At 68.0% G+C, this 109,152-nt stretch carries 113 protein-coding genes and 1 pseudogene (2 of these 114 running past the window's edge); 55 read left to right on the top strand and 59 right to left on the bottom strand.

Annotated elements, in window-relative coordinates:
• The 7 genes from ACYQ26_RS04075 to ACYQ26_RS04045 all read right to left on the bottom strand — a co-directional run.
• A protein-coding gene (locus tag ACYQ26_RS04075) for a nitrous oxide reductase accessory protein NosL (protein ID WP_459807283.1) crosses the window boundary here: on the bottom strand, window positions 1-460 show its 5' portion. Its footprint begins 110 nt before the window's first position; the window shows 460 of its 570 coding nt (coding positions 1-460); it begins with the start codon at window positions 458-460; the stop codon falls past the left edge of the window.
• Entirely contained in the window at window positions 457-1,377 is a 921-nt protein-coding gene (locus ACYQ26_RS04070) for an ABC transporter permease (RefSeq protein WP_459807281.1), read from the bottom strand. Before ACYQ26_RS04070 ends, ACYQ26_RS04075 begins: the two co-directional genes overlap by 4 nt.
• Window positions 1,374-2,366 (bottom strand): ABC transporter ATP-binding protein, encoded by a 993-nt coding sequence (locus ACYQ26_RS04065; protein WP_459807278.1) that lies wholly within the window; start codon window positions 2,364-2,366, stop codon window positions 1,374-1,376. Before ACYQ26_RS04065 ends, ACYQ26_RS04070 begins: the two co-directional genes overlap by 4 nt.
• The gene (gene nosD / locus ACYQ26_RS04060; RefSeq protein ID WP_459807276.1) at window positions 2,347-3,726 is read right to left on the bottom strand and encodes a nitrous oxide reductase family maturation protein NosD; all 1,380 of its coding nucleotides are present in this window, start codon (window positions 3,724-3,726) and stop codon (window positions 2,347-2,349) included. The genes ACYQ26_RS04065 and nosD overlap by 20 nt, the downstream gene beginning before the upstream one ends.
• Complete coding sequence (locus ACYQ26_RS04055; protein ID WP_459807275.1) at window positions 3,723-4,604, bottom strand: hypothetical protein; 882 nt, start codon at window positions 4,602-4,604, stop codon at window positions 3,723-3,725. The genes nosD and ACYQ26_RS04055 overlap by 4 nt, the downstream gene beginning before the upstream one ends.
• 6 nt (window positions 4,605-4,610) lie before the next feature.
• Entirely contained in the window at window positions 4,611-6,518 is a 1,908-nt protein-coding gene (nosZ, locus tag ACYQ26_RS04050) for a TAT-dependent nitrous-oxide reductase (RefSeq protein WP_459807273.1), read from the bottom strand.
• Window positions 6,519-6,755: 237 nt separating this feature from the next.
• The gene (locus ACYQ26_RS04045; protein WP_459807271.1) at window positions 6,756-7,256 is read right to left on the bottom strand and encodes a PaaI family thioesterase; all 501 of its coding nucleotides are present in this window, start codon (window positions 7,254-7,256) and stop codon (window positions 6,756-6,758) included.
• A 197-nt stretch (window positions 7,257-7,453) separates the two neighbouring features.
• Here ACYQ26_RS04045 and ACYQ26_RS04040 point away from each other — a divergent pair, with 197 nt between their 5' ends.
• Window positions 7,454-8,848: a cytochrome P450 gene (locus tag ACYQ26_RS04040; RefSeq protein WP_459807269.1), complete on the top strand. Its 1,395-nt coding sequence runs from the start codon at window positions 7,454-7,456 to the stop codon at window positions 8,846-8,848.
• A gap of 62 nt (window positions 8,849-8,910) precedes the next feature.
• Here ACYQ26_RS04040 and ACYQ26_RS04035 read toward each other — a convergent pair whose 3' ends face one another.
• The gene (locus ACYQ26_RS04035; protein ID WP_459807267.1) at window positions 8,911-9,864 is read right to left on the bottom strand and encodes a DUF8155 domain-containing protein; all 954 of its coding nucleotides are present in this window, start codon (window positions 9,862-9,864) and stop codon (window positions 8,911-8,913) included.
• 63 nt (window positions 9,865-9,927) lie between these two features.
• On the opposite strand from ACYQ26_RS04035, the gene ACYQ26_RS04030 reads away from it, so the two are divergent.
• A complete protein-coding gene (locus tag ACYQ26_RS04030; RefSeq protein WP_459807265.1) occupies window positions 9,928-10,659 on the top strand; it encodes a lipoyl protein ligase domain-containing protein in 732 nt (243 codons plus the stop codon).
• 106 nt (window positions 10,660-10,765) lie between these two features.
• On the top strand, window positions 10,766-11,308 hold the full coding sequence (locus tag ACYQ26_RS04025; protein ID WP_459807263.1) for a DUF7529 family protein: 543 nt from the start codon (window positions 10,766-10,768) through the stop codon (window positions 11,306-11,308).
• A gap of 40 nt (window positions 11,309-11,348) precedes the next feature.
• Here ACYQ26_RS04025 and ACYQ26_RS04020 read toward each other — a convergent pair whose 3' ends face one another.
• Entirely contained in the window at window positions 11,349-12,047 is a 699-nt protein-coding gene (locus ACYQ26_RS04020) for a DUF5806 family protein (RefSeq protein ID WP_459807261.1), read from the bottom strand.
• Window positions 12,048-12,179: 132 nt separating this feature from the next.
• On the opposite strand from ACYQ26_RS04020, the gene ACYQ26_RS04015 reads away from it, so the two are divergent.
• The 3 genes from ACYQ26_RS04015 to ACYQ26_RS04005 all read left to right on the top strand — a co-directional run bounded on the left by ACYQ26_RS04015 (window position 12,180) and on the right by ACYQ26_RS04005 (window position 14,501).
• Complete coding sequence (locus tag ACYQ26_RS04015; protein WP_459807259.1) at window positions 12,180-13,316, top strand: thiolase family protein; 1,137 nt, start codon at window positions 12,180-12,182, stop codon at window positions 13,314-13,316.
• Between the two features lie 79 nt (window positions 13,317-13,395).
• Window positions 13,396-13,779 (top strand): PLD nuclease N-terminal domain-containing protein, encoded by a 384-nt coding sequence (locus ACYQ26_RS04010; RefSeq protein WP_459807257.1) that lies wholly within the window; start codon window positions 13,396-13,398, stop codon window positions 13,777-13,779.
• A 140-nt stretch (window positions 13,780-13,919) separates the two neighbouring features.
• The gene (locus ACYQ26_RS04005) at window positions 13,920-14,501 is read left to right on the top strand and encodes a DUF2391 domain-containing protein (protein ID WP_459807256.1); all 582 of its coding nucleotides are present in this window, start codon (window positions 13,920-13,922) and stop codon (window positions 14,499-14,501) included.
• Window positions 14,502-14,559: 58 nt separating this feature from the next.
• Here the strand turns inward: ACYQ26_RS04005 and ACYQ26_RS04000 are convergent, their stop codons facing one another.
• Entirely contained in the window at window positions 14,560-14,829 is a 270-nt protein-coding gene (locus ACYQ26_RS04000; protein ID WP_459807254.1) for a hypothetical protein, read from the bottom strand.
• A gap of 155 nt (window positions 14,830-14,984) precedes the next feature.
• Between ACYQ26_RS04000 and ACYQ26_RS03995 the strand changes: the two genes are divergently transcribed.
• Both ACYQ26_RS03995 and ACYQ26_RS03990 read left to right on the top strand, forming a co-directional pair.
• On the top strand, window positions 14,985-15,557 hold the full coding sequence (locus tag ACYQ26_RS03995; RefSeq protein WP_459807252.1) for a magnesium transporter: 573 nt from the start codon (window positions 14,985-14,987) through the stop codon (window positions 15,555-15,557).
• Between the two features lies 1 nt (window position 15,558).
• Window positions 15,559-16,170: a magnesium transporter gene (locus ACYQ26_RS03990; protein ID WP_459807251.1), complete on the top strand. Its 612-nt coding sequence runs from the start codon at window positions 15,559-15,561 to the stop codon at window positions 16,168-16,170.
• A 50-nt stretch (window positions 16,171-16,220) separates the two neighbouring features.
• Here ACYQ26_RS03990 and ACYQ26_RS03985 read toward each other — a convergent pair whose 3' ends face one another.
• From ACYQ26_RS03985 to ACYQ26_RS03970, 4 genes are all read right to left on the bottom strand, one after another.
• Window positions 16,221-18,113 carry a cation:proton antiporter domain-containing protein gene (locus ACYQ26_RS03985; RefSeq protein ID WP_459807250.1) on the bottom strand — a complete coding sequence of 631 codons (1,893 nt, stop codon included), beginning with the start codon at window positions 18,111-18,113 and terminating at the stop codon, window positions 16,221-16,223.
• Window positions 18,114-18,272: 159 nt separating this feature from the next.
• Window positions 18,273-20,273 carry an AMP-dependent synthetase/ligase gene (locus tag ACYQ26_RS03980; protein ID WP_459807248.1) on the bottom strand — a complete coding sequence of 667 codons (2,001 nt, stop codon included), beginning with the start codon at window positions 20,271-20,273 and terminating at the stop codon, window positions 18,273-18,275.
• Window positions 20,274-20,398: 125 nt separating this feature from the next.
• A complete protein-coding gene (locus ACYQ26_RS03975; RefSeq protein ID WP_459807246.1) occupies window positions 20,399-21,352 on the bottom strand; it encodes an MBL fold metallo-hydrolase in 954 nt (317 codons plus the stop codon).
• A 60-nt stretch (window positions 21,353-21,412) separates the two neighbouring features.
• The gene (locus ACYQ26_RS03970; protein WP_459807245.1) at window positions 21,413-22,315 is read right to left on the bottom strand and encodes a cation diffusion facilitator family transporter; all 903 of its coding nucleotides are present in this window, start codon (window positions 22,313-22,315) and stop codon (window positions 21,413-21,415) included.
• Window positions 22,316-22,585: 270 nt separating this feature from the next.
• Here ACYQ26_RS03970 and ACYQ26_RS03965 point away from each other — a divergent pair, with 270 nt between their 5' ends.
• The 3 genes from ACYQ26_RS03965 to ACYQ26_RS03955 all read left to right on the top strand — a co-directional run bounded on the left by ACYQ26_RS03965 (window position 22,586) and on the right by ACYQ26_RS03955 (window position 23,916).
• A complete protein-coding gene (locus tag ACYQ26_RS03965) occupies window positions 22,586-23,032 on the top strand; it encodes a fluoride efflux transporter FluC (protein ID WP_459807243.1) in 447 nt (148 codons plus the stop codon).
• Window positions 23,029-23,421, top strand: coding sequence for a fluoride efflux transporter FluC (locus tag ACYQ26_RS03960; protein ID WP_459807241.1), 393 nt, complete (start codon window positions 23,029-23,031; stop codon window positions 23,419-23,421). The genes ACYQ26_RS03965 and ACYQ26_RS03960 overlap by 4 nt, the downstream gene beginning before the upstream one ends.
• Before the next feature lie 255 nt (window positions 23,422-23,676).
• A complete protein-coding gene (locus ACYQ26_RS03955; RefSeq protein ID WP_459807239.1) occupies window positions 23,677-23,916 on the top strand; it encodes a hypothetical protein in 240 nt (79 codons plus the stop codon).
• Window positions 23,917-23,945: 29 nt separating this feature from the next.
• On the opposite strand, the gene ACYQ26_RS03950 is transcribed toward ACYQ26_RS03955, so the two are convergent.
• Window positions 23,946-25,154 carry a potassium channel family protein gene (locus ACYQ26_RS03950; RefSeq protein ID WP_459807238.1) on the bottom strand — a complete coding sequence of 403 codons (1,209 nt, stop codon included), beginning with the start codon at window positions 25,152-25,154 and terminating at the stop codon, window positions 23,946-23,948.
• A 193-nt stretch (window positions 25,155-25,347) separates the two neighbouring features.
• On the opposite strand from ACYQ26_RS03950, the gene serS reads away from it, so the two are divergent.
• On the top strand, window positions 25,348-26,727 hold the full coding sequence (gene serS / locus ACYQ26_RS03945; RefSeq protein WP_459807236.1) for a serine--tRNA ligase: 1,380 nt from the start codon (window positions 25,348-25,350) through the stop codon (window positions 26,725-26,727).
• A 460-nt stretch (window positions 26,728-27,187) separates the two neighbouring features.
• On the opposite strand, the gene ACYQ26_RS03940 is transcribed toward serS, so the two are convergent.
• Window positions 27,188-29,374, bottom strand: a complete 2,187-nt coding sequence (locus ACYQ26_RS03940; RefSeq protein ID WP_459807233.1) for an elongation factor EF-2 — start codon at window positions 29,372-29,374, stop codon at window positions 27,188-27,190.
• A gap of 221 nt (window positions 29,375-29,595) precedes the next feature.
• On the opposite strand from ACYQ26_RS03940, the gene ACYQ26_RS03935 reads away from it, so the two are divergent.
• Complete coding sequence (locus ACYQ26_RS03935; RefSeq protein ID WP_459807231.1) at window positions 29,596-30,363, top strand: DUF5781 family protein; 768 nt, start codon at window positions 29,596-29,598, stop codon at window positions 30,361-30,363.
• A gap of 171 nt (window positions 30,364-30,534) precedes the next feature.
• On the opposite strand, the gene ACYQ26_RS03930 is transcribed toward ACYQ26_RS03935, so the two are convergent.
• Complete coding sequence (locus ACYQ26_RS03930; protein ID WP_120245420.1) at window positions 30,535-31,143, bottom strand: 30S ribosomal protein S7; 609 nt, start codon at window positions 31,141-31,143, stop codon at window positions 30,535-30,537.
• Between the two features lie 2 nt (window positions 31,144-31,145).
• Window positions 31,146-31,574 (bottom strand): 30S ribosomal protein S12, encoded by a 429-nt coding sequence (locus tag ACYQ26_RS03925; RefSeq protein ID WP_006671958.1) that lies wholly within the window; start codon window positions 31,572-31,574, stop codon window positions 31,146-31,148.
• A 280-nt stretch (window positions 31,575-31,854) separates the two neighbouring features.
• Between ACYQ26_RS03925 and ACYQ26_RS03920 the strand changes: the two genes are divergently transcribed.
• Window positions 31,855-32,508, top strand: a complete 654-nt coding sequence (locus tag ACYQ26_RS03920) for a 4-vinyl reductase (protein WP_459807228.1) — start codon at window positions 31,855-31,857, stop codon at window positions 32,506-32,508.
• Between the two features lie 57 nt (window positions 32,509-32,565).
• Here the strand turns inward: ACYQ26_RS03920 and ACYQ26_RS03915 are convergent, their stop codons facing one another.
• On the bottom strand, window positions 32,566-34,083 hold the full coding sequence (locus ACYQ26_RS03915; protein WP_459807226.1) for an aldehyde dehydrogenase family protein: 1,518 nt from the start codon (window positions 34,081-34,083) through the stop codon (window positions 32,566-32,568).
• A 278-nt stretch (window positions 34,084-34,361) separates the two neighbouring features.
• Here ACYQ26_RS03915 and ACYQ26_RS03910 point away from each other — a divergent pair, with 278 nt between their 5' ends.
• The 4 genes from ACYQ26_RS03910 (at window position 34,362) to ACYQ26_RS03895 (ending at window position 41,590) form a co-directional block, all read left to right on the top strand.
• On the top strand, window positions 34,362-35,567 hold the full coding sequence (locus tag ACYQ26_RS03910) for a P-loop NTPase (protein ID WP_459807224.1): 1,206 nt from the start codon (window positions 34,362-34,364) through the stop codon (window positions 35,565-35,567).
• Window positions 35,568-35,858: 291 nt separating this feature from the next.
• Window positions 35,859-39,389 carry a molybdopterin-dependent oxidoreductase gene (locus tag ACYQ26_RS03905; RefSeq protein WP_459807222.1) on the top strand — a complete coding sequence of 1,177 codons (3,531 nt, stop codon included), beginning with the start codon at window positions 35,859-35,861 and terminating at the stop codon, window positions 39,387-39,389.
• A gap of 6 nt (window positions 39,390-39,395) precedes the next feature.
• On the top strand, window positions 39,396-40,601 hold the full coding sequence (locus ACYQ26_RS03900; RefSeq protein ID WP_459807220.1) for a 4Fe-4S dicluster domain-containing protein: 1,206 nt from the start codon (window positions 39,396-39,398) through the stop codon (window positions 40,599-40,601).
• 2 nt (window positions 40,602-40,603) lie between these two features.
• Entirely contained in the window at window positions 40,604-41,590 is a 987-nt protein-coding gene (locus ACYQ26_RS03895) for a TorD/DmsD family molecular chaperone (RefSeq protein ID WP_459807218.1), read from the top strand.
• Between the two features lie 176 nt (window positions 41,591-41,766).
• Here ACYQ26_RS03895 and ACYQ26_RS03890 read toward each other — a convergent pair whose 3' ends face one another.
• From ACYQ26_RS03890 to ACYQ26_RS03840, 11 genes are all read right to left on the bottom strand, one after another.
• Entirely contained in the window at window positions 41,767-42,951 is a 1,185-nt protein-coding gene (locus tag ACYQ26_RS03890; RefSeq protein ID WP_459807216.1) for a lactate 2-monooxygenase, read from the bottom strand.
• Between the two features lie 162 nt (window positions 42,952-43,113).
• Complete coding sequence (locus ACYQ26_RS03885) at window positions 43,114-43,569, bottom strand: NusA-like transcription termination signal-binding factor (protein ID WP_459807215.1); 456 nt, start codon at window positions 43,567-43,569, stop codon at window positions 43,114-43,116.
• Between the two features lie 3 nt (window positions 43,570-43,572).
• The gene (gene rpoA2, locus ACYQ26_RS03880) at window positions 43,573-44,796 is read right to left on the bottom strand and encodes a DNA-directed RNA polymerase subunit A'' (RefSeq protein WP_459807212.1); all 1,224 of its coding nucleotides are present in this window, start codon (window positions 44,794-44,796) and stop codon (window positions 43,573-43,575) included.
• Window positions 44,789-47,716, bottom strand: coding sequence for a DNA-directed RNA polymerase subunit A' (locus tag ACYQ26_RS03875; RefSeq protein ID WP_459807210.1), 2,928 nt, complete (start codon window positions 47,714-47,716; stop codon window positions 44,789-44,791). The genes rpoA2 and ACYQ26_RS03875 overlap by 8 nt, the downstream gene beginning before the upstream one ends.
• A gap of 12 nt (window positions 47,717-47,728) precedes the next feature.
• A complete protein-coding gene (gene rpoB, locus ACYQ26_RS03870) occupies window positions 47,729-49,558 on the bottom strand; it encodes a DNA-directed RNA polymerase subunit B (protein WP_459807208.1) in 1,830 nt (609 codons plus the stop codon).
• A gap of 3 nt (window positions 49,559-49,561) precedes the next feature.
• Complete coding sequence (locus tag ACYQ26_RS03865; protein WP_459807207.1) at window positions 49,562-51,142, bottom strand: DNA-directed RNA polymerase subunit B''; 1,581 nt, start codon at window positions 51,140-51,142, stop codon at window positions 49,562-49,564.
• Window positions 51,143-51,370 carry a DNA-directed RNA polymerase subunit H gene (locus ACYQ26_RS03860; RefSeq protein ID WP_459807206.1) on the bottom strand — a complete coding sequence of 76 codons (228 nt, stop codon included), beginning with the start codon at window positions 51,368-51,370 and terminating at the stop codon, window positions 51,143-51,145. It abuts the gene before it with no gap.
• Between the two features lie 259 nt (window positions 51,371-51,629).
• On the bottom strand, window positions 51,630-53,087 hold the full coding sequence (locus tag ACYQ26_RS03855; RefSeq protein ID WP_459807205.1) for a hypothetical protein: 1,458 nt from the start codon (window positions 53,085-53,087) through the stop codon (window positions 51,630-51,632).
• Window positions 53,088-53,215: 128 nt separating this feature from the next.
• Window positions 53,216-53,644, bottom strand: coding sequence for a universal stress protein (locus ACYQ26_RS03850; RefSeq protein WP_459807203.1), 429 nt, complete (start codon window positions 53,642-53,644; stop codon window positions 53,216-53,218).
• A gap of 105 nt (window positions 53,645-53,749) precedes the next feature.
• A complete protein-coding gene (locus ACYQ26_RS03845) occupies window positions 53,750-54,055 on the bottom strand; it encodes an amphi-Trp domain-containing protein (RefSeq protein ID WP_459807201.1) in 306 nt (101 codons plus the stop codon).
• A gap of 120 nt (window positions 54,056-54,175) precedes the next feature.
• On the bottom strand, window positions 54,176-55,234 hold the full coding sequence (locus ACYQ26_RS03840; RefSeq protein WP_459807199.1) for a KaiC domain-containing protein: 1,059 nt from the start codon (window positions 55,232-55,234) through the stop codon (window positions 54,176-54,178).
• Between the two features lie 186 nt (window positions 55,235-55,420).
• On the opposite strand from ACYQ26_RS03840, the gene ACYQ26_RS03835 reads away from it, so the two are divergent.
• Window positions 55,421-56,263, top strand: coding sequence for an NAD(+)/NADH kinase (locus ACYQ26_RS03835; protein WP_459807197.1), 843 nt, complete (start codon window positions 55,421-55,423; stop codon window positions 56,261-56,263).
• A 6-nt stretch (window positions 56,264-56,269) separates the two neighbouring features.
• On the opposite strand, the gene ACYQ26_RS03830 is transcribed toward ACYQ26_RS03835, so the two are convergent.
• Entirely contained in the window at window positions 56,270-56,602 is a 333-nt protein-coding gene (locus ACYQ26_RS03830) for a hypothetical protein (RefSeq protein ID WP_459807196.1), read from the bottom strand.
• 221 nt (window positions 56,603-56,823) lie between these two features.
• Between ACYQ26_RS03830 and ACYQ26_RS03825 the strand changes: the two genes are divergently transcribed.
• The 8 genes from ACYQ26_RS03825 (at window position 56,824) to ACYQ26_RS03790 (ending at window position 60,306) form a co-directional block, all read left to right on the top strand.
• Complete coding sequence (locus ACYQ26_RS03825; protein WP_459807194.1) at window positions 56,824-57,174, top strand: hypothetical protein; 351 nt, start codon at window positions 56,824-56,826, stop codon at window positions 57,172-57,174.
• A 66-nt stretch (window positions 57,175-57,240) separates the two neighbouring features.
• Window positions 57,241-57,525: a ubiquitin-like small modifier protein 1 gene (locus tag ACYQ26_RS03820; protein WP_459807192.1), complete on the top strand. Its 285-nt coding sequence runs from the start codon at window positions 57,241-57,243 to the stop codon at window positions 57,523-57,525.
• Window positions 57,526-57,614: 89 nt separating this feature from the next.
• Complete coding sequence (locus ACYQ26_RS03815) at window positions 57,615-57,812, top strand: hypothetical protein (RefSeq protein WP_459807190.1); 198 nt, start codon at window positions 57,615-57,617, stop codon at window positions 57,810-57,812.
• Between the two features lie 85 nt (window positions 57,813-57,897).
• Complete coding sequence (locus ACYQ26_RS03810) at window positions 57,898-58,674, top strand: AzlC family ABC transporter permease (RefSeq protein ID WP_459807188.1); 777 nt, start codon at window positions 57,898-57,900, stop codon at window positions 58,672-58,674.
• On the top strand, window positions 58,664-59,002 hold the full coding sequence (locus ACYQ26_RS03805) for an AzlD family protein (protein ID WP_459807186.1): 339 nt from the start codon (window positions 58,664-58,666) through the stop codon (window positions 59,000-59,002). The genes ACYQ26_RS03810 and ACYQ26_RS03805 overlap by 11 nt, the downstream gene beginning before the upstream one ends.
• Window positions 59,003-59,063: 61 nt before the next feature.
• Window positions 59,064-59,324 (top strand): MoaD-like domain-containing protein, encoded by a 261-nt coding sequence (locus ACYQ26_RS03800; RefSeq protein ID WP_459807184.1) that lies wholly within the window; start codon window positions 59,064-59,066, stop codon window positions 59,322-59,324.
• 4 nt (window positions 59,325-59,328) lie between these two features.
• The gene (locus ACYQ26_RS03795; protein ID WP_459807182.1) at window positions 59,329-59,730 is read left to right on the top strand and encodes a DUF8048 family protein; all 402 of its coding nucleotides are present in this window, start codon (window positions 59,329-59,331) and stop codon (window positions 59,728-59,730) included.
• A 117-nt stretch (window positions 59,731-59,847) separates the two neighbouring features.
• Window positions 59,848-60,306: a pyridoxamine 5'-phosphate oxidase family protein gene (locus tag ACYQ26_RS03790; RefSeq protein ID WP_459807180.1), complete on the top strand. Its 459-nt coding sequence runs from the start codon at window positions 59,848-59,850 to the stop codon at window positions 60,304-60,306.
• Between the two features lie 132 nt (window positions 60,307-60,438).
• Here ACYQ26_RS03790 and ACYQ26_RS03785 read toward each other — a convergent pair whose 3' ends face one another.
• The 3 genes from ACYQ26_RS03785 to ACYQ26_RS03775 form a co-directional block, all read right to left on the bottom strand.
• Entirely contained in the window at window positions 60,439-60,588 is a 150-nt protein-coding gene (locus ACYQ26_RS03785; RefSeq protein ID WP_459807178.1) for a DUF7560 family zinc ribbon protein, read from the bottom strand.
• Window positions 60,589-60,710: 122 nt separating this feature from the next.
• A complete protein-coding gene (locus ACYQ26_RS03780; protein WP_459807176.1) occupies window positions 60,711-61,379 on the bottom strand; it encodes a helix-turn-helix domain-containing protein in 669 nt (222 codons plus the stop codon).
• Between the two features lie 25 nt (window positions 61,380-61,404).
• On the bottom strand, window positions 61,405-61,581 hold the full coding sequence (locus ACYQ26_RS03775) for a hypothetical protein (protein WP_459807174.1): 177 nt from the start codon (window positions 61,579-61,581) through the stop codon (window positions 61,405-61,407).
• Between the two features lie 65 nt (window positions 61,582-61,646).
• Between ACYQ26_RS03775 and ACYQ26_RS03770 the strand changes: the two genes are divergently transcribed.
• The gene (locus ACYQ26_RS03770) at window positions 61,647-62,039 is read left to right on the top strand and encodes a helix-turn-helix domain-containing protein (RefSeq protein WP_459807172.1); all 393 of its coding nucleotides are present in this window, start codon (window positions 61,647-61,649) and stop codon (window positions 62,037-62,039) included.
• A 157-nt stretch (window positions 62,040-62,196) separates the two neighbouring features.
• Here the strand turns inward: ACYQ26_RS03770 and ACYQ26_RS03765 are convergent, their stop codons facing one another.
• The 4 genes from ACYQ26_RS03765 to ACYQ26_RS03750 form a co-directional block, all read right to left on the bottom strand.
• Entirely contained in the window at window positions 62,197-62,856 is a 660-nt protein-coding gene (locus ACYQ26_RS03765) for a metal-dependent hydrolase (protein ID WP_459807170.1), read from the bottom strand.
• Between the two features lie 221 nt (window positions 62,857-63,077).
• A complete protein-coding gene (locus ACYQ26_RS03760) occupies window positions 63,078-65,015 on the bottom strand; it encodes an aldehyde ferredoxin oxidoreductase family protein (RefSeq protein ID WP_459807168.1) in 1,938 nt (645 codons plus the stop codon).
• Between the two features lie 238 nt (window positions 65,016-65,253).
• Window positions 65,254-65,436, bottom strand: coding sequence for a DUF1328 family protein (locus tag ACYQ26_RS03755; RefSeq protein WP_459807167.1), 183 nt, complete (start codon window positions 65,434-65,436; stop codon window positions 65,254-65,256).
• 135 nt (window positions 65,437-65,571) lie between these two features.
• Window positions 65,572-67,566: a bacterio-opsin activator domain-containing protein gene (locus ACYQ26_RS03750; protein WP_459807165.1), complete on the bottom strand. Its 1,995-nt coding sequence runs from the start codon at window positions 67,564-67,566 to the stop codon at window positions 65,572-65,574.
• 107 nt (window positions 67,567-67,673) lie between these two features.
• On the opposite strand from ACYQ26_RS03750, the gene ACYQ26_RS03745 reads away from it, so the two are divergent.
• The 3 genes from ACYQ26_RS03745 (at window position 67,674) to ACYQ26_RS03735 (ending at window position 69,498) form a co-directional block, all read left to right on the top strand.
• Window positions 67,674-67,862: an HVO_0649 family zinc finger protein gene (locus ACYQ26_RS03745; protein WP_459807163.1), complete on the top strand. Its 189-nt coding sequence runs from the start codon at window positions 67,674-67,676 to the stop codon at window positions 67,860-67,862.
• Between the two features lie 250 nt (window positions 67,863-68,112).
• Entirely contained in the window at window positions 68,113-69,210 is a 1,098-nt protein-coding gene (locus tag ACYQ26_RS03740) for an archaeosine biosynthesis radical SAM protein RaSEA (protein ID WP_459807161.1), read from the top strand.
• 105 nt (window positions 69,211-69,315) lie between these two features.
• The gene (locus tag ACYQ26_RS03735) at window positions 69,316-69,498 is read left to right on the top strand and encodes a hypothetical protein (protein WP_459807159.1); all 183 of its coding nucleotides are present in this window, start codon (window positions 69,316-69,318) and stop codon (window positions 69,496-69,498) included.
• Window positions 69,499-69,576: 78 nt separating this feature from the next.
• Here the strand turns inward: ACYQ26_RS03735 and purQ are convergent, their stop codons facing one another.
• Complete coding sequence (gene purQ / locus ACYQ26_RS03730; RefSeq protein WP_459807157.1) at window positions 69,577-70,266, bottom strand: phosphoribosylformylglycinamidine synthase I; 690 nt, start codon at window positions 70,264-70,266, stop codon at window positions 69,577-69,579.
• Window positions 70,267-70,518: a phosphoribosylformylglycinamidine synthase subunit PurS gene (purS, locus tag ACYQ26_RS03725; protein WP_459807155.1), complete on the bottom strand. Its 252-nt coding sequence runs from the start codon at window positions 70,516-70,518 to the stop codon at window positions 70,267-70,269.
• Between the two features lie 260 nt (window positions 70,519-70,778).
• Here purS and ACYQ26_RS03720 point away from each other — a divergent pair, with 260 nt between their 5' ends.
• On the top strand, window positions 70,779-71,204 hold the full coding sequence (locus tag ACYQ26_RS03720; RefSeq protein WP_459807153.1) for an SHOCT domain-containing protein: 426 nt from the start codon (window positions 70,779-70,781) through the stop codon (window positions 71,202-71,204).
• Window positions 71,205-71,252: 48 nt separating this feature from the next.
• On the opposite strand, the gene ACYQ26_RS03715 is transcribed toward ACYQ26_RS03720, so the two are convergent.
• Window positions 71,253-71,570, bottom strand: a complete 318-nt coding sequence (locus ACYQ26_RS03715; RefSeq protein WP_459807152.1) for a HalOD1 output domain-containing protein — start codon at window positions 71,568-71,570, stop codon at window positions 71,253-71,255.
• A gap of 321 nt (window positions 71,571-71,891) precedes the next feature.
• Between ACYQ26_RS03715 and ACYQ26_RS03710 the strand changes: the two genes are divergently transcribed.
• The 3 genes from ACYQ26_RS03710 to ACYQ26_RS03700 all read left to right on the top strand — a co-directional run bounded on the left by ACYQ26_RS03710 (window position 71,892) and on the right by ACYQ26_RS03700 (window position 73,720).
• Complete coding sequence (locus tag ACYQ26_RS03710; RefSeq protein ID WP_459807150.1) at window positions 71,892-72,842, top strand: formyltetrahydrofolate deformylase; 951 nt, start codon at window positions 71,892-71,894, stop codon at window positions 72,840-72,842.
• 372 nt (window positions 72,843-73,214) lie between these two features.
• Window positions 73,215-73,388 carry a DUF7556 family protein gene (locus tag ACYQ26_RS03705; RefSeq protein WP_459807148.1) on the top strand — a complete coding sequence of 58 codons (174 nt, stop codon included), beginning with the start codon at window positions 73,215-73,217 and terminating at the stop codon, window positions 73,386-73,388.
• 167 nt (window positions 73,389-73,555) lie between these two features.
• Entirely contained in the window at window positions 73,556-73,720 is a 165-nt protein-coding gene (locus tag ACYQ26_RS03700; protein WP_459807146.1) for a DUF7576 family protein, read from the top strand.
• Window positions 73,721-73,753: 33 nt separating this feature from the next.
• Here ACYQ26_RS03700 and ACYQ26_RS03695 read toward each other — a convergent pair whose 3' ends face one another.
• Window positions 73,754-74,161: a DUF2267 domain-containing protein gene (locus tag ACYQ26_RS03695; RefSeq protein WP_459807145.1), complete on the bottom strand. Its 408-nt coding sequence runs from the start codon at window positions 74,159-74,161 to the stop codon at window positions 73,754-73,756.
• 208 nt (window positions 74,162-74,369) lie between these two features.
• On the opposite strand from ACYQ26_RS03695, the gene ACYQ26_RS03690 reads away from it, so the two are divergent.
• A complete protein-coding gene (locus ACYQ26_RS03690; protein ID WP_459807143.1) occupies window positions 74,370-75,683 on the top strand; it encodes an acetamidase/formamidase family protein in 1,314 nt (437 codons plus the stop codon).
• Window positions 75,684-75,729: 46 nt separating this feature from the next.
• On the opposite strand, the gene ACYQ26_RS03685 is transcribed toward ACYQ26_RS03690, so the two are convergent.
• The 3 genes from ACYQ26_RS03685 to ACYQ26_RS03675 all read right to left on the bottom strand — a co-directional run bounded on the left by ACYQ26_RS03685 (window position 75,730) and on the right by ACYQ26_RS03675 (window position 77,525).
• Window positions 75,730-75,999: a MoaD/ThiS family protein gene (locus ACYQ26_RS03685; RefSeq protein WP_459807141.1), complete on the bottom strand. Its 270-nt coding sequence runs from the start codon at window positions 75,997-75,999 to the stop codon at window positions 75,730-75,732.
• A 115-nt stretch (window positions 76,000-76,114) separates the two neighbouring features.
• Window positions 76,115-76,318, bottom strand: coding sequence for a hypothetical protein (locus ACYQ26_RS03680; protein WP_459807139.1), 204 nt, complete (start codon window positions 76,316-76,318; stop codon window positions 76,115-76,117).
• A gap of 175 nt (window positions 76,319-76,493) precedes the next feature.
• A complete protein-coding gene (locus ACYQ26_RS03675; protein ID WP_459807137.1) occupies window positions 76,494-77,525 on the bottom strand; it encodes a phosphoribosylaminoimidazolesuccinocarboxamide synthase in 1,032 nt (343 codons plus the stop codon).
• A 182-nt stretch (window positions 77,526-77,707) separates the two neighbouring features.
• Between ACYQ26_RS03675 and cofH the strand changes: the two genes are divergently transcribed.
• The 3 genes from cofH to ACYQ26_RS03660 all read left to right on the top strand — a co-directional run bounded on the left by cofH (window position 77,708) and on the right by ACYQ26_RS03660 (window position 81,395).
• Window positions 77,708-79,081, top strand: a complete 1,374-nt coding sequence (gene cofH, locus ACYQ26_RS03670) for a 7,8-didemethyl-8-hydroxy-5-deazariboflavin synthase subunit CofH (protein ID WP_459807135.1) — start codon at window positions 77,708-77,710, stop codon at window positions 79,079-79,081.
• A 245-nt stretch (window positions 79,082-79,326) separates the two neighbouring features.
• Entirely contained in the window at window positions 79,327-80,349 is a 1,023-nt protein-coding gene (locus ACYQ26_RS03665) for a S49 family peptidase (protein ID WP_459807133.1), read from the top strand.
• Window positions 80,346-81,395, top strand: coding sequence for a DUF4350 domain-containing protein (locus ACYQ26_RS03660; protein WP_459807131.1), 1,050 nt, complete (start codon window positions 80,346-80,348; stop codon window positions 81,393-81,395). The genes ACYQ26_RS03665 and ACYQ26_RS03660 overlap by 4 nt, the downstream gene beginning before the upstream one ends.
• Before the next feature lie 232 nt (window positions 81,396-81,627).
• Here ACYQ26_RS03660 and ACYQ26_RS03655 read toward each other — a convergent pair.
• A pseudogene (locus ACYQ26_RS03655) lies at window positions 81,628-82,632 on the bottom strand (AI-2E family transporter); the annotation flags it as partial.
• Between the two features lie 121 nt (window positions 82,633-82,753).
• On the opposite strand from ACYQ26_RS03655, the gene ACYQ26_RS03650 reads away from it, so the two are divergent.
• Window positions 82,754-83,494, top strand: coding sequence for a DUF547 domain-containing protein (locus ACYQ26_RS03650; RefSeq protein ID WP_459807129.1), 741 nt, complete (start codon window positions 82,754-82,756; stop codon window positions 83,492-83,494).
• Window positions 83,495-83,572: 78 nt separating this feature from the next.
• On the opposite strand, the gene ACYQ26_RS03645 is transcribed toward ACYQ26_RS03650, so the two are convergent.
• Window positions 83,573-84,328 carry an amphi-Trp domain-containing protein gene (locus ACYQ26_RS03645; protein ID WP_459807127.1) on the bottom strand — a complete coding sequence of 252 codons (756 nt, stop codon included), beginning with the start codon at window positions 84,326-84,328 and terminating at the stop codon, window positions 83,573-83,575.
• A 184-nt stretch (window positions 84,329-84,512) separates the two neighbouring features.
• Between ACYQ26_RS03645 and ACYQ26_RS03640 the strand changes: the two genes are divergently transcribed.
• The 3 genes from ACYQ26_RS03640 (at window position 84,513) to ACYQ26_RS03630 (ending at window position 87,013) form a co-directional block, all read left to right on the top strand.
• A complete protein-coding gene (locus ACYQ26_RS03640; protein WP_459807125.1) occupies window positions 84,513-85,367 on the top strand; it encodes an HNH endonuclease in 855 nt (284 codons plus the stop codon).
• Between the two features lie 118 nt (window positions 85,368-85,485).
• On the top strand, window positions 85,486-86,664 hold the full coding sequence (locus ACYQ26_RS03635) for a hypothetical protein (RefSeq protein WP_459807123.1): 1,179 nt from the start codon (window positions 85,486-85,488) through the stop codon (window positions 86,662-86,664).
• A 94-nt stretch (window positions 86,665-86,758) separates the two neighbouring features.
• On the top strand, window positions 86,759-87,013 hold the full coding sequence (locus ACYQ26_RS03630) for a DUF8119 family protein (protein ID WP_459807121.1): 255 nt from the start codon (window positions 86,759-86,761) through the stop codon (window positions 87,011-87,013).
• Between the two features lie 16 nt (window positions 87,014-87,029).
• Here the strand turns inward: ACYQ26_RS03630 and ACYQ26_RS03625 are convergent, their stop codons facing one another.
• From ACYQ26_RS03625 to ACYQ26_RS03605, 5 genes are all read right to left on the bottom strand, one after another.
• Window positions 87,030-87,758 (bottom strand): guanosine phosphorylase, encoded by a 729-nt coding sequence (locus tag ACYQ26_RS03625; RefSeq protein ID WP_459807119.1) that lies wholly within the window; start codon window positions 87,756-87,758, stop codon window positions 87,030-87,032.
• A gap of 247 nt (window positions 87,759-88,005) precedes the next feature.
• A complete protein-coding gene (locus ACYQ26_RS03620) occupies window positions 88,006-88,305 on the bottom strand; it encodes a HalOD1 output domain-containing protein (RefSeq protein WP_459807117.1) in 300 nt (99 codons plus the stop codon).
• A 133-nt stretch (window positions 88,306-88,438) separates the two neighbouring features.
• A complete protein-coding gene (locus tag ACYQ26_RS03615) occupies window positions 88,439-89,329 on the bottom strand; it encodes an ATP-dependent ribose-1-phosphate kinase (RefSeq protein WP_459807115.1) in 891 nt (296 codons plus the stop codon).
• A gap of 39 nt (window positions 89,330-89,368) precedes the next feature.
• Complete coding sequence (locus tag ACYQ26_RS03610) at window positions 89,369-90,190, bottom strand: DUF63 family protein (protein WP_459807113.1); 822 nt, start codon at window positions 90,188-90,190, stop codon at window positions 89,369-89,371.
• A 140-nt stretch (window positions 90,191-90,330) separates the two neighbouring features.
• Entirely contained in the window at window positions 90,331-91,374 is a 1,044-nt protein-coding gene (locus ACYQ26_RS03605; protein WP_459807111.1) for a ribose 1,5-bisphosphate isomerase, read from the bottom strand.
• A gap of 72 nt (window positions 91,375-91,446) precedes the next feature.
• Here ACYQ26_RS03605 and deoC point away from each other — a divergent pair, with 72 nt between their 5' ends.
• The 3 genes from deoC (at window position 91,447) to ACYQ26_RS03590 (ending at window position 93,743) form a co-directional block, all read left to right on the top strand.
• Complete coding sequence (deoC, locus tag ACYQ26_RS03600; protein ID WP_459807109.1) at window positions 91,447-92,100, top strand: deoxyribose-phosphate aldolase; 654 nt, start codon at window positions 91,447-91,449, stop codon at window positions 92,098-92,100.
• 110 nt (window positions 92,101-92,210) lie between these two features.
• Window positions 92,211-92,528, top strand: coding sequence for a DUF7344 domain-containing protein (locus ACYQ26_RS03595; protein WP_459807107.1), 318 nt, complete (start codon window positions 92,211-92,213; stop codon window positions 92,526-92,528).
• Window positions 92,529-92,924: 396 nt separating this feature from the next.
• Complete coding sequence (locus tag ACYQ26_RS03590) at window positions 92,925-93,743, top strand: TrmB family transcriptional regulator (protein WP_459807105.1); 819 nt, start codon at window positions 92,925-92,927, stop codon at window positions 93,741-93,743.
• A 41-nt stretch (window positions 93,744-93,784) separates the two neighbouring features.
• On the opposite strand, the gene ACYQ26_RS03585 is transcribed toward ACYQ26_RS03590, so the two are convergent.
• Window positions 93,785-94,033, bottom strand: coding sequence for a HalOD1 output domain-containing protein (locus tag ACYQ26_RS03585; RefSeq protein WP_459807103.1), 249 nt, complete (start codon window positions 94,031-94,033; stop codon window positions 93,785-93,787).
• A gap of 176 nt (window positions 94,034-94,209) precedes the next feature.
• Between ACYQ26_RS03585 and ACYQ26_RS03580 the strand changes: the two genes are divergently transcribed.
• Complete coding sequence (locus tag ACYQ26_RS03580; RefSeq protein ID WP_459807100.1) at window positions 94,210-95,646, top strand: HPP family protein; 1,437 nt, start codon at window positions 94,210-94,212, stop codon at window positions 95,644-95,646.
• Window positions 95,647-95,669: 23 nt separating this feature from the next.
• On the opposite strand, the gene ACYQ26_RS03575 is transcribed toward ACYQ26_RS03580, so the two are convergent.
• A complete protein-coding gene (locus tag ACYQ26_RS03575; RefSeq protein ID WP_459807098.1) occupies window positions 95,670-96,854 on the bottom strand; it encodes an NAD-binding protein in 1,185 nt (394 codons plus the stop codon).
• A 160-nt stretch (window positions 96,855-97,014) separates the two neighbouring features.
• Between ACYQ26_RS03575 and ACYQ26_RS03570 the strand changes: the two genes are divergently transcribed.
• From ACYQ26_RS03570 to ACYQ26_RS03560, 3 genes are all read left to right on the top strand, one after another.
• Window positions 97,015-98,274 (top strand): DUF8167 domain-containing protein, encoded by a 1,260-nt coding sequence (locus ACYQ26_RS03570; RefSeq protein WP_459807096.1) that lies wholly within the window; start codon window positions 97,015-97,017, stop codon window positions 98,272-98,274.
• On the top strand, window positions 98,271-99,659 hold the full coding sequence (locus ACYQ26_RS03565; RefSeq protein WP_459807094.1) for a TrkA C-terminal domain-containing protein: 1,389 nt from the start codon (window positions 98,271-98,273) through the stop codon (window positions 99,657-99,659). Before ACYQ26_RS03570 ends, ACYQ26_RS03565 begins: the two co-directional genes overlap by 4 nt.
• Window positions 99,660-99,731: 72 nt before the next feature.
• On the top strand, window positions 99,732-100,022 hold the full coding sequence (locus tag ACYQ26_RS03560) for a ubiquitin-like small modifier protein 1 (protein WP_459807092.1): 291 nt from the start codon (window positions 99,732-99,734) through the stop codon (window positions 100,020-100,022).
• Between the two features lie 21 nt (window positions 100,023-100,043).
• On the opposite strand, the gene ACYQ26_RS03555 is transcribed toward ACYQ26_RS03560, so the two are convergent.
• The 3 genes from ACYQ26_RS03555 to ACYQ26_RS03545 all read right to left on the bottom strand — a co-directional run bounded on the left by ACYQ26_RS03555 (window position 100,044) and on the right by ACYQ26_RS03545 (window position 102,639).
• Window positions 100,044-101,003 carry a GNAT family N-acetyltransferase gene (locus ACYQ26_RS03555; RefSeq protein WP_459807090.1) on the bottom strand — a complete coding sequence of 320 codons (960 nt, stop codon included), beginning with the start codon at window positions 101,001-101,003 and terminating at the stop codon, window positions 100,044-100,046.
• 49 nt (window positions 101,004-101,052) lie between these two features.
• Window positions 101,053-102,312 (bottom strand): Glu-tRNA(Gln) amidotransferase subunit GatD, encoded by a 1,260-nt coding sequence (gene gatD / locus ACYQ26_RS03550; RefSeq protein ID WP_459807089.1) that lies wholly within the window; start codon window positions 102,310-102,312, stop codon window positions 101,053-101,055.
• Window positions 102,313-102,399: 87 nt separating this feature from the next.
• The gene (locus ACYQ26_RS03545) at window positions 102,400-102,639 is read right to left on the bottom strand and encodes a hypothetical protein (RefSeq protein ID WP_459807087.1); all 240 of its coding nucleotides are present in this window, start codon (window positions 102,637-102,639) and stop codon (window positions 102,400-102,402) included.
• A 150-nt stretch (window positions 102,640-102,789) separates the two neighbouring features.
• Between ACYQ26_RS03545 and ACYQ26_RS03540 the strand changes: the two genes are divergently transcribed.
• The gene (locus ACYQ26_RS03540; RefSeq protein ID WP_459807085.1) at window positions 102,790-103,506 is read left to right on the top strand and encodes a DUF456 domain-containing protein; all 717 of its coding nucleotides are present in this window, start codon (window positions 102,790-102,792) and stop codon (window positions 103,504-103,506) included.
• A 99-nt stretch (window positions 103,507-103,605) separates the two neighbouring features.
• On the opposite strand, the gene ACYQ26_RS03535 is transcribed toward ACYQ26_RS03540, so the two are convergent.
• Together ACYQ26_RS03535 and ACYQ26_RS03530 are read right to left on the bottom strand one after the other, a co-directional pair.
• On the bottom strand, window positions 103,606-104,265 hold the full coding sequence (locus ACYQ26_RS03535) for a metalloregulator ArsR/SmtB family transcription factor (RefSeq protein WP_459807083.1): 660 nt from the start codon (window positions 104,263-104,265) through the stop codon (window positions 103,606-103,608).
• Window positions 104,266-104,376: 111 nt separating this feature from the next.
• Window positions 104,377-105,516 carry a hypothetical protein gene (locus ACYQ26_RS03530; protein WP_459807081.1) on the bottom strand — a complete coding sequence of 380 codons (1,140 nt, stop codon included), beginning with the start codon at window positions 105,514-105,516 and terminating at the stop codon, window positions 104,377-104,379.
• Between the two features lie 347 nt (window positions 105,517-105,863).
• Here ACYQ26_RS03530 and ACYQ26_RS03525 point away from each other — a divergent pair, with 347 nt between their 5' ends.
• From ACYQ26_RS03525 to ACYQ26_RS03510, 4 genes are all read left to right on the top strand, one after another.
• Entirely contained in the window at window positions 105,864-106,259 is a 396-nt protein-coding gene (locus ACYQ26_RS03525; protein WP_459807080.1) for a DUF5802 family protein, read from the top strand.
• A gap of 91 nt (window positions 106,260-106,350) precedes the next feature.
• Window positions 106,351-107,322, top strand: coding sequence for a Vms1/Ankzf1 family peptidyl-tRNA hydrolase (locus ACYQ26_RS03520; protein ID WP_459807078.1), 972 nt, complete (start codon window positions 106,351-106,353; stop codon window positions 107,320-107,322).
• Window positions 107,323-107,411: 89 nt separating this feature from the next.
• Window positions 107,412-108,437, top strand: a complete 1,026-nt coding sequence (locus tag ACYQ26_RS03515) for an N-acetyltransferase DgcN family protein (protein ID WP_459807076.1) — start codon at window positions 107,412-107,414, stop codon at window positions 108,435-108,437.
• A 6-nt stretch (window positions 108,438-108,443) separates the two neighbouring features.
• Window positions 108,444-109,152 carry the 5' portion of a dipeptide epimerase gene (locus ACYQ26_RS03510; protein ID WP_459807074.1) on the top strand. The gene runs 341 nt beyond the window's last position, so the window shows 709 of its 1,050 coding nt (coding positions 1-709); its start codon is at window positions 108,444-108,446; the stop codon falls past the right edge of the window.

The following is a 109,152-nucleotide window of genomic DNA, read 5'->3' as shown; positions in this document are numbered from 1 at the left end:
CGCCCTCGATTCCACTATCGGCGACGAACGACGCCGCCGTCGCGTCGGTGAAGTCCTCGGTCCGCACGTGACTCGAGATGTACGTCGTTCCATCGCGCTCGATGAGCCCGTAGTCGACGCTCGAGTAGTCGGTGACGAAGGCCGCGCGCAGTTCCCGGCCCCGCTGGACGTGTCCAGCGTGGGCGGCGACGAGTTCGCGGACGCTGTCGAACCAGGCCGGCCCGTCGCGGTCCTCGGGGTAGTCCGCGTAGAACAACTGCCCGGCGGGGCCGTAGTGGTCGCCGATCGTCATTCCGCAGGCGTCGCAGGCCTGCCCGTCGTTCAGGGCGATCGGCTCGGCCGGTTCGGTCGCCGTCTCCTCGCTTCCGCTGCCGAGGCAGCCGGCGAATCCGCCGACGGCCGTGAGCCCGGCGGCGCCGAGGACGCGGCGGCGAGAAGGGTGTTCTCGAGGCCGCGTCACAGCCGTCGCCTCCGAATCGCGAGCGCGGCGACGGCGATCGGGACGACGATCCAGCCGAGCAACGCGGCGGCGAGCACGCCCGTCGAGAGCCCGGACTGGGCCAGCACCGACGCGAACCCGGCGTTGCCGCCGGCGCCCAGCGACCCCAGCACGAGCGCCCGGAAGACACCGGTCGGGTTCGCCAGCAGCATCGCCGAGACGGCCGTCTTCGAGAGGTCGAACGCGCCGATCAGTCCGAGCGCGAGCAGGTCGTGGACGAGGACGAACCACGCCCACGCCAGCAGCGAGATACCCAGCGCGTGGGTCTTCTCGCGGGCCAGCGTCGAGACGAGGACGCCGACCGCGAGGAAGACCAGGCCGAGTCCGACGGTCCCCAGCATGAAAGTCGCGTAGGCGTCGAACCCGCCGAGCCCGTACTCGCGCAGCAGGAAGCCGCCGGCGACGCCGAAGCCGATGATCGTCGCGCTCGCGAGCACGACGGCCCGGCCAACGGCGGCGCCGACGACGATCCAGGCGCGGTCGACCGGCAGCGAGAACAGGGTGTGGAGCCACCCGCTCTCCTTCCGGCCGACGATGACGTCGTAGCTGAACGCCAGCGCGACCAGCGGCACGAGGTAGACCGCGAGCACGGCCAGACTCCCGACGGTCCGCTCGAATCCCTCGGGGCTCACGCTCGCGCCGCTGAAGGTCGTCAGGCCGAGCGCGAAGGCGGCGAAGATCGCGGTCAGCGCGATCGCCCACCGACCCCGCACCGCGAGGCGGTACTCGGTCTCGGCGACGACCAGCAGCTGGCGGTACCACGCGCCGGACGTGAACTCCTCGGTCTCGGACTCGGACTCGTGGACGGTCTCGGCGTCGGCGTCGGGCGCCATTGCCGTGGTGTACCCGCCGTCGGGTCGCGGCTCGGCGTCGCTCATGGCGCGCTCACCTCCTCGGCCGCCCGGTTCGACCCCGGCTCCGCGTCGTCTGCCTCGTTCTCGTCCCCGAGTTCGGTCGCCTCGGCCGCCAGCACGTCCCGGAACACGGCCTCGAGGCCGGGCTCGCGAACTTCGAAGCCGTCCAGCAGCGACGAGTCGAGGTCGCCACAGAGGGCGAACGCGGCCTCGCGCTCGCAGGCGACCTCGATCGTCTCGCGGGTTTCGGTCACGTCGCCGCGGTCCTGGACGGCCTCGAGGAGGTCCGGACGGACTCCCTCGTCCGCCGGCCGGAGCGAGACGGTGACGCGGTCGTCCGCGCCCGTTTCCGACCGGAGATCGTCGATCGGCCCGGCCGCGCGCAGGTGGCCGTCCTCTAAGATCGCGACGTCGTCGCAGAGCCGCTCGACCTCGCTCAGCACGTGCGAGGAGAGGACGATCGTCGTGTCCGTCTCGCGGGCGAGGCGCTCGATGGTCTCGTGGAACGCCGCGACGCCCCGCGGGTCGAGCCCGGCGGTCGGTTCGTCGAGCACGAGCACCGGCGGATCGGCGATCAGCGCCGCCGCGAGGCCGAGCCGCCGCCCCATCCCGTTGGAGTAGCCCTCCACGGCGCGGTCGGCCGCGTCGGTGAGCCCGACGGTCTCGAGGGCCTCGTCGATGCGTCGGTCACCGTCCTCGAGGCCGCGGATGCGGGCGTGGACGTCGAGCACTTCCCGGCCGGTCATCGCCGGCGGGAAGCCGGCGTGTTCGGGCAGGAAGGCGACGCGCTCGCGGACGCGGTGGCCGGCCTCGGCGACGTCGATGCCGCCGACTTCGATCCGCCCTTCGTCGGGCCGGTCGTGGCCGACCAGCAGTTCGAACAGGGTCGTCTTTCCCGCGCCGTTCGTCCCGAGGACGCCGAACGTCGAGCCGGACGGAATCTCGAATGATGGCCCGTCCAGCGCGACGACGTCGCCGTAGCGTTTGTGAACGTCAGTGATCGTGATCTGCATAGTAGTCCCTCCAGTTGTCGTGGGCTGGTTCGGCGAGCGGTCGGTGATCGACGATGCCGGGCGATTCGACGACCGGGAACGAGCTCTCGGCCATCCGGACCGCGTCGAAGGCGGGGCTCTCGGCGAAGGCCGCCGCTTGCGGCTGCTCGTGGACCAACCGCTCGACGGCGCCGGCGGGCTGGTGGCGGACCTCGCTGATGCCGTCCTCGTCGAGATCGGTCGTGCGGGCGTCCGCCCAGTAGTTGCCCCGGTCGGTGGTGTTCCAGTGGGCCTGCGAGGTTGTCTCGGCGAACGCCGCCTGACCGTTGGCGATGAAACTGTTGCCCGCCACCCCGGCGTTGCTGCTGCCGGCCGTGACGTGGATGCCGACCTCGTTCTCGAGGACGAGGTTGTCGGCGAGGCGGTTGTCCAGCGAGTTAGTGACGTACAGGCCGTTCCCGTTGCCGACGAGGTCGTTGCCGACGATCTCGCTGTCCTCGACGTCTTTCAGCAGGACGCCGTGGCCGCTGGTCCCGTCGTTGTTCACCGCCGTGTTGTTCTCGAGGGTGAGCCCCGTCGAGACCATCAGCGCGAAGCCGATGTCGTTGTCGAAGGCGGTGTTGTCGACGAGACGGTTGTCGTCGGAGTACATGTAGTGGACGCCGTAGCGCATGTTCCACATCGTATTGTCCTCGGCGACCACGCCGTTGGCCCACTGGTAGTAGATGCCGTCGCGGACGGTCGTGATCGAGTTGTTCCGAATCTCGGCGTCGGTCGACTCCCAGAGGTGGATGCCGTTGCCGCGCTGGACGGTCTTGATGTCCTCTCGTCCTGCGATGAGGCTGTCCTCAACGGTCACGTTATCGACGCTCCCGATCCAGACCCCGAACTCGATCTCGGTCAGGCGAAGCTCCGAGAGCGTCGCACTCGAGCCGTTGACGAGGACGCCGCTGTCCTCGTTGCCCTTATCGAGCCCGGAGTTGCGGATCCAGATCCCGTCGAGGGTCACGCCGTCGGCGGTGATCTCGACGACCGTCCCCTTCCCGCCGCCGTCGATGACTGCGGCGTCGCGCTCGACGGCCGCGATGGTCACGTTCGGCGTGTCGACCGTGACGCGCTCGTCGAACCGGCCCTCGAGCCGGATCTCGTCGCCGGGCTCGGCGGCGTCGACGGCGGCCTGGACCGAGTCGAATTCCTGCCCGTCGAGCGTCGCCGTCCCGTCGGTCTCCGGGGCGTCGGCGCCGCGGACGTCCGGCACGTCGGCGCGCCAGTCGTCGACGCTCTCGTCGCCGCTCGAGCCGTCCGTCGCGGCGACGGCGGCGCCGGCCAGCGAGGTGACGAGCACGACCGCGGCGAGGACGGCGAAGTAGCGCTCAGTCACGGCGGATCACCGTTCATTTCGTCCGTTCGGGGTCGGGAGCCGCCGTCCGTCCGCGCGCCGCGACCGTCGGTCGCAGCCGAGTCGGCCGTCTGCCCGCTCGCGCCGGGTTGTTCGCCGATCGGTTGCTCGCCGGTCGGTCGATCGTCCGCCGGACGGTCGTCGCTCGAGTCCTCGCGCTCGCCGCGCCCGAGCCGGTCGCGGATCCGCCCCCATCCGTCTCGAACGAGCGCCGGTGCGTCGTCGATCGTCGCCGAGGAGTGTCGCAGCGCGACGGCGATCCCCAGCAGGGCGACCGCGAGGACCAGCAGGTAGCCGCCGGGGCCGAGCGAGGCGGTCCCGTCGATGTTGGCGACCGCGTAGTCGCCCAGCAGCGGCGGGGTAAAGCCCTCGACGCCGTTGAGCGGCGCCGAGGGATCGAGGGTGTGGCCGGCCTGATAGAGCCGGTACTGGATGATCGCAGCCATCGTCCCGAAGATCGCAACCGTCCCGCCAAGCAGGGCGACCAGTCCGCGCTCGAGTTTGCCGCTCGGGAGCAGGGAGACGGCCGCGGACGCGCCGGCCAGTCCGACGAACGCGACCGGGCCGAGGACCCACTCGGGGACGTCGATCGCCTTCTCATGGACGGCGTAGTTTGGCTCGACGTACACCGGGTCCGGGTAGTAGAACCCGACGTACTTGTTGAGCCCCGCGACTTCCATGTAGTCGCCCCCGATCCGCGGATAGGCGTACAGTTTGACGACGAGCGTTTCGACGTACTGCGGCGCCTCGAACGTGATCCGCCACACCGGGAACGCCAGTGCGAGCAGGAACAGCCCCGCCGCTGCCAGCGGCAGGGCGCGCCGGAGTTCGGTCAGTCGCCTGAGGCGGGATGCGGTCATGGTAGATCACTCCGCGGGTTCGACGATCAGCCGCGAGCGCATCTCGAGGTGCAGTGCGCTGCAGAAGAACCCGCAGTACATCCAGTAGACGCCGGGCTCGTCGGCGGTGAAGGTGACCTCGCTGGTCTCCTGGGGCGCGACTTTGACGTTGATGTCGTGCTCGGGGATCGCCACCGAGTGGAGGATGTCCGGGGTCGTCTCGATGTTGGTGACGGTAAGCGTCACCTCGTCGCCCTCCTGGACCCGGACCTCCTGGAAGCCGAACTCGTTGCGCTCGGAGGTCATCTTCACGTGGACGCGCCCGTCCTCGCGGGTGATGTCGGACTCGCCGCGGGCGACGAACTCCTCCTCGTAGTCCTCGGGATCGTAGACGTCGGCCGGCTCGATCTTGTCCGCGCTGACGATCGAGGCGTCGTGGGGTTCGGCGTAGGACGGCGTGTCCTTTACCAGTTGCATCCCCGCCTCGTCGTCGCCGATGTAGATCAGCTGGTCGTTTTCCGGTTTGTGCGGGCCGACGTTCAGGAACCGGTCCTTCGAGAGCTTGTTCAGCGAGATCAGCCAGTCGCCCTCCGGATCGGCCGTGTACGACTCGCTCGCGATCAGGTGGCCGGGGTTGTAGTGGACGTCGATCTTCTCGACGACCGGATCCTTGGATCCCGCCTCGGCCTCGACGGCGGCCTCGATGTCCCACTTGACGACCTGCGAGTCGATGAACAGCGTCGTGTAGGCGTGGCCGCGGCCGTCGTAGGCGGTGTGCAGCGGCCCCATGCCGAGGCGCGGTCGGCCGACGACCGCGTCGGTCGGATCGTCGACCTCGGCGAGTTTCGCGATGTCGATGACCGAGGCGGTCGGGTCGAGTTTGCCGCTGGCGATCGCGTACTTGTTGTCCGGCGTGACGCTGACCCCGTGGGGGCTCTTCGCGACGTCGATGTAACGGACGATCGGCCGGTCGCCGCTGTTCAAGTCGCTGTCTCGAGTGCCGTCGACGACCGGGACGCCGCCGATCTCCTCGTACTGGCCGTTCTCGACGGCCTGCTCGATCGCCGGTACGTCGAAGGCCTTCACCCAGTCGGTGTCCGACGAGGACATCTTGTTCACGTCGGTGCCGTTCTCGCTGTTGTAGCCCGTCGCGAAGAACCACCGACCCTCCTTGCCGCCGTCGCCGTTGTCCATGTTGCCGTCGACCAGCACCTCCCACTCGACGTTCATCGTCTCGGGGTTGATCGCGGCGATGGTCGACGTGTAGTTGTCGGGATTGTCGAGGTCCTGGCCGTCGTTGGGCATCGGGACGCGGAACTCGCCGACGCCGAAGACGTACTTGGTGTCCGGCAGTAGACAGCAGGCGCCGTGGGTCCCCTGCTGGTTCGGAATGTCGACGATGGCGTCCGTCTCGAAGTACTTGAGGTTGATCCGGGCCATCCGGCCGTTGGCCTTGTCGTTGACGAACGCCCAGCGGCCGTCGTAGTCGTTGTCGGTCTGGCTCACGCGCGGGTGGTGAGTGTCCCCCCACGTGTAGCCGCCCGCCTCCTCTAACATCTCGCTGGTCTTGTCGTCGTAGCCGTAGCCGCGGGCGCTCTCCCGGCCGAAGACGGGAATCCGCATCAGCTGGCGCATCGATGGGATGCCGTAGACGCGAATCTCGCCGGAGTGGCCCCCGGAGAGGAACGCGTAGTAGTCGTCGTGCTCGCCGGGCGGGACGTGCGAACTGACGTCGGACGCCGAGGCGTTTCCGCCGCCGTCGCTGTCGAGCAGTCCCGTACAGCCGGCGAGCGAGCCCATCGCACCGGCGGCTGCACCCGCCTTCATGAAGTCGCGGCGCGGAACCCGATCGAACAGCGGTTCGCGCTCGGTCCCCGCCGCGTCAGTTTCGCTCTCGCTCGAGTCCTGCGTGGATGAGGTTGGTTCGTTGGACATGGTCCTGAACGATGTCGGAGTGACGCACCACAGCGGGCGCCCCCGATCATCACAGATGGTTCTCAGAACTACGGCATATTAGAGGGCGAGAGGAGTTCCTACGGGCTGAGAGCAATTCCTACTCCGTAGGAAGTCAGGCGAACCGGTTCGGCACAACAGTGGTTATGGGACGACGATTCTCGAGTTGCAGTTGCCGCTGCAGGCGCCTGAACTGGTTAGCAGACCGTCGCCCGCCGCTCAGGCGTCCCGGAAAATGCGGTACGCGCCCTGACCGATCGCCACCTCGCAGGTCTCGCCGTCGGGCGTCGTGCTCTCGACGACGACCTCACTGACGCCGACGCTCGAGCCGGCCCGGACCACGTTCGCCGTCGCCGCCAGATCCCCCGTCGCCGGCCGCAGGTAGTTGACGTTCAGGTTGATCGTCGCGATGCTCGCGGCGAACGGATCCTCGAGTTCGGTCCGCAGCGCCAGTCCGCCGGCCGTATCGAGCAGCGTGGCGGCGATGCCGCCGTGGATGTCCGCCCGGCGGCCGTCCGGCCCGTGCGGGCGCGTGTTGGTCAGCTTCTCGTCGTAGGGCACCGAGAGCGTCATCGTCCCCGGGCCGACGTCGTCGACGCTGGTGCCGATCCACGAGAGGAACTCCTGGTGCTCGTCGATGAAGTACTGGACGAACCCCTCGAGGTCGCCGTGCTCCCCGAACTCGTCCATCGCCGCGCTGAACTCGTCGGCGTCGGTCATGCACCCTCGTCCGACAGGGACGTCCTTTATCGCTGCGCTTCGCGTCGTTTCGGTTGTCGAGCGTTTGTTAATCCGTCTCGAGAATCTATGATCCGGCGCCCGTCCCGCGTCGATTCCGTGCCGCCGAGGCGACGCCGTATAAACGGCCTCAACCACTAGATACAACGGCGAAGTAGATCGGGACCGTACGGTCGGGTATGACCGACCACTCCGCGGAGCCGGCCGACCGCTCGAGGCTCGAGGGCGCGCCCGCGTACGAGACAGCACCGCCGACCCACGAGGGGCTGCCCGTCATCGGCAATACGCACCAGCTCATCCGCGAGCAAGGCGGACTGTACGAGGATGCGGCCGAGCGAGGCGATGTCGTGGAGCTTCGGATTCTCGGCTTCGGCGAGTTCTATCAGGTGAACCACCCCGATCTGGCCGAGCGGATCCTCGTCGACGATCGCGATCGATTTCGGAAGGCCAGCCTGAGCCAGGACGACCTCGGCGACCTCCTCGGACAGGGGCTGGTCCTCAGCGAGGGCGAGCTGTGGGAGCGACAGCGCGCGCGGATTCAGCCGGCCTTCTACATGGAGCAGATCGCGGACTACGCCGACGTGATGACCGCCGAGGTGCGCGCGGCGGCCGACGACTGGACCGGAACGCCGACCGTGAACGTCGAGCGCGAGATGAAGGCGCTCACGCTGCGGATCCTCGTCAAAGCGATGTTCGGCTCCGAGCTCGACTACGAGGCCGCGGGCATCCCCGAGACCGTGCGCAAGCTCCAGGAACCCGGTAAACCGCTCAAACAGCCGATCGCGCGGATGGTGCCGAAGTGGGTCCCGATCCCGATGTGGCAACGGTACAAGGAGGGAATCCGCGAGATGGAGACGCTCATCGAGATGTTCGTCGAACGGCGCCGGGAAGCGGGCCTCGAGGGTCGCGACGATCTCCTCTCGAGGCTGCTGACCGCCACCGACGAGGACGGGGAGACGATGTCCGAACGGCTGCTCCGGGACGAACTGATGACGTTCCTGTTCGCCGGGCACGAGACGACCGCGACGGCGCTGACCTTCACGTGGCTGTTGCTCGCCCAGCACCCGGCCGTCGAACGGCGGCTCGTCGACGAACTCGAGACGGTGCTTGAGGGCGACCACGCGACCTTCGCGGACGTGCCCGAACTCGAGTACACCGAGGCGGTGCTGCGCGAGGCGATGCGGCTCTACCCGCCGGTGCCGTCGATCCCGCGGGGGACGACGGAACCGCTCACCCTCGGCGGCTACGCGCTGCCCGAGGGCGCGACCGTCGCGCCGATGCAGTGGACGATCCACCGCGACGAGCGCTTCTGGGACGACCCGCTGACGTTCGATCCCGAGCGGTTCCTAGGAGACGAGGCCGACCGGCCGGACCTGGCGTACTTCCCGTTCGGCGCCGGCCCGCGGCGGTGCATCGGCCAGCAGTTCGCCCTCGTGGAGGGGACGCTGATCCTCGCGACGCTGGCCCGGCGGTACCACCCCGTGCTCGTCTCCGACCCGGACGTCGACCTCTCGGTGAGCATCACGACGCGGCCGCTTGAGCCGATCGAGTTGCGCGTCGAACCGCGCCGGTAGACGGCTCCGTCCGGCGTTGACGGGCGCGTCCTCGCGGGCGCCGACCGTACGAACGACCGCGCTCACTCGCTCGGATCGCCGGACCGAACCCGGTCCCGGGCCCGCACGCGCACCCGAACGCGCTCGCCGACCGCGAACGACCGATCGGGGCAGATCAGCTTGGCGCCGAAATCGACGTCTCGAGCGCAAAACAGCGACAGTCCGGTGATCGAGTCGCCGTTCGCCGTCACGACCACGTCGTCCCATTCGATCGTGCGTCCCTCGCGGATTCCGAGTCGGTCGCCGTTCAGCGAGACGGTACCGCGTCCGTTCTCGTCGCGATAGTCGGGTCCGAACAGCAAACCGCCCCCGTCGTAATGTGGCAGCCCTCCGTCGAGGATGCCACCGCAGTCGGCGCCGATCCCGACGAACGCCTCGCCCGGCGCTGGATGGGCCGGCGCATCGAGGACCGCGTACGTCTCGTCGGTCGAAACGACCGTCCCGGTGCCGTCCCACGCGAGCGGCCGGAGTTCGGTCCCGACCTCGAGCGGCAGCGACCCGGACGCGCGGTAGGGGTTCTGTCCGGGACCGCGGAAGCCCAGATGGAGGTGGTTGTCGACCCAGGGGGCGAAAAAGCCCGCGCGGACGAGCCGGCCCAGCGAGTCGCCGGGCTCGACGCGGTCGCCGGCCTCGACGGTGGGATCGACGTGGAGGATGCGCGCCGTGAGCCCGTCGAACGCAGGATCGTCGGGCTCGAGCAGGATGAGGTGGTCGTGCTCGGGCGCGTAGGGTTTCGGCGGCGCGCGGACGGTCCGCGTGTCGCGGACGACGCCGGCGAGCGGGCTCGGCGCGGCGGTCGTCCGCCCGTCCCGAAGCGTGCCTGGATACAGATCGATCGCGCAGCCCGCGTCGTGGGCCGGATACGGCGAGTTGTACAGCGAGAAGCGCGCGTACTGCGAGAGCAGCGACTCGGGGAGCGTGACGGACTCGGGGTCGGGATCGGACGCGGTATCGGTATCAGTATCGGAGGCGACCATCGGTTCGTCTCGCACGCTACTGCGCAGCGGGACCGTTTAGGTCCGTCGCCGCGAACGTCGACCATGCGCATGTTCCGCGGCCGCGCGGCGACGATCGACGCCGACCGCGCGGCGAGCGAGCGGCTGCTCGAGGTCGCCGCCGACGGCGAACCGGCCCTGCGAGTCTGGCGTCCGCACCGGCAGGTGGCGTTCGGCCGCCGTGACGCCAACCGCGAGGGGTACGACCGGGCTCGCGAGGCCGCCCGCGGGGCGGGCTTTCCGCCGGTCGAGCGCGACGTCGGCGGGCGAGCGGTCGCCTACGACGGCGACGCGACGCTCGCCTTCGCCCGCGCCGAGCCGGTCGCGGACTTCCGACGCGGGACGACCGACCGGTACGAGCGACTGACCGACGACGTCGAACGGGCGCTCACGGCGCTGGGCGTCGCGACCGAGCGCGGCGAACCCGACGACGCGTTCTGTCCCGGCACGCACTCGCTGTCGGTCGAGAGCGCGGCCGGCGAGCGTCGAAAACTCGTCGGCATCGCCCAGCGCGTGCGGCAGACCGCCGCGGTCGGGGCCGGCATCGTCCTCGTCGACGCCCGCGAAGAACTCGCCGACGTCCTCGAGGCCGTCTACGACGCGCTCGGGGTGCCGCTCGATCCCGAAACCGTGGGGACGACGGCGTCGGTCGGCGGACCGGCCGATTCGGACCGTGTGCGGACGGCGCTCGAGGCGGCGCTCGTCGGGGACGCGGATGTGACGATCGAACCGATCTCGGCGCTGGCGGACGACGGCGAGGGCGGGAGCGAGCAGTAGCGCTCCACCGCGTTCCTCGAGCGTGCAGCGGGGAGGTACTATTTTCCCGATCGACGGCGTCCGACTCGAGCATGGAGAGTCTACCCGCCACCGAGGAGGGGTACCGATGACCGACGGCGGCGACGCCCCCACCGACGACCCCCGCTGGACCGAACTGCTCGAGGACGCGGCGGGAATCGCCGCGGAGTACGGCGACGACGGCTGGGACACCATCGTCCTCGAACCCGTTGCGGTCGACGCCGTTTCGTCCGGGGGCGACGAACGCGGCGCCCTCGAGGTCGTCGTCTCGGAAACGGAGTACGGGCTGCTCGAGGCGCTCGTCGAGCGCGACGACGTGACCGTCGACGAGGCCGAAGTGTACTACCGACCGTCGGAGGGCGACGAGCGGCGGTTCGCGCTCGCGGTCGAACGCGATACGGCGAGTCGGATCGCGGTCTGTCTCCCGCTGACCTACCGACTCACCGAGGCCGAGACAAACGCCGTCTTCGAGACCGCGCTCGCCGAGGACGAACTGCTCGTACACGTTCGCTCGCGCGACGGTGCGGACGCCGACGAGCGGGTCACCTTCTCGCACGACGATCCGACGCTGTTCCTCGAGGACTCGGACGTCCGAGCGAGGGGTGGAACGGAAGCCGAGGGCGACGCGTGACGGAAGGCGGCGCCGACGGCGAGTCCGTCCGCGACGTGTGTCACTCCTCGTCGTCCGCGGCGTCCTGCTCGCGCAGTTCCTCACTGGCCTCGCGGACCTCCCGCATCACGCTTGAGATGCGCTCCTCGGCTTCCAGTTCCTCCTCGACGGAGAGGTCGACGCCCTCGACCTCCAGCAGGAACTTGGCGACCTCGGTCGACTCGTACATGACGTCGTCGAGTTCCTCGGCGGTGAAGAAGTCGCACATCGCCCCGTAGAGGAAGGTCGCGCCCGCTTTGCGGACCTTTTCCTCGAAGGAGGCCCGCGCCTGGTTGACCGCCTGCGGGGTGTAGGTGTCGGTCATGAACGGGACCAGTTCGGGTAGGTTCTCGCCGATCTTGGTCATCTCGACGCCCGTCTCGGTCCGGAAGTCCGAACAGAGCCGGGCGATGGCCCACTCGCGGGCCGTGATGTAGGTGCGATCGCGGAGGAACTCGTTGACGCGGTCGTACTGGGCGCCGTCCATCTTCTTGAACCGGGCGTACTTCCGGACGTCCTCGGGGACGTCGGACTCCTCGGGTTCGGGGTCGGGGACGCCGGGCATCGAGCCGTCGCCGGCGCCCTCGGCGGTCGCGTCCGGGTCGGTCTCGGCGCCGACATCGGAGCCGGCACCGGCGCTCGAGTCGGAATCGCCGGGAGAATCGCTCTCGGGATCGGTATCGGCGGCAGAATCGGAGACGTTCAGTCCGTCCTCGTCCATGCCCGCCCATTCCGACACGTGCGAGATAAGGATTGTTCTCGAGCGGCCGCGCGGCGCGGCGACGAGATAAACTCCGCGCGAATCCTCCCGAGTTCTCCCCAATTTAAGTTCGTGAGCGCTGTTCGGTACTGTATGACACAGACGCCAGTCGTCGCGGCCGCGGTCCGAACGCCACAGGGCAAGGAGGACGGCGCGTTCGCCGACGTGCGCAGCGAGGACCTCTCCGTACCGTTGATCGACGAAATCCTGGCCGAGACCGGCCTCTCGGGCGAGGAGATCGACGACCTGATGTGGGGCTGCGCCCAGCAGCGCGGCGAGCAGGGGAACAACGTCGCCCGCGTCATCGCCCTGTTGTCCGAACTGGGCGAGAGCGTTCCGGCGACGACGATCAACCGCTGGTGCGCCTCCTCGATGCAGGCGGTCATCTCGGCGGCGGACGCCATTGCAGCCGGCAACCGCGACGCGATCCTCGCCGGCGGCGTCGAGAGCATGACCCGCGTCCAGATGGGCGAGAACATGGGATCGATCCACCCGCGGATGGCCGAGCTCTACAACGTCGGCGAGCTCCAGATGGGGATGACCGCCGAGAAGGTCGCCGAGGAGTACGACATCAGCCGGGAGGAGCAAGACGAGTACGCCGCCCGGAGCCAGCAGCGCGCCGTCGAGGCGACCGAGGAGGGCCGGTTCGCCGACGAGATCGTCCCGATCGAAACCGAGGACGGCACCGTCGAAGAGGACGAGGGGCTCCGTCCCGGCACGACCAAGGAGAAACTCGCCGAACTGCCGACCGTCTTCAAGTCCGACGGCACCGTCACGCCCGGCAACGCCTCCCAGATCTCCGACGGCGCGTCGGCCGTCCTCGTCACGAGCGAATCGTTCGCCGAGGAGCACGACCTCGAGATCCTCGCGGAGATCGGGGGGAACAACGTCGCCGGCGTCGACCCGACCGTCATGGGGATCGGTCCCGTCCCGGCGACGCGGGGCCTGCTCGAGCGCAACGGCCGCGATATCGACGACTACGATCAGGTCGAACTCAACGAGGCCTTCGCCAGCCAGACGCTCTACTGTCGCGACGAACTCGGCGTCGATCCCGAGATCTTCAACGTCAACGGCGGGGCGATCGCGATCGGCCACCCGCTTGGCGCCTCGGGCGCGCGGCTCCCGGTCACGCTGATCCACGAACTCCGGCGCCGCGGCGGCGGACTCGGGCTGGCGACGCTCTGTGTCGGCTTCGGACAGGGTGCGGCGATCGAGTTCGAGGTTCGCTGAGCCGCTCCGCTTCTATCTCGAGGGGGCGTCGACCCCGTATTTGGCGTCCCGTTTAGTACTCTCGAGCCGTACGACCCGTATGCGCTGGCACCTCCTGGCGATCATCGTGGGGATTCCGCTCGCCTGGCACCTCGCGCTCACGGCGGTCGCGTACTACGACGCCGGCCGGGTCGGCCTCGAGCCGCGGGCGAAGTGGGCGGCGATCACCTTCCTGATCCCGCTGTTTGGCTTCTTCATCTACCTGTTCGAGCGCAGCGAACTCGACTACGACCCCGCGGAGGACCCCTACCGCGGCAACAAGTTCAACATCCACCCCTCGCGGGCGGACGATTCGCCGCTGCCGTCCCGCGGGGACGATCGGATCGCCGACGGCGAGCGCGAGCAGGGCGACCGCGAGGGGGACGAACGGACCCGTCGCGACCGGGGCGAGCGCGATGGGCCGGCGTCCGACGACCGCCCGTAAGGTCGCGAGGACTCGAGGTCCGCGAACCGAAAGGGTTGCGCCGGCACCCCATCGGCAACTCGCGGTCGGTTCCGACAGCGCTCGAGTGGCCCGCCGGACGCGATTTTATACTTTATACGACCGCGGTGAGGAGACGAGGTATGTCACGATCGAGCGGCCAGGCTCCGGCGCCGCCGGACGAGGACGTCCTCGAGGACCTCTACGAGCAACTCGAGACCCTAGAGGAGACGGTGGACACGTCCGACGAGCGGACGGAGGTGCGGCGGACGATGCGGCTGGTCGACCGGCTGTCGCACAGCCGGATGATGAACGGCGTGATCACGCGGTTTACGGGCAAGGACAAGGCCGAGGCGTTCGTCGGCAGCGTCGTCATCGGGCTGCCGATGCTCGTGGAAGGCGGCGTGATGGAGATCGGCGCGTTCCTCGCGACGAGACCGGCGTTTTTCGTCGCGAACCTCGCGATGGCGGTTGCGCTCGTCGTCGGCATCCTCTACGTCGCCGACTTCCGGGAGATCCAGATCCACAACCCCTACTTCGGCGTCGTGCCGCGACGGCCGGTGTGGGTGCTGGGCATCGCGTTCGCGACGGCGGCGGCGCTGATGACCCTGTGGGGACGCGTGGCGTGGGACGAGCCGTGGCTCGATCTCTGTCAGGTGTCGGTCGTCTTCACGGCGATGGCCATCGGCGGCTCGCTGGGCGACATCCTTCCCGGCGAGAGCTAACAGGAACGGCGGTTCGGTCGGCGTCTCGAGCCGAGAATCGACGCTCGAGCCCCGGTGCTTACTCGAGCACGGGCCGCTCGTCCTCGTCGGACGGGACGTGGCACTCGTCGTCGAGGACGACCTCGAGGCGGCCGTCCTCGAACAGCCGATCGATCTGGTCGTGGGTGAACCGGCCGTCGCACTCCTCGCCGACGAAGGTCACGAACCGCTCGGTGCGTTCGACGACCGTCGCGAGGGAGTCGCCGGTGCGGTAGTAGTACCGGACCGTCGTTCCGGGAAAGAGGGCGGCGGACGTCGTCGGCAGGTAGGTGAAGCGATGGAGGACCATACCCGATCACTCGAGGACGGCGATATATCTCTTGTGGACGCGGCCGAGACCGTCCCTTCGTCAGCGGCGGCGAGCGGCAAACCGGCGGGGACGAGCGCCGGAACGCGACGGCGGAAGACGTGAATTTAATGTCTCGGCCGAGCACCTTCGGGTAGATGGTGCGCCACGACTCCGCCGTCGACGTCTACAGACAGGCGTTGCCGGTTATCCTCGTCAGTCTCGTGGCAGGGCTGTTCGCAGGGACGCTGCTCGGCACCGAAACGATGCGCGAGGGGATCGAGAGCGTTCCCGGCCTGTTGCTGTTGCTGCCCGCGTTCCTCGCGACACGAGGCGGGGTCTACGGCTCGCTCGGAGCGCGCCTCTCGAGCGGTCTCCACCAGGGCGTGATCGACCCCCGTTTCGAGTGGAACGGACCGCTCAGGAACGCGATCATCGCCTCCTTCCTAAACGGAATGATCGTGTCCGTGTTCATCGCGGTACTGACCTGGCTCGTCCTGCTCGTCCTCGGTCGCGGGGGGAGCCTCCTCGAACTCGTCATCATTCTGTTCGTCGCCGCGCTCCTCTCGGCGTTCGCCATGCTCGGCGTCCTGCTCACCGTGATCTTCAAGGGCTACCGCCGCGGGCTCGACCCCGACAACGTCATCGGGCCGGTCGTCACGACCGTCGGCGACGTCTTCGGCGTCGCCTTCCTGCTCGTCGGCGTCGGCGTCGCGGGGGTGCTCCTGTGAGATGAGCGGCGGCGAGGCTCGACTCGAGGTCGGCGAGGACCGCGACGCCGGAGACGATCGGCTCGAGGAGTGGTCGGTCCGGAACATCGTGACAACGCTCGTCCCCCTGCTGATCGCCATGTCGATGCTGCAGATGGTGTCGGGGACCGTCCTCGAGAGCTTCGAGGAGGAACTGGTCGGGAATCCGTCGCTGTTGATCCTGGTGCCGGTGATGATCGGCACCGCGGGCAACCTCGGATCGATCATGTGCGCGCGCCTCTCGACCCAGCTGCACCTAGGGACCCTCGAGTTCTCGCCGACGAATCCCGGAATTCGGGCGAACGTCGGCGCCGTCCTGGGGCTGGCGGCGACGGTGTTCGTGCTGCTCGGGATCGCGTCGTGGGCGATCGGCGGGCTCCTCGGCGGGACGCTGGGACTGGGCACGCTGTTGCTGATCACGATGGTCAGCGGCATGCTGCTGGCCGTCTGGGTCGTGATCGTCAGCGTCGTCTCGGTGTACGTCTCCTACCGGCTGGGGTACGATCCCGACGACACGACGATTCCGATCGTCACCAACGTCTGCGACATCACGGGCGTGCTCATCCTCTTTGCAGTGGTCTGGGTCGTGCTCTGAGCGGGACGGTGCGCGAACGGCGCCTCGGCTCCGGCGCGGACACTCGGACGCTACACCGGTTTCCCGCAGCGCTCGATTGCTTCGCGGACCGCTTCGGTCCGGCCGATGAGCGTGACGTGGTCGCCCTCTTGGAGTTCGACGTCGGACGTCGGCACCTCGTTGGTTCCGTTCCGGCTCACCAGCGCGATGAGGACGCCGTTCGGCAGTTCGCTCCCCACGTCGGCGATCCGCCTGCCGACCAGTTCGGTGTCGGTGACCTCGATCTCCTGGACGTCACCCGATCGGCCGAGTTCGGACATCCAGTTCGACAGGGCCGGGCGCTCGATCCGGTTGTCGATCGCCCACGCGGTCGACTCGGCCGCCGAAATCGTCTCGACGCCCAGCTCCTCGAACGCCGGCGCGTTCGAGGGTTCGTTCGCGCGGGCGATCACCTTCTCCACGTCGAAGCTCGACTTCGCGAGCTGGGCGACGAGGAGGTTCGCGTCGTCGTCGCCGGTCGCCGCGACGACGGTCTTGGCGTTCTCCGCGCCCGCACTTCGCAGCACCTCGACGTCGGTCCCGTCGCCCTCGCGGGCGGTGAACCCCTCGTTTCGGAGCTCCTCGAGAACGCCGAGATCCTCCTCGATGACGACTACGTTTTCGCCGCGCGCTTCCAGTCGTTCTGCCAGCGAGCGGCCGACGCGGCCGCCGCCGACGATGAGTACACGCATGGGTATCACGTCGAGTTTTTCCGCGATCTGTCTGGCGAGCCCGCCCTCGAGGACGACCGTCACGAGGATGACGAGAAAGACCGTGCCGACGAGCAGATCCGCGCCGGCGACGTTCGTCGGTTCGTTCCCCGGACCGGTCGTCTGCAGCCGGATCGCGAACAGGGTCGCAACCGAGGCCGGAATGATCCCCCGCGGGCCGACGAAGCTCATGAACAGCCGCTCTCGGAACGTGAATCGACCGCCGCGGGTCGAAATGAAGACCAGCAGCGGACGAAGCACGAACATGACGACCGCGACGACCGCCAGCCCGCCGACGCCGAGCGCCACCAGCTGATCGAACTCGAGCAGGGCCGCGAGCGTAATGAAGACGAACGAGAGGACGAGCAGCGTAACGTCTCCCTTGAACGCCTCGATGTCCTCCTCGTAGGGAAGGCCGGCGTTACCGAGGATCAGGCCGGCCGTCGCCGCGGCCGCGACGCCGGCCTCGGCGAAGACGTAGTCGGCCGATCCGAAGGCGACGATCGCCCCGGCCAGCGTGAGCAGTCGGGCGTTCTGGGGCGCGGTGTCCGGCGAGAGATCGACGTACTGCAGCACCGCCCACACGATCGCCGCGACGACGGTTCCGACGAGCAGTCCCGTCCCCAGCCGCTCGGCGAACAGCTGTAGGTAGATGTCCGCGGTCAGCTCGTTGACGGTCATCGCTTTGAACAGCACGATCGCGAGGATCGCGGCCGTCACGTCGTTGACGATCCCCTCCGTCTCGAGGGTCGCGGCGACCCGGTCGCGGACGGGGACGACCTTCAGGATCGGCGTGACGACCGTCGGCCCCGTCGCGATGAGGAGCGCGCCGATCAGCAGCGCGATGTCCCACGACGTGCCGAGGAAGTATCGAACCGCGAGGGCGGTGCCGGTCAGCGAGATCGCCGCGCCGATCGTCGTCAGCCGGACGACGGCCGCGGGCGCCTGCTTGATCTTGTCGATCTTCAGGTGGAACGCGCCCTCGAACACGATGATCGCGACCGATAGGCCGACGATCGTCGGGAGACCGCTGCTTTCGCCGAACGATTCGGCGGTGAGGATCCCCGCTCCTTCCGGACCGACGGCGATTCCGGACGCGATGAGAAACAGCACGCTCGGTACGCGAAATCGGGCCGAGAGGAGCTGCGAGAGCACGCCGAGGCCGATGATCGTCGCGACCAGAACGAGCAGTTCGCCGCTCTCTGCGGCCGTCATGATCCTAGCAGCCGCTCGACGGTCGAGGACGGTCGGCATCGCAGTACCGCGGACGACGTACTTCGCATTCGTCTCGAGGGAGAAGCTCCACCCGGTTAATTCCTGCGAGGGACGAAGTGGGGCCGGTTCGCCGCGACGGGCGAGCGGTCGCGGCGCCCGTCAGGCGTCCTCGTAGATCCGGTCGACCCGATCCGCGAACCGCTCGAGGATCGCGCGCCGCTTCTTCTTCATCGTCGGCGTCAGCAGCTCGTTTTCCTCGGTGAACTCCTGGGGGACGAGTTCGAACCGCTTGATCCGCTCGTAGCCGTCCAGCCCCTCGTTGACCCGGTCGACCTCCCGCTGGACGTACTCGCGGACGCGCTCGTCGTCGCACATCGCCTGCGGATCCGCCGGCAGGTCGATCTCCTCACGCGCGGCCCACTCGTGGACGTGATCCGTGTTAGGAACGATCAGCGCGCCGACGAACTTCTCGCCGTCGCCGACGACCATGCACTGCTCGACGACCTCGCTCGAGACGAACCGATCCTCGATCGGCGCCGGCGCGACGTTCTTCCCCGTCGAGAGGACGATGATCTGCTTGGCCCGGTCGCGGAACTCGAGGTAGCCGTCGGGGCGCAGGTGGACGATGTCGCCGGTGCGGAACCACTGGCCGGAGGAGTCGCCGTCGGCCATGACGGTCGCTGCGCTCTCGCTGATCTCGTTCGTAAAGGACCGATCCGTCGCGCCGGGTTTGTTCCAGTAGCCCCGCGTGACGTTGGGGCCTTTCACGAGGAGTTCGCCGACCTCGCCGGGGTCGTCGGCGAAGGCCTCCTGATCGGCGACGCTCTCGTCGATCGCGACCTCGACGTCGACGACGGGCGGGCCGATGGTGCCGATCTTCACGTCCTCGGGCGGGTTCACCGAGATGACCGGCGACGTTTCGGTCAGACCGTACCCCTCGTGGATCGGCAGCCCCATCGCGTGATAGAGCCGACAGAGCTCCGGCGAGAGGCTCCCGCCGCCGCTGATCAGGAGCTCGATCTGGCCGCCAAGCGCCTCCCGAACCGTCGAGAAGACGAGTTTGTCCGCGAGCGCTCGCTTCGCGCGCAGGATCGTCCCCGGCTCGTCGGTCTCCTGATAGGCGACGCCGACGTCGGTGGCCCACTCGAAGATGCGCTTCTTGGCGGAGGACTCGCTCGCCTGCTCTCGAATCCGGTCGTAGATCTTCTCGTAGACCCGCGGGACGCTCGTCGCGGTCGTCGGCTCGACGAGCGAGAAATCCTCCTGGAGCGTATCCGGGCTCTCGGCGTACGCGACGGAGGCGCCGGTCGCGAACAGCACGAAGTGGCCGGCCGTGCGCTCGAAGACGTGGGCCAGCGGCAGGTAGGAGACGGCGCGGGAGGTCTCGTCCAGCGTCGGCACGTCCTCGTCCCTGTCGGGGCGAGACGCGAACCGCCTGTGGACCTGGTTGACGTTCGACCGGAAGTTCCGGTGGGTCAGGCGGACGCCCTTCGGCTTCCCCGTCGTCCCGCTCGTGTAGATCAGACTCGCCAGGTCGTCCATCGCGGGCGCGTCGACCCACGTCTGGTAGGTCGCGAGGTCGAAGACCTCGTCGCCGCGTTCGTAGACGTCCGCGAGCGTGAAGACGTCGTCGCGCTCGGCGGCGTCGTGGCCCTCGAGGGCGTCCATCGAAACGATGAACTCCAGCTCGAGGTCGTCTTCGACGGCGAGGACGTGCTCGAGCAGGTCGCGGTTCTCGACGACGACGCCGTCCGCGTCGGGGTCGTCGAGCAGGTACTTCACTTTCTCCTCCGACGATCCCGTATAGACGGTCGTCACGACCGCGCCGGCGCCGAGGAGGGCGAAGTCGCACTGGGCCCACTCCATCCGGGTGTTGGCGAAGATGCCGATCCGATCGCCGCGCTCGACGCCGAGGTCGCGAAAGCCGGCCGCGAGTCGGCGGACGATGTCGCGCATCTCGGCGTAGGAGATCGCCCGAAACTCGCCGGGGGTCGCGGCGGGGAGAACCGAATCGGTCAGCGAGCGGTCGTAGATGCCGCCCTTGTACTGCTGGGCCGGCCGGTTGGCGTTGCGTTCGGCCGAGGCCTCGAACATCCGCCCGAGGGTGGTCTCGTCGATCACCTCGTCCTCGTACTCGCGTTCGGCGTCCCGCCAGTGCATGGCGCATGCCACGACCTCGCATACGATAAAACGTGAGGAAACTGATTCCATCCGCTGGGGCGTTTATTCAGCTGATCGGCACCGATCGAAACTGGCGCTCGACGGGCGGTACGCGCCCGAACCGGTTACCCGTCGCGGTCGTCCAGATAGCCGAGCACGCCGCGGACGTTCATCGCGGCCTCCGCCCGGGCCTTCCGCTCGTTCCAGGCCTCGATCAACGCCTCGTCGGCCGTCTCGGCGAAGTGCTCGCGGACGGCCTCGTCGTCCTCGAGTTCCGCGCGCTTCGTCTCGACGGCCTCGACCCACTCGGTGAGGACGTCCTCGTACGCCGCGAGGGCGTCCTCGAGATTGCTGCTGACGTCCCGCGGCCCGAAGTGCGTGTACAGTAGAACGTCGGGGTCGATCTCGGCGATGGTGTCGAGGTCCTCGAGACACTGCTCCAAGTCGAAGTCGGAGGGCGGCGAGGTTTCGACGATGCGCTCGAGGTTGGGCACCCAGATGCCGGCGGCGTCGCCGGCGAAGACCGCGTCGTTGGCGGGGTCCTCGAAGATCACCTGGTGGAAGGCGTGGCCGGGGGCCTCGTGGACGCGCAATTCGTGAGCGCCGAGGTCGATGGTATCGCCGTCCTCGATGCCGACGATCCGGTCCTCGGGGATCGGTTCCGGTTCGACGTAGAACTCCCACTGGTCGCCGACGGCCTTCTTCGTCCCTGCGACGAGTTTTCCGGGGTCGGCAAGCAGGCTCGCGCCGACGTCGGGGACGTAGACGTCCGCGTTCGGGCACTTCTCGGCGAGAAAGCCCGCGCCGCCGGCGTGGTCGAGGTGGATGTGGGTCACCGCGACGGCCGCGAGGTCCTCGCGGTCGATGCCGAGTTCCGCGAGGGCCTCGAGGATGCGCTCGTGGTTGGTGCCGATCCCGCTCTCGACGACGGCGGGCCGGTCGTCGTCGAGGATGTACGCGGCCCCGTAGCCGTCAGTGTCGTACATTCCGGTGTCGAGGTAGTAGAGATCCGAGCAGTCGCCGGTCGTGACTTGGCGGACGGTTCCGGCATCCGTCTCCGCGTCCGTGTCCATGGTCATACCGATACCCCGTCGCGGAGCGGGATAAAAATCATGTTAACAGCAGGCAAACCCGCGGTCTCAGTCGTCGGACTGTTCCTTCCACTCGCCGATCCCCGAGGGATCGAGGTGCACGTGCGCGTCGCCGACGTCGTCGATCGCGCGCAGTCGGTCGACCAGTTCCGACTCGACGTCGTGGGCTTCCCGGAACGGCATGTCGCCGTCGACCTCGACGTGCACCTCGACCTCGAGGACGACCCCGTCGTAGAAGACCGTCAGGTCGTGGACGCCCTCGACGTCGGGGTGGCTCCGCAGCGTCTCGGTGATCGCTGCGCGCTGTTCGGGGCTGGCTGCGGCCCCGATGAGGTAGTCGACGTTCTCGCGGCCGATTTCGATCCCCTGGTAGATGACCAGTAGACTGACGAGGCCGCCGGCGATCGGATCGAGCAGCGGGATCCCGAACAGGACGCCGCAGACGCCGACGACGGCCGCGACGGAGGTGTAGATGTCGTTCAGACAGTCCGTCGCGAGGGCGGCCAGCGAGGTCGACTCGAGCCGCTGGTTGACCCGCTCGGTGTAGCGGTAGACGAGGTACATGTCGACGATCGAGAACCCGAGCGCGACGAGCAACAGGAGGTTGAACTCGATCTCGACGCCGTGGAGGATCCCCTGTGCGGACTCGTACAGCAGGTTCAACCCGAGCAGCGCGATGACGGCGCCGACGAACAGCGCCGTCAGCGGTTCGATCCGAGCGTGGCCGTGCGGGTGCGTCGCGTCGGGTTCCTCGAACGAGTTCCGACCCCAGACGAGGACGACGACGCTCGCGACCAGATCCGCGACCGAGTGGGCCGCGTCCGCGAGCAGGGCGACGCTCCCGAAGGTCACCCCCACGACCCCCTCGAACACGATCTTCACCGCGTTGCCGAGGACGTTTACCCCCGACGCGCGGACGAACGCTCGCCTGTCGCTCGCGTCGCCGGTCATGGCTCGTTTTAGAGACAGTCTAACCTTGGGTCTTCCGGTGCCGCGAGCCCCTGCCAATCGTTCGCGACGTGCGGTGCGGTCACTGCCGCGGTCGTTCCGGAACCGTCATGTGGTCGCCGTCGAAAACCGACGGCGAATCGCTCGTCGCACCGGCGCTCGCGTCGAACCCGGGTGATGGGGCCTGCCCGATCCAACTGGCGGCTGCACGACGGCGCTCGCGACCGCAACTGCAACCGCCACCGGCTGACGGTCCCTGCCAATCCACCGCCCATGGCAGCCGAACGCACGCAGTCACATCCTCTCGTCCGCCTCGAGACGCTCGCACTGATCGCCGTCGGCGGCTTCGCCGGCTCGAACCTCCGGTTCGCCGTCGACGGTGTGCTTCCCGCGATTCCGGCTGTCGTAGCCGTCAACGCCGCGGGAAGTTTTCTCCTCGGCCTGTTCGTCTACGAGGCGCAGTCTATCGGCCTCCTCGAGCGCCGCTCGCGGCTCGTTTTCACCACCGGGTTTCTCTCCTCGCTGACGACCTACAGCACGTTCGCGATCCAGACCGCGATCGCCGCCGGTCCTGCGGAGCCGGCGCTGCTGCTCGGGATCGTCACCGCCAACTACGGGCTCGGATTCGCAGGTGTACTCGCGAGCCGCACGCTGGTCCGGTATGTAGCCGGGGATACCGAAGCGACCGCCGACGCCGAGGACGGGGGTGAGACGGCGTGATCGAAGAATTCGCCTCGGCCGTCGCGGTCGACCCCGAGCCGGCACACGTCGTCGGTACCGGCGGCGCGATCGGCGCCGTCCTCCGCCACCAGGTGTCGCTGCACTGCTCGAGCGAGCGATTTCCGTGGCCGACGCTCGTGGTGAACGTCATGGGTAGCTTCGTCTTCGCGCTCGCGATCTTCGCCGGCGTGGGCGGCTCCGCGCTTCAGTTGCTCGGAACCGGAATCTGTGGCTCGTTCACGACGTTTTCCTCGTTCTCGGTCGAGACGGTCCAGCTCTACGAGCGCGGCGACCGACGGATCGCGGTCGCTAACACGGTCGGGAACCTCGTCCTCGCGCTGGCGGGGATCGGACTCGCGTGGGCGGTCGTCGCCGCCGGTCTTCCCTGAGGGGCGACGGGGATCTCGTCGCCGGCCTCGATCTCGAGGACGCGCCGAAACTCGTCAATCGCCGATCAGGTATTTGGACTGTTCGTACCGTTCGTCCCCGTCAGCACCGCGTCCGCCGGACGTCTGACTGAGTTTCAAGTGTCGGGATGTGGCCCTCGTCGGTATGGCAGTCGACGCCCCCGCACCCACGATCATCCCCCAGCGAAATCGAACGCCCGCGGACACGACCGCAGCGAGCCAACGGAGGGTGCGCCGATGACGACGCTGACGATCGCGATGACGACGGCGATAACGCTGCTCAAGGTCCTGCGAACGGTTCGGACCGGCGTCCGAACACGAACCCGCAGCCGACTGCGAGCGGATCGGACGCCGCGAACGGGGTTCCGGAAGCGCCTCCGCACGCTCGTGCCGATCGTCCTCGCGCTCGCCGTGATCGGCCTCGGGACGATCGTCTACGCGGAACTCGTGTACGTGCTGCTCGAGTACGCCGAGTAACCCGAACGACCCGCTGCGGAACCGCCGTCCTACGCCGTCGCCAACTCCTCGAACGCGGCCGCCGCCGTCCGGGTCCCCTTCGAGATGAGCACGTCGCCCCCCTGGATCTCGGCGTCGGCGTCGCCGACCAGCAGCCAGCCCTCCTCGGGGCGGCGGATCGCGATGATCGACATCGTCGACTCGGTGTCGGGCACGCCGGCGACGATGTCGGTTCCGTCGAGGTCACTGCCCGGCTCGACCGCGACCCGGACGATGATCTCGTCGCTCTCCTCGACGGCCATCTGGACGACCGGGTGGACGTCGATATCGCGCAACACGCCCTCGCTGATGTCGATCGCCGCATCGCTGATCACCTCCGTCGCGTTGCCGAGGTGGATCAGCCCCCGGAGCACGACCGGGTCCGACGCGTCGGCGGCCGCCTGCAGCGTCCACGCCTCGAACCGCGACTCCATGGCGTCGACCTCGACCTCGAGGTTGCGGACCTCCTCGGCCAGCGCCTCGCTGTCGAAGAGGACGGCGCTGTAGGCCAGATCGACCGCCAGCTCCGAGAGGTTCTTCATGTGGACGATCGTGTCGACCGCCCGCTCCAAGTCGGGGACGTCGGGGGCGTCGGCCGAGGGCTGCTCGTACGCCGAGCCGGTCATCGTCTCGCAGACGTCGCCGATCGAGACGTCCGGACCGCGAAGGAGCGCGACGTCGTTCGCTCGAATCGCGGTCTCGGGGCCGGGGTTGAGGAGCCACTCGTCGCCCCGCCGCAGGGCGATCACGCGCACGCCCGTCTCCGACTCGAGGTCGATGTCCGCGAGCGTCCGGTCGACGTAGACCGAATCGGGGTCGACGACGCCGCGGACGAGCGTCTCGACCGCTTCGGGCAGGGCCGTCCGCATCGCCTCCGGCAGCCCGATGTCCTCGAGGACGACCTTGGCGATGTCGCCGGCCGCGTCGCTGATGTCGTCGGCCGCACCGACGATGCCGAGCACGGGCGCGAGCTGCTCGGCGTCGTCCGGGCTCCGCGTCGCCATCATCAGCCCCATCCGCGCGCGCATCTCGAGGACGTCCATCCGCTCCTCCAGGCGCAGCACTTCGGTCGCGATGTCCTCGCTCGAGTGCAACACCGCCGAATAGGACAGATCGATCAACAGCTCCGCCGTGTCCTTCATCTCGACGAGCACGTCCTTGACGTTGACCGGCTCGTACTCGATCGGTGCCGACGACGTCTCGCCCTCGAGCGGGTCCATACGTCGAACCAGCCTTCCCACCGAAAAAAGCGTTTCCCGCCGAGAAACCGGGCTCGAGCGGCGATCGCCGCGAGCCCGTCTCCCGGACGAATGGGATCGACGCGGTCGCTTCGGCCGCTGCAAACCGCGGTGCTCGAACCGAAACCTTCCGACACGGTTTTGGACGGCCGCACTGAACCCACGAGCAATACCAATGCTCGACCGGACCTACGTACGCGAGAATCCCGACGAGGTGCGCGAGGCCCTCGACGAACGGGGCGCCGACGTCGACCTCGACGAGATCCTCGAGCTCGACGAGCGGTGGCGAGAACTGAAGGCCCGCGGCGACGAGCTGCGCCACGAGCGCAACGAGATCACCTCGGAGATCGGCAAGCTGGTCGCCGAGGGCAAGGAGGAGGAACGGGAACAGGCGATCAAGGAGTCGCGGGAGCTCAAAGCCGAGATCGAGGACGTCGAGAGCGAGGCCGACGAGATCAGGGAGGAGCTCAACCAGCGCATGCTCGAGATCCCCAACGTCCCCCACGAGAGCGTGCCGCTGGGGGTCGACGAGCGCCACAACGTCGAGGATCGCCGCTGGGGCTTCGACGACCTGCGCGACGTCCCCGAAGACGTCACACCCCACTACGAACTCGGCGAGGAGATGGACATCATCGACGAGGAACGGGCCGCCAAGGTCACGGGCTCGGGCTTTTACTTCCTCAAGGGCGACGGCGCCCGCCTCGAGCACGCCCTGATCCAGTTCATGATGGACGTCCACCGGGAGCAGGGCTACGTCGACGTCTTCCCGCCGATCCCCGTCAAGAGCGCGTCGATGCGCGGCACCGGCCAGCTCCCGAAGTTCGCCGACGACGCCTACCGCATCGGCGGCAGCAACGAGGAGGAGTACGACGAGGAGGACCTCTGGCTCTGCCCCACGGCAGAGGTCCCGGTCACCAACATGTACGCCAACGACATCCTGCTCAAGGACGACCTCCCGCTGAAACACCAGGCGTACACGCCCAACTTCCGGCGCGAAGCCGGCGAGCACGGGACCGAAACCCGCGGGATCGTTCGCGTCCACCAGTTCAACAAGGTCGAACTCGTCAACTTCGTCGAACCCGAGAACAGCTACGACCGGCTCGAGGAACTGCTCGGTGAAGCCGAGGAAGTGCTCCAGCGGCTGGGGCTTCCCTACCGGATTCTCGATCTGTGTACCGGCGACCTGACCTTCGCGTCGGCCAAGACCTACGACATCGAGGTCTGGGCCCCCGCCGACGACATGGAAGACGGTCCCGAGGAGGGCGGCCGCTGGCTCGAGGTCTCGTCGGCCTCGAACTTCGAGGACTTCCAGGCGCGCCGGTCGGGCCTGCGCTACCGGCCCGAGCGCCACGAGTCGGCCGAGTACCTCCACACGCTCAACGCGTCGGGACTCGCCATCCCGCGCGTGATGGTTGCGATCCTCGAGTACTACCAGAACGAGGACGGCACCGTCACGATCCCCGAGCCGCTCCGGCCGTACATGGGCGGCCAGGAGGTCATCGAGGGCCACGAGAAGGTCGGCGAGGCCGCGCTCGGCGCCGGCGAACGCGAGTAGCGAACAACGCCGCGACCCCGGTCGCTCGACACCCGATTCGTCCGGCTCGGTGACCTGATCCGTTTTCGGTATCGCTGAAATTCAGTCTGCGACTACGGTTTGAAATCCGTTACCGTACTCCGAACGCGACCGTCGCTTCACCGTGAAATACACGCGACGCGTATTTTCTTTCGTCTGTCGAATGGACTTATTAATTGCCGCGTAATCAGTTGACCTGCAAGCCAGTCGCCAGGGGCTTGCCGTACGCGTGAACGTATCGTCGATGGCTGGCCTGATTCACCAGCCATTTTCGCCAGGGAAAACGACGAGAGCTACGCGTCAGTATCCGTTCTCGAAGCCGCGATCGTACACGTCGATAGCTCGCGCTGCGAGCGGACGACCGGCTACGCAGTGACGGTGCGCAGCGGGCCAAAAATCGAAAATCGAAACCCGAAACCGCGAACGGCGACTCGGACGCCGCTTAGATGTAGTCGATCTGCTCGGGCAGTTCGAGCTTCATGCCCTTGCGCTCGCGGATCTCCATGATCTTCTCGCGCTGGAGCGAGTCGGACATGACCTCGAAGCCGGCGTTCTCCGTGTTCCAGGAGGCGCGGCCCTCGGTCGCGGAGCGGATGTCGCTGGCGAAGCCGATCATCTCGCCGACGGGCGCGATACCCTCGACGACCATGAGGTCGCCCTCCTGGTACATGTCGTCGACACGGCCACGACGGCCCTGAATCTCGCCCGAGGCGGCGCCCATGTGGTCGTTGGGCACGTCGATGCGGACGTCCTGCATCGGCTCGAGCATCTTGATCTTGCCGTCGATCAGTGCGTTGTGAACCGCTTCGCGGACCGCGGGGATGACCTGCGCCGGACCGCGGTGGATGGTGTCCTCGTGGAGGCGGGCGTCGTGCAGGCGGATGAGGGTCCCCTGGACCGGCTCGTTCGCGAGCGGACCGTTGTCCAGGGCCTCCTCGAGCCCTTCGACGACCAGTTCCATCGTCTCGTTCAGGTGCTGGATACCCTTCGTGTCGTCGATGAGGACGTTCGTCCCGTGGATCGTCTCCACGTTCTGGGACGTGTCCTTGTCCATGCCGGCGTCCTGCAGGGCCTCGCGCCGTTCCTGCTCGGGCATGTCCATCGACGCCTCGCCGAGCTTGATCGTCTCGACGAGTTCGTCGCTCATCGGCTCGATGGAGATGTAGAAGCGGTTGTGGCGGTTCGGGGAGATGCCCTCGACCTCGGCGCTGGGCTCCTGGGGCTGCTCGCGGTAGACGACGATCGGCTCACCGGTGTTGACCGGGATGCCCTGGTTCTTCTCGATGCGCTGGGTGATGACCTCGAGGTGAAGCTCACCCTGCCCGGAGATCAGGTGCTCGCCCGTGTCTTCGTTGATGTTGATCTGGATCGTCGGGTCCTCCTTGGAGACCTGTCGCAGCGTTTCGATCAGCTTCGGCAGGTCGTCCATGTTCTGGGCCTCGACGCTCTTCGTAATGACCGGCTCGGAGATGTGCTCGATCGACTCGAACGGGGTCATCTCGACGCTCGAGACGGTCGAGCCGGCGATGGCGTCTTTCAGACCGGTGACGGCGGCGATGTTCCCCGCCGGTACCTCCTCGACTTCCTCGCGCTCGCCGCCCATGAAGATCCCGACGGACTGGACGCGGTTCTTGCCCGCGGTCCCGGAGACGTACAGCTCCTGGCCCTTCTCGAGGGTGCCCGAGAAGACGCGACCGGAGGCGATCTCGCCCGCGTGGGGGTCCATCGAGATGTCGGTGACCATGAAGACGACCTCGCCGTCCTCGTCGACCAGGCGCATGCCCTCCGCGAGTTCGGTGTCGTCGTCGCCGCGCCAGATGCGCGGGATACGACGGGGCTGCGCGTCGACCGGGTTCGGGAAGTGCTCACAGACCATGTCGAGCACGACGTCCGACAGCGGCGTCTTCTCGTGGAGCTCCTGGCGCTTGTCGTTGCGCTCGAGCTCCATGATCTCGGCGAAGTCCATCCCGGTGCGCTGCATCGACGGCATCGAGACGCCCCACTTGTACAGCGCGGAGCCGAAGCCGACGGTGCCGTCCTCGACGGAGACGGTCCAGTCGTCGATGTCGTCCATGTCCTCGGTCATGCCGCGGATGAGTTCGTTGACGTCGCGGATGACCGAGAGGAGACGCTCCTGCATCTCCTCGGGACCCTCCTGCAGCTCGGAGATCAGGCGGTCGACCTTGTTGATGAACAGGGTCGGCTTGACGCCCTCCCGGAGCGCCTGTCGCAGGACGGTTTCGGTCTGGGGCATCGCGCCCTCGACGGCGTCGACGACGACGAGCGCGCCGTCGACGGCGCGCATCGCGCGGGTCACGTCGCCGCCGAAGTCGACGTGGCCCGGCGTGTCGATGAGGTTGATGAGGTGGTTCTCGCCCTCGTACTCGTGAGTCATCGAAACGTTCGCCGCGTCGATGGTAATCCCGCGTTCCTGCTCGTCCTCCTCGGTGTCCATCGCGAGCTGTTCGCCGGCAGTCTCGTCGGAGATCATGCCCGCACCCGCGAGGAGGTTGTCCGAAAGGGTCGTTTTCCCGTGGTCGACGTGAGCGGCGATGGCGATGTTCCGGATGTTCTCCGGTTCGTCCATCAGCCGTTCACACTCTTGGACGATCTTCTTGCGTCGGCCCATATACCCCCCATTACCGCCAGCGGGGTCAAAAGGGTAGTGTTTCGTCGGCGTCGGAATTCGTCGCGTATCCCGGTTCGGAGCCTGGAATATCCAGTTTGCGTGAGTTAATACCACGCAACGATCGGCGGTCTCGAGGGGCCGTCGGCCGCGGGCGCGTCCGGTCGCCGTCAGCGAGACCGGGCGTAAGAGACATACAGCAACAGCCCTTGGTATACGCACGCATGGATATACGAGTACAGGGATCCGGTCCGACCGCCCCCTTTCTCAGCGCTCGCGACCTTTTCGAGACCGAACACGACCTCTCGCTGCCGGTCCACGTCCGACTCCGGGACGACCCCGACGAGCGGACCTGGGCCGGCCACTACGACGATCGTCACGTCCTGAACATCTCCCGGCAGGCCGCGTCGTCGGCGATGGCCCGCGAACTCGCCCTCCACGAGTTCGCCCACATGGCCCGCTACGAGCAGGAACACCCCTCCCACACCCAGTCGACCGAGGAAGTGCTCTACCTCGCGCTGGCCGGCAAGAGCGTCGAGCGCCGCAAGCTCTCGCACTGCTACCAGATCGCCAACCACATGAAAGACATCTACGCCGACGACATCACGCTCGCCGTCGGCCCCGGCGAGAAACTGCTGTCGTACCTCGAGTCGAGCCTCGCCGCCGCCGTCGCGGATCGCCCCGACACGCCCCTGCGGCCGGGACTCCAACGACTGTCCGCCAGCGCTGACCCCGAGATCACGGCCGTCAACGCGGCCTTCGCGCTCGCGCTCGGGGAACGGCACGACCTCATCGACGACGACCACCGGCTGTACGACCTCGCGCACGCGGCCGCGCTAGACGCTCCCGACGTCGACTTCGAGGGGTTCAAGCGCCGCTTCCGGGAACTGGCGCGCGAACCGGACTCGAGTTCCTACCGGCAGGTGCTCGTCGACGCGACGCGGTCGTACGTCGACGGCAACGGCAGCGGCGGCGAGATGGCCGCCGACTGACAGGCGTCACGGAACAAACGCGGATACGGACCCGATTTTCGTCTCTCGAGCGCCCGTGGCTCGCACTGTGGACGTCGATCGAAGACTCGAGACGCGAGCGCCGACGCCAACGCCGGCGTCGCCACTACGAAGTCGGTGTCGAGAAACGAATAGAGAACCGCTATAGAGCGGTTAGCGTGCAGCCGCCGCGACGCGCTCTTTCTCTTCTTTCTGGCTGACCGCGTAGGTCTGGACGTCGTAGTTGGCCGCGCCGATGAGCTGGCTGGCGATGGCCTCCTCGACGGGCGTGGCCGTCTTGAACGAGTCGTTGTAGACGCCCTCGGCGAGGAACTTCAGGGCCTGGTCGACGCGTCGCTGGGGTGCGACGTCGACGGCCTTCGGGACCGAGATGCCACCGTACTTCAGGCGGACGGTCTCCTCGCGCGGGGCCGCGTTCTCGACGGCGGTGACCAGCACCTGGATCGGGTTCTCCTCGGTGCGCTCGTGGATGATGTCGAACGCCTCGCGGACGTAGTTGAGCGTCTTCTGCTTCTTGCCCGTGTTCTCCTCCGTCTGCATGAGGCGGTTGATGAACCGCTCGACGATGGAGATCTGGGACTTCTTGAACTGCTTGCTGGCGTGGCGACCGGCGGTGTGGGCGACCGGGGTCACCGTGATGTAGCGCTCGGTCGAGGGGTCGGCGTACTCGATTTCGCCGAGTTCCCACTCGCCGAACAGCTTCGCCGACACGTCTGCGCCGCCCGCGGGGGCGTCCGGATCGGGTTGGTCTTCGACAGCCATGGTTAGCGAACGGGTTTCTCCGCGTTACCGCGAACGAGTTCCTTCAGCGCGACGCCGTTGACCTTGTCGACCTTGTAGTTGACGCCCGACAGGTCACCCATCGCGCGACCCTTCGCGCCGCCGATCCCGGCGATGGTGACTTCGTCGTGTTCGTCGATGAACGAGATGGCGCCGTCACCGGGGCAGAACGCGGTGACCTGCTTCCCGTTCTTGATCAGCTGCACTCGGACGCACTTTCGGATCGCCGAGTTGGGCTGCTTTGCCTCGATGCCGACCTTCTCGAGCACGATACCACGACCCTGGGGCGCTCCCTCGAGGGGGTCGGACTTCTCTCGAAGCCCGCGGGCGCGGCGCGCGTAGTCCGAGTCGGACCACCGCTGCTCCTGGCGGTCCTTCTTGAGCTTGCGCGCGGCGTACTTGCCGTTTGCCATAGTACCCGTCGCTATCCGACGAAGGCACTTAAGCGACCCGTTTCGAATCGGCGTTACGCCTCGAGAGGCCTCGAGGGGGGCCGACGAAGGAATCTGAGCGGGTTTCGGCACGGAATAACAGCTCTCGGGCGGTCCGCAGCGGTCTTCCGCGAGCGCGACGTCGCGGCGGCCGCGCTCCCTCGCCGCCCGATCCGTCGGCGACCGACGATTCGCATCGTCGCTATCAGATCGTATAATTAACTAGGCGTTTTAGTTAAATGAGTTGCATTCTGCACTCGTCATGGCGACGATCAATACGGTACTCATCAGCGCTTCGTGGCTCAGGCGGCTCATCGGTGCGTCCGACGAGGAGTCCGAGTCCGGCGGCGAGCAGCCGAGGATAGACGATCGAATGGGGTTCGACGGATCGGTCGCGGAGTCGGAAGTGATCGGTCGGAGCCCCCTGTCGTACGTCGCCGCGGGCGAATCCATCTCGTCGTTCGTGGGGAAGGAGATCACGAACAAACTCGCGAAGTACGGGCTCGAGGACATCGATCCCGAGGAGTGGTACCCGCTGGAGATCCCGCTGGCGATGCTGTACGATATGCGCGACGAGTACGGCGGCGTCAGGATGCGAAACATGGGCCAGAACGTCCCCGAACACGTCGAGTTTCCGCCGGAGCTGTCCGCGGTCGACGACGCGTTGCGGGCGATCGATCGGGCGTACCACCAGAACCACCGCGGCGGCGACCTCGGCTCGTACGAGTTCCACCAGGAGGGCTCGAACGAGGGACGGATGCTCTGCGAGAACCCCTACCCCTGCGAGTTCGACAAGGGGCTCATCAAGGGCGTCGCCAAGAAGTTCGCCGACAACCCCGTCAAGGTCGAGGAGATCGGCGACCACTGCCGATCGGACGGCGACAACTGCTGCGAGTACCGCGTCGAGTGGATCTGATCGCGATCGCCGCCACGAACTGTTCCTGTCCGGAGCCGCGTCGGCCCGAACGCTCGATCAGTACGGGTACTCTCGAGGCTCGCGCTGGATCGAGATCCACTTGAGCGTCGTCAGGGTCTCCATGATCCACTCGTCGTTGTACCGTCCCATCCCCGACGCGCCGACGCCGCCGAAGGCGACGTGCGGTTCGTCGTTCAGCGGCTGATCGTTGATGTGGACCATCCCCGTCTCCATCGCGTCGGCCACGTCGCGCGCTCGAGCCACGTCCCTCGAGTGGACCGATCCCGACAGGCCGTACTCGGTGTCGTTGGCGATCCGAACCGCCTCCTCGTCGGTCTCGAAGGGGATGACCGGCGCGACCGGTCCGAAGTGCTCGTTGCAGGCCGCCGGCATGTCGTTGGTCACGCCCGAGAGCACCGTCGGCTCGACGAACAGGCCGTCGTGGCCGCCGCCGGCCTCCACCGTCGCGCCGCGGTCGATCGACTCCTGAACGAACCCGACGATCTTGTCGCGCTGACTCTCGTTGATGACCGGACCGACGAGCGACTCCTCCGCGAGCGGATCGCCGATCGGTAACTGCTCGGCGCGGTCGGCCAGCCCCGCCACGTACTCGTCGTACAGCGACTCGTGGACCAGGTGGCGGTTGATCGAGATGCACTCCTGTCCCTGGTGGGTGAACGAGCCGAACGCGCCGGCGTCGATCGCCCGCTCGAGGTCAGCGTCCTCGAGCACGATGTGGGCGTTGTTCCCGCCGAGTTCGAGCGCGGGTTCCGTGTACGAGCCGACGGCGCGCTGGCCGACCCCTCGTCCGACTTCGGAGGAGCCGGTAAAGGACATCACCGACGGAACTTCGTGTCCCGAGAAGTGGTCGCCGATCTCGTGCCCGTAGCCGGGGACGACGTTCAGCACGCCCTCCGGCAGCCCGGCCTCCTCGAAGACCTTCGCGAGCACGAGCCCGCCCGTCAGCGGGGTATGCTCGTCGGGTTTGAGGACGACGCTGTTGCCCAGCGCGATGGCGGGCGCGACGACGCGACTCGAGAGGTACAGCGGGAAGTTCCACGGCGTGATCACGCCGACGACGCCGGCCGGTTCGCGCACGAGCAGGTTTTCCTTGCCGGGCGTCACCGAGTCCTTGCGGCGGCCGCCGTCGCGCATCGCCAGCCCGGCCCCGACCTCCATCGTCCCCTGCGCGAGCTGGGTCTCGAAGTCGGCTTTCAGTGGCACGCCGCCGCACTCGAGCGCGAACAGCGTCTCGAGGTCGTCGGCGTACTCGCCGAGCCGCTGGCAGGCCTCAGTCACGATCGCGGCCCGCTCCTGGGGCGGCCGCTCCGCCCACGCCGCCTGGGCGTCGTCCGCGATCGCGTACGCCTCGTCGACGTCGGCCTCGGTTCCCGAGGGCACCCGCGTCAGGGTCGTCCGCGTCGCGGGGTCCTCGACCTCGATCGCGTCTCGGTCTCCGGCAGGGACCCACTCCCCGTCCAGATACAGGGCGTTCCACCCGTTTTCCGGCGCGATGTCGAGGGCGTCCACGTCTACGTCTCGCGTTTTTGCGGCCACGTCGATCGTATCCGTCATACCACCCCGTACTGGCCGTCCGCGCTTATTGGTTTGGTGGTGAAAATCAGGTCTGATAACGACTATCCGGACTCGACCGGACGGGTCGACGGCGCGCTCGAGGGGCCCCTGGCGGAATCCGACGGCGGCTCCCCACAGCGCGTTACCGACGGAGTGCGGGGTAGCGAGCCTCGGCGGGCAGTTCCCGAAGGGTCGGGAGTGTGGACGAGTGGAGATGGGTTACCACCGGCTGGGAACCGGATGCGATACTTACGCGGCCGATCGGGGTAGGCACCGACATGGCAGCGAATAGCGACGCCGTCGAACCGTTTCGGGCGATCGAGCTGCCCGACGGGAGCGATCCCGTCTCGAAGGGGATCGTTCGCCGAATCCGGTCTACCGACGGCACGATCACGGTCGAGGTCGCGATCGACGGGCTCGGCGAGGACCTCGCGGAGCGCATCGTCGAACAGATCCGCGGCGCGGCGCTCGCGCTGCCCGACGCCGACCACGTCCGGATCCAGCCGGTCCGGGACGCCGACAAGGACGTCGACCTCCCGGCGGTCGATCACGTCCTCGCGGTCGCGAGCGCGAAGGGCGGGGTCGGCAAGACGACCGTCGCGGTCGCACTCGCCCGGACGCTTTCCGTTCGGGGCCACGACGTCGGGCTGTTCGACGCCGACATCTACGGACCGAACGTCCCTCACCTGCTCGCTGATATCGAGGGACCGGTGTTGACGAACGAACACGGCCAGCCGGTACCCCTCGAGACCGACGACGGACTGCAGGTGCTCAGTCCCGGCGTCGTCGGGGGCGAGGCACCGACCGCCCGGCGTGGGGCGATCGCCTACGGCGCGGTCGAAAACCTGCTCGGACAGGGCGCCTGGAACGATCGGGACGTCCTCGTCATCGACATGCCCGCGGGTACGGACGACGTCGCGGGCGCGGCGCTGGAACACGTGCCGGTCGACGGGGCCGTCTTCGTGACGACGCCGTTCGACGCGAGCGTCGACGACACGCACCGAACCGTCGACCTGTTCGAGGAACACGGCGTCGCGCCGGTCGCCGCCGTCGTGAACATGAACGGCTTCGACTGCGAGTGCTGCGGGGCGCGCAACCGACTGTTCGAGGACCCCGTCGACCTCGAGGTGCCAGCGGTCCACGAGCTCCCCTTTGATCGCGACTTCCAGTCCGATCCGGGCGGCGAGGACGCGCCCGAGGGCGTCGCGGCGCTGGCCGACAGCGTCGAGACCTTCATCGACGACGTCCTCGAGGCGGTTCCCGAGGGGGCGCTCGATCTCCGGGGGCTGCCACCGGCCAGTCAAGCGCGGCAGTTGAGCGACGAACTGGCAGCAGCCGGGGACGGCACGACCGTCAGCGCAGTGGTCGAGGACCCGACGCAGGTCCGCGACGCCGTGCGGGCCGACGCAGCCCCGCTGCTCGCGGCGACCGAACGGAAAGGGCTGAACACCACCGGCGGGTTGCTCGAGCTAACCCGGAACTGAGTCTAGGCCGGGCGACTCGGCGGAGTCGAGCGCGTCGTCGGCCCACCATCTTCTCGAGGGAGTCCCTCACAAGTCGATACAACGTTCCGCGAGCAGCCGCCCGTCTCGTCGAGCCCGTCGCCGAACCCGTCGTATGACGATTCTGATCTGCACATGTGAACCCCGTTCTCATTCCTCAGGAGCCGCCGCCTATCCCTTACAGGATCGCTGACTCGGTTTCACCCATGCGGCCGAAACAGCACGCGCGGCACCGACCGTCGAGTGCGAGCCGCACTGTGAGGTGGTGCCACGATGTCTGAACGCGAACGGAACGGTGGCGGAACGGGTGACCGACCGTCGATCTCACGCCGGGACCTGCTCGGCGGCGCCGGAGCGGCCGGTATCGCCGGCTTCGCGGGCTGTTCCCGGCTGTTCGACGACGGCGGCAGCGCGAACCAGGAGCCGTCCGAGACCGGGGCGGAGTTCACGAATCCGCTGACCGAGTACCCCAATCGCGAGTGGGAGAGTCACTACCGCGACGTCTGGGACGTCGACGGCACGTACTACCTGGCGTGTCGCCCGAACGACACCCACAACTGCTACCTCGAGGCGAACGTCAAGAACGGCGTCGTCACGAGGCTCGGCCCGTCGATGAACTACGGCGACGCCGAGGACCTGTACGGCAACCAGGCCTCGGATCGCTGGGACCCGCGGGTCTGTCAGAAGGGCCTGTCGATGGTCGAGCGGTTCTACGGGGAGCGCCGGGTGACCTCGCCGATGATCCGCCAGGGGTTCAAAGACTGGGTCGACGAGGGGTTCCCGCGCGACGAGGACGGCTCGATGCCCGCGGAGTACGCCAAACGCGGCGAGGATAGCTGGTACGAAGCTTCCTGGGACGAAGCCTTCGAGTACGCTGCCGCTGCGTTCGTCGAGATCGCCGATCACTACAGCGGCGAGGAGGGCCAGCAGATGCTCTTAGAGCAGGGCTACGACGAGCGCGTGGTCGAGGAGATGCAGGGCGTCGGCACGCGCACGATGAAGTTCCGCGGCGGAATGCCGATGCTGAGCACGCTCGGCCTGTTTGGCGAGTACCGCTTCGCCAACTCGCTGGCCCTGCTCGACCACCACGTCCGCGGCGTCAGCGAGGACGAGGCGCTCGGCGGCGTCGGCGGGGACAACTACTCGTTCCACACCGACCTGCCGCCGGGCCATCCGATGGTGACCGGCCAGCAGACCGTCGACTTCGATCTGGCGAACGTCGAGTACGCCGATCACATCGTGATGTCCGGGATGAACTGGATCTGTACCAAGATGGCCGACTCCCACTGGCTGACCGAGGCCAAGCTGCGGGGGGCCAAGATCACGGGCATTTACACCGACTACAACGCCACGGCCTCGAAGTGCGACGAGCTGGTCATCATCCGCCCGGCGACCGACACGGCGCTGTTCCTCGGCATCTCCCAGCAGCTCATCGCCAACGACGACTACGACGCGTCGTTCGTCCGGTCGAACACGGACCTGCCCCTACTGGTCCGCATGGACACCGGGGAACACCTGCGGGCCAGCGACGTCTTCCCGGACTACGACCCCGCGGACCTCGAGAAGACCCGCGTCGCGCCGGCCGAGGAACACCCCGCGCCGACGACGGTCGATACGAACCAGCAGTGGATCACGCCCGAGCAGCGCGAGGAGTGGGACGACTTCGTGGTGTACGACCGCGACGCCGGGGGCGTGACGCCGGTCAACCGCGAGGAAGTCGGCGACGAGTTCGACGTCAACGCCGCCCTCGAGGGCAGTTGGGAACTCGAGCTGGCGAACGGCGAGACGGTCGAGGTGCGGCCGGTCTTCGACCTGATTTCGGCGTACTTGAGCGAAACCTGGGACGCCGAATCGACCGCTGAGGTCACCGGCACCGACCCCGAAGCGGTCCGGAACCTCGCCGCGGAGTTCGCCAACAACAAGGAGCAGACCCTCATCCTCACCGGGATGGGTCCCAACCAGTACTTCAACGGCGACCTGAAGGACCGCGCGGCCTTCCTGCTGGCGTCGCTGACCAGCAACGTCGGAACCCACAGCGGCAACATCGGCAGCTACGCGGGCAACTACCGCGCGGCCATGCTCAACGGGATCCCCCACTACCACCTCGAGGATCCGTTCAACCCCGAACTCGATCCCGAGGCCGACTCCGCCGTGGACGGTCGGATCACGATGGAGTCGATGCACTTCTACTCGAACCTCGACAAGCCGCTGAAGGTCGACGGGGAGTACCACATGGGCGACTCCCACATGAACACGCCCTCGAAGTCGTTCTGGGTCGCCGGCTCGAACTCCATCCTCGGCAACGCCAAGGGGTCCTACAAGATCATCGAGGACATGCTGCGCGAGGGGATGATCGAGGCGTTCTTCTGCAACGAGTGGTGGTGGACGATGACCTGCGAGTACAGCGACATCGTCTTCCCCGTCGACTCGTGGGCCGAGCAGAAGGTCCACGACGTCACCGCCTCGGTCACGAACCCGTTCCTGATGGTGTTCCCCGAGGCCGAGCTCGAGCGCATCTACGACACCCGCCACGATTGCCAGGTCTACAAGGGCGTCGCTCAGAAGTTGGCCGAGGAGTTCGACGAACCGCGCTTCGCCCAGATGTGGGAGTTCATCGACGAGGACGAGTACCGGGCCAAGCCGTACCTCCAGCGCATCCTCGACAACTCCAACATGACGAAGGGGTACGACGTCGAAGACCTCCTGGAGCGGGCGAGACGCGGCGAACCGGCGCTGATGATGAGCACGACCTATCCCAAGAAGATCGGGACCAGACAGACCGAAGACGACGAACCCTGGTACACGCGGACCGGTCGCCTCGAGTTCTTCCGCGAGGAGGAGACCTGGTCTGAGGTCGGCGAGAACCTGCCGGTCCACCGGGAGGCGATCGACGGCACGGTCTACAGGCCCAACGTCATCGTCGACGACAGCGACCACCCGCTGATCGACCCCGAGACGCCCGCGGATCTCGGGTGGGACGACGACATGGTCGACAATCCCGACGCCCGGCAGGTCCGCAACGAGGTGTTGAGCACCGACGAACTGCTCGAGTCGAACCACCCCTTACAGGACGTCGATCCGGGCTTCAAGTACTCCTACATGACGCCGAAGTACCGCCACGGGGCGCACACGTTCTGTAACGCCCTGCCGAACATCGCGGTCTGGTGGGGTCCCTTCGGCGACCGGGACCGCAAGGACGAGCGCAAGCCCTACTTCGGCGAGGGCTTCGTCGAGATGAACCCCGAAGACGCCCGCGAGGAGGGCTTCGAGGACGGTGACTACGTCTGGGTCGACGCCGACCCGAGCGACCGTCCCTACCCGAGCGCGGACGGCGACCCCGCGGAGTACACACGCGCGCTGATGCGCGTGCGCTACCAGCCGGCGATGCCCCGCAACGTGACTCGAACCTGGTTCAACCTCAACCAGACCAGCCACGCGACCGCGGAAGCGACGCCGGAGCGGAAGGGGATGGCGAAAAACGAGGAGACCGACTACGTCTCCCTCTACCGCCGCGGCGGCCACCAGAGCATGACCCGCTCGTGGCTCCGACCGACCCTCCTGACCGACGAGATGAACCGCAAGGGCCTGATGGGCCAGTCCATCGGGACGGGCTTCGCCCCGGACGTCCACTGCGCCAACGGCGCGCCCCGTGAGTCCTTCGTCAAGTTCGAGAAGGAAGGCGACGCCGGCGAGGACGGCGAGGGGCTGTGGCGCCCCGCCGAGATGGGGCTGCGACCCGGCTACGAGACCGACGCGATGGAACGGTACCTGAACGGCGACTTCACGAGTACGTCAACGGAGTGAGAGCAAATGGCAACAGTAGAGAACTGGCAACTCGGCCGCGAGGTGGAGTACCCCTACGAGGGGGCCCGGCCCGACGACCAGTGGGCGGCCGTCTTCGACCTGAACAAGTGCATCGCGTGCCAGACGTGTACCCTGGCCTGCAAGACCACGTGGACTCACGGCGAGGGCCAGGAGCACATGTTCTGGAACAACGTCGAGACCAAACCCTACGGCTCCCACCCCGTGGGCTGGGACCAGCGTACCCTCAAGGACTTGGGCGCCGGCGAGTGGGCCGACGACGGGACCTACGAGGGCGACACGATCTTCGAAGCGAAAGACGTCGACTGGGACGCCAGCGAGAACCACCCGCAGGAGAGCCAAAGCGCGAGCGACGACATCGCCGGGTTCATGCCGGGCCCCGACGACTGGCGCTACCCCAACTTAGGCGAGGACGAGATCGCGGGCGACACGATGGAATCGGTCACCCACTTCGACGAGGAGACCCACCCGGTGTGGTTCTTCTATCTCCCACGAATCTGCAACCACTGCACGTACGCCGCCTGCGCTGGCTCCTGTCCAGTGCCGGCCATCTACAAACGGGAGGAGGACGGTATCGTCCTCATCGACGAGGACTCCTGTCAGGCCTACCAGCAGTGCAACGAGTCCTGCCCGTACAAGAAGTCGATCTTCAACATGGCCGAGGGCGTCTCCCAGAAGTGCATCGGCTGTTACACCAAGACCGAGCAGGGCAAGGTCCCGCAGTGTTTCGAGAACTGCCTCGGAAAGATCCGCCTGCACGGCTACATCAACCCGCCCGAGGAGGCCGACGGCGGCGATCCGACCGAGGGGCCGACCAATCCCCTCGACTTCGTCGTCCACCAGAAGGAACTGGCGAAACCGCTGTACCCGCAGTTCGGCCTCGAGCCGAACGTCTACTACGTGCCGCCGATCACGGCCTCCACGGACTACCTCACCCAGCTGTTCGGCCCTGGCGTCGAGGACGCCATCGAGACCTATCGGGCGATGCGCAACGGCGACGAGCCCGAACTCGAGGGGCTGTTCAAGCTGATGGGGTCGACCGACTGGTCGCTGACGGCCTTCGAGATCGACGGCGACGAGGCGGTCGGCTACTACGAGGGCGACGAGGTCGGCCGCGTGCCGATCACCGAACCGACGGCCAAGCGGGAGCGCTACGACGAGGACGAGGAGGTCTACCGACTGGACATCACGTGACCATGAGCGAACACGCCAACACCATCCTCGGCGGCCCGCCGAGCGCGGACGGCACGGACGGCGCCGACGGGAGCACCGACGAGCCGACGGCGGACGAGGAGCAGGCCGCCGCGGTCGCGACCGACCCGCCCGGCGACCTCGAGACTGCAGTCCACCGCAGCCGACTGTACTCGCTGTGCTCGCTGGGCTTCGATCGACCCGGCGACGACTTCGCGGCCGCCCGCGAGGCGGGCGCCTACGACGAGGAGCTCCGGGAGTCCGCCGCCGTGATCGGCGAGGACGTCGCAACGGCGGCCGCAGCAGTCGCCGACGCGCTCGAGGGCGCCGACCACCGGGACCTCCACGACCAGTGGGCCTCCCTGTTCGGCGTGGAGGAGGGCGTGACGGTCTCCCCGTACGAACTGACCTACCTCCCCGGGCCGCTGATGACCAACGTGCGACGACTGGCCGACATCAGGGGCTTCTACGAGGCCTTCGACCTCGCCGTCGCCGAGGGGAAGACCGACCGGGGCGATCACGTTTGCTTCCTCACGGAGTTTCTGAGCCACCTCAGCCACCGGGAAGCGGCGCTGCGGCTGGCCGGCGACGACGAGGGCGTCGCGGTCGTCGTCGACGCGCGCCGCTCGTTCCTCGAGGACCACCTCGGGCGCTGGTACTGGCGGTTCGCGGACGAAGTCGGCGATCACGACGACGGCGAGCTGGCCGTCTACGCCGCACTCGCGGAACTGCTCGCGGCGCTGGTCGAACGCGAGGTCGAGCAGCTAGACCTCGATCCCGACTGGGTGCCCGACGATCCGCAGGTCACGGAGTGGAACGAGGACGTCTTCGGCGACACTGGTCGTGGCTGTGGCGGCTGTGGCGTCGACGCGGGCGGTCTGGGCCCGAACGCTGTCGATCCAGACGGCGTTCCCGGGGGCAACCGTGGCCTCGATCCCGACCTCGGTTTCGCCGCCGACCTCGAGGACGTGGGTGACGGCGACGGGACCTAGCGTCCGCCGGACTGCGTCCGGCGTCGACCTTTCGCTCGCCCGTTCGCCGCTCTGCGACCCACTTCGGAATCGAGTCGCTCGAGCAACTCGAGTGCCGTGCACGCGGGAGGCGACGCGAGCACCTCGAACGTCACGACTTCCACCAGCAGCCGACTCACCGCCAACTTACTGCCGACTCATCGCTCGACCAGCAGTGACCGATCGAGTTCGTCGACGGAGGATCGGCCCGACAGCCCCATCGTGAGGTCGAGATCCGCCAGAAAGTTCCGACAGACCTCCCGGACGCCGTCCTCGCCGTCGATCGCGAGGCCGTAGACGTACGGGCGGCCGAGAAGCACCATCTCGGCCCCGAGCGCGAGCGCGACGACCGCGTCCGCGCCGCGCCTGATCCCGCTGTCGAACAAGACCGGAACGTCGCCGCGTCCCTCGTCCTCGAGACGCTCGACCACCCGCGGGAGTGCCTCGATCGCCGGCAGGGCGTTGTCGACCTGCCGACCGCCGTGGTTCGAGACGATCACGCCGTCGGCGCCGGACTCGACGGCGAGGACCGCGTCCTCGGGGTGGACGATCCCCTTGACGAGGATCGGCAGGTCGGTCACGCCGCGGAGCCACTCGAGGTCGGCCCAGGTGAGCGAGGCGTCGCCGAAGACGTCGACGAACTGCATGACCGCGGCGTCTTCGTTCTCCGCGGGCGGCGCGCCGAGGAGGTCCTCGAACACCGGGTCCGTGAAGTAGTTCCCGACGCCCTCGCCGTCGAGGAAGGGGAGGTACCCGTGCTCGACGTCGCGCTCGCGCCAGCTGATCACCGGCGTGTCGACGGTCACGACCAGCGCCTCGTACCCCGCTTCTTCGGCGCGCTCGACGAAACTCCGCGTGAGATCGCGGTTCGAACTCCAGTAGAGCTGAAACCACGCCGGCCCGTCGGCGGCCGCGGCGACGTCCTCGAGCGGTTCGGTCGCGGCCGAACTCTGGACGAAGGGGACTCCGAGGTCGGCCGCAGCACGGGCCGACCCCAGCTCCGCTTCCTCGTGGAGGATCGACTGGACGCCGATCGGCGCCAGCGCGACCGGCGCGGGGTATCGCCGGTCGAACAGTTCGACGGAGAGGTCCCGATCGTCGACGTCACACAGCATTCGGGGGACGATCCGCCACCGGGAGAACGCCTCGCGGTTCTCGCGGTCGGTCCGTTCCGCGCCCGCGCTGCCCGCGACGTAGGCGTAGGCGTCCGGCTCGAGCGCTTCGCGGGCGGCCGCCTCGAGGTCCTCGAACCGCGGTGGGACCGACGGCAGCCGGTCGGCCAGCATCCCTTCCGTGTAGACTTCGACGAGTCGCTCGCGTCCGTAGGACGGTCCGTCAGTCATAGCCACCAGTTCGCAACCCAACAGAAAATAGCTTGGTACGGATTCACGGGGTCGGGCAGCAGAGGCCGCGTACCTAGATGCTACACAGGGGTTCAGGACGACGGGAACAGAACGGCGAGAAAAGCGGCTGCGATTCGACCGGGCGGGACCGACCGCCTCGAGCTACAGCAGCTGGATGTCTTCGATGTCGAAGTGGCGCTTCGCGAGCCGCCGCGCGGCCTCGATCGTGCGGCCGTTCGAGCCGATCGCGACGCCGCGGTCTTCGGTCGCGACCTCGACGTAGGCGACGGTGTCGCCGTTCTCGCTGATCGTCACGTTGTACACGGCCGCGGGCGCGAGCGCGTTCGCGACGAACGTCTCCGGATCGTCGGCGTCTTCGACGAGTCGAACGGACGCGTCGACCCGGTCCTCGAACTGCTTGACCGTGCGGCCGTCGGGGCCGATCGCCTCGCCCAACCGGCCGCTCGAGACGACGACGACGAGCCGGTCGTCGTCCGCGGCGTCGGCGTCGCCGGCGTCGTCCGCAGCCTGCCGGATGCAGTCCTTGCCGTCGACGCCCGTCACGTCCTCGAAGGCCGCGAGATACTGCCGGGCGTCGTCGTCGAGGGTAACGCCCATCGATCAGTCGGCCTGCGTCTCGCTGCCGCTGCCGGTCCCGGTTCCGCTCTCGGGCGCGGTCGACCCCATCCGGAGGTCGACATCGCCGGTGCCGAGCTTGATCGGCTTGCCGACGATGACGTTCTCCGTGACGCCCTGCAGTTCGTCGACCTCGCCGTGGATGGCGGCGTTGAGCAGGTGGTTGACCGTCACCTCGAACGCGGCGCGCGCGAGGACGGAGTCCTTCGAGCCGGAGATGCCGTGGCGGCCGATCGACTCGATCTCGCCGCGGTTGGTCATGATGTCCGCGACCAGCATCAGGTGGCGGACGTTGACGTCGTCCAGCCCCTGCTCGGCGAGCGTGTTGTTGGTCTCCTCGATGATGGCCTCGCGGGCGGCCTCGATGCCGAGGTTGCGGTGGATCTCGTGGATGTTGTTACAGGTCGTCCGGGAGGCGTCGACGCCCTCGATCTCGAGGACGTCGCCGAAGGCCGACCCCTCGGTGTAGAGGACGAACTCCTCGTCGCCGTCGTCCATCTCCTCGCGGCGGATGACGACCCGCGAGATGTCCTCGATGCCCTTGAACGTGATGTCGCGCAGTTCCTCGACGAGTTGCAGGAGGTCGCGGTACGAGGGTTCCTCGGGACCGAACTGGATCTCGGTGCCTTGCTGGACCGTCTGAACGCCGAGGTTGTCCTCGATGATCTCGGCGACCTCGTCGGGCTCGATCATCCGCTCGCGCAGCGTGTCCTCGTTGAGCGAGATCTGGACGCGCATGTCCGCGACGTTGGTCGAGACGTCGCCCAGCGCGAGGATCTTCGTCGCCTCGATGTTCCAGACGACCTCGTGGGCCTTCTCGCGCTCGGTGGCGTACTCGTCCTCGAGGTAGACCGTCATCATCGGCGTGTCCGGGGTCTTCCGGGCGTCGACCAGTTCGATCAGCCGCGGCAGCCCCTGGGTCACGTCGATCTCCGCGACACCCGCGTAGTGGAACGTGTTCATCGTCAGCTGGGTGCCGGGTTCGCCGATCGACTGGGCCGAGACGGTGCCGACGGGGTCGAGCGGGTCGACGCGCGTGTCGACGTAGCGGGCCTCGACCGCCTTCGCGAGTTCGTCGGCGTCCTCGACGGTCGCGTCCGCACGCCCCTCGAGTTCCTCGTAGACGTTGTCCTTGAGCCGGCGGGGGAGGTCGGTGTCCTCGACGACGGCGATCATGTCGTCGTTGACGTCGTAGTCGACCTCAGTCATCGGAGCTCACCCCCTTGCTCCGGCCCTCGGAAAGGCGACTGTCCGCGTGCTCCGAGAGGTTGGTCGGGCGCGGCTTGGTGCCGAGGAACTCCTGTTTCTCCTCCTCGGAGTCGAACTCCGAATCGAGGACGCGGTCCGCGATCTGGGCGACGTCGATGTTGTTGTCGTCGCCCGAGGAGACCTTGACCGGCGAGGTGCCGTCCTCGCCGAACTCGAACTGGACGATGGTGTCCGACGTGTCGCGGACGGTGCCGTCGTACTGGGTCTCGAGTTCGGAGAGTGCGTTGATCAGGCGACGCTGCAGGTACCCGGACTTCGAGGTACGGACTGCCGTGTCGACCAGGCCCTCGCGGCCACCCATCGCGTGGAAGAAGAACTCCCGCGGGGTCAGCCCGCTGGTGTAGGAGTTCTCGACGAAGCCGTGGGCCTCCGCGGAGAGGTCGTTAGGCTCGTAGTGGCTGAGGGTGCGGTCCTCGTAACCGCGGTTGATGCGCTCGCCACGAACTGCCTGCTGGCCGACAGCGCCGGCCATCTGGGTCAGGTTGAGCATCGACCCACGAGCACCGGAGTTTGCCATGACGACGGCCGGATTGTCGTCGTCGAAGTGCTCGTCGGCGATGTTCCCCGCGTTGTCACGAGCCCGCGAGAGCGTCTGCATGATCTTCATCTCGAGGGTCTCGTCGATCGTCCGACCGGGCAGGCTCTCGAGTTCGTTGTTCTCGTAGGCCTCGATGAGTTCCTGGACGCGGTCGTAGGCGTCGTCGATGGTCTCGTCGATGCGCTCCTGGGCCTCCTCGGGGATGGTCTCGTCGTCGATCCCGATCGAGAACCCGAAGTGCATGATCGCGCGCATCGCCAGCGTCGAGACCTCGTTGATGAAGATCCGGGCGCGGGTGTTGCCGTAGATCTTCGTGATGGTGTCGACGATCTCGCCGCCGAACTCGCCGACCTCGTCCTCGGCGATGGTCCCTTCGATGAGCTGGCCGTCCTCGATGACGACCTGGTCGCCGACGGTGCCGGTGAACTCGAGGTTGAGGTCGTCGGGCAGCAGCTCGGAGAAGACGTCGTAGCCGGTCCAGAACGGCTTGCCTTCGTCGTCGATGCCGCTGGGTTCCGGCAGTTCGTCGATCCGGGTGGCACGAAGCAGGTCAAGCGCCTGGGTCTCGTTGAACCGCGGGTTGTCCGCGGTCAGCAGGTACATCCCGGAGATGTGGTCCTGGATGGCGCCGATGATGTTCTCGCCGAACCGGGGGCTGAGGATCTGCTCCTGCACGCGCATGAGGACGCGCGCTTCGGCGCGGGCCTCCTCGTTCTGGAGCGCGTGCATGTTCATCTCGTCGCCGTCGAAGTCGGCGTTGTACGGCGGACAGACGACGGTGTTCAGGCGGAAGGTCTTGTACGGCATGACCACGACCTCGTGGGCCATGATCGACATCCGGTGGAGCGACGGCTGGCGGTTGAAGATGACGATGTCGCCGTCCACGAGGTGGCGGTTGACCTCCCAGCCGGCCTCGACCTTCTCGGCGAGTTGCTCGCAGTTCTTCTCGGTCACCTTCAGCCGGCGGCCGTCCGGTCGGCGGACGTAGTTCGCGCCGGGGTGGGCCTCGGGCCCGTTGGCGACGAACCGCCGCGCCTCCTCGACGTTGCGCTCGGTGACGTTCATCGTCTGGGTCATCTCCTTGGCGACGCGATCCGGGACGCCGACCTCGTTCAGACTAAGGGTCGGGTCCGGGGAGATGACGGTTCGGGCCGAGAAGTTCACGCGCTTCCCGGACAGCGAGCCGCGGAAACGTCCCTCCTTGCCCTTCAGACGCTGGGAGAGGGTCTTCAGCGGTCGGCCGGAGCGGTGTCGCGCCGGCGGCGTGCCCGAGATCTCGTTGTCCATGAAGGTGGTGACGTGGTACTGGAGCAGCTCCCAGAGGTCCTCGATGATCAGCTGGGGCGCGCCGGCCTCGCGGTTCTCCATGAACCGCTGGTTGATCCGGATGATGTCGACCAGCTTGTGGGTGAGGTCGTCCTCGGAGCGCTGGCCGTTGTCCAGCGTGATCGACGGTCGCGCCGTCACGGGCGGAACGGGGAGGACGGTGAGGATCATCCACTCGGGGCGGGAGCGCTCGGAGTCGATCCCGAGCACCTCGATGTCCTCGTCCGGGATGTCCTCGAACCAGTCGCGGATGTCCGAGGGCATCAGCTTGTTCGTGTCCTCCTCGGTCAGGTCGATGTCCAGGGCCTTCTCGATGGCCTTGCGCTGGCTCTCGCGGGGTCGGAACGAGCCCGAGAGGATCTCGTTGATCCGCTGGAGGTCGATGTCGGTCTCCTCGGCGAGTTCGTCCGGCGACATGCGCTCGCCGTCCTCCTCGCCCTGCATCGCAGCCGCGATCTGCTGAGAGTACTCGCTGGTCAGGACCTGCTGGACCTCGTAGTAGGTGGTCGGCTTCTCGTGGTCGATGTCGTACTGGACCTCGCCGCAGAACGGACAGCGGTCCTTCTTGCGAGCCTGGCGGATCGCGGCCTTCGTGACGTCGTTCAGGTCGCGACCCAGCTTCCGGGACTCGTCGAGCTGGCCGCGGAACTCCTCGCGCTCGTCCTCGGTGAGCAGGAGCCGCGAGCACTCTCGACAGGTGCCACGCAGCAGGCGGCGGATGAGCTTCGTGAAGCCGACGTGGATGACCGGCGCGGCCAGTTCGATGTGGCCGAAGTGGCCGTTACAGGAGCCCGAGTGCTTGCCGCAGGTCTTGCACTCGAGGCCGGGGTCGATGACGCCGAGTCGGGGGTCCATCAGCCCCATGTCGATGGGGAACCCGTCGTCGTCGTAGGTGTCGGCGGTGATGATCTTCGTCGCGCTCATCTCCCGGTACTCCTCGGGCTCCATGAGCCCGAAGTTGATCGATCCGATGTCTTTGGGTGTGCTGTTTTGCATGGTGTAGAGGCGTTAGACGGCGTCCTCCAGTTCGAGTCGCGGTGCGATGCCGAGCGCCTTCATCTCGTCGAGCAGGAGCTTGAACGCGTAGCTCATCTCGATCTCGTGGATGTCGGTCTCCTCGTCGCAGTTCGGACAGTAGACGCGGCGCTGCTCGACGTTCTCGACCGCGCTCATGCCGCAGTTCGCACAGATCGGGATGTACTCGCGGTCGGACTCGTCGAGCAGGCGTTCCTTCAGCGTCATGGCGGCGCCGTGGCCGATGAAGACGTCCCGCTCCATCTCCCCGATACGGAGACCGCCCTCGCGGGCGCGACCCTCCGTGGGCTGGCGGGTCAGCACCTGCACGGGACCGCGCGAGCGGGCGTGCAGCTTGTTCGAGACCATGTGGTAGAGCTTCTGGTAGAAGATCACGCCCACGAAGATCTCGGCCTCGATCTTCTCCCCGGTGACGCCGGAGTACATCGTCTCCTTGCCGGAGGATTCGAAGCCGGCCTCCTCGAGGCCTTCGCGGAGCTTCTCCTCGTCCTCGCCGAGGAACGGCGTCCCGTCGACGCGCCGGCCCTCGAGCGAGCCGAGTTTCCCGCCGATCATCTCGAGGATGTGCCCGACGGTCATCCGCGACGGCAGCGCGTGCGGGTTCAGGACGAGATCGGGGACGAGCCCGCTCTCGGTGAAGGGCATGTCCTCCTGGGGCGCCAGGTGACCGACGACGCCCTTCTGGCCGTGTCGCGATGCGAACTTGTCCCCGAGTTCGGGGATCCGCTCGTCGCGCACGGAGACCTTCGAGAGCTTCGAGCCGTCTTCGCCCTCCATGAGGGTGACGGTGTCGACGACGCCGCTCTCACCGGATCGCATGGTGACTGAGGTTTCGCGGCGCTTCTGGGGCGAGAGGCCGCCCATGTCGTCGGGCTCCTCGAGGAAGCGCGGCGGGCTCGTTTTCCCGAGGAGGACGGAGTTCTCGTCGACCGTCGTCTCGGGGTTGACGAGACCGTCCTCGTCCAAGTGCGCGTAGGCGTCCTCGCCGCGGGCGCCGCGGACGTCCTGGGAGGGGATCTCGAAGCGGTCCTCCTGGCCGCCCGGATACCGGCGCTCCTCGCCCTCGTAGGTGCGGAAGAAGTGCGAACGGGCGAGCGCGCGTTCGACGCTGGCCTTGTTCATGACCAGCGCGTCCTCGATGTTGAACCCCTCGTAGCTCATGACGGCCACGACGAAGTTCTGCGCCGCGGGGCGGTCGTCGTACCCGATCTGCTCCGTGGTCTGGGTCTTGACCATCGAGAGCTGCGGGTAGTGCAGCAGGTGCTGGCGGGTGTCCGGCCGGATGCGATAATTAGCCGACGGGAGGCCCAGCGACTGCTTGATCATCCCCGCCCCCATCGTAATGCGCGGACTGGCGTTGTGCTCGGGGTAGGGGATCATCCCCGCGCCGATCGAGAACATCAGCGAGGGGTCGATCTCGAGGTGCGTGTGCTTCTCGGTCAGGTCGTCCTCGTCGACGGCCACGAGGATGTCCTCCTCCTCCTCGGCGTCGATGAACTCGATGTACCCGTGGTCGACGAGGTCGTCGAACTCGAGGTCGCCGTCCTGCAGCGCCTCGATCTCCTCCTGGGAGATGCGGGGTTCGCCGTCCTCGACGACCAGCAGGGGGCGTCGTGCGCGGCCGGCGTCGGCGTTGATGATGACCTCGCGGGTGCGCTCCTTGACCGAGACGTTGACCATCTCGCTGACGTCGCCGATGCGGCGCGCTTCCCGGATCTGTTCGGCTAGCTCGTGCGGGTTCGGGTGCGTTCCCACCAGCGACCCGTTGACGTAGACTTTGGCTTCGCGTTCTTGGCTGCTCATGGATTAGTCGTCCGCGGCGGATGTCGATCGTTCGATGCTGTCGATGCCCGGAATGCCCTCGACCCCCATCGAGGCGAGTTCGCGCTTTAACGCCTGCTCGTCCTCGATGTTCTGCGAGAGCTCGACGGCCTGTGCGAAGTTCTTCACCAGGCCACAGTTGGGACCCTCCGGGGTCTCGGAGGGACCGATGCGACCCCACTGGGTCGCGTGCAGGTCCCGCGCCTCGAAGTGCGGCTGACTGCGCGAGAGCGGGCTGCGCAGGCGCCGCAGGTGCGAGAGAACCCCCATGTAGTTGGTGCGGTCGACCAGCTGGGAGACGCCCGAGCGGCCGCCGACCCAGTTGCCCGTCGCGATCGGATGCTCGAGGCGCTCGGTCAGGACGTCCGAGCGGACGACCGTCGAAACCGAAAGCTGCCGATTACGCATGTTAGCGCGCTCGAGCTGGTATTTGACGTCCCGGGCCAGCTTGTTCAGCGCGGTCCGGAACAGGTCCTTCATCAGGTCGCCCGAGACCTTCAGCCGCTTGTTGGCGTAGTGGTCCTTGTCGTCTGCCTCGCGCCGGCCAAGCGCGAGCTCGAAGCAGGCCTCGGCCATCCGACAGAGGTAGTGGGCCTTGTTGATGCGGACGTCCTCCTCGGGCACCCCGTCCTCGTGGAGGTGCGGCAGGAGGTAGCGGTCGATGACGTAGTTGGCCCGCTTGAGCTGGTAGTTCTTGCCCTGACCGGACGCCACTCGTTTCCCGAGGGCCTCGATGGCTTCCTCCTCGGTCTGGACCTCCGCTTCCTCCAGGTTCTCGAGCATGTACTTGACGACCTCGGGGTCGTTGGAGACCTTGTGGACGATCTCCTCGTCGGACTCGAGCCCCAGCGCACGCACGAGGGTGACGAAGTTGATCGATCCGGAGACCGAGGGGAACGACACCTCGAGCAGGCCGTCGCGGGTCCGCTCACAGAGCACGAGCGCGCGGTAGCCACGGCGCTGCGAGAAGGTCTTGGCGACCTGAATCTCGTCGCCGTACTTGGTGTCGTACTCGGCGAGGATCTTGTTCGGCGCGAGGTCCTCGCTGGTCATCAGGACCCGCTCGGAGCCGTTGACGATGAAGTAGCCGCCGGGGTCGGCGGGGTCCTCGCCGATCTCGATGAGTTCCTCGTCGGAGAAGCCGGCGATGTTACACTTCTCGGAGCCGACCATGATCGGCATCCGGCCGATCTTGGTCTCCGTGGAGTCGACGACGCGCTCGTCGCCCTCCTCGCCCTTGACGATGGACATCTCCATGAAGACGGGCGCGGAGTAGGTGATGTTGCGCAGTCGCGCCTCCTGGGGATACAGCAGCTCCTCGGAGCCGTCGGCCTCCCGAACGCGAGGGGTGACGACGCGCACGTCGCCCAGTTCGACGTGAACCGGTTCCTCGCCCTCCTTGTCGCCGATGTCGGTGTCGATCGTCTCCTTCTCGTCGACGACCTCCTGCATCCCCCGGTTGAGGAAGGCGTTAAAGGAGCGGTAGTGGTGTTCTGCGAGCCGTTCCCTCGAGAAGTATTCGCGCGAAATTTCCCGCCGCGTGTCGCGATCCAGTTCCATTGCCATTTATTCCACCACGAGTCGGTATACGACTGCCTGGTCGGTTGTCCGTGAGTCCCGAACGATCTTGATGACGTCGCCGACCTCCGCCTCGTCGGGGAGAGCGGGGTCGTTGCGCTTGATTTTCGGCAGATCTGTGCGGTCGATGTCGTACTCGTCGAGCACCTCCTCGAGCGCGTCCTCCTCGAGGACGGTGTGCTCGGGGACGAGTTCGTGTTGGCTTACGTCTACCATGTGTTGTGGGTGTGCGTGTCGGCTATCGGGAGAGAAGCGGCTGTCACGAGATACTACAGTTAGGTACCGGCGGGAGCCATTTAACGGTTACTAACTCGACCCACAAGCACGGCTACCCGGCCGGCCGATCCGGTCCGGAACGACCGAGCACGTCTGAGAGTACCTGACTATCGGTTAAATTCCTTGTGGGTCGTGCGAGTATCTGACAAACTCCGGTTCTCGTGGGCCACGCCCTCGTCTCGAGGCGGGCCAGCGGGAACTACAGGTAGCCCAGCAGCGTCCCGCCGAGGACGACGACCCACGCGACGGCGCCGACGAGGAGGAGGTCGTTGAGCCGCCCGCTTCGCCTCGCTCGGCCGGCCGCGCCGCCGGCGATCAGCCCCAGCGCGGCGACCACGAGCATCCGCTGGAGGACGACGTCGACCGGTAACACGTCAACGCCGAGCAGCGCGTAGTCGGTCCAGATCGCCGCCGCGAGCGACAGCGACGCGGCGAGGGCGGCGTCGAGCCGGCGCTCGAGGCCGCTCGCGAGAGCGTAGGTCGCGACCGGCAAGCCGACGGCGACGAACGGGTAGAGCAGCCCCGCGATCATGTGCGGCGTAAGCGCGTCGACGGTCCGGTCCAGCGCGACGCCGGCGATGCGGACGCCCAGGACGATCGTCAGGATCGTCGCGGCGAGGACGAGGTGGCGCGCGTCGACGCGCTCGGCGACGGCCGCCAAGCGCGCCCGGTCGACCTCGGTCAGGTGGGCGGCGACGCGTTCTCGGACCCGCTGGCGGCGGCTCGCCGAGCGCGCGGTGCGCCGCGCCGCGAGTCCGAGGGCGATCGGTAGGATCGACATCGCGGTGAGATCGACCCGCGTCGCCCACCCGTCGGCGTCCGACCCGCGGGCGTTGCCGAGGTAGATCCGCTGGACGTCCTCCCGGACGTCGACGCCGGGAATCGCCATCAGATCCGCCTCGAGGCGCGCCTGGGCCTGGGCGGAGCCGTGGACGCGGTGGCGCAGCGTGAACCAGTCGAAGTGCTCCGAGTGGGTCTGCATGATGACCCATTGGTCGTCGGGATTGGGACTCTCGTACGCGCGGATGTGGTAGCGGTGGCCGTAGTACTCGCCGTCCTCGAGTTGGAGGGTCTCGGTGGTCCAGTACCCCTCCTCGTCGGCCCCCGGATCGAGGTAGGCGTACCGGGTCGCCCCGTCGGCGTGCGACCACGGAATCGCGGTCGGGGAGACCGCGGTCGGGCCGTCGGTTTCGGATTCGGGCCCGGACGCCGAGTCGGCGGTGGCGTTCGGCGCGACGGGCGGCGCCGAGCCGTTGTCGGGCGCGTCGGCGGGAATCGTCTCGTTTTCGGCCGCGGTTTCGTTGTCGGCCGCGCCGACGAGTTCGCCGGACTCGAAGTGGTCCGCAGCCGTCTCGTTCCAGTCGCCCTCGCCGTGTTCGGCCAGCAGACGGACGATGTCGTCGGTCTCGCCGCGGACGATCACGTTGATCGGACTCCGCTTCTGGTAGGCGGTTCGAGCGCTCAGGTACGGCCAGAACGCGCTGTCGCTGTCCTCGAGCGAGACGAGCTCCGGCTCGGGTTCGGACTCGGATTCGGTCGCGGGGGCCGGTTCGGGCCCCATCGCGTCGCTCGAGGGGGTGAAAAACAGCGACGGGCCGCCGGCGAACAGGAACGCGACCGCGACGACGGTCGCGGCGATGACGAGCGAACGGCGCATGTCTCCGGACTTAGCAACGGCGACCACATCAATGTAGCTGCTCGACCGCGCCCCGAGGCGGGCCGGCGTGCAAGCCGAACGGAACCGGCGTGGGAGCTAAACGAAGCCGGCGTGCGCTCGAGCAACAGTTACGCGTCCGGTCCGACCGTCAGGACGGGAACCGGCGCGGTCCGGACGACGCGCTGGGAGACGCTCCCGACGACGTTGTTCTCGTAATCGTCGCCGCTGGTCCCCATGACGATCAGGTCGATCCCGTGCTCGTCGGCGTAGTCGACGATGCACTCGGCGGGGTTGCCGGTCTCGACGGCCGTCTCGACCGCGAGGTCGTGCTCGGCCGCGCGGGTCGCCGCCTCGTCGATCGCCTCACGGGCGCTCGCCTCGAGGTCGCTGCGGACCGCCTCGACGCGATCGTCGTCGAGCACGAGGAAGGCCCGGTCGTCGACGACCGACAGGACGTGGACCGCGGCGTCCCGCGTCGTCGCGATGTCGATCGCGTGGGTCGCGACGGTCTCGGCGTGGTCGCTCCCGTCGGTCGGAAAGAGGATCGTCTCGTACATCGAGTCGATCCTCTCCGCTCGGAGGAAAAATACGTTCGGTCTCTTCTTCGGCGACGGGAACGCGCCGCCGGCCCGCTCGAGTAGGGTTCGGCGCTGGAGTGTCTATTATTCGATACTCGCGTTCTCCTCTCGTTCCGTTTCGGCCTCGGTGCTCGCGGTCGCCGCGCTCTTGTCCGCCTTCCAGTTCAGCTCGAGCTCGATCGTTTCGCGATCGCCGTGGAACATCGTCGAGCGTTCGACCACGTCGACCGACAGGTCGACCTCGGACGGCGGGTTCAGTTCGACGGTCTTGTTTCCGACCTCGACGTTGATCTCCCGGCCACCCTCCTCGAACTCCTGGGCGAGGCGATGGAAGTACGACGCGAGTTCTTCGCGCGCGATGGTTTCGTCGGCCGTCGTGCGCTGTGCCATACCAACACTCACGCGCTCGGCGCCGGAAAAGTATGGGTTGCAAACGCCGTCTCAACTCCGGATTACCGACCGACGACAGGGGCTGAAACTGAAACCTGTGTGATACGGCGTCGGCGGCTCTTAAAAGAGGTTCGCCTGCTGATAGACCGAGATCCCGTCGTCGGTGAGTTCGTACGGCTTCTTCTCCCGGGAGTGGTTCGCGTCCCGAATCTTCTGGATCTCGATCGCCAGTCGCGTCTCCCGGAAGTCATCGGGTCGGACGTACTGCATCACGAAGACCGCGTCCGTGAGGTACTCGACGATCCCGTGGCGGGAGGCGTAGGGATTCTCCGCGGCGGCCTCGCTGGTCAGCAGGGCGGTGACGCCGGCCTCCTTCAGCCCGCGCGCGAACTCGTAGATCTCGTTGCGCCGCTTCGCGCGGTCGTCGTACATCATCTCGAGCAGTGACACCGAGTCCAGCACGAGCCGTTCGGCGCCGAACTCGTCGACGAGCCGCGGGAGTTCGTTGCGGATCGACGCCAGGCTGTTTGTCATCTCGACCGGGTCGAGGTCGACGATCGCGAGCCGATCGTCCGCGAGGAACTCGTCGAAGGCGTACCCCTTCTCGAGGGCGCTGTCGAGCACGCGCTGGCGGCTCTCCTCGAGGGCGATGAAGACGGCGGGGTCGCCCCGCTCGAGGCCGTGGTTGAGAAACTGCAGGCCGAAGGTGGTCTTCCCGGTGCCGGCGCTGCCGATGGCGACCATCAGGGACCGCTCGGGGACGCCGCCCCGGATCATCCGGTCGAGGCCCTCGACGCCGAGTTCGATCCGAGGGAGCGCCGAGTCGATGTCATCGTCGTCGTCGAACTCGGGTTCGCCGCCGGCGTCGAAGCCGAAGTCGAGGTCGGCAAAGTTGTCGGGGCCGTCGCCGTCCACGTCGGGAACGTCGACGTCCTGCAGCGCCGCTCCGAAATCCTCCTCGAACAGGCCGTCGCTCGCCCCGTCGGCGTCGGCTCCGTCGGCGGACTCTGACTCGGGTTCCGCGTCGGCGCCGGTTCCGTCCGGGGGATCGAAATCGGCACCCGCCGAGAGCTCGGACTCGAAGGCGAGTTCGTCCTCGTCGTCGCCCTCGTCGCCGCTCCCGTCGTCGGCGCCGTCGTCGACCGCCCGCTCGAACCAGTCGTCACTCACGGCGACCACCCGGGGTGGCCCGATCGTCGAGCGCGGCCGATATCGTGGGACGGCTGGGGTACACCATGGCAGCGATCGCGACTGTTCCGCCGCGACGAGGTTCAGTTACGCCGAACGTACCGGTCGGGCTTAATGGTACTGCCGATCGGGCCGCGAAGCGGGGCTTTTTGACGGCGGGGCGGGTAGCCGCCGACGATGGACGTCGACGTCGGAATCGTTGCCCAGCGGAACAACGCGCGTGCGCAAGAACTCGCCGAGACGCTCGTCGAAACCCTCGAGCGCGAGTACGAGGGCGTCGCGGCCGTCGTCGACGAACTGACCGGCGCCGCGATCGACGCGGACGACGTCCCGATCGCCGCGATGGGCGAGCGCGATTTCGTCGTGAGCATCGGCGGCGACGGAACGCTGCTGTTCGTCGCCCGCGAGGTCGGCGCGACGCCGATCCTCGGGGTCAACCTCGGCGAGGTCGGGTTTCTCAACGCCGTCGCACCTGCTGACGCCCGCGAAGTCGTCACCGACCTGGTCGGCCGGCTCCGGGAAACGGGGTCGCTCGAGGGCCGGGAACTCGCCCGGCTGCGGGCGACCGGCGCCGGCGGCGGGTGGACGCTCGAGCCCGCGCTCAACGAGGTGGTCGTCCACGGGCCGCGGCGGGGCCACGGCGGCGGGGCGACGATCGACGTCGACATCGACGGCCAGCGGTACACGACGAGCCACGCGGACGGCGTCCTCGTGGCGACGCCGACGGGTTCGACCGCCTACAACCTGAGCGAGGGCGGGCCGCTCGTCCAGCCGGCGGCCGACGCGCTGGTGGTGACGCAGATGGCCGCGGCCGACGGGATGCCGCCGCTGGTCGTCGATCCCGACGCCGAGATTACGCTGACGGTCTCGGACGCCGAGACCGCGTACGCGATCAGCGACGGGCACGACCGACGGGCGCTCGAGCCGCCCGCGACGGTATCGATCTCGGTCGCGGACGAACCGGTGAGGCTGGTCGGGCCGCAGGCGAACTTCTTCGACGCGCTGGAGAAGTTAGAGTGACCGACCTCAGGCGCTCTCGTTAGTTTCGTTGGTTTCGTTGCCGGCCATTCCCGTCTCGTTCGTTTCGTTCGTCTCGTTAGTAGCGTTGCCGGCCATTCCGGTTTCGTTCGTCGCGTTGGTTTCGTTGGCCATTCCCGTCTCGTTCGTTTCGTTGGTCTCGTTAAGACCCACGCCGGTCTCGTTCTCGGTCTCGTTTTCGGTTTCCGTCCCGATACCGGTCTCGTTCCCGCCCTCTTCGGTCTCGTTCCCGCCTTCAGTGCCGCCCTCTTCGGTCTCGTTCCCGCCGCCGGGTCCGCCGCAGCCGGCGAGGACCAGCGTCGACGCTGTGGCCCCGAGCATACCGATCGTCCGACGACGCGTCAGTGGAGTATCTCTATCCATACGCGAACCTGTTTTCCTCGAGTTCTATAAACCGATACCCGGCATTCGCGTAGTTTCGGGCAGTAGCGACCCATTACGGCCAATTCTTCACCGTGGTATCGACCCTCACACCCTCGAGACGTGACGCGTATGCTAGACTTTCCAGAGGGTTCAAATCCGCCCGGTCGATACGGGGTGACATGGAGTTTGCCGTATCGCGGACCGGAACGGCCCGCGTGACCCTGCACGGCGGCGCCGATGCGACCGCCTGCGCCGACGCGCGATCGGAGTTCGCGACGACCCTCGAGCGCCTCGAGGCGGACGACGCGATCGCCGACTGGGAGATCGCCGACGCCGACGTCTACGAGCACCCGACCGCCCCGTTCGATCCGTACACGATCGCCCTCGAGTTCACCGTGGCCGTCACCGTCGACGCCGACGACGCCGAGACGGCGGCGGACATCGGCGCCGAACGGATCGACGACGCCCTCGAGCGCGCCGATCTGAGCGGCGTGTCGTACGCGTCGGCGCCGGCGGCGTCGGCGGCCTGACGAGGGCTCGATCCCGGCGTCGGGACTACCGCCCGAACTTATGGCGCTGCGTGACGATCCACCACTATGGAGATCGATCTGCGATTTTTCGCCACCTTTCGCGACGCAGTCGGCCAGAAGGAACACAGCCGCACAGTCGACGACGACGCGACCGTCGGCGACGTCCTCAGCGCGCTCGAGGACGAGTACGACGACCTCGCGGGGCAGTTGCTGACCGCGGACGGCGACGCCGTCCGCGAACAGTTGAGCGTGCTGAAAAACGGCCGCGACGTGACCCACATGGCCGGTCCCGACACCGACCTCGAGGACGGGGACGTGGTGTCGGTGTTTCCGCCGGTCGCGGGCGGCTGACGCGGTCGCGGCCGCGCCCGACCGGCCGCAGCGGAACTTGACAGTCCGCGGAAACCTTTTCACGCCGCTGGTCGAACCGTCCGATCGTGTTGATCGAGTTACTACTCGAGGCGGGTTTCGACGCGCTTCTCGAGCGGCGGGACGATCGAACGGGGCCGCAGTGGGCCGCGCTGTTCCTCGGGGTTGTCCTGTTGCTCGGCGCCGTCGGAGTGGCCGCCTCGAGCGGGCTCTGGTACGGACTCACGGTTGCGGTGTTCGGGATCGCGCTGGCGGCGTACGGGGCCTGACCGGGCGCGCGTGGCCGGATGAGAGGGGCCGGCCGCGGCCGGCGGTTTCGAGAAGGGTTTAGGCGTCGTGTTCGTCGGGTGGAATGTGAACGAGGAGGGTCATCGGTCGGACGGAAGCGACCGCGTCGAGAGCGTCCCGGAGCCGTCGACGAGCGCGGCGGCCGACGCGGCGCCGGACGACGTCACCTTCGATCGGGAGGGGCTCCGCGCCGGCTTCGTCACCTGCGTCCCCATCGCGCTCGGCGTCGGCGGCTACGGCATCGCCTTCGGCGTGCTCGCGGATCGGGCCGGGCTGAGCGTCGCCGAGGCGGCGCTGATGAGCGCGACCGTCCTGGCCGGCGCGTCCCAGATCATCGCCGTCGAACTCTGGGCCGACCCGTTGCCGATCGCGACGATCGTCTTCACCGTCTTCGCGATCAACCTCCGCTACTCGCTGATGGGCGCGGCGCTGCAGCCGTGGTTTCGCCACCTCTCGCCGGCGCGGGTCTACGGCAGCCTCTACTTCATGGCCGACGAGAACTGGGCGCTGACGATGCGCGATCTCAAGTCCGGCAGCGGGCGCGGCGCCTTCCTGCTGGGCAGCGGGATCGCCATCTGGGTCTTCTGGGTCGGCTCGACGATCCTCGGCGCGGTCGCCGGCGGCGTCGTCGGCGATCCGACGCGGTACGGCTTCGACTTCATCCTCGTGGCGGTCTTCGTCGCCCTCGCGGCCGAACTCTGGGAGGGGAAGTCGACGCTCGTCCCCTGGGTGGCCTCGCTGGGAACCGCCGTCATCAGCGCCCACTACCTCCCTGGCCGGTGGTACGTCCTGCTCGGCGGCCTCGTCGCCGCCGCCGTCGAGGTGATCCGCTATGACGGGTGAGTCGGCGCTCGCCCTCGCCGGCGCGCTCTCGCTCGAGCCGCTCACCGTCGGCGTCATCCTCGCCATGACCGCCGCCACGGTGCTGACGAAAGTCGGCGGCATCTGGCTCGTCCGCCACGTCGAATTGAGCGACCGCCTCGAGGCCGGCCTCTCCGTGCTGCCGGGCGCGATCGTGATCGCCGTGCTCGGGCCGGATCTGGCGGCGGGCGGGCCGGCCGAGTGGGGCGCCGCGGGGCTGGTCCTACTCGTGATGTGGCGCACCGAGAACATTCTGCTGGCGCTGGTCGCCGGCGTGGTCGGCGTCGTGGCGCTTCGCAGCGTCCTTTGAATCGACTCGATCGCGACGGAGAGTACCGAACGGATTTACCTCCCGCACCCGAAGTCGCGGTATGGTGGAACGCGTCGAACGATCCTTTCGCGGGATCTCCGAGCGGCTCGCGACTCACTACCTGACGAACCTCGGCGGCGAACGGGTCGACGACGGAACGGTCGCCGGCGAGGACTGGACCGCCACGATCTCCTCGGAGAAGGTCAACATCGGCCCGTCGATGTCGCTGACCGAGGTGACCGTCGTCTTCGAGGGCGACGAGGAGACCCTCGAGTCGCTCGTGGACGATTTCGCCCAGAAGGCGATGCGCGCGGGGGGATGACGTGATGTCGGGAGATCCCATCGACGGCCAGGTGCTGCTGCTCGCGGCGGCGAAGTCGGGAGTCTCGCCGAATCAGCTGCCGGACCTCGTCGACCGCACCCAGTCGCACCTCGCGTCCGCACGCGAGGAGTACCGCCGCGAGTACGAGCGGATTCACGAGACCGAGGCGTTCGAGGCGTTTCTCGTCGACTGGGGCCACTGGGACGAGATCGCCGACGCCGTCGGACTCGGGGACCGCGAACGGTCGGCCGTCCGGCGCGCCCACGAGGAGCAGCTCCTGCGCGTCGGCCGGCGCAACGACCGCGAGGAGGAGTTCGAGACCGCCCTCGAGATCCGCGAGCCGGTGCTGATCGGGCTCGAGGGGGACGAGGGCGGCGAGGACGGCGAGGGCGACGACGACCGCTGACGGCGACCGAGCGTCGCCGGACGCTCGATTCGGGAAACAGCGTCGACTCGGCCGCCCGGCTCGGAGTCGATGACAACGCTAAAGATACTGATTCACCTTTGGCAAGACACTGAGACGATGGCCATCGACAAGGAAACCGACATGACCGACGAGGAGATCGACGATTTCCTCGGCCGGCACGAGACGGGGGTGCTGTCGCTCGCGCGCACCGACGAACCGTACGCGATCCCGATCTCGTACGGCTACGACGACGAGAACCGCGAGTTCTACATGCGGATGGTGTCGACGCCGGACAGCGAGAAGCGGGAGTTCCTCGATTCGACGCCCCAGGCGCGGCTCGTCGTCTACGACGAGGCCGACTCGACCTATCGAAGCGTCATCGCCACGGGAACGCTCGAGAACATCGACCCGTCGGAGCTCACGCCCGACCAGATCGCCCAGTACGGCGAGGCGCGGCGGCCGCTGTTCGAGATCTGGGCGGAGGGGAAAAAGGACCTCAACATCGAACTCTACCAGCTCGTGCCGGAGTCGCTCAACGGTCGGCGAACGGACGTCGATCGCGAGGACGAAGAATAGAACTGCATTCTCATCGGGAACGTCGAAGGGAAGACCGAGCGGCGAGTAGAAATCGCGTCTCGAACGTCGAACCCGAGCGACGGAACTCGATGCCGGTGCCGAGTATCCGAACGGTGGGCCGGGGCCGAACGGTCAGTTGGTCTGTTGTTTCGCGGCGAAGGCGGCCTCGGTGACGTCGGCGCCGCAGACCGGGCACCCGTGCGACAGCGTGGCCTCCCGCATCGACTCGTTGACCTCGATTTCTTGGCCGCACTCGGGACAGGTGAATTCGTATCTGCTCATGACGACTCTCGTAGTTGTGTCCGGTATGGGTCGGCTACGTTCATAGCTGTGCGTCCACTATATATAGGGTTGCGGTTCGGTGCTGGGAACCTGTAGTTCCCGAAGCCTTCTTCAAGGGGGAGTTAACCCTCGCGGTCGAGGATCGCGTTCAGCAGTTTCGTCTGGGCCGCCGCGAGGTGCTCGGTGAACGTCGTGCTCGTGATCCCCAGTTCCTCGGCCACCTCGCCGGCGTTGGCCCGCTTGGGGTGTTCGAAGTAGCCCATGCGGTGGGCCGTCTCGAGCACCTCCAGTTGTCGGTCGGTCAGCGTGCTGCGATCGACGAAGACGAGGTTCCGTTCGGCGTGGTCCTGCTGGGACTGGAGCAGGCGCTGAACGTCGAGATTGTCGCACCTGGTCTGTAGCTCGCCGATGATCGCCTGTAGCCCCTGCATGTCCGGCGCGTGGAACGTCAAGTACAGCGCCGTCCCCTGCGCGCGGACGTCGACGATGGGGCAGTCGAACTCCTCGACGATCTCGCAGGGACAGCCACGGCCGAGTTCGCGCTGGAATCGGTAGACGGAACTCGAGCCGTAGGCGAAGACCGACTCGAGGTCGGCGTCGACGTCGAACTCGTCGGCGTCGGGGTACTCCTCGGCCTCGAGCATGAACTCCTCGGTCACGCGCTCGGGCGCGTCCGGGTTGACGCTCTTGGAGACCGACTGGACCGTCCCGCCGGTCTCGCCGGCCGCCTGCGCGACGATACACTGGGGCGGATCCTCGAGTTTCACTTCGGCGCGTATCCCCGACGGCACGACCGTGTCTGAGGTGCGGGATAACCTAAACCCTGCGGGACGGGTTCTCGACCGCAGAGCGGACGCGGCCGTGGGTGCCGTCGGCGGAGGACGACCCGTCGACCGCGACGGCGTCACCGCCGGTCCACCGTCGGTATTCGGGGTCGACCCCCGCGAGAAACGCCGACGAGACGCGCTCGAGCGGCGCTCCCCGGGACCCCATATAAAGCACCCTGTATTTATTGGGACTCGTTTGGAGGGGGTCCGGTGGATACTAGGAAGTGAACGATGTCCGCTACGAACTCCGACGCGAAGCGAGGATGGCCCCGCGACGAAGAAACCGCAGACCCCCAGCACGTGCTCGCCGCGCTCGACGACGACGCCTGCAGGGCCATCCTGGAGGCGACGAGCGACGAGTCGCTGACCGCGACCGAACTCTCCGAGCAGTGCGACATCCCGACCTCGACCGCCTACCGCAAGGTCGAGATGCTCACCGAAGCGAACCTCGTCGAGGAGCGCGTCCGGATCAACACCTCCGGTAAGCACGCGACCGAGTACCGCCGCTCGTTCGACGACGTCGTCGTCTCCGTCGCCGACGGCGGCGTCGAAATCGAGATGACGAGCCCGGACGCCGACGCCGATACCGATACGACGTCCGCCCAGCCCGTCGCCGGCGACTGAGCGCCGCGTCTCGACCGACCGTGCGCGCGACACTGCTCGGGTGACGTCGTAGCGGACGCCTCGAGCGGTTGGCCGGTGCTCCTGCGCGTTCGATTTCAATTCTCGTCTCGAGTTCGCTACCGATCGACCGGACGCTTCTCGCCCGCTCCCGCCTCCGCTAGTCGCCGGACCGCTCGAGTTCGCTCGGCTCCGCCGTCGCGTCCTCCTCGCCGCCTTCGGCCGACAGGAGCGACCCCGATGCGGCGACCAGCGGCGCCGGCAGTCGGTCGGCGAGCCACTCGCTGGCGTCGGCCAGCGGCTTCCGAACGACGGCGTAGCCGATCGAGATCGCGAGCATCCCCGCAACGATCGTCCGGACGACACCGTCGAAGACGACCAGCGCAGGCAGCGCCAGCGCGGCCGCCAGCGCGAGATCGCCCGGCGAGCCGTCGTAGCCGATCCAGCGCCGCGGCGCGAACCAGCGGCCGTGGTAGTGGCTGTAGACGGCCCGGTCGGCGGTGCCGAGCCAGGGCCGGGGCTCGAGGCCGCCGCCGAACAGGTCCGTGACGGAGTGGATCGCGGCGGTGAGCGCGAAGAGGGCGACCGCGAGGGTGACGGCGGTCGGCGCCGCGACCGCGGCGATCGTCGCCGGGATCGCGAGGAGCCAGTAGTAGACGGGGAAGTGCAGCGTCTTCCGGTGGGCGCCGACGAGGTCGAGATCGGGAAAGAGGCCGCCGAGGATCGCGCCGGCGGCCGCGGCCGGCGCGAACTGCGGGGCGACGGTCGCGACGGCGGCGGCGAGGACCAGACCGACGAAGGCGTGCGTCGTGGCCATCATAGGGCGTGCTCCGTATAGACGCGTCTCGAGCATATGTTCGTCGGTGCACCGTCTGATCGTGACGGTGCCCCGTCGCGTCCGCCGGCGGTCGCGTACCCGATAGCACACCGTCGGCTCCGCATCCCGCTACGTGTCGAAAGAAAACGGAGTCGCAGCGCCGGGCCGCGGGATCGACCCGCGACCGGCTCCCGTTCGGATCCGACCGGACGGTCGGAGACGGCTCAGTCGTCGCTCGGTGCGGCCGCCGCGCCGTCGCCGGCGCTGACGCCCGTGCCGGGGCCAACCTCGATGCCGAGTTCGTCGAGCTTCTCGTCGGGCACGACGCCGTCGACCCAGCCGCGGTAGTCGTAGTACTCCTCTTTCATCGGCTCGAGTTCGCAGTACTCGCCCTCGCTGGCGCCCTGGCCGGGGATGCCGTCCTCGAGGAAGCGCTCGGGGAGGGTGTCGTCCGAGCCGTCGAAGCCGGCGAGGTTGTTGTAGTACCGCTCGAGGTTGTAGACGCGCTCGCCGGCCTCCATCAGCTCGTCCTCCGTGACGTCGCGGCCGGTCATGCCGTTGTACTGCGTGACGTACTCCTCGATGCCTTCCGCGAAGGCGTTGAACTTGCAGATGTCGAAGGAGTCGCTGATGGCGTGGAGATCCTGGAACTCCGCGGTCAGTTCGCCCTTGCCTTCCCACTCGTAGGGATCGACCTTCTCGGGAATGCCGAGGATTTCGGCGGCGGGCGTGTAGCCGCGCAGGTGGCAGGCCCCGCGGTTCGAGGTGGCGTAGCCGATGCCCATCCCCTTCATGCAGCGCGGGTCGTAGGCGGGGATGGTCTGGCCCTTGACGGCCAGGGAGTTCTCGTGGGCGTCCATCTTCTCGGCGACGCGGTCGGCGCCCTCGGCCAGCAGGTCCGCGAGGTCGGTCTCGCGGTGGGCGATCCGCTCGATCATGTCGACCATGTCCTCGGAGTCGCCCCAGTCCATGTCGTGGTCTAAGTCCTCGAGTTTGCCCTCCTCGGTCATCTCCATGGCCATCGCCATCATGTTGCCGACCTCGATGGTGTCGACGCCCATGTCGTTACAGCGGTCGATCATCAGGGCGATGTCGTCCCGTTCGGTGTGGCCGGAGTTGGGACCCAGTGCGAACGCGGACTCGTACTCGTAGGACTCCGTCCGGACGTTCATCTCCTCGCCCTTGTGCATCGCCTGGACCTCGACTTCCTTCTTACAGGCGACCGGGCAGGAGTGACACGTCGGCTCGTCGACGAGGATGTTCTCGCGGACGTTCTCGCCGGAGACGTTTTCGGCGTCGAACTCGTCGCCGGCCCAGTCGTCCTCGCGGGCGTCTCGGGTCGAGGTGTACTTCGCGTTGCGCGTCGGGAGCCCGGACATCTCCTCGGTGATGTTCATGAGGACGTTCGTCCCGTACTGGGAGAGGCCACCCTCGTTCGGCGCGGTGACTTCAGACTCCTGGATGGCCTGCATGGCCTGCTGGTGGCCCTCCATGAACGTCTCCTTGTCCGCGGGTTTGGGCATCTTCGTCCCCGACTTGACGACGACCGCCTTGAGGTTCTTCGAGCCGGCGACGCAGCCGGTGCCGCCCCGGCCCGAGGCGCGGTCGTCCTCGTTCATGATCGTGGCGTAGCGAACCTGGTTCTCGCCGCCGGGGCCGATCCCCATGATGCTCAGGTTCTTGCCGAGCTGGCCGTCGACTTCCTCCTCGATGGCGTCGCGGGCGTCGTGGAAGCCCATCCCCCAGAAGTGGGAGGCGTCCCGGAGTTCGACCTCGCCGTCCTCCACGAAGGCGTAGACCGGTTCGTCGGCCTGCCCTTCGAAGAGCAGCCCGTCGAAGCCGGCCCACTTCAGGCGGGCGCCGGACCAGCCGCCCTGGTGGCTGTCCGTGACCGTGCCGGTCAGCGGCGACTTCGTGCAGACGGCGATCCGGCCGCTCATCGTCACCTGGGTGCCCGACAGCGGCCCGTTCATGAACGCGAGCAGGTTGTCGGGCCCGAGCGGATCGACGTCCGGTCCCTGTTCGAATACGTACTTCACTCCGAGGCCACGCGCACCGATATACTTCTTCGCGTCCTCGTCGTCGATCGACTCGTACGCGACCTCCCCGTCAGAGAGGTCGATGCGAGCGACGTTGTCTTGGAAACCGCCGAGTTCTGTCATGATAAACCCCTCCTGTTACAGTACGCCCTCTACGCTGTTAGTAGTTCCCAACCTTCAGTAACCACGTGTGGTTAACACCCCGGCCGGTCGATCGCACCGTCTAGCCGGATTATCAGCGGGGGCGCTGCCCCCGCTCGAGCGAGCGGTCGTCGGAACCGCGGGCTCGTAACGGTCCGTCCTTACAGCACGACCGCGTCGGGAGCGGCCGAGAACGCCCCGGAACGGCCCCTCACCGCGGCTACAACAGCAATGCCACGATCGCGAGGATGATGAAGATCAGCACGAAGATCCGCGCGATCTCCATCGAGACCCCCGCGACGCCCCGCGCCCCGACGGCCGCGGCGATGATCGCGAGGACGAAGAACACGATCGCCCAGTACAGGAAGCCGCCGCCCTGCAGCGGCATTGCGTGCTCGAGCATACCGCCCGCTATCACGACCGAGTACATAAACGTCGGCGACCGTCCGCGGGGCTAAGAACGGACTACAGGTCGGTAACCGCGGGTTCAGACGAGTGGGCGGCGACTACCGGGACCCGCCCGTGCCGTCGGCGGCGACTACCGCGACTCGTTCGCGTCGGCGTCGTCGAAGAACGCGCGACACAGCTTCGCCTCGGCGGTCCGCAGGTGCTCGTGGAACGTCGGCCGCGAGACGTCCATCGACTGGGCGAGTTCCTCGCCGGTCGTCGGCCGGGGCCACTCGAAGTAGCCGCCGAGATAAGCGCGCCGTAACGCGTCGAGCTGGCGCTCGGTGAGGTCGTCCTCGAGTCGCCCGGCGAACTCCTGGCGCGTGTCGCCGCCGCGGTCGCGCTGCTGGAACGACCGCACGTCGGTCCCCTCGTAGCGGTCCTCGAGCGCCTCGACGATCGACCGGACGTTCGCCGAGCGGGGAATCTCGAGCGTGACGGCGGCGCGGCCGTCCTCGCTCTCGATGGCGCGGGTGCGGACGCCGCGCTCGGAGAGCCAGCCGACGAGGTCGTCGGGCCACTCGAGTTCGATCAAACACTCCCCGTCGCGCTCGACGACGACGCGACAGTCGACGTCCGGAAGGGCAGCGGCGGCGTCGGTGAGTTCCGCGGCGCTTGCGCCGGTGGCGGTAAACAGCGAGGTCCGCCGCCCCCGCCCGTCCCCGTCGCCGCCGGTCTCGCCGGTCCGGTGGACCGAGCGACGGTACTCGAGCCGGCAGTCCGCGTCGGCCGAGAGCGCGACCGGTGCGACCCGGCGGTCGCGGACCTCGAGTTCGACCGCGACGACCGCGTCGGTCGCGAGCACGCGGCTGGTTTCGCGGGCGTTGATCCCGCTGGCGATCGCCCGGGCGAGCGCGGAGAGGATCGCCGACTCGCGCTCGTCGACGTCGGCGCCGTCGGTGCCGTCGGCGAGGCGAACCGTCAGGACGCCGTACTCGATCTCGTTGTAGCGAAGCGGGAACGCGGCCAGGGTAGCCCCGTCGACGGTCCCGACGGCCACGTCGTCGCTCGAGAGCGCCGCTGCGGCGGGGTGGTCGCCGTCGGCCGGGATCGAGTCGGCGTCGCCGCCCGCGACGTCGCTCGCAGAACCTGCACCGGCGTCCGTGCTCGCGCGCGACCGAACGTCGATCGTGCCCGTCGCGGGATTGCGCTCGCCGATCCAGACGCCGTCGTAGGCCGACTCGTCGGCGATCCGCTCGCAGACCGCGCGCTCGAGGTTCGCGCGATCGGTCGAGCCCGCGACGGCCGCGGTGACGTCCCGGACGAGCCCCTCGACCCGATCGAGGACGTACTCGAGTTCCTCGGTGCGGCGCTCGAGTGCGCGTTCGGCCTCCTTGCGCGCGGTGACGTCGTTCTGGAAGCCGACGTAGTTGGTCACCTCGCCGGCGTCGTCGCGCACGGGCGCGATCGTCACCTCGTTCCAGAACTCGGTGCCGTCCTTGCGGTAGTTCTTGAGTTCGACGGTGACCGGTCGGTTCTCGTCGATCGCGGCCGCCATCTCCGCGACGGCGTCCGGATCCGACTCCTCGCCCTGCAGGAACCGGCAGTTTCGCCCGACGACCTCGTCGTAGCCGTACCCCGTGATCTCCTGGTAGGCCTCGTTGACGTACACCAGCGGGTTGTCCTCGCGGTCGGGGTCCGAGATCGTGATGCCGACCGGCGCCTCCTCGAGGGCCCGTTCCTTGACGGCGCGGTCGCTCCCCGACGGAGCCGCGGACGCGGATTCGGCCGGCCGCTCGGCGTCGGATTCGGCGGCCGAGTCGACGGTCGACTCGAAGACGATCGTCGCGCCGTCCTCGTCGCGGTGGACGCGAGCGTCGTACCGGTCGTCCTCGAGGGCGACGGTGCGGACCGTTCCGACGACCGTCTCCTCGATCGCCGCCTCGAGCGACGGCCACGACGGCAGCGCCGCCGGATCGCGGGCGCCGCTTTCGGCGTCGGCGATTTCGAACGCGTCGCAGGCCGCGTCGTTGGCGTACGCGACACGTCCGTCGACGACCGAAACGACGGGCGCGACGACGCGCTCGAGCGCGGCTGCCGCCGGCGAAGCGCTTTCGGCACCCGCCGCGGGATCGGCGTTAGTCATAGACCCTCGTACGGAAGACGTCCCTAAGAACCGTGCGGCTCGGCGAACGGATCACGGATCGAACCACGGGCGTGAGAGTTAATAACATGCACGATAGATAATGACGTATGGGCACCTACCGTTCACCGTTCGAGCGGCTCCGCGAGAAGTTCGACAAATCGGAACTGCAGTGTCGACAGTGTGGCTACCTCGACGACGAGGGCGGCTGGCAGGTGACCACGTCCGGGAATCGGGTCCACTACCGGTTCGTCTGTCCGACCTGCGGCGCGATCGAAACGAAGGAGATGCGACTGTAGTCGCGCAGGGCGATCGGGCGACCGAGTACAGCCGCCCGAGCGGCGCCGCAAGCGCCGGCAGTCGGCGTCCGTTCAGACGGCCAGTTCGAACGGTGGACGGAGCCGAGCGTGACCACGCCGACGCTCACAATCTTCTCCTCAGGCCTGGAGTCCCTCGAGCGGACTCGAGTCGCTCCGATCGGGACGGGACCGGCGACGCTCGAGCGATCCAACGAAGGCGCTTTAGGCGCTGACCCGCTTTCCCCTGCTAATGAGTAAACCGACGCCCGAGGTCTACGAGCAGGGCAAGGGCATGGACGCCCACAACCAAGTGATGCGCGAGATCCGCTCGCGCAAGGAGGCCAGCTACGATCCCCACGAGCCGACCCGCGTCTGGCTCGACGAGGACAACACGCCCGACGGCGTCAAGCAGAGCCTGACGATCATCTTAAATACCGGCGGCTGCCGCTGGGCCCGCGCCGGCGGCTGCACCATGTGCGGCTACGTCGCCGAGAGCGTCGACGGCGGCTCCGTCTCCCACGAGGCCCTGATGGACCAGATCGAGGTCTGTCTCGAGCACGAGCGCGAGAACGCCGACGACCCCGCCGGCCTCATCAAGATCTACACCTCCGGCTCCTTCCTCGACGAGCGCGAGGTCGGCGCCGAAACCCGCCGAGCGATCGCCGACACCTTCGGCGACCGCGATCGCATCGTCGTCGAGTCCCTGCCCGACTTCGTCGACCGCGAGAAGATCGCCGACTTCACCCGGCACGGGCTAGATACGGACGTCGCGATCGGCCTCGAGACGGCGACCGACCGCGTGCGCCACGACTGCGTGAACAAGTACTTCGACTTCGCGGACTTCGAGGACGCCTGCGCCGAGGCGGCGGCCGCCAACGCGGAAGCCGACGGCGCCGACGCCGGCATCAAGGCCTACCTCCTGATGAAGCCGCCCTTCCTCACCGAGTCCGAGGCGGTCGCGGACATGATCTCCTCGATCGAGCGCTGCGCCGACGTCGAGGGCTGTCACACGGTCTCGATGAACCCCTGCAACGTCCAGCGCTACACGATGGTCGACGAACTCTACTTCAACGACGGTTACCGGCCGCCGTGGCTGTGGTCGGTCGCACACGTCTTAGAGGAAACAGCGGACGTCGACGCCATCGTCGTCTCGGACCCGGTCGGCCACGGCTCCGACCGCGGCCCGCACAACTGCACGGAGTGCGACGACCTCGTCCAGAAGGCGATCAAGGACTTCGACCTGCGCCAGGATCCGTCGGTCTTCGAGCAGGTCTCCTGCGAGTGCGAACTGACCTGGGAGACGGTGATGGAACGCGAGCGGAGCTTCAACCAGCCGCTGACGCGATAAGCGGCAACGGAATACGACGGTTCGACGGCGGCACCCGTTTTCGACCGGCGATGGGATAGCGTAAAGACGGAAGTTTATCGTGATAGCGGTTCGACACGTCCGCCGATGGACTCCGAACTCCGCAGGCATCTGCTGCTGATCGAGTTCCTCCTGATCGTCCTCGTCGCGATCGGCGTGTTCGCGTACGGGCAGATAGTGCCCGAATCCGGTCAGTTGGGCCTCGGTCTCCTCGGTTTCGTCGGCTTGTTGTTTTGCTACGTTCTCGGTTCCGCCGAGTCTCCCGAGTAGTGCCGGCCAGCCGGTAGCGACTATCGACTGCGCCGAAACTCGTTCCGCTATGAGCTGTGAAGGAGAGAATACGGTGGTCTACGCGTCGATTCCGGTCTCGAAACCTCGAAGGACCCCCTGGCCGTCGGTCGGTCCGACGTCGGGCAGCGTCGCGCGTTCGGGATGGGGCATCAACACCGCGACGGTGTCGCGGTCGCCGAGCACGCCCGCGACGTTGTGCTTCGACCCGTTCGGGTTGACCTCGGGGCCGACCTCGCCGTTCTCGTCGCAGTAGCGAAAGAGGATCCGATCCTCGGCCTCGAGCTGCTCGAGTCGCTCGTCGCGGATCTCGTAGCGGCCCTCGCCGTGGGCGATGGGGACCTCGATGACCTCGCCCTCCTCGTAGGCGGCCGTCCAGGGCGTGTCCGCGTGCTCGACGCGCAGGTAGACGTGCTCGCACTGGAAGCGCGCGCTCTCGTTGGTCGTAAAGGCGCCCTCCGTCAGTCCGGACTCGCAGCCGATCTGAGCGCCGTTGCAGACGCCGAGGACGGGAACGCCGTCGCTCGCGGCCTCGCGAACCTCGTCCATGATCGGCGAGCGGGCGGCCATCGCACCGGCGCGGAGGTAATCGCCGTAGGAGAACCCGCCCGGCAGGACGATCCCCGACGTGTCCTCGGGGAGGCCGTCCTCGTGCCAGACGATCTCGGCGTCGATACCGAGGTGCTCGAGGGCGCGCGCGGCGTCGCGGTCGCAGTTCGAGCCGCCGAATCTGACGATCGAAACCGTCATCTATCGCTCGGCGACCTCCACGTCGTAGTCGTGGATGGTCGGGTTCGCCAGCAGCCGCTCGGCCATCTCGTCGGCGCGCTCGCGGGCGGCGTCGGCCGACTCGGCCTCGAGGTCGACCTCGAAGCGGTCGGCCGAGCGCAGGGCCTCGAGTTCGAAGCCCAGTCGCTCGAGGGCCTGTTTGGTCGTCTCGGCCTCGGGATCCAACACGCCGCGTTTGAGTCGGACGGTCACCGTCGCGGTGTAGGCGGTCATCACCTGATATCCCGTAACCGTGCTCAAAAACGCTTTCGCCTTGGCGTTGTGTTACACGTTCGTGGATACGGCGGCGGTCGCGGTGCCCCGTTGCTCCGATCGAGTCGGCCACCGACGCGCCGCGACGCGAAGGGCGCGCGACCCGACCGATCGGCGGTCAGCGAGCGACCGACCGTCTCGATCGGTCCGGGAACGGCCACGCCGACCGCCCGCTCGACTGGGACGGGGAGCTTTTTGTGTTCGATCACGAACACTACCGCATGGCCACTGATTGGTCGAGGCTGCGGCTCACGTTGCCGGCGGCCGCCGTCATCATCGCGCTCATCGCCGCGTTCGTCGCGCTCGCGGTCCTCGAGTCCTCGGTCGCGATCCTCGTCGTGATCTTCGGGTTCATCTTCGGGGGCGAGTTGCTCGATAAACTCGCGCCGCTGCTCGCGGAGTCGGACGCAGATCCGACCGAGGAGACCGACCCGACGCCCGAGGACCCGCTCGAGCGACTGCGAACCCGGTACGCCGACGGCGAACTCTCCGACGCGGAGTTCGAGCGGCGCCTCGAGACGCTGCTGGAGACCGAGACGGTCGCTGACGTCGAGCAGTACCTAGCGGACCGGCGCGAGACCGAGCGGCCGGCCGGCCGAGACGTCGCCGAGGCCGGGGATCGAGAACTCGAGCGGTCCTCGGGGTAACTTACACGTCGAAAACGACGAGACCGCGACGGCACCGCTCCCCGGTCGTCACTCCGTCGGCCGGGTGACGACGACGGCGCCGGACGCGTGGACCGTGACCTCGTACGCGTCCAACCGGAACGAGACTCGGCCGCTGTTTCTGGCGACGGAACCGTTCGCCGGCGCGAAGATCGTCTCGAGGCTGTCGGGATCGATGCGATCGTAGAGCCGATCGAGCTCTGCCGGATCCGACCCCGAGAGGTCCGCGATCGTCGCGATGATCGTTTCGGCGAGCGAGTCGTCGCCGCTCCAGTCGTGGGAGACGAACGCTGTCTCCGTTTCGTAGTCGATCCGGGAGCCGCCGTGCGTCGGTCGAGTTGCTGTCATCGTTTCACCTTGGGTCCGGTGACTGTCACTCCGCGTGACTGAAAACGCGTACCACGAACGCGTGCATAAAACCCCGTCAGACAACTTACAGGTCATTGTAGGACAAAAAGAAGTAGATCCGGGGACGGGGACCGGACCCGACCGGGGCGTCTGTCATACGTCAGACGCTCCGGGCCGCCCGCCGAACTCGAGGCGGTCGAGACCGAACCCCGCCGAATGCGGGTCCGTGGCACGTCGAGGCGCGGAAAGCAGGACTTTTAGCCGCCCGCGGACTGAGACCGACGTGATGGATCGACGTACGCTCGAGCGGAGGTGGTCTCGATGACGACTGACCTGACCGAAATCACGGTGATCGGAGAGGACGACACCGGACTGATCGCCAACGTGACGAGCCTCCTGTTCGAGCGCGGAATCAACATCGAGGACCTCGACCAGGCGGTTCGCGACGGCGTCTTCCGGATGTACCTCGCCGTCGACACCTCGGAGATGGTCTGTACGGAGGAGACGCTGCGAGCGGATCTGCACGACCTCGGCGACGATCTGGGCCTCGACGTCAAAGTGCGGTTCCCCGCCGACCGCGAGAACCAGCAGATCGCCGTCCTCGTCACCAAGGAGAGCCACTGCCTGGAGGCGCTGTTCGAGGCCTGGGCCAACGACGAACTCGGCGCCGACATCGGCGTCGTGATCGGGAACCACGACGATCTCCAGCCGCTGGCCGAGCAGTACGACGTCCCGTTCCACGACATCGGCGACGAGAAGGGCCGCCAGGACGAGGAGGAACTGCTCGACCTCCTCGAGGAGTACGACGCGGACCTGATCGTGCTCGCCCGCTACATGCGGATCCTGAGCCCGAACGTGGTCTTCCGCTACGAGGATCGGATCATCAACGTCCACCCCTCGCTGCTGCCGGCGTTCCCCGGCGCCGAGGCCTACCGCCAGGCCTTAGACGAGGGCGTCCGCGTCGCCGGCGTCACCGCCCACTACGTGACGACCGACCTCGACCAGGGGCCGATCATCACCCAGCGGGCGTTCGACGTCCCCGACGACGCCGACGTCGAGGAGATGAAACGGCGCGGCCAGCCCCTGGAAGCCGACGCCCTACTCGAGGCGGTGCGGCTGCACCTGAACGGCGACGTCTCGGTCCACCGCGGCCGGACGTCCGTCCGGGAGAACGGGGATCAGTACCAGCTCGGCCTCCCCGACGAGGTCGACGACGTCACGCCGGATCGGCCGGTCGACGGCATCGGCAGCGCGATCGCGGAGGATCAGTAGGCCCTCGAGTTGGATCGGCCGGGCAGGTCCGGTCCGCTTCGTTCGTTTTCCGTCCGCTCCCAGTCCAGTTCTCGATCGTCGTCGCAACCGGACGACGGGCGCTCCCGTACCCGCGCGATCAAATACTCTCGTCTCACGACCTGTGGAAGAGCGGGTGCGCCCCCGGCGCGCGTCAGCACGGAACTCGAGGGAGAGACCGAGCCGCCGGCGGTCCCGTCGCGGTGAGAGTCGGGTCCACTCGGTAGTTGGATGTTTACTCGACTCCGGATATAGCTTTATCTGTCCAGTAATATATCCGAATATAGCCTATATTCAACCACATATGGGGACGGTTTCAGAACATTCATGGTGGTCGGACACTCATCTTCGAACATGGCACCCGACGCACGGTCGGTCGGCACGGCAGCGACCGACGGCCACGAGGTAGTCGCAGCGATCGATGAGGGCGACGGCGAGTCGCGCCTCGTCATCGCCGACATCACGCGCGACGGCGTCTGGCTCTCGGCGGCCGAGACCGACGCCGCCTCGCTCGAGGAGTGGCGGTGAGGCGATGCGAGCGCACCGCGTCCGCCGGTCGGCGGCCCCGACTGACGGCGACCGGCTTCGGTGCCGCTACTCCGCCTGAAGAAGGGATCTCGGTCCACGTTTTTCGAGGGCGGCCGTTTCCGCCGGAACGGATCCGTTAAAGTGGGTCTCGGCCCATCCACCACGTAATGGCTGATTCGACGGACGAGGATTCACCCGAGTGCCGAGTCTGTGGCACGGCGGTAGCACAGTCGACCGACCAGCGAGTCGTCACGACCGTCGAGGACGGCGCCGCCGTTCACCGACACTTCTGTGGCGACGACTGCCTCGGGGTGTGGGAAGCGGAAAACTGAGTTCGAACGGCAGCGGCGGCGTCGCCGCTTCGTTCAGACGTCTTCCCGATCGATCGTGACGCCCTCGAACATCGGATGGAGGGCGTCGTCGAGTTGCGATTTCAGGTCCCGGAGCTCGCCCTCCGTGAGCGCGACCGCGAGGGCGTCGGTGACCGCGTCGGCGTACTGTTCGGCGTCGTCGGACTCGAGGTCCGTCTCGCGGAGGTGCTCGCCGACGCGCTCGACGAACTCGTCGCGGTCGTAGCCGGCGCCGTCGTGGTCGGCGTCCTCGACGATTCCCGCGAGTTCGGCGGGGAGTTGGCTGGCGACGTCCCCGGCCTCGCCCCCGGTCATCGTCTCGCCGAGCGTTTCGAGGACCGCCTCGGTCGCTGCCCGCGTCCGATCCATCGACTCGAGGTGTCCCGCCTGCTGAACGAGTCCGTAGAATTCGTCTTCCTGCATACGTCGATCATCGGCGGACAGCGGTATCGGGGTTGGGCACTCAGTTGCAAGGCGGAACCGCCGCCGGCCAGCCGACGCCGTGCGAGGAGTCCGGCGGCCCGGTCGGGACGCCGGCCGCGGTCAGCGCGACGATCGAAGCGTCGCGCGACTGAGTGTCAGTTCGACGAGCAGCAGGCTTTTCGACTGGAACGCCGAATATTGGCATGGGATGTCACAGCAAGAGATCCAACAGGAGCTGTTCGTCGACCAGTACACGCTCGGCCTCGTCGGGCCGGACCAGGAGTGGGCGGGCACCGTCGTGGACGGCGGCACCATCGAGACGTACACGCCGCCGGGCTGCTGGGGGCCGATGGTGACGCCGGAGTTCCGCGGCGGCCACGAGGTCACGCGGCCGATCCGCGTCGAGAACGCCGAGGTCGGCGACGCCGTCGCACTCCACATCCGGGACGTCGAGGTGACCAGCATGGCCACGAGCACCGGTTCGATGGCCGAACGGGAGGACGCGTTCGGCGACGACCCGTTCGTCGACCACCGGTGCCCGGAGTGTGGCACCGAGTGGCCCGAGTCGATCGTCGAGGGCACCGGCGAGGACGCGATCAAGTGCGCCGAGTGCGGTGCCAACGCCTCCTCGTTCGGCTTCGAGTACGGCTACACCGTCGCCTTCGACGACGACCACACCGTCGGGATCACGCTCGACGAGGACGGCGCGCACGAACTCGCCGAGGACGCCGACGAGGTGATGGACATCCCCGAGAACTCCCGCCAGCATCCGATCCTGTTGTACGAGCCCGGCGAGATGCCCGGCACGCTCGGCCGGCTCCGTCCGTTCATCGGGAACGTCGGCACGACGCCGCCGATCACGATGCCCGACTCGCACAACGCCGGCGACTTCGGCCAGTACCTCATCGGCGCCGAGCACGACTACGGCCTCGAGAGCGAGGCGGATCTCGAGGCCCGCACGGACGGGCACATGGACATCCCGCAGGTACGGCCGGGCGCGACTCTGATCTGTCCCGTCAAGGTCGATGGGGCCGGGGTCTACGTCGGCGACCTCCACGCCAACCAGGGCGACGGTGAACTCTCCCTGCACACGACCGACGTGAGCGGGAACGTCACGATGGACGTCGAGGTCATCAAAGACCTCGAGCTGGACGGCCCCGTCCTACTGCCGCCCGAGGAGGACCTGCCCTTCATCAGCAAACCCTACAGCGAGGAGGAGCGGGAGACGGGGCAGGAACTCGCCGCCGAACACGGCGTCGACCTCGATGACGACATGGGGCCGATCCAGGTGATCGGCTCGGGCGCGACGGTCAACGACGCCACGCAGAACGCCTTCGACCGCGCGACGAAGCTGCTGGACATGAGCGAGGGCGAGGTCCGCTCCCGGTGCACGTTCACCGGCGGCGTCCAGATCGGCCGCCTGCCGGGCGTCGTCCAACTGGACATGCTCGCGCCGCTCGACGTGCTCGAGGACCGCGGCATCGCCGACATGGTGCGCGACCAGTACGGACTGTCGGCGTAGGTGGGTCGCGGCGCCGTCCCGTCGCGAACGAGGCGGCGACCGAGGACTACCGCGACCCGCCCTGCACCGCCGGAACGATCGTCAGCGAGGCGTCGTCCGGAACCGACGCCTCGAGGGTCGCGCGCTCGCCGTCGATCGAGACCCTGACGCTCGGCCGAACCTCGTCGCCGTCGTAAAGGTGCGGTTCCGCGCGCGGATACGCGTCGACCAGGGCCGCGACGGCGTCGGCGACCGTGCCGCCGGACCACTCGAGGGAGATCGTCTTCGCCCCGGTCGCACTCCGGAGCGGGCCGTAGACGGTGACGTCAATTTCCATACGCGATCGTCGTCGGCCAAACGGAAAGCTGCGCCGCCGTCGACCCCCGCTCGCAGCGTGGGCGACGGAGCGGACGCGACGGGCGGCGAGAACTAGAAACTGGCGGGATCTGTCGTCAGTCGTCGCTCGGCTCGGCGCCGGCGGACGAGGATCGCGCGGGCTGTGCGGCGGCCCAGTCGTTCGAGCCCTGCGAGAGGACGGTGAACCCGACGATGACGAGGACGAACAGCGTCAGCATTCCGCTCGCGACGGCCGCGATTCCGCTGGTGAGGCTGAACGCGACGATACTCGCTGCGGTTGCGGTGGCGGTGAAACTCATTGACGCTCGGTCGAATGTGTTACGGCCCCCAATATGAGGGTTACTTATCCGTCGCGAGGACGGCACGCGGTAGCATTTACCGCAGTCTTCGGTCACCGATAACGATCGAACGAACGCCGGCGTCCGGACTGTACGGCCGGCGCAAGAGGGGCAACGCGAGCGTACCGGTGCCGGGTTACAGCCGGCGGACCGCACCGATCGCGCTCGAGAGCGGCGGCGCCTCGAATAATTCGCGGCCGACGTAGGCGTTGGCGCCGGCGCAGTACATGTCGCGGGCGGTCTCGATCACGTCATCCGCGAGCGGTTCCGGATCGACGTCACACAGGGACTTCCAGTCGGCGACGTCCTCCCGCTTGGCCTCGGCCTTCGCGCTCTCGACGGCCTGGACCCACTCGGGCTGGGTGCGCTTGTGATACTGCCGGAGCACCTCCTTCGAGAGCTGGGTCCCCTCGTAGCTGAATCGGTTCTCGTCGAAGGTGCCGACCACGTCCGCGACCCGGATCTCCCCCTGATAGTACAGACACTCGATCTTGCCGTCCTGGTGGTCGAGACCCGCCGACTCGGCCTGCTCGGTCACGACCCGGTTGACCTCGAGCGCCAGGTCCTCGAGGGCGTCGACGTCGGCCTCGCCCGCGATGGAGTCGGCCTCCTCGCGGTCGAGGTAGCGGTCGCCCTCCTCGTACTTCGTCGAGAACTCGACGATCGGCTCGTCGAGGTCGACGGCGTCGTCGGGCCACTCGTCGAGGTCGAGCCCGTGGTCGGCGGGCTCGGTGCGGCGACGCAGGCTCGAGCCGACCGGCACGCGGTTCCGGAAGACGATCTCGAGGGGGATCAGGTAGTTCTCGCCGGCCGCCTCGTGGTAGCTGTCGTAGTCGTACTCCCGGCCCTCGTTGGGCAGGTCCGGCACCTGCGTGAGGTCGATCGCCATCTCCCAGGGCGGGTTCGAGGCCTCCTCGAGCGGGACGACCTCGCCGTTCGCGGCGCCGTGCTCGACGACGCCGCGGTAGTGGGTCGGAACGCCTTCGGACTCGAGGAGCTCGAAGTTGTACGCGCCCATGGTACAGAGGCTCGCGCCCTTGTCCGGGATCTGGTCGGGCATCTTGCCCCAGTCGAACACCGAGTAGTCGTCGGTGAACACGAACGAACCGCGGCCGAGCGAGTCGGCCGTCGCCGCCTCCTCGATGCGGAACTCTTTGACGCTCGTCACGCGTGCCACCTCGACGGACAGTCGCCGTGTCGCATACTCGAGTTGCCGGGACGATGCGCCAAGAAGGTTTCAGTATCGGCCGACGGTCCCGACGGGGCGACCGGCGAACGGGCGCCCCAGACGAGCGCATCGAATAGCCGTTATCACTACGCTTTTCCCACTGTACCCACAGTGTAGTGACGATGGAGCAACCGGTGACCGAGGCCGACCTGGCCTTCGACCACGTTCCCGAGACCGACCAATCGTTCGAGAACGCACTCGCGAAGGCGCGCGACGGCGACCGGCTCGCGGTCGACGACGCGATCGAGTTGCTCACGACGGGAACCGACAGCGACGGCATCGACCGCCGGCGCAAGGAACGGGTCCTCGAGGCGGCCGACCGACGGCGCGCCGAGGTCGTCGGCGAGGAGGTCACCTTCACCGCGAACCTGAACAACAACGTCACCACCGCCTGCAACGTCGGCTGTCTGTTCTGTAACTTCAAGGACGCCGCCCACACCTTCGAGCGCGACGCCGAGATGGAGACGGCCGGCTTCACGAAGACCCCCGAGGAGTCGCGTGAGATCGTCAAAGACGCCGTCGAGCGCGGTATCTACGAGGTCTGTTCGGTCTCCGGACTCCACCCCGCGTTCGCGCTGGACGAGGAACACCGGGAGATCCTCGACGCCCACCCGAACCCGAAGGAGGTCAACTACAAGCCGCCCGCGGCCTACGAGACCAGCCCCGGTACCTACGTCGACCAGATCGCGGCGATGAGCGTCGACGGCGTCCACGTCCACTCGATGACCCCCGAGGAGGCCTACCACGCCCGCCGGGGGACCGACTGGTCCTACGAGGAGGTCTTCCGACGGCTCAAGGACGCGGGGCTGGATACAGTCCCCGGCACCGCGGCCGAAATCCTCGTCGAGGAAGTGCGGGACGTGATCTGCCCCGGCAAGATCGGCACCGACGAGTGGCTCGAGGCCATGGAGGCCGCGGCGAACGTCGGCCTCGGGATGACGGCGACGATCATGTACGGTCACGTCGAGAACGAGGCCCACCGCGCGCTGCACCTGAAACGGGTCCGGGACCTCCAGGAGCGGGTCGACGGCGCGATCACGGAGTTCGTGCCTCTCTCCTTCGTCCACCAGAACACGCCGCTGTTCGAGCACGACGTCGTCTCGAGCGGCCCGAGCACCGACGAGGACGAACTCATGATCGCCGTCTCGCGGCTGTTCCTCGACAACGTCGATCACATCCAGTCCTCGTGGGTCAAGTACGGCGACGAACAGGGACTGAAGATGCTGAATTGCGGCGCCGACGACTTCATGGGGACGATCCTCTCGGAGGAGATCACCAAACGCGCGGGCGGGGACTACGGCGAGTTCCGCTCGTTCGCCGACTACGTCGAGATGATCGCCTCGATCGGGCGGATTCCGGTCGAGCGGTCGACCGACTACGAGAAGCGACGAGTCATCGATCCCGACGATCCGCCGTTCGGCCCGCAGCTGGGGCCGAAGGCGGACGGCACGCCGCTGCTCGCCGACGACGAACGGCCCGTGCCGGCGGACGACTGAGGCGGCCGCGGTCGGGGACTGCGATTTCACGGCCGGAAAACGGTCACCGTCCTCTTTTATAGGGTGCTGCGTACGGCGTAGCGACGAGCGAATCCTGCGTTCGAGTTGCGGCGCAGGGACAGTGGTGGGACGACGCCGTTTCCGTCGGGATCCGCCTTCCGTTAGTCGTTACTGTAGTTCGATAAATGTAAATACAATAGAATGTTTTTTATGTTGTCAGTTTTGACTGTAATCCGCACTGAAATATGAGCGGTACAACATCTCCCCTCCGGGAGACGCTCGGAACGATCGCACGGTCGTACGTGACGGTCGTCGTCGTCGCGCTGCTCGTCGGCGCGGCGGTCGCCCCGATCGCGTGGGGCGCGACGAGCAATCCGGACGGGACCGTCGCGGTCATCGAGATGGATCGTTCGATAACCGAATCGGTCGCCGAGGGGGTGATCGACGACCTCCGCGAGGCGCGGGAGAACGAGTCGATCGACGCTGTCGTCCTGCAGGTCGATAGCCCCGGCGGCGGCGTCACGGCGAGCGAGAGTCTCTACCTGGCCGTCGAACGGACGGCCGACGAGATGCCCGTCGTCGCGAACGTCCAGTCGACCGGCGCGTCCGGCGGCTACTACATGATCGCGCCGAGCGACGAGATCTACGTCAACCCCAGTTCGATGGTCGGCAGCGTCGGCGTGCGAGCGACCTACACCGGACAGCCGATGTCCGAGGCGGTGATCGCGACCGGCCCGGACAAGGTCGGCTCGAGCGAGGCGCAGATCAAACGGCAGGTCGAGAAGATGAAACAGACGTTCGTCGCGTCGGTGATGGAACACCGCGGCGACGAGCTCGAGCTCAGCGAGACGGAACTCGCCTACGCGAAGGTCTACACCGGCATCGAGAGCGTCGAGAACGGGCTCGCCGACGAGATCGGCGACCGGGACGTCGCCGTCGGCGCGGCCGCCGAACGGGCCGGCCTCGAGGACTACGATATCGTCGAGATGGAACGCGACTCGCTGTCTTCGAGCGTGATCCTGCTCGAGGACGGGACGAAAGTCGAGCGGCCCCAGGGTCACGAGCAGACCTTCGGCGACTACGGCGACGTCGACACGCCCGCCTTCCTCGCGCTGTGGGGCTCCGTCGAGGGCGAAACCGTCGTCGAGACGAGTCAGCCGACGGACGCGGCCGCGACGACGGCGACGGGCCAGTCCGCGAACGCGGAGACGGAAACCGCCGCGACGGCGGACGGGACCGCCTCCGGGAACGGAGGTGAGGCCGCATGAGTGGCCTTCGCGGGCGACTCGCGGTGTTCGTCCTCGTCGTCGCACTCTCGGTGAGCGCCGTCGCCGGCGCCGGGCTGATCACCGATCACGGCTCGACGGCGCGTCCGACGGTCGATCAGGCGCACCTCCAGCCCGATGCGGTCGACGTCCCCGGCCTCGAGCGAGGCGGCGAGATCAGCTTCGACGACGACGGCACCGACAAGACCGTCGTGATCGACGTCGCGCACGCGAACGACGTGTCCAGAAGCGACCTCCAGCCGGTCGTCTCGGCGCTGACCGCCGAGGGACACACGGTCACGTACCACTCGCAGGGGCAGTCGGGACTCGGGCGAGACGAGCCCGAGGTCGCGCTCGCGGAGACGCTCCAGGAGGCCGACGCGCTGATCGTCGTCGACCCCGGAACGCGGTACACCAGCGACGAAGCCGACGTCGTCTCCGAGTTCGCCGACGCCGGCGGCCGGGTGATGATCGCGGCCGGTCCGGAAACGGGCGGCACGGCGAGCATCCTCCTCGGGTCGCTCACCGGCACCGCGACAGCGGGCGGCGGCGAGATCGAGTCGGTCTCCTCCCCGCTCGGCGTCGCCTACGACACCGGCTACCTCTACGACATGGAGAACTACGAGACCAACTACCAGACGATCACTGCGACGCCGGCGGTCAACTCGACGCTCACCGACGGCGTCGAGCGGGTCGTCTTCGACGCGCCGACGCCGGTCGCCACGGAGGGGACCACCCTCCTTACCACGCCGCCGACGACCGAACACTCCGAAAGCCGGGCGGCCGGCGAGTACGGGGTCGTCGCGCGCAGCGGCAACACCGTCGCGGTCGGCGACACCGGCTTCATGACCACCGCGACTCACAACATCGCCGACAACGAGGTGCTCATCGGCAACGTCCTCGAGTTCCTCGTGACCGGCGACAAGGCGTCGGGAGCGCCGTCCGTGCCGGGCGAACAGTCCCAGTCCGGAGCGGGCGCCGGCGCGGGGGCGGGCGCCGGTGCGGGAACCGGACCCGGCGCGGCCGGGACCGGCGCCGCTGGCAGCTAACGGTTCACCGCCGAGTCGCTTTTCTCGAACCGCGCGGCCGTTAGGCCGCGTCGTCGCCATCGCTGTCGACGATATCGCTATCGTCGGCGCCGTCGTCACCGTTGCTATCATCGCCATCGCTGTCGTCGGCGACGTCGCCGCCAACGCTATCGTCGGTGCTATCGCCAGCAATGCTGTCGTCGGCGCTGTCGCCAGCAACGCTATCGTCGAGGCCGTCGCCACCATGGCTATCGTCGGCGCCGAGCCGGTAGTAGTGCTCGTCGACGACCGCCAGCGTCGCGAGCAACGCGCCCACCAGAACGGGACCGAAGAACAGCCCCATGACGCCGAAGGCGTAGATGCCGCCGAGGACGCCGAGCAGGATGATGGCCGGATTGAGCTTGGCGTAGCGATCGACGATGATCGGTCGCAGGTAATCGTCGGTGAGGCCCACGATGACGGCGCTGTATACGAACAGCGCGCCGGCCAGGATCGGTTCCTCGATCAGCAGGAGATAGACGGCGGCGGGCCCCCACACCAGAAACGCGCCGACAAGCGGGATGAGCGCGAGGATGATCATCACGACCGTCCAGAACGCCGCGTTCGGGATGCCGGTCGCGAACAGCCCGAGCCCCGCGATGATTCCTTGGATGATCGCAATCAGGACGTGACCGGCCAGCACGGCCCACATGACGGCGCTGAGCTCGCCGTAGAGGTCCCGCTGAACGTCGTCGGGCAGCGGCGTCGTTCGCCGAAGCCACTGCAGTAGCTTGTCACCGTCCTTGAGCAGGTAATAGAGGAGAAAGAGCGCGAGTCCGATTCCGATCAACGCGTGCGTGAGGACGCCGAACCACGCCGTCGTCTGCTCGAGGAGGGCCGTCCCGATCTGGTCCGCGGAGCCGACGATCGATTCGGCGATGTTGACCTCGATACCGAACTCCGCCTCGAACCGCCGCTCGACAGTGGTCAGCTGGACGTCCTCGGCGTCGATCGACTGGAGCAACGCGGCGGCGTCCTCGGCGAACAGCACCAGGATGAGCGCGAGCGGGAGGAGGAACCCGAGTACCGCGAGCGTGACCACGGCGAACGCGGCCAGCGCCGGCGAGACGCGCGTCTCGAGGCGCCGCTGGAGCGGGTAGAGGACGAACGCCAGCAGGATCGCGCCGAGCACGTACTGGAAGAACGGCGTGACGAGTTGCCACGACAGGTACGCGAAGAGGAGGACGAGCGAGAGCAGATAGCCGCGACTGAGGTTCACGCGGAACGCGTCCACGGACGGCCGAATAAAGCTGGCCCCTGAGGCGACCTGTCCGTCCGGGAGACTGTCGGCTCCACCCGTCACACGACTTAAAGGGTGTAGTAACCGAACCCACGAACGAATGGCGACGCAGCTCGATCCCCTCTCCCTCTCGGGCGATCTCCTCTACGCGGTCAAGACCGAGGGCGAGACCGACCGGCTCCGCGACCGGCTCGCGACGCTCGAGCGCGATCGGCTGGATCGAGCGCTGGCGACTCGCGAGGGGAAACTCGCCTTCTGGCTCAACTGCTACAACGCCTACGCCCAGTTGCGTCTGGAGGAGGACCCGGGGCTGCTCGAGGGAGGCCGACTCGATCGCTGGAAGTTCGTCGCCCGCGATCGGGTGCCCGTCGCCGGCGCGTGGCTGAGCCTCAACGACATCGAACACGGGCTGTTGCGGAGTTCGAAGCATCCGTGGGGGCTCGGCTACCTGCCGCGACCGTTCCCGTCGTCGTTCGAGCGGCGGTTTCGCCTCGCGGAGTGCGATCCGCGGATCCACTTCGCGCTTACCCGCGGGATCGAGAACTGTCCGCCGATCACGGTGTACTCGCGGGCCGACGTCGACGACGAACTGGACATCGCCGTCGAGTGGTTCCTTGAGGAAACCGTCGAGTACGATCCCGACGAGAACGTCGCGTCGGTTCCGCGCCTCTTCCGGCGGTACTGCGGCGATTTCGGCGGCAAGCGCGGGATCGTCTCGTTTCTCCGGAAGTACGGCGCCATTCCCGAGGACGCGCGGCCGGCGTTCGAGTACGAGGCGGCGAACCAGACGCTGGACGTGGATCTCGATGGCGACGTGGAAGTCGCCGATCTGCGCCCGTAGCCGTCGACGCCGCCAGCGCGGCGGGCGGTCGCCGGACGGCGAGGGACCGACGGAAAGAGCGCTCGAGCCGACGGATCGTCACTCGTCGTCCGCGTCGCGGTCCGTGATCCGTGCGGCCGGGGCCGTCCGCATCACGCTTCGCGCGGCGCGTTTGGCGTTGCTCCGCGAGGCATACCCCTCGCCGCTGTCGGCGACGATGTTGCCGTTCCAGTGGACGAGTCGCCAGCGCCACTGGTCGGCCCGGTCCTGGTACACCTCGAAGCGACTGGTTCGACCGCTCGAGCGCGTTTCCCCCGTCGGTTCGTCCGATTCGGTGGCGGTCGTCCGATCGGACTCGGGCGCCGACGCGTCCGGCTCGCGATCGTCCTCGGCGGTGTCGGTCTCGGTGCCGGCGACGCCCTCCGGCGGTATCGTCGCCATCGCCGAGTCGCTGGCCGGCTCCTCGTCCTCGCCCTCGCCCGCATGCGCGCGCTCGCCGCCGGCGAGCACGACGACGTCCCCGTCGTCCGACTCCGCCTCGGACGCGGGCCGGACGCTCGAGCCGTCCGGGTCGTCCCACTCGAGTTCGAAGCCGAGTTCGGCGACCGGCGGGTCATCCTCGGGGTCGCGCTCCGCCTCGAACTCGGCGACCACGCGCGGGGGGACCGCGACGGTGGCGCTCCCCTCGTCGCCGTCGATGCGGACGGGGGCGCCGTCCTCGAGGGCGGACGCGAACGTCCGGAAGACGGTCGCGAGGTCCCCGCGGTCGTAGGCGCGCTCGAACTCGAACTCGAAGTCGGTCGCCGAGTCCGGATCATCGTCTGAATCCGGATCTGAATCGTGATTGTCGACCATACCGATCCTACGACGACCGCCGTTATGTTTTCGGGGGACGGTTGCTCGGGACGCGAACCCAGTAGTAGATCGGTTCGGGTCGTCACCGGGACCAACGCCGGTACCGAGGCCGACACCCGCGCCAACGGCCGCACCGACGCCGAGAGCCGGAGCGCTTTTGCCGCCGCGCTGTCTTCGCTCGCCCGTGACTTCCCGCGAACGCGACCGCGAACCCGGGTGGCGCGGCGACCGCGCCGCCGTGCTCGAGCGAGACGACCGCACCTGTCGCCGCTGCGGCGACGACGGCGACGAGCCGTCGGCGCTTCGACTCTACCCCGTCGGCGACGTTCCGCTCGAGGGAGCCGTCCACGAGAGCGCCCTCGTCACCGTCTGTTCGTCGTGTTTCGCCGCCCTGCAGAACCCGATTCCGGCCGAATCGATCCGCCCCGACGACGAGACACTCTTCGGTCTCGCCCGCGAGACGACCCAGCGCCAGGGCGTGACCGTCTCGGCGGTCGCTTCGTTCGCGTCGCTGGCGACGTCGCTTCACGGAGAGCTCGGGGCCGGGGATCGGGACGCGGACTCGGACGCGGCGGACGGCGACCCCGAAGCCGAGCGCGACGAAGCCGCGAGCGAGTACGTCACCGCCCGACGCGAGGTCCTGCTCGCGATCGACTCCGTCCCCTCCCGGCTCGAGCGACTGTCCGCCGTCGAGCGGGCGGCGATCCGGGACGACCTCGTCGCCCCGCTGGAGTCGCTCGTCGACGCCGCGACGCGGCTCCAGACCGAACTCGAGGAGATCGTCGCGAGCGCCGAAACCGTCGCCGCGAGCCTCGACCGGTGTCACGGCTGTCTCGAGCCGCTGGCCGACGACGCCGATCGCTGTCCGACTTGCGACCTCGAGCGACGGGACGAGCGGGAGTGGGTGCGCGAGGACGGAACGGTCGCGTTCGAGGCGCTCTTCACGGAGATCAACGGGACGCTGCAGGATGCCGCCGAGACGACAGAAGCGCTGACCGACTCCGCGGCGACGCTGGCCGAAGGCCTCCGCGGCGAGTGACCGGCTCGCGGATCGGTCGCCCCCGCCTTGTTCTGCGGTCCGGAGTTCACAGCGCCGTCACAGCAGGCGATTGCCACGTCGAACGCCTATACCGATGGGGGACGTACGAAGGGGCCACGTGGCGAACGCGAACGACGACCGATCGGACGACGGTTCTGACGGCGGTTCCAACGACGCGACCGGCCGGCTCGGGCGCCGCCGACTGTTGCGAGCCGGGGTCAACACCGGCGTCGCGGCGGCGCTCGTCTGGGGGCTCGGCGCGGCGAACGACGCCACCTCGAGCGATCTCGGGACCATCACCTACGCGATGGCGCGGCCGTCCCCGGACGCGGACGGCGGCGCGACCGAACCGCGAACGAAAGACGTTCCCGTCGCGTGGCACGAGAGCCTCCAGCTGGCGTTCGAAGCGCAGGAGGCCGTCCACGAACTGGGGCTGGCACCCCTGGTGTCCTCGTTCGTCGTCCCGGGCAGCTACGATCAGCCGGAGGCGTCGATCGCCGTCGACGCGACCGATGAGACCGTCGGCGGCCAGCTCGAGGAGGTGGCCGCGGACGTGCCGATCGATATCAACCTCGTCGAGAAGCTGCCCCCGGAACCCGACCGGGATACCGATCGCGAGCGGGCCTACCAGCTCCCGGAGTTAGACCGCGACCGCGTGCCGGGCGGCGTGGTCTGTGAGAGCGAGCAGGGCGGCGGCACGCTCGCGCCGGCCCTGTTCGACGCCGAGAGCGGGTCGCGGTTCTTCGCGACCTCGAACCACGTGTACGGCGACGGGGGAACGAAGGTCGACGAGCACCGGGGCGAACCGCTGTGGGTTCGCCACGACGACGAACCGTACCGCGTCGGCCAAGTCGTCCGCGGCTACCCCGCGGCCGACATCGTTCGGATCGAACCCCTCGAGGGCTATCGGCCGGCCTCGGCGATCGAGCGCGCCTCGCCCCCGTCGGTCGTCGGCCAGTACACGCAACTGGGGCTGGCCGATCTGCTGGCCCGAAACGAGACCCTCGAGAAGTTCGGCGCGGTCTCGGGCCACACCGCCGGCGAGATCAAGGGCGTCAACGCCATGACCTGCTACACCGGCGAGATCTGCAAGCCCGGCCAGCTGGTGTGGGGCAACGAGGCGGCCCTGACCGATGGCGACAGCGGCTCCGTCAACTTCCATCCCGATCCCGAAAATCCGGAGAAACACGTCCTCGTCGGGGGGATCAACAACGCGCGGACGTGGTGGCCGGGGTCGAACTTCACGTGGGGGACCGCGGCCCACCAGTTACTCGAGGAGTACGACCTTCACTTCTGAGCGGCCGATCGCGCCGATGACGTCGGCTCTGCAGGGTCGTGGACGCGTGGACCGCGGGCGTACTTTTACCGGTGCGGCCGTCGAGGCTGCGGGCATGGGGACGGCCGACCGGTTACGGGCGCTGGAACGGACGATCGGCGACACCGCCCTGCGGTATCTCGTCGACCTCGCGATCGTCGCCGTCTGGGTCGTCGCGGCGACGGTCGTCTTCCGGACGGCCGGCTGGCCGGTCGCGGCGTACTACGTCGTCGTCTTCGGCGGCGTCATCGGCTACTCGCTGCTGGTCGATCCGTGGTCTCGAGTCGACTCTGACGAACGAGAACAGGAACAGGAGCAGGAACAAGAGTAACGCCGCGAAAAAGCGACTACAGCTCCGTCGCGGCCTCGAGCGCGATGTCGATCGCGCGGCCGACGTTGTTCTTGGCCTTGTCGGGCAGTTCGTCGTCCTCGGTGTCGGTCCCCTTCTGGGTGCCCTCCACGAGGTTGCCGTCGACCGTACAGATCGCGCCGGCGCGCAGTCCCCTCCGGCGCGCGAGGGTGAAGACCGCGGCGGCCTCCATCTCGACGCAGAGCAGGCCCGCGTCCTCCCAGTCGGCGACGTACTCGTCGGTCTCGGCGTAGAAGGCGTCGTCGGAGGCAATCGGGCCGACGTGAACGTCTTCGTCGTTGGACTCCGCGGAGTCGACCAGCGCCGAAAGTACGTCGTAGTCCGGCACGGCAGGATACTCGGCGTCCTCGTAGCGCTTCGAGGTGCCTTCGTTTTTCGCCGCGCCGGTCGCGACGATCATGTCGCCGATCTCGATCTCCGACTGGAGGGCGCCGGTCGTCCCGACGCGGACGAACGTCTCGACGCCGACGTTGGCCATCTCTTCGATCGCGATCGCGGCCGACGGACAGCCGATCCCGGTCGAACAGATCGTCAGGTCGCGACCCTCGTAGGTCGCGTTGACGACCTTGTACTCGCGGTTCTGTGCGACCGTCTCGGCCTCGTCGCAGTGGTCGGCGATGCGGTCGACTCGGCCCGGATCGCCGGGGATGAGCGCGATGTCGTTCAGGTCGCCGTCCTCGACGAGCAGGTGCGGTTGCGTTCCCATGCCTGCGCGTTTCCGCGGTGACGAGAAAAAAGGTTCGAGAATCGCGGCACCGGAGCGGTACCAGAGCGGCACCGAAGCGGAGTCGACGGCGCAAACGGCGGCCCGTCTCCGACCCGTTCACCGCAAGAGTGCATAGACGCGAAGGCGCGACGCAAGACGGGATCGAGACGCCTTCGGAATCGTCGCTTCACGCTGGCCGCCGCAGTTGGAGACGATACCCCCAGTCACCCCCGCCCGCCACTTACAGTTAGTTCGGGGCGACCTCGACGCGATCGGGGTGAACGGTCACCCGCGCCCCGTCGACGTCGAACTCGACGACCGCGACCGAGCGGCTGCCGCGAGTGCACGTGTCGTCGAACAGCGCGTCGAGCGCCTCCGGATCGACGTAATCGTACAGCTGCGTGCTGGCCGCGGTGACGTCTTCGTCGTTGTATCGTGCCAGCGCCGTCGCAGCAGCGATACTCGGCGGCTCCCCTGCCGGTCGCTCGTATCGAACCCGCCGACCGCGCTGGCGTTCGTCGGACTCGCGTATCCTTCCATCCGTCATGTCTCTCCGTCACGTCTCCGTGACTGTTCATTCGAGTGACCAACGTCCCCATTCATATAGTTACCGTCAGACGACACCCGCTGAGAATCGCCGGACAGCGTCGGAATTGTCTGGACGGAGATCATAAATCGTTTTAATCGAACCGCCCGTCGAGAAACGCCGCGACCGCCTCCGCCGTCGGCGCGCTGCGGGCGCCCTCCCGGCCCGCGGTCAGCGCGCCGCAGGCGTTCGCGTACTCGAGCGCGCGCTCGACGTCGCCGTCGGCGAGCCACGTCGCGATGAAGCCGGCGGCGAAGGCGTCCCCGGCGCCGGCCGTGTCGACGGCGTCGACGTCGAATCCGGGGTGGACGTACGAACCGGTCGGCGTGTGCACTTCCGCGCCGTCGGACCCGTGCTTGACGGCGACGATCCGATCGTCGAAATCGGAGCCGACGTACTCGTACTCGTCCTCGAGCAGCGCGGCGAGTTCCCGGTCGTTCGCGAAGAGGACGTCCGCGGCCGCGAGCGCCTCCCCGTAGTCGCGGTCCCCCAGCCGGCGGCCGGGATCGAAGCTGACGGTGACGCCGGCCTCGGCGGCCGTTTCGGCGATCGCGGCGGCGGTGTCGGGGCGCTGGCTCGTGAGGTGGACGTGATCGGCGGCCCGAATCCGCGCCTCGTCGATCTCCTCCGGCCCGACGGCCTCATTGACGCCGTCGTTGCCCAGCACCGCGACCTCGCCGTCGTCGTCGACGAGCAGGTACTTGACGGCCGTCTGGCCCTCCTCGACGACGCGAACGCCACAGAGGTCGACGCCCGCGGACTCGAGTTCGCGTCGCGCGAGGACGCCGTTGTCGTCGTCGCCGACGCTGCCGATCAGGCCGGCGTCGACCTCGAGGCCGGCGAGGGCGGCGGCGACGTTGGCCGCGCTGCCGCCGCCGGACTGGCGCTGCGAGCGGATCGAGGCCTCGCCGTCGGCTTCGGGGAGCCGATCGACGCGGAGGGTCACGTCCCAGTTGACGTGACCGGCGGAGAGTACCCGTACCATTCGTCGGCAAAACGACCGCCGGCGAGAAAAATCTAGAGATTACGTGACCATGAACAGCAGCGTGTTGTGAACGCCCGGCCCGAGGCCGATGGCGGCCAGCAGGCCGAGGATCGTCCGCGCCTGGCGGGGCTCCTCCTCGACGAACTCCTTGAACAGGCCGAGGACGACCATCGCGAGGACGACCTTCACGAGGACGAACAGCCAGCCGGCGCCGATGTACTCGGCGGTCGGCAGCGCCTCGCCGACCTCGAGGATGGCCCGGGAGAGGGGGACCTCCTCGCCGGCGCCCAGCACGGCGTAGCCGACCGCGGTCGAGACGCCGTCGATCGTCTGCCCGAAGACGACCAAGGCGCCGGTCGCGCCCGTCGTCGCGGCGACGTCGGTGAACCAGAGGCCGAGCGCGAGCCACGCGAGGGCGGTCACGACGCCGGAAACGACGACGGCGATAACGGGCCAGAACGGCTCGAACGAACCGGCGTTCCAGCCGCTGAGGACGATGAACGTCGCGAAGACGACGAAGAAGCCGGTGCCCGCAATGCCGACGACGCGCTCGATCGTCGGCTGGAGGCCGCCCGCCTGCAGGAAGATGCCCACGACCCAGACCAGCCCCGCCACGATCGCGGTCACGAGGTAGACGCTCGGCGCCGTGAACAGCACCGCGATGCCGTCCGGGAAGGCCTCGAGTCGGTACAGAACCTGCAGCGTCGCGCCGAACATCATCCACGGCGAGAAGGCGATGACCGTCCGATCGGTGACCGGCGGCTCGAGCGCCCACAGCAGGGCGAGCGTGCCGCCGAGCACCACGAGCAGCGGAACGAGGAGGTACCACGGCGGGAGGGTGAACCCCTCTGGTAATACCATACGCGTACTGGTACCCACCACCGACTAACACTTTCCGATTGACGACTGTCAGCGCCGTCGGACTGTCGGCGGCCGTGGCGGTCGGCGGTACCGCCGTCGGCGTCGGTGCGACGGCGGCCGGTCCGACGTCGACCCCGCCGTCAGCGCTCCCAGGGCTCGTCGGTCGTCTCGCCGAACAGCTCCCGCATCAGCGTCACGATGCTCTCGGGCGGGAACTGACCGCGTTCGGTGACGATCGCGTCGACGTGCCGGGGCGGAGTCACGTCGAAGGCGGGGTTCTCGACGGTGAGGCCGTCGTCGCGCGGTCGCTCCGCGTTCGGATCGCGGCTCGAGTCCGCGGCGTCGGTCGCGGAGTCGGCCGCGGCGACGATCTCGGCCCGCTCGTCCTCGGACAGCACCTCCTGCTCGTCGCGCATCTCGATCGCGACGGTGTGACCGGTCATCGTGTCCGGGTGGAGCTTGATCGTCTGGGCCGCGACCATCACCGGCACGCCGCGCTCGCGGGCGTTGACCGCCAGCCCGCTGGTGCCGATCTTGTTGATGACGCTGCCGTCGGCGGCGATGCTGTCCGCGCCGACCAGCACGTGATCCGCGTCGTCCAGATACCGGCGGGCCGCGTTGTCGACGATCAGCGTCACCGGGACGCCCAGCTCGCGCAACTGGCGGGCCGTGATGTGGCCCTGCTTCCGGGGCCGCGTTTCCTTGACGATCGCCTCGACGTGCTTGCCGTCCTCGAGGGCGGCCTCGATGCAGGAGAGGGCGTCCGTCGAGTGGCAGTGGGTCATCACGACGTCGCCGTCGCGCAGGCGGTTGGCGCCGATCTCGCCGAGGGTGGCCTGGGCCTGCTCCAGGTCGTCCCGGAACTCGGCGGCGCGGGCGGTCGTCGACGCCCGCAGTTCGGAGACGGTCTCGCCCTCCATCCCCCGCAGCACGTACCGCAGGGCGTTCGGGAGGCTGACCGCGGTCGGGCGGGTCTCGTAGAGGGTCCGGGCGGCGGCCCGCAACTGCTCGCGGAAGGCGGCCGGCGTCTCCGCCTCGGAGCGCTCGGCCTGCGTGGCCAGCGCCGCCGCGGCCGCGTCGGCGATGGTGGCGGCGCCGCGGATGTGCATCTCCGCGATGTCGTCCGCGGTCTCCGCGACGGCCGGATCGATAGCGACGTCGGTGTCGGGCTGCTCCGAGTCCATACCCTCGCCTTGCGCCCGCCGGACCAAAAGGGAACGGGCGGGTTTTTGCCTATCCAGCGAGTCGGTCCCGCTATGGACCGCAGCGAACTCGCCCCGCTGATCGATCACACCGTCCTCGGCCCGGAGACGACGACCGCGGACGTTCGGACGGTGCTCGACGAGGCCGCCGAGTACGGCATGAACGCCTGCATTCCGCCCTACGCCGTCGCGGAGGCCGCCGACTACGCGCCCGACGTGACCCTCGCGACGGTGATCGGCTTCCCGCACGGCCAGAACGAACCCGAACTCAAGCGCCGCGAAGGCGTCCGCGCCTGGCAGGCCGGCGCGGACGAACTCGACGTCGTCGTCAACGTCGGACGGCTCAAAGCCGGCGAGGACGACGTCGTCCGCGCCGAACTCGCCGAGATCGTCGCCGCGGTGCCGATCCCAGTCAAGGTCATCATCGAGACCGCGCTGTTGACCGACGCGGAGAAACACCGCGCATGCGAGGCCGCCGTCGCGGCCGACGCGGAAATGGTCAAGACGTCCACGGGGTTCGCGGACGGCGGCGCCACCGTCGCGGACGTCGAACTCATGAGCGAGTACCTCCCCGTCAAGGCCAGCGGCGGCATCGGCAGCTACGACGAGGCCATCAGCATGCTCGAGGCCGGCGCCGAACGGATCGGGGCCTCGAGCGGTGTGGCGATTCTCGAGGGTGCACCGGTATCGACGGACGAGAATCGATAGCCAGCAGTCCGTTTCCGATCGATTCGAACGGGTGTCACTCAGTTCATCAAAACAACACTGACGAGTGAAAATCTTGCAGGGTTAACCGGCCTCGAGTGCTATGGGGTGGCATGAACGGGGAGAAGACGGCGGACGAGGTATTCGATGCGCTGACTGCTGTGCAACGGCGGCGACTGCTGTTCGCGCTGCTGGATCACAATCCACAACAGGTCGAGGAACTGTCCGGCGTGCCGTGGTCGATTCCCGAATCCGAAGCGGACATGATGGCCAAACACCACCTCCATCTCCCGAAACTGGACGCCGACGGTTTCATCGACTGGGACCGGGACGAACAGGTCGTCACGAAGGGGCCCCGGTTCGAGGAGATCGAGCCGCTCCTCGAGTATCTCGACAGTCACCGCGAGGAACTCCCAATCGAACTCCTGTAAGGTATCGCGGGTCGCTTTCTGCTCGACGGCAGTCGCGGATTTGCGGTTCACCGCGGGTGAAGACGGCCATCACTTCGTGCTACACTAGGCGGACAGTGCCTCGTCACGCAGAAACTGCCACTGGAAAGTGGCAGTTGGCACATTCGCGTGGTTGGGCAGTACGAATGCGCCACCATCACCTACCAAATGTAGCATCAAGAAGGTTGTGTGATTATCTGAGTGAACAGAGTATTCCGGCGCGGCAAACGGTTCCGCTGCTCCCGTTACGCCGCACGACAGCGGAAGCGGTCGGAATCCGCACGCCGGCGGCAGCGAAATCGGTCGGAGAGACACGAATCCTTTTCCACCCCGACTTCGTATTCCGCCTGTTCGGCTATCCGGACGCGTGGTTGGGCCATGACAAAGGACGACACGATTTCAGAAGCGGTTAGTCTACTGCAGGATCTCGGTCTCCAAGAGTACGAAGCGCGCTGTTTTATGGCGTTGACCCAGCTCTCTTCGGGAACGGCAAAGGAGATACACGAAGTCTCCGAGGTGCCGCGGACGCGCGTCTACGACGCCGTCCGCGTCCTCGAGTCCAAGGGGCTGGTCGAAGTGCAACACACCAACCCCCAGCAGTATCGCTCCGTCGGGGTCGACGAGGCGACGCGAACCCTCCAGCAGAAGTACGACGATCGGATCGACACGCTCGAGTCGTACCTCGAGCGCGTCGAATACCGGGAGACGGAGTCGGACGAGGACGAGATTCAGGAGGTGTGGTCGCTAACCGGACACGACGCGATCGAATCGCGGACGATCGACCTCATCGAGAACGCCGACTCCGAAATCGCGCTACTGGTCGTCGAGGAGGAGATCCTCTCGGAGCGGCTCCTTTCCGTCCTCGCCGAGGCTGACGATCGGGACGTCTCGATACTGCTCGGCGGGCAGACCGAGGCGATTACCGAGCGGCTGGACGAGGAGTTTCCCGACGCGCGCGTGTTCGAGACCGAACTCAACTGGCTGCACGGTCGATCGACCGACAAGGAGATCGCCATCAGTCGGATCCTCCTCGTCGATCGGACCCAGCTACTGATCAGTTCGTACTATCCGGACACGGACACGTCGGAGACCACCGAGCAGGCGATTTTCGCCGCCGGACTCAGAAACGGAATCGTCGTCCTGCTGCGCCGACTGGTGTCGTCGGGACTGGCCGTCGTCGACGACCCCGGGAAGTGACCGGTCCCGGAACCCGCGGCCGACGCGCGCCGCTACTCTCCTCACTCGCCCCGAACGGTAAGCTCGTTACCGTCGATCGTGACGTGATACCGCTCGATCCGGAACGAGAGCGTGATCGGAGTTCCGTCACCGACCAGCGTGTCGAGCGCCCCGGGGTCGACATAGTCGTAGAGCACGAGATCGAGCCGCATCGGATCGACGTTTTCGATGACGGCGATCACGGCGATGATAGCGGCGCTCGGCGACGTCCGCGTCCAATCGAAGCGGTGCTGAATACGAACGGAACTCACGGTGCGGTGGGACCCCCGGTAGAACGGCTACCACGAGACACGGTTTATACCTGTTGTGAGTATTTGCGTTACAACGTTTCGCGGACGCGACCGGCGGCTCGTTCCGGTACGACGACACCGTACTCGCAGTCGGACCAACAGTTTTCCTCCGGGACCGTGATGACGCATCGTAGACGATGCTCGAGACGTTGCGAGCGCGACTGACCGCGCTCGGACGACGGCTGCGCCGCCTCGAGCGGCGCGAACTCGACGCCGTCCTGCGCTGGATCGAACGGACGGGGAACCTGTTGCACCTCTCGGTGCTCGTCTTCGTCCCGCTGCTCATCGGGGCCGTCACCTGGTTCTCGAACGTGACGCCGATCGTGTCGTTCCTGCTGTTCCCGCCGCTGGCCTCGGGAACGTACACCCTCTTTGCCGATCCAGAGGGCCGGTACTCGGACCCGTGGACGTTCGTCGGTGGCATGACCGTCGGCGCATGCTGTGGCTGGGCCGCGCTCGCGGTCGCCGACGCGGCGAGTCTCCACAGCGGTACCGTCAGCGCCGCCGGCGCGGCGCTCGCCATCTTCTTTACCGGCGCAGTCACCTGGGCGCTCGACTTCGAGGAACCGACCGCGTTCTCGACCGCCTTGCTAGTGCTCGTGACCGGGAACGCGCAACTGGCCTACGTGCTCGGGATCGTCGTCTCGAGTTCGTTCGTCGCCGGCGCCTTCGTCGTCTGGCGCGATCGGTTCTACGAGCAGCGGGCCCGGTACCTCTACCAGACGACCAGCGGCGACGACCACGTGCTCGTCCCGATGAGCGACGGCTGCGGAGCTGACGGCGTGGATCCGGCGACCGTCGCCCGCTTCGCGGCGGAACTGGCCGGCGCGCACGAGGCGGGGAAAGTCGTGCTCTTCGAGACGGTCCACACGGAGTCGGGTGACGAGAAGACGGCCGAATCCGCCGACGCCCCCGACGCCCCTGACGACCGCACGGCCGAAACCGTCGACGCGATCGAACGGTTCGCGAGCGACCTCGAGTCGCAGTACGACGTCCCCTGCGAGGTCATCGTCGCCGGCGACGACCGCGCCGATCCGTCGGCGCGACTGGTCCTTCAAACCGCCAGGGCACAGAACTGCGATCTCATCGTCACCCCCTACGCGGAGGACGACAGCGGCGGCCTCTCGCCGTTCATCCGGCGGCTGTTCGACAGCGAGATCGACGTCATCGCCTTCCGCGCGAGCGACGACCGCGAGCGGTGGCAACAGGTGCTGGTTCCGGTTCGCGGCGCCGGCGACACCGCCCGCGCGATGGTCGACTTCGCCCTGCGACTGGCCGGCCGGACCCGACCGGTCGGCGTCTGTACGTGCATCAAGCGCGAATCCCGACGCCGCAGGGCCGAGAACACGCTGGCGAACCTCGTCGACGCCTTCGACGGTCGCTTCGACACCCACGTCGTCACCGAACCCGTCGCACAGTACCTCTCGCGTGTCGACTCGCAGTACGACGTGGTCTTCCTCGGCTCGAGCACCGACCGGTCGGCCGCCTCGCGGTTCGTCTCGCCGCCGACGTTCGAGAAGGTCAGCGACCTCGAGGCCGACGTGGCGATCGTCCACCGCGGTCGGCGCCGCTAGCGGTAGGGCCCGCGCTACTCGCGCTACTCGTTCTCGAGAATCCGGTCGATCAGTTCGGTGTCGTCGCCGCCCAGCGCCGAGCGCACCAGCAGATGGCCGCCCAGCAGCGCCGGGCTGATCACCGCGTCCGCGCCGGCGTGCTCGAGTTTCTTCGTGTTCTCCCGGTCCGTCGCCGCGGCGACGATGCGGGTCTCCGGCGCGAGTTGCCGCGCGGTGAGGATCGTCAGCGCGTCCCGGGCGTCCTCGTTGGTGGCGACGAGGATGCCCGACGCCCGCTCGATCTTCGCCCGTTCCAGCGGCGACTCGTCGCTGGGATCGCCGACGACGACCGGCACGTCGCGATCCGCGAGTTCGTCCGCCGCGGCGTCGGTAGTTACGACGACGAACTCCCGGTCGTTGGCCGCGAGTTCGTCGACGATCGGTTCCGTCAGTTCGCCGTAGCCGAGCACGAGGAGGTGATCCTCGAGCAGTTCGAGTTGTGAATCGGTCATGCGTCCGAGCGTCTTGGTGATGCGGGCCTGGATCGCCGGGCCGACCAGCGCCCCGATGGCGATACCGAAGCTGGCCACGCCCAGTACCAGCACGGACATCGTAAACAGCATCGCCTCGGTCGAGCCCTGATCGGGCGTGATGTCGCCGTAGCCGACCGTACTCGAGGTGATCAGCGTGAAGTAGAAGGCGTCGAGGATGGTCGCGACGCCCTCGAAGTCCTCGCGGAGCGCGTAGGCGCCGATGGTCCCGTACGCCTGCACGCCGAGCAGGGCGAAGGCGGCGGCGATCTGCGTCGTGCTCAGCGACAGGGAGTTGGTAAAGCGCCTGCGGCTGACCAGGAGGACGGGAATCGCCACCAGCGAGAGCACGACGAGCGGGAACGAGTACCGGCTCGACTGGAGCAACCCCTGCGCGGCGGTCAGCGGGAGCAACAGCAGCGTCGCCCACCAGCCCGCGCGCAGCCCTCGGCGGAGCGCGAGCGCGCTGCCGAGCATCAGGAAGCCGGTCAGCGCGCCGGTGAAGGCCGCGGCGCTTTGGATCGCCTCAGGAACGTACTCGGCGAGCGGCCCGCCGACGGCGTTCGTCTGAATGTTGACGAGGGCCGTCGCGACCGAGAGCACGGCGACGGTCAGCGCGAGGACGATCGTCACCCGGAGCGAGAGGCGGCGGCGCCAGTTCTGGGGCAGGCGATCGCGTACCGACCCGTCGTCGACCATGTCCACCGATCCGCGTCGGGGTCAGTTAAACGTCTCCGTCTCGAGCCGCGGCCGGCGCGAATGTTGACAGAGCGGCGACAGAACTCCACTCGAGCGGCGGGCGACGGCGACGCCCGCCGACGTCGGTACTGGTTTAACCGATCCGGTTCAGATGCCACCAATGGCGCTTCCGGTCGAAATCTTGCTCGGCATCTACCTCGGTCTCCTCACCGGTATCGTTCCCGCACTCGCAGCCGGATCGCTCGGATTTCTCGTCCGATACTTCACCGGCGTGACGCTGCCCGGGTTCGGTGTCGTCGTGCTCTCGCTGTCGATCGCCAGCGTGCAGGGCGGGCTCATGGGACTGATCGAACCGACGATCGCCCAGTCGCCCCGGCTGCTGGTCGCGGTCCTCGTCGTCCTCATGCTCTCGCTGTACGCCCACAGCCAGGGCGACAGGCTCGGCGCAACCTTGCCGCACCACCTCTCCTTTCGGTCGCTCCGCCAGCGGACGCTGTCGGCCGACGTGGTCGAACTCGTCGGCACGATGGGGCAGGTCACGATCCGACCGACCGGCGAGATCCGCGACATGGAGGGGTACCCGCCGCTGTCGCCCGAGCTTCGGGCGACGATCAAGGACGGCTCGTGGAAGCTCCCCGCCGACCTCCCGCTGTCGGAACTCGAGACGCGCCTCGAGGAGCGGCTCCGGACGGACCTCGAACTCGGGGACGTCGACGTGACCCTCGACGAACAGGCGCGGGCGACGATCGCGGCGGCCCCGCCCTCCGGCGGGCTCTCGCGGCGCGTGCCGGCGGGCCAGCGCGCCCTCTCGCTAACGACGCTGGTGCCGACGGGACTGGCCCGCGGCGACCGGGTGACGGTCCGCGCGAACGATCGCTCGACGACCGGCACCGTGCTCAGCGTCCGCAGCGAGATCGACGACGAGCGCGCCGACGCGGCCGCGGCTGCCGAGGCCGCTGCCGACGCGGACGCCGCCGTTCCGGACGGGGGAGAACCGCTCGCGGCCGCGCCCGCCGCGCCGAAGCCGAACCGATCGACCGCCGGCGGCCCGGGGCGGGTCACCGTCGCCGTCCCGCGACGGGACGTGAAACCGCTGCTCGAGGCCGATCGCCAGCGGCTGATCGTCCGTTCGCGGGGCACGAGCCACGAGTTCGAGGCGTTCGCGCTGGTCAGACGCGCCGGCTACGCGATCCGGCGGCTCACCGTCGACGTCCCCGAAGCCGCCGAGGAGATCCACGCCAATCCCGAGGTGACGATCCTGGCGGCCCGCCGTCGCGAGAGCGACACGGAGGGCCGTCGCCGCGGCTGGGTGTTCGCGCCCGGCCTCGAGCGCCGCCTCGAGGTCGGCGACGAGGCGTTCGTGGTCGGCCCCGAAGGGCTCGTCGACGCGGTGCTCGAGAACGGAGGTGGTGCGCGATGATCGGCGCGGTGGGCGGCCCGCTCGCAGCCCTGCAGTCCGAGTGGCAGTCGCAACTCGAGGCGCTGCTCTCCGAAGGCGTCCTGGAGGTACTCGTCCAGATCCTCTCGTTCAGCCTTCTGGCTGGGGGAACGGCCGCGGTGGCCGCGATCGTCTTTCGCTGGTACAGCGCCGAGGAGATCCCCGACGGGGTCGCGATCCTGCTCGCCATCTCGCCCGTCGCGCTCCTGTTGAACACCCAGTCGGCGCTGCAGGACGCGATCCTCGGCCAGTCGAACATGCTCGAGGTCGAAACGGCGGCCGTCACGATCGGCGCCTTCACCGCGAGCGCGATCACCGCCGACGCCGGCCGGCGGGCGGGCGACTACCTCGCGCGCGAGGTCTTTTCGGTCACCGCGCCGCAGACGATCGACGACGTCGGTCAACTCCTCCGGTCGGCGGGCCGGGTCGTCAGCGTCGAACTCCCGGCGGAGATAGAGGACGTCGACGGCTACGACCCCGTCGACGAGGCGACGAAGGCCGAGCTGGCCGGCGAGACCTTCATCTTCCCGCGCCGGCTGCCCGCCGACCGGCTCCGCGAGCGGCTGGTCGACCGCCTCGAGCGCGATTACGGCATCGGCTACGCGGAGGTCGAACTCGGCCCCGACAGAACAATCGAGTACCTCGGGGTTGGGAGCCGGCCGGCGGGGATCGGACCGACGCTCGCGCCCGGGACCGTCGCCGTCGCGTTCCGAAGCGATCCCGCGCCGGACGCGAGTCCGGGCGACACGGTTCGAATCTGGGGTCGCGACGGCGGGGGCGGAAGCGGTGACGGCGGTGACGGTGGCGACGGCGGCGCCAGCGACCCCATGCGACGGCTCGCCGAAGGCGAACTCCGGGCGACCGCCGGCGACGTCGCCACCGTCGCGGTCGACGCCGACGACGCCGCCGCGCTCGAGCCCGACCGAACCTACCGGCTCGTCACCCGCCCGGACACCCCCGGGACGGATCGGGAACTCGTCTCCCTGCTCCGGGCGGCCAACGACACCGTGACGACGCTCGCCGTCGATTCCGACAGCAGGCTCGCGGGAGAGACGGTCGGCTCGCTGCCGGTGCTGGTGGTCGCGATCGAGCGGGGCGACCGAGCGGGCGCGGGCGACGACGGCGAGCCGATCGCGCTGCCCGACGACGACGTCCGGCTCGAGGCCGGCGACACTGCCTACGTGCTGGGGCGACCGGACGCGCTGCGGCGCATCGCGGAGACCGAGCGGACCGCCGACGGCGGCAGCGGTGGCGACGGTGGCGATGACGGCGACGACGACCGCGGCGAGCGGAATCGATCCCGAAGCGGGGGCCAGGATCGAGCGCGGACGGCCGAGCAAACGGGCGATCCGACTCGATCGGACTGACGCACTCGACCGGACCGACGCACCGTCCCGCGGAGCGGTAGCTACTTGCCGCCGGCACCGATACCGGCACGTATGACCACGGTAACCGAGTGGAAGCTCTTCGCCGACCTCGCCGAGCGGGCGGGCGACAAGCACGTAACCGTCGAGACGGCACCCGGCGACACCGTCGGGGACGCGCTGGACGCGCTGTTGGTCGACCACCCCGAACTCGAGGGCCGCGTGCTCGACGAGGAGGGCGACGACCTCCGGTCCCAGATCAACGTCCTCCGAAACGGCACGAACGTCCGCGAGGAGGACGGCCTCGAGACGGAACTCGAGGAGGGCGACGAACTGGCGCTGTTCCCGCCGGTCAGCGGCGGGTAACGCGTCGACGGGATCGGTTCGTCAGGTCGTCAGATCGATGCCGAGCACGAAGTCCGGTTCCTCGGAGACGTCGACGCCGGCGTAGGGGGCGTCGGTGACGTAGCGGGGCGTCTCGGGAACGAGCACGCGCGTCTCGTCGGCGCCGCAGTCGGCCGCATCGCGGGCGATCGCGGCGAACAGCGCCCGCGCGGCGTCGACGTTGTCCCACGCACCGACGCCGTACTCGGCCCAGGTCTCCGTTTCGGGGTCGGCGTCAGCGCTCGAGTCGTCGTCATTCTCATCGTCGTCAGCCGAGTGGATCTCGCGCTCGTACGTTCTCGACCGGTACGCGGCGCCCGCGAGTCCGTCCTCACCTTCGACCGCGAAGACGGCGCTCTCATCGGCCAAGCGGTCGAAATCGGCGGGCGTCAGTTCCCGGACCGCCCACGACTCCTCGGGGGCGAGCCCGAGCCCGTCCAGCCGTTCGCGGGCGTCGCTGTGGGTCCAGTAGCGCCACGCGGCCGTCGGGTCGCTCGAGACGCGATAGCCGTCCGAGTCCGCGTCGAGATCGGCGTCGGCCGCGGGATCCGGCCGCGCGAACCGGAACTCGGCGATCGGCTCGTAGCCGTTGGCCCGCGCCGCGCCGAACGAGGCGGCGTTCCACGAGAAGATCATGACCCGGCCGACCGTCGCGCCGCGTTCGCGGGCCCAGTCGAAACAGGCTTCGTTAAGCCGGGTACTCACACCCTCGCGGCGGTGCTCGGCGGCGACGCGCATCCCCTGGAACCAGGCCTCGTCCGCCGAGAGCATCACCGCCTGGACGATCCCGACGGCCTCGCCGTCGATTTCGGCGAGGAAGGTCTTCTTGCCCTGGCCAGGTTCGTCCTCGAGCCAGTCGTGGTAGATCCGCGGGATGTAGTCGCCGCCACGATCTGGCCAGATGTCGCTCGTGAAGTCGGCGACGGCCTCGTAATCGGCGTGTGTCGCTCTACGTACGTTCATAGCGGTTTGGGGTGCTCGAGACGGCCAGCGACGGGCACAGAAGCGAGGGTTACTCCCAGGGGACGGACCGCTCCTGCAGTTCGCCAGCGAGGGACGTGCCCATCGCCTCCTCGACGTCTTCGCTGTTCGCGAGCGCCCACATCAGCTTGACCTTCGCGGTGCCGGGCAGCGTGTCGCCGGCTTCGATGACGCCGGCCTCGAGCAGGTCGCGCCCGGTGTCGTAGACGCGGTCGCAGACCCGACCCTCGAGACACTGGCTCGTCATCACCACGGTCGTCCCGTCCGCGATCAACTCCTCGATGCGGGGGATGAGGTCGGTGTGGACGTGCCCGAGGCCGGTACCCTCGATGATCAGGCCCTCGCTGCCCTCGACGACGTCGAGGAATTGCGGATCCATGCCCGGCGTGAACTTCAGGAGTTCGACGTCGTCCTCGAGTTCGGGTTCGATGGCGAGGTCGGCTTCGCCGCGCTCCTGGTAGTCGCGGCGGAACTCGATTTCCTCGGTTTCGTAGTCGACGGTACCGAGCGGCTCCGCGCCGATCGTCTCGAAGGCGTCCCGTCGGGAGGTGTGGTTCTTCCGGACGCGGGTGCCCCGGTGGAGCGCGCAGACGTCGTCGCTCTCGGAGGCGTGCATGCAGACCAACACCTCGGCGCAGTCGCTCTTGGCGGCCTCGACGGCCGAGACGGCGTTCATCACGTTGTCGGAGGACGGCCGGTCCGCCGAGCGCTGGCTGCCCGTGAAGACGATCGGGACGGGCGTCTCGAGCATAAAGGCGAGCGCGGCGGCGGAGTACTGCATCGTGTCGGTGCCGTGCATGACGACGACGCCGTCGGCCCCGGCTTCGATCTCCTCGTGGACCGCCTCGGCGAGCTCCCGCCAGATCGGCGGCTCCATGTTCTCAGAGAGGATGTTGGCGACGACGCGGCCGCGGTAGTTCGCGCGGCCGGCGAGGTCGGGGACGGCCCGCAGGACGTCCTCGGCGTCGAACTGCGCCGTGACGGCGCCGGTGCGGTAGTCGACGGTCGAGGCGATCGTCCCGCCGGTCGAGATCAGCGAGATCGTCGGCAGGTCGTCGTCGAACTCGATCTCGGAGGGTTCCTCCTCGTCGTCGCCGCCGACGGAGTCGGTGCCGTCGATCTCGTAGACGTCCTCCGCGAGCACCTCGACTGCGGCCTCGTCGCGGTCGACCCCGACGTTGTAGCCGCCCTCGAGTTTCACCACGAGGTGGTCGTCCGTGCTCGAGGGGAGCACGACGCCTTCGTACGTGCGATCTTCGCGGTCGACCCGAACGCGATCGCCTGGATTCATGCGCCAGTGTTGCGCGCCGTCGGACTTGAAGGCACGCTTTCCGTCCCGTTCTGTTCCGTTCCCGTCGCGGCCGGCCCGACGGGACGGTCAGTTCGGCGAGAGCGATCCGGACACCTGCGCCGCCGTCGACGGCGCGACGACTCCGACCGCGATCAGCCCGAGGCCGGTCAGAACGAGGACGCCGACGATCAGGGCCGTCAGCAGCCGGATCGTCTCCATCGTGTCCGCCTCGAACGCGAGACGCGGATAGAGCCGCCGTGCGAGCGAAAGCACCCCCACTCCGAGCGCGATCGCGAGGACGCCCATCGCGATCAGTTCGACGTTCACCCGAATCGCTACAAGCGCATCGGTGATAAAGTGGTATTACGTCCGCTGGGCTCGCTCCCGAGGAACTGCGCCCACGATTCCGTCTCGAGCCGGTTCCGCGATCGGACACGCGGGGAAAGGTCCATGACCTCGGCGACCGTGGAGTGTCATATGAGCGACCGTTCGGACGAGGTCACCGAGAGCCGCCGGGACGAGGACGCGGACGCCCGCTCGCCCGCGGACGTCCTCGAGGAGACGGGGCGACTGCTCGAGGAGACCGGCGGCGGGAACGGGCGTGGAACCGAGCCCGAGACCGGCTCGAGCGCGGACTCCGCCGGCGCCCCCTCGTCCGTCTCCGGGTCGGACCCGGGCCCAGGCTCGCTCGAGGATCCGCCGGAGCGTGGGGAACCGAGTGTGACCGCGAACGCGGACGCGGACTCGGGACGGTCGTGGTGGCCGTTCTCGTTCAGCGGGTCGTCCTCGCGGACGGCTGCCGGCCGACGGTCGTCGCTCCGCGACCGGCTCACGCCCTCGCTCTCGCCCGGCCAGTACTTCTCGCCGAAGGGATTCCTGGCGATGCTGGCGATTCTGGGCGCCGGACTGCTGGCCGGCTGGACGGTGCTCCCCGTCGCCGGCCGGATGATCGGTATGTTCGCGACCGCCTTCCTCGTCGGCCTGCTGGCGTCGAAACGCCGCTACCTCGAGACGACCGTCGCCGGGATCTCGGTCGGCGCGGTCTCGTCGCTGGTCACCCACGCGTTCTTCGCGGTCGCGGGCTCGGCGCAGGCCGTCCTCGCCGTCGGTGCGGCGGTCGGACTGGTCGCCTCGCTCGCGGGGTACTACTTCGGTCGCGACCTGCGCGACGGGCTCGCGCGCGACATCGAATAATTAAGCAGCCGACTCGCTCGCCAGGACCGTGGTCGCGACATTGATGACGTGCTACCGATCCGCAGTAGAGCTACAGCGACTCCGCAATCCGCGTGGACGTCACGCGTCCGTCGTCAGCTCCCAGCCGCGTTCCGTCCGCCGGACGATCCCCTCGTCGGCCATCGACTCGAGCAGTTCCGCGACGATCTCCCGGGGCGCGTCGACCTCCTCGCTCAGGTCGCCGACCGACTTGGGCTCGGATCGGATGCTCGCCAGCAGATCCGCGTAGATCCGGCTCTCGGGGCCGGCGCCGACGTTCTCCGAAATCTGGTCGAGCACGTCGCAGAGCCGTCCCTGCACCCACCGCTGTGCGAGCGACAGTTCGTTCTCCAGTTGCTCGAGGTCCTCGAGCGCGTGCAGCAACTCGTCTAAGTCGTCGGTGTCGTCCCAGGAAACGTCCAGCGAGAGGTGGCGACAGGTCGTGATGTCGAAGCTACTGTTGGCGGGATAGGCGCTCTTGCTCGCGAACCCGTAAGGGGAGACGTTCACCTCGAGGCGGACGTTCCGGGCGATGTGAAAGTACTTGCGGCGCTGCTCGTCGACGCGGCTCTCGATCAGTCCCGCGTCCTCGAGCTTGCGGAGGTGTTCGATGACCGCTTTCGGACTCACTCCGAGGTACTCCGAGATCTCGGTTACGTAGCAAGGTTTGCGGGCGAGTAACCGGAGGATTCGCCGGCGGTTTTCGTTCCCCAGTAAGTCCAACAGCGCGGCGGAGTCCATCGGCGGAGCGTATGACGTCGGCGCTGAAAAGGGTGTCTGCTCGTTCCGGGGCGGGGTTCAAACCGGTCGCCCGTGGCGGCCGATATCGGGGACGAGCGCGGTCGAACGACGCTACCGGGCGTCTCGGTTTCCGTTGGCCTTCCCGGTACCGTCGTTACCGCCGCCGTTGTCGTTGGTGGCGGTTTCGTCGTCGGCGTTGGTTCCGGTGTTCTCGCCGTTGCTACCGTTACCGGCGGTGCCGCCGTTGCCGCCGTCGGCACCGTTTCCACCGCCCCCGTTCGACGGGTTCGAAGAATCGGACGCCCCGTCGTCAGTTCCCGTCCCGCTCCCGGAGGTCGACCGTTCGCGCTCGTGGTCGGGGCCGTTGTCGGTCGAGGCGTCAGTGCCGGACCCGTTTCCCTCGCCGCTCGAGTTCCCGTTGTCCGGGTTTCCGCTGTTCGGGTTGCCCTTTTCCGAGTTTCCGTTGTTAGACTTGCTGTCGTTCGGAGGACTCCCGTCTCCGCCGGGTGCCGCTCCGTCGCCGGCATGACCCGGCGATCCCTGATTGCCGGGCGTCTGGGCACCCGCCTGTCCGGGCGGCGTCTGATTACCGGCCTGTCCCGGCGGCGTCTGGTTGCTCGCCGCCTGCGCCGGCGGGCCGCCGTTGGCAGCGCCTGAAGCGTCCGGACCGGGCGCATTCGGGCCGCGATCGGCTGACGGGCCGCCAGACCGGCGCTCCAGCCCGGGAATCTCCCGCGACGCCGCCGCGACGTCGTCGGCGGCGGCGAGCGCGGACGCGTTCGCCCGAAGCCTCGCGAGGCGGCCGTCGTCGACTCCGGTTTCGGCGGCACGGGGCTCGGTTCGCTCGATCGAGCGCTCGAGCGCCGAGATTTCGACCGCCAGCCTGGTCATCTTCGCCCGATACGCGCCGGTTCGGTTGTCCGCGGTCCGGAGTCGCTCGCGTTCGGCCTCGAGCGTCGCGAGTCGCTCCTCGAGGTCGCCGACTTGGTCGCCGACGATTTCGGCGCGGCGCTCGGGGTCCGCGCTCTCGTACCGGGCTTCGAACACGCCGGTGGCGACCGAGTACTCGGCGTCCGCGGCGGTCGATTGCATGAACGTCGCGACGGTCGCGTTCGGTTCGCCACCCCCCGTCGAATCGGCACCGCCGTCGTCGGGGGCGGCGCTCGCGAGCGCGCCGGTGGCGGCCGGCGCGACCGCGAGTCCGACGACGACGGCCACGGCGAGAAGGCCGACTACCCGTGTGGAGGTCATCGCCCGATCCTTACGCCGAATCCACTAAAAAGTCGAAGCTTCGTTCGGACCGTTTACGAACGCCAGCGGCGAAACGAGAAACGTCGTGAACGTTTAATCGGCGCGCAGACTCGTTCGATCGGCATCTGCGCGGGGAACGGAATCGCAACGACCGGGCCGAAAGGCGAATCGAATCGACGGCCGTCACGGCGCAGGTAACGATCTGTTTTCGGTCGTTTTCGCCCGCAGAAACCGCCCGTTCGATCAGTGAGGTGACAGATCAGCCGTCGCGAAAGACCGTTGATAGCGATACGGTTTAAATCTGTTCGCAAATAGTTATATCTTGCCGGCCCGTGTGTATAGTTAGCATGTTCGAGGTGTTCTCACGGAGCTACTATCTCGGTCGTCTCTACGTGACCCCGACCGATCGGGATCGCGCGCTCATGCAGCGTGAGCAACACGAGCGGATCAACGAGGAGGTCTACGCGAGCGGCGAGGGGCTCGAGCCGCTGGACTCCCCGCTGGTGATGAAACTCGAGTCCCGGCACTTCCCGGTCCACGGCGACGAGAGCGTGCCGGCGAACACGCTCGCGCTGCCCGAATCGCTGCTCGAGGGCACCGAGGTCCGAAACCCGCCCTCCCTGCGCGAGGTGTTCCTCGCCCGCCGCGAGCGGGCGCGACAGCTGCTCGAGTACGCCGGCGGCTGGGAGCCGGGGACGTCGACGGTGCCGGACGCCGACGGCTATCCGAACGCCGGCACCTGATCGACCGCGCGATCGCGGTCGACGGCGCGGACGCCGACGGCGACGGCGGAACCGGGACCTAGAAGTGCGCTCACCTCGCGCTTTCGGTCGGATGTTCGACCTCGACGAGCTGCTCGGCCGCGCCGAACTCAAGGAGCGCATCGACGAACTCGAGGACGAAACCGAGCGACTCCGCGAGCGCTACGAGGCCGAGTCCGAACGCCGGGCCGACGCGGCCCGGGCCAGACAGGAAGCCGAGGAGGAGATCAACCGGCTCGAGGACCGGATCGCCCAGCTCGAGGGCGAACTCGAGCGGACCGAGACCGGCGACGGCGGCCTCGACGTCGCGGTCCGACGGCGCGAGCGGCTCCGCGGACGGCGCCTCGAGGCGGTGCTCGATCGGCTCGAGTCGTTCCGCACCGACGCCGAAGGCGCGCTGACGACCGTTATCGGTGCGGACGCCGACCGGGACGATCTCGACGGCGACCTCGCCGACCTGCTGGGCGAGCGCACCGCCCTACTCGCCGACGCCGCCCCCTGCGTCTGCTGCGTCGACGACGCCGGCATCGTCTCGGTGGCGCTCGAGCCGCCGGTGCTGCCCGACGACAGCGAAGTGGGCTGGCGTGACCGGTTCGCGCTCGAGCGCGAGTGGTTCCTGCCGACCGGCCGCCACGCGCTCGCGCTGGTTCGAACCGACCTGTTCGCGCTCGGGATCTACGAGGGCGACGAACGGGTCGACTACCGCGGCTTCGAGAGCGACGTGAAGGGGAGCCACTCCAAGGGCGGCTTCTCGCAGGCCCGCTTCGAGCGACTTCGCAACGAGCAGATCGACGAGCACCTGGATCGGTGCCGGGAGGCCCTCGAGGAGTACGTCGGCGCCGGGTCCGCCGACGGCGCCGGCGAAGCGGCCGTCGACCGCCTCTTTCTGGTCGGTCAGCGCGGCGTCGTGGACGCACTCGTCGACGAATCCGGCCCCGGCCTCGAGCCCGACGCGACCGCCGCGGTCGACGCGACCGGCGATCCGAAGTCCGCGCTCGAGGACGCCCATCACTCGTTCTGGACGACCGAGCTGACGGTGCTGTAGTCGGTCGGCGGCACGACCACGTATTCGGAGATCGTCACTTTCCGGCGCCATTGCGTCGGTTTAAGTGCCGGCTCGCCCATCTCGTCGATATGGCAATCGCGATTCTCGCCCACGAGAAGTTTCCCCACCGGGCAAAGACCGCACTTGGCGTGCTCCGGTACGGCGACTACGACGTCGCCGCCGTGTTAGACCGCGACAACGCCGGCAAGCGCGTCGCCGACTTCGTTCCCGACGTGCAGGACGCGCCCATCGTCACGGGCACCGACGATCTCGCGGCCGACGAGATCGACACCCTGCTGATCGGCATCTCCCCGATCGGCGGCGAGTTCGACGAGAGCTGGCGCGACGACGTCCGGACGGCCCTCGAGTACGGCTGCGATATCGTCTCGGGGCTGCACTACTTCCTCGCTGAGGACGAGGAGTTCGCCCGACTGGCCGACGAACACGGCTGCGAACTGCGGGACGTCCGCAAGCCGCCCGAGGATCTGACCGTCAGCGAGGGCGTCGCCGGCGACGTCGACGCCGAGGTCATCCTCACCGTCGGCACCGACTGCTCGACCGGGAAGATGACGACGACGATGGAACTGGCCCGCAACGCCCGCGACGCGGGGTACGACGCCGCCGTGATTCCCACCGGCCAGACCGGCATCATGATCGAAGGCTGGGGGAACCCGATCGACCGCGTCATTTCGGACTTCACGGCGGGCGCCGTCGAGGAGATGATCCTCGAGAAGGGCGACGAGCACGACTACCTGTTCGTCGAGGGCCAGGGCAGCATCGTCCACCCCGCCTACTCGGCGGTCACCTGCGGCATCCTCCACGGCGCGATGCCCGACAAGCTCGTCCTCTGTCACAACGCCGGCCAGGAGGCCATCCACGGCTACGAGTCGTTCGACCTGCCAGCGATCTCGACCTACGTCGACCTCTACGAGGGGCTCGCGGCGCCCGTCAGCGACGCCGAGATCGCCGCCGGCGCGATCAACACCTCGGACATAGAGGACGACGACGCGGCCGAAGACGCGGTCGCCGAGTACGCCGACGAACTCGACGCGCCGGCGACGGACGTCATCCGCTTCGACACCGACGCGGTGCTCGAGGCCCTGCTGGAGGACTGATCCGCGATGGCCGACGCCGCCCTCGAGACGAGTTTTGAACGGCACGCGCTCCCCCTCGAGTACCCGTTCGGCATCTCGCGCGGCACGCGCTCCGAAACGGAGGTCGTGACGGTTCGCATCGAAGACGGGGACGGGAACGCGGGGATCGGCGCCGCCGGCCCCGCCGCGCATTACGGCGAGACCGCCGCGACGGTCGAGGCGGTCCTACCCGATCTACTCGCCGTCGTCGAGGAGGTCGGCGACCCCCACCAGCTCGCGCAGATCGAACGCCGGATGCGCGAGACGGTCGAGCGCAACCCGGCCGCGCGGACCGCCGTGAGCATCGCCTGTCACGACCTCGTGGCGACGCGACTCGAGGTGCCCCTCTACCGGTACTGGGGGCTCGACCCCGCCGAGACGCTCGAGACCTCCTATACGATCGGGCTCGACGACCTCGAGACGATGCGCGAGAAGACCGAGACGGCGCTCGAACGCGGCTACGGCCGGCTCAAGGTCAAGCTCGGCACCGACCGCGATATCGAGATCGTCGAGACGATCCGCTCGGTCGCGCCCGAGGTCGACCTGTTCGTCGACGCCAACGAGGCCTGGACGCCCCGCGAGGCGGTCTCCCGGATCGAACGGCTCGCCGAGTACGACCTCGAGTTCGTCGAGCAGCCCGTCCCCGCCGAGAATCCCGAGGGACTGCGGTTCGTCTACGAGCGCTCGCCGCTGCCGA

This window comes from Halopiger thermotolerans (assembly GCF_054654555.1).
The sequence above is the reverse complement of the archived record's forward strand: the minus strand, read 5'-3'. Positions and strand labels throughout refer to the sequence as shown.

Excerpts from the sequence above, each read along its gene's own strand:
- ACYQ26_RS04070 (WP_459807281.1), bottom strand. The coding sequence starts at position 1,377 with ATGAGCGACGCCGAGCCGCGACCCGACGGCGGGTACACCACGGCAATG.
- ACYQ26_RS04065 (WP_459807278.1), bottom strand. The coding sequence starts at position 2,366 with ATGCAGATCACGATCACTGACGTTCACAAACGCTACGGCGACGTCGTC.
- ACYQ26_RS04055 (WP_459807275.1), bottom strand. The coding sequence starts at position 4,604 with ATGACCGCATCCCGCCTCAGGCGACTGACCGAACTCCGGCGCGCCCTG.
- nosZ (WP_459807273.1), bottom strand. The coding sequence starts at position 6,518 with ATGTCCAACGAACCAACCTCATCCACGCAGGACTCGAGCGAGAGCGAA.
- ACYQ26_RS04045 (WP_459807271.1), bottom strand. The coding sequence starts at position 7,256 with ATGACCGACGCCGACGAGTTCAGCGCGGCGATGGACGAGTTCGGGGAG.
- ACYQ26_RS04040 (WP_459807269.1), top strand. The coding sequence starts at position 7,454 with ATGACCGACCACTCCGCGGAGCCGGCCGACCGCTCGAGGCTCGAGGGC.
- ACYQ26_RS04035 (WP_459807267.1), bottom strand. The coding sequence starts at position 9,864 with ATGGTCGCCTCCGATACTGATACCGATACCGCGTCCGATCCCGACCCC.
- ACYQ26_RS04030 (WP_459807265.1), top strand. The coding sequence starts at position 9,928 with ATGCGCATGTTCCGCGGCCGCGCGGCGACGATCGACGCCGACCGCGCG.
- ACYQ26_RS04025 (WP_459807263.1), top strand. The coding sequence starts at position 10,766 with ATGACCGACGGCGGCGACGCCCCCACCGACGACCCCCGCTGGACCGAA.
- ACYQ26_RS04020 (WP_459807261.1), bottom strand. The coding sequence starts at position 12,047 with ATGGACGAGGACGGACTGAACGTCTCCGATTCTGCCGCCGATACCGAT.
- ACYQ26_RS04015 (WP_459807259.1), top strand. The coding sequence starts at position 12,180 with ATGACACAGACGCCAGTCGTCGCGGCCGCGGTCCGAACGCCACAGGGC.
- ACYQ26_RS04010 (WP_459807257.1), top strand. The coding sequence starts at position 13,396 with ATGCGCTGGCACCTCCTGGCGATCATCGTGGGGATTCCGCTCGCCTGG.
- ACYQ26_RS04005 (WP_459807256.1), top strand. The coding sequence starts at position 13,920 with ATGTCACGATCGAGCGGCCAGGCTCCGGCGCCGCCGGACGAGGACGTC.
- ACYQ26_RS04000 (WP_459807254.1), bottom strand. The coding sequence starts at position 14,829 with ATGGTCCTCCATCGCTTCACCTACCTGCCGACGACGTCCGCCGCCCTC.
- ACYQ26_RS03995 (WP_459807252.1), top strand. The coding sequence starts at position 14,985 with ATGGTGCGCCACGACTCCGCCGTCGACGTCTACAGACAGGCGTTGCCG.
- ACYQ26_RS03990 (WP_459807251.1), top strand. The coding sequence starts at position 15,559 with ATGAGCGGCGGCGAGGCTCGACTCGAGGTCGGCGAGGACCGCGACGCC.
- ACYQ26_RS03985 (WP_459807250.1), bottom strand. The coding sequence starts at position 18,113 with ATGACGGCCGCAGAGAGCGGCGAACTGCTCGTTCTGGTCGCGACGATC.
- ACYQ26_RS03980 (WP_459807248.1), bottom strand. The coding sequence starts at position 20,273 with ATGCACTGGCGGGACGCCGAACGCGAGTACGAGGACGAGGTGATCGAC.
- ACYQ26_RS03975 (WP_459807246.1), bottom strand. The coding sequence starts at position 21,352 with ATGACCATGGACACGGACGCGGAGACGGATGCCGGAACCGTCCGCCAA.
- ACYQ26_RS03970 (WP_459807245.1), bottom strand. The coding sequence starts at position 22,315 with ATGACCGGCGACGCGAGCGACAGGCGAGCGTTCGTCCGCGCGTCGGGG.
- ACYQ26_RS03965 (WP_459807243.1), top strand. The coding sequence starts at position 22,586 with ATGGCAGCCGAACGCACGCAGTCACATCCTCTCGTCCGCCTCGAGACG.
- ACYQ26_RS03955 (WP_459807239.1), top strand. The coding sequence starts at position 23,677 with ATGACGACGCTGACGATCGCGATGACGACGGCGATAACGCTGCTCAAG.
- ACYQ26_RS03950 (WP_459807238.1), bottom strand. The coding sequence starts at position 25,154 with ATGGACCCGCTCGAGGGCGAGACGTCGTCGGCACCGATCGAGTACGAG.
- serS (WP_459807236.1), top strand. The coding sequence starts at position 25,348 with ATGCTCGACCGGACCTACGTACGCGAGAATCCCGACGAGGTGCGCGAG.
- ACYQ26_RS03940 (WP_459807233.1), bottom strand. The coding sequence starts at position 29,374 with ATGGGCCGACGCAAGAAGATCGTCCAAGAGTGTGAACGGCTGATGGAC.
- ACYQ26_RS03935 (WP_459807231.1), top strand. The coding sequence starts at position 29,596 with ATGGATATACGAGTACAGGGATCCGGTCCGACCGCCCCCTTTCTCAGC.
- ACYQ26_RS03930 (WP_120245420.1), bottom strand. The coding sequence starts at position 31,143 with ATGGCTGTCGAAGACCAACCCGATCCGGACGCCCCCGCGGGCGGCGCA.
- ACYQ26_RS03925 (WP_006671958.1), bottom strand. The coding sequence starts at position 31,574 with ATGGCAAACGGCAAGTACGCCGCGCGCAAGCTCAAGAAGGACCGCCAG.
- ACYQ26_RS03920 (WP_459807228.1), top strand. The coding sequence starts at position 31,855 with ATGGCGACGATCAATACGGTACTCATCAGCGCTTCGTGGCTCAGGCGG.
- ACYQ26_RS03915 (WP_459807226.1), bottom strand. The coding sequence starts at position 34,083 with ATGACGGATACGATCGACGTGGCCGCAAAAACGCGAGACGTAGACGTG.
- ACYQ26_RS03910 (WP_459807224.1), top strand. The coding sequence starts at position 34,362 with ATGGCAGCGAATAGCGACGCCGTCGAACCGTTTCGGGCGATCGAGCTG.
- ACYQ26_RS03905 (WP_459807222.1), top strand. The coding sequence starts at position 35,859 with ATGTCTGAACGCGAACGGAACGGTGGCGGAACGGGTGACCGACCGTCG.
- ACYQ26_RS03900 (WP_459807220.1), top strand. The coding sequence starts at position 39,396 with ATGGCAACAGTAGAGAACTGGCAACTCGGCCGCGAGGTGGAGTACCCC.
- ACYQ26_RS03895 (WP_459807218.1), top strand. The coding sequence starts at position 40,604 with ATGAGCGAACACGCCAACACCATCCTCGGCGGCCCGCCGAGCGCGGAC.
- ACYQ26_RS03890 (WP_459807216.1), bottom strand. The coding sequence starts at position 42,951 with ATGACTGACGGACCGTCCTACGGACGCGAGCGACTCGTCGAAGTCTAC.
- ACYQ26_RS03885 (WP_459807215.1), bottom strand. The coding sequence starts at position 43,569 with ATGGGCGTTACCCTCGACGACGACGCCCGGCAGTATCTCGCGGCCTTC.
- rpoA2 (WP_459807212.1), bottom strand. The coding sequence starts at position 44,796 with ATGACTGAGGTCGACTACGACGTCAACGACGACATGATCGCCGTCGTC.
- ACYQ26_RS03875 (WP_459807210.1), bottom strand. The coding sequence starts at position 47,716 with ATGCAAAACAGCACACCCAAAGACATCGGATCGATCAACTTCGGGCTC.
- rpoB (WP_459807208.1), bottom strand. The coding sequence starts at position 49,558 with ATGAGCAGCCAAGAACGCGAAGCCAAAGTCTACGTCAACGGGTCGCTG.
- ACYQ26_RS03865 (WP_459807207.1), bottom strand. The coding sequence starts at position 51,142 with ATGGCAATGGAACTGGATCGCGACACGCGGCGGGAAATTTCGCGCGAA.
- ACYQ26_RS03860 (WP_459807206.1), bottom strand. The coding sequence starts at position 51,370 with ATGGTAGACGTAAGCCAACACGAACTCGTCCCCGAGCACACCGTCCTC.
- ACYQ26_RS03855 (WP_459807205.1), bottom strand. The coding sequence starts at position 53,087 with ATGCGCCGTTCGCTCGTCATCGCCGCGACCGTCGTCGCGGTCGCGTTC.
- ACYQ26_RS03850 (WP_459807203.1), bottom strand. The coding sequence starts at position 53,644 with ATGTACGAGACGATCCTCTTTCCGACCGACGGGAGCGACCACGCCGAG.
- ACYQ26_RS03845 (WP_459807201.1), bottom strand. The coding sequence starts at position 54,055 with ATGGCACAGCGCACGACGGCCGACGAAACCATCGCGCGCGAAGAACTC.
- ACYQ26_RS03835 (WP_459807197.1), top strand. The coding sequence starts at position 55,421 with ATGGACGTCGACGTCGGAATCGTTGCCCAGCGGAACAACGCGCGTGCG.
- ACYQ26_RS03830 (WP_459807196.1), bottom strand. The coding sequence starts at position 56,602 with ATGCTCGGGGCCACAGCGTCGACGCTGGTCCTCGCCGGCTGCGGCGGA.
- ACYQ26_RS03825 (WP_459807194.1), top strand. The coding sequence starts at position 56,824 with ATGGAGTTTGCCGTATCGCGGACCGGAACGGCCCGCGTGACCCTGCAC.
- ACYQ26_RS03820 (WP_459807192.1), top strand. The coding sequence starts at position 57,241 with ATGGAGATCGATCTGCGATTTTTCGCCACCTTTCGCGACGCAGTCGGC.
- ACYQ26_RS03805 (WP_459807186.1), top strand. The coding sequence starts at position 58,664 with ATGACGGGTGAGTCGGCGCTCGCCCTCGCCGGCGCGCTCTCGCTCGAG.
- ACYQ26_RS03800 (WP_459807184.1), top strand. The coding sequence starts at position 59,064 with ATGGTGGAACGCGTCGAACGATCCTTTCGCGGGATCTCCGAGCGGCTC.
- ACYQ26_RS03795 (WP_459807182.1), top strand. The coding sequence starts at position 59,329 with ATGTCGGGAGATCCCATCGACGGCCAGGTGCTGCTGCTCGCGGCGGCG.
- ACYQ26_RS03790 (WP_459807180.1), top strand. The coding sequence starts at position 59,848 with ATGGCCATCGACAAGGAAACCGACATGACCGACGAGGAGATCGACGAT.
- ACYQ26_RS03785 (WP_459807178.1), bottom strand. The coding sequence starts at position 60,588 with ATGAGCAGATACGAATTCACCTGTCCCGAGTGCGGCCAAGAAATCGAG.
- ACYQ26_RS03775 (WP_459807174.1), bottom strand. The coding sequence starts at position 61,581 with ATGGGGTCCCGGGGAGCGCCGCTCGAGCGCGTCTCGTCGGCGTTTCTC.
- ACYQ26_RS03770 (WP_459807172.1), top strand. The coding sequence starts at position 61,647 with ATGTCCGCTACGAACTCCGACGCGAAGCGAGGATGGCCCCGCGACGAA.
- ACYQ26_RS03765 (WP_459807170.1), bottom strand. The coding sequence starts at position 62,856 with ATGATGGCCACGACGCACGCCTTCGTCGGTCTGGTCCTCGCCGCCGCC.
- ACYQ26_RS03760 (WP_459807168.1), bottom strand. The coding sequence starts at position 65,015 with ATGACAGAACTCGGCGGTTTCCAAGACAACGTCGCTCGCATCGACCTC.
- ACYQ26_RS03755 (WP_459807167.1), bottom strand. The coding sequence starts at position 65,436 with ATGCTCGAGCACGCAATGCCGCTGCAGGGCGGCGGCTTCCTGTACTGG.
- ACYQ26_RS03750 (WP_459807165.1), bottom strand. The coding sequence starts at position 67,566 with ATGACTAACGCCGATCCCGCGGCGGGTGCCGAAAGCGCTTCGCCGGCG.
- ACYQ26_RS03745 (WP_459807163.1), top strand. The coding sequence starts at position 67,674 with ATGGGCACCTACCGTTCACCGTTCGAGCGGCTCCGCGAGAAGTTCGAC.
- ACYQ26_RS03740 (WP_459807161.1), top strand. The coding sequence starts at position 68,113 with ATGAGTAAACCGACGCCCGAGGTCTACGAGCAGGGCAAGGGCATGGAC.
- ACYQ26_RS03735 (WP_459807159.1), top strand. The coding sequence starts at position 69,316 with ATGGACTCCGAACTCCGCAGGCATCTGCTGCTGATCGAGTTCCTCCTG.
- purQ (WP_459807157.1), bottom strand. The coding sequence starts at position 70,266 with ATGACGGTTTCGATCGTCAGATTCGGCGGCTCGAACTGCGACCGCGAC.
- purS (WP_459807155.1), bottom strand. The coding sequence starts at position 70,518 with ATGACCGCCTACACCGCGACGGTGACCGTCCGACTCAAACGCGGCGTG.
- ACYQ26_RS03720 (WP_459807153.1), top strand. The coding sequence starts at position 70,779 with ATGGCCACTGATTGGTCGAGGCTGCGGCTCACGTTGCCGGCGGCCGCC.
- ACYQ26_RS03715 (WP_459807152.1), bottom strand. The coding sequence starts at position 71,570 with ATGACAGCAACTCGACCGACGCACGGCGGCTCCCGGATCGACTACGAA.
- ACYQ26_RS03710 (WP_459807150.1), top strand. The coding sequence starts at position 71,892 with ATGACGACTGACCTGACCGAAATCACGGTGATCGGAGAGGACGACACC.
- ACYQ26_RS03705 (WP_459807148.1), top strand. The coding sequence starts at position 73,215 with ATGGCACCCGACGCACGGTCGGTCGGCACGGCAGCGACCGACGGCCAC.
- ACYQ26_RS03700 (WP_459807146.1), top strand. The coding sequence starts at position 73,556 with ATGGCTGATTCGACGGACGAGGATTCACCCGAGTGCCGAGTCTGTGGC.
- ACYQ26_RS03695 (WP_459807145.1), bottom strand. The coding sequence starts at position 74,161 with ATGCAGGAAGACGAATTCTACGGACTCGTTCAGCAGGCGGGACACCTC.
- ACYQ26_RS03690 (WP_459807143.1), top strand. The coding sequence starts at position 74,370 with ATGTCACAGCAAGAGATCCAACAGGAGCTGTTCGTCGACCAGTACACG.
- ACYQ26_RS03685 (WP_459807141.1), bottom strand. The coding sequence starts at position 75,999 with ATGGAAATTGACGTCACCGTCTACGGCCCGCTCCGGAGTGCGACCGGG.
- ACYQ26_RS03680 (WP_459807139.1), bottom strand. The coding sequence starts at position 76,318 with ATGAGTTTCACCGCCACCGCAACCGCAGCGAGTATCGTCGCGTTCAGC.
- cofH (WP_459807135.1), top strand. The coding sequence starts at position 77,708 with ATGGAGCAACCGGTGACCGAGGCCGACCTGGCCTTCGACCACGTTCCC.
- ACYQ26_RS03665 (WP_459807133.1), top strand. The coding sequence starts at position 79,327 with ATGAGCGGTACAACATCTCCCCTCCGGGAGACGCTCGGAACGATCGCA.
- ACYQ26_RS03660 (WP_459807131.1), top strand. The coding sequence starts at position 80,346 with ATGAGTGGCCTTCGCGGGCGACTCGCGGTGTTCGTCCTCGTCGTCGCA.
- ACYQ26_RS03650 (WP_459807129.1), top strand. The coding sequence starts at position 82,754 with ATGGCGACGCAGCTCGATCCCCTCTCCCTCTCGGGCGATCTCCTCTAC.
- ACYQ26_RS03645 (WP_459807127.1), bottom strand. The coding sequence starts at position 84,328 with ATGGTCGACAATCACGATTCAGATCCGGATTCAGACGATGATCCGGAC.
- ACYQ26_RS03630 (WP_459807121.1), top strand. The coding sequence starts at position 86,759 with ATGGGGACGGCCGACCGGTTACGGGCGCTGGAACGGACGATCGGCGAC.
- ACYQ26_RS03625 (WP_459807119.1), bottom strand. The coding sequence starts at position 87,758 with ATGGGAACGCAACCGCACCTGCTCGTCGAGGACGGCGACCTGAACGAC.
- ACYQ26_RS03620 (WP_459807117.1), bottom strand. The coding sequence starts at position 88,305 with ATGACGGATGGAAGGATACGCGAGTCCGACGAACGCCAGCGCGGTCGG.
- ACYQ26_RS03615 (WP_459807115.1), bottom strand. The coding sequence starts at position 89,329 with ATGGTACGGGTACTCTCCGCCGGTCACGTCAACTGGGACGTGACCCTC.
- ACYQ26_RS03610 (WP_459807113.1), bottom strand. The coding sequence starts at position 90,190 with ATGGTATTACCAGAGGGGTTCACCCTCCCGCCGTGGTACCTCCTCGTT.
- ACYQ26_RS03605 (WP_459807111.1), bottom strand. The coding sequence starts at position 91,374 with ATGGACTCGGAGCAGCCCGACACCGACGTCGCTATCGATCCGGCCGTC.
- deoC (WP_459807109.1), top strand. The coding sequence starts at position 91,447 with ATGGACCGCAGCGAACTCGCCCCGCTGATCGATCACACCGTCCTCGGC.
- ACYQ26_RS03595 (WP_459807107.1), top strand. The coding sequence starts at position 92,211 with ATGAACGGGGAGAAGACGGCGGACGAGGTATTCGATGCGCTGACTGCT.
- ACYQ26_RS03590 (WP_459807105.1), top strand. The coding sequence starts at position 92,925 with ATGACAAAGGACGACACGATTTCAGAAGCGGTTAGTCTACTGCAGGAT.
- ACYQ26_RS03580 (WP_459807100.1), top strand. The coding sequence starts at position 94,210 with ATGCTCGAGACGTTGCGAGCGCGACTGACCGCGCTCGGACGACGGCTG.
- ACYQ26_RS03575 (WP_459807098.1), bottom strand. The coding sequence starts at position 96,854 with ATGGTCGACGACGGGTCGGTACGCGATCGCCTGCCCCAGAACTGGCGC.
- ACYQ26_RS03570 (WP_459807096.1), top strand. The coding sequence starts at position 97,015 with ATGGCGCTTCCGGTCGAAATCTTGCTCGGCATCTACCTCGGTCTCCTC.
- ACYQ26_RS03565 (WP_459807094.1), top strand. The coding sequence starts at position 98,271 with ATGATCGGCGCGGTGGGCGGCCCGCTCGCAGCCCTGCAGTCCGAGTGG.
- ACYQ26_RS03560 (WP_459807092.1), top strand. The coding sequence starts at position 99,732 with ATGACCACGGTAACCGAGTGGAAGCTCTTCGCCGACCTCGCCGAGCGG.
- ACYQ26_RS03555 (WP_459807090.1), bottom strand. The coding sequence starts at position 101,003 with ATGAACGTACGTAGAGCGACACACGCCGATTACGAGGCCGTCGCCGAC.
- gatD (WP_459807089.1), bottom strand. The coding sequence starts at position 102,312 with ATGAATCCAGGCGATCGCGTTCGGGTCGACCGCGAAGATCGCACGTAC.
- ACYQ26_RS03540 (WP_459807085.1), top strand. The coding sequence starts at position 102,790 with ATGAGCGACCGTTCGGACGAGGTCACCGAGAGCCGCCGGGACGAGGAC.
- ACYQ26_RS03535 (WP_459807083.1), bottom strand. The coding sequence starts at position 104,265 with ATGGACTCCGCCGCGCTGTTGGACTTACTGGGGAACGAAAACCGCCGG.
- ACYQ26_RS03530 (WP_459807081.1), bottom strand. The coding sequence starts at position 105,516 with ATGACCTCCACACGGGTAGTCGGCCTTCTCGCCGTGGCCGTCGTCGTC.
- ACYQ26_RS03525 (WP_459807080.1), top strand. The coding sequence starts at position 105,864 with ATGTTCGAGGTGTTCTCACGGAGCTACTATCTCGGTCGTCTCTACGTG.
- ACYQ26_RS03520 (WP_459807078.1), top strand. The coding sequence starts at position 106,351 with ATGTTCGACCTCGACGAGCTGCTCGGCCGCGCCGAACTCAAGGAGCGC.
- ACYQ26_RS03515 (WP_459807076.1), top strand. The coding sequence starts at position 107,412 with ATGGCAATCGCGATTCTCGCCCACGAGAAGTTTCCCCACCGGGCAAAG.